The 94,940-nt window shown below is 72.3% G+C and carries 85 protein-coding genes and 1 riboswitch (1 of these 86 cut by a window edge); of the genes, 48 read left to right on the top strand and 37 right to left on the bottom strand.

The features are described 5' to 3' along the window. Positions 1 to 182: 182 nt before the first annotated feature. The 10 genes from ACIBNE_RS31985 (at position 183) to ACIBNE_RS31940 (ending at position 10,342) form a co-directional block, all read left to right on the top strand. Positions 183 to 791: a CDP-alcohol phosphatidyltransferase family protein gene (locus tag ACIBNE_RS31985; protein WP_399277764.1), complete on the top strand. Its 609-nt coding sequence runs from the start codon at positions 183 to 185 to the stop codon at positions 789 to 791. Between the two features lie 113 nt (positions 792 to 904). Continuing rightward, positions 905 to 3,400: a sugar phosphate nucleotidyltransferase gene (locus tag ACIBNE_RS31980; protein WP_399277763.1), complete on the top strand. Its 2,496-nt coding sequence runs from the start codon at positions 905 to 907 to the stop codon at positions 3,398 to 3,400. Between the two features lie 97 nt (positions 3,401 to 3,497). Continuing rightward, the gene (locus tag ACIBNE_RS31975; RefSeq protein WP_399277761.1) at positions 3,498 to 4,397 is read left to right on the top strand and encodes a DUF881 domain-containing protein; all 900 of its coding nucleotides are present in this window, start codon (positions 3,498 to 3,500) and stop codon (positions 4,395 to 4,397) included. Continuing rightward, a complete protein-coding gene (locus ACIBNE_RS31970; protein WP_006376801.1) occupies positions 4,394 to 4,726 on the top strand; it encodes a small basic family protein in 333 nt (110 codons plus the stop codon). The genes ACIBNE_RS31975 and ACIBNE_RS31970 overlap by 4 nt, the downstream gene beginning before the upstream one ends. A 5-nt stretch (positions 4,727 to 4,731) precedes the next feature. Further along, positions 4,732 to 5,634 (top strand): DUF881 domain-containing protein, encoded by a 903-nt coding sequence (locus ACIBNE_RS31965; protein ID WP_399277759.1) that lies wholly within the window; start codon positions 4,732 to 4,734, stop codon positions 5,632 to 5,634. A gap of 82 nt (positions 5,635 to 5,716) precedes the next feature. After that, positions 5,717 to 6,661, top strand: a complete 945-nt coding sequence (locus tag ACIBNE_RS31960; protein WP_399277792.1) for an FHA domain-containing protein — start codon at positions 5,717 to 5,719, stop codon at positions 6,659 to 6,661. A 42-nt stretch (positions 6,662 to 6,703) separates the two neighbouring features. Next, a complete protein-coding gene (locus ACIBNE_RS31955) occupies positions 6,704 to 7,444 on the top strand; it encodes a MerR family transcriptional regulator (protein ID WP_399277757.1) in 741 nt (246 codons plus the stop codon). Positions 7,445 to 7,497: 53 nt separating this feature from the next. Then, complete coding sequence (locus tag ACIBNE_RS31950) at positions 7,498 to 7,971, top strand: bifunctional nuclease family protein (protein ID WP_006123076.1); 474 nt, start codon at positions 7,498 to 7,500, stop codon at positions 7,969 to 7,971. A gap of 195 nt (positions 7,972 to 8,166) precedes the next feature. Beyond that, a complete protein-coding gene (locus tag ACIBNE_RS31945; RefSeq protein ID WP_399277756.1) occupies positions 8,167 to 8,784 on the top strand; it encodes a MerR family transcriptional regulator in 618 nt (205 codons plus the stop codon). Between the two features lie 121 nt (positions 8,785 to 8,905). Continuing rightward, complete coding sequence (locus ACIBNE_RS31940; protein ID WP_399277754.1) at positions 8,906 to 10,342, top strand: DNA polymerase IV; 1,437 nt, start codon at positions 8,906 to 8,908, stop codon at positions 10,340 to 10,342. Between the two features lie 32 nt (positions 10,343 to 10,374). On the opposite strand, the gene ACIBNE_RS31935 is transcribed toward ACIBNE_RS31940, so the two are convergent. Continuing rightward, on the bottom strand, positions 10,375 to 10,752 hold the full coding sequence (locus ACIBNE_RS31935; protein ID WP_399277752.1) for a PRC-barrel domain-containing protein: 378 nt from the start codon (positions 10,750 to 10,752) through the stop codon (positions 10,375 to 10,377). A gap of 124 nt (positions 10,753 to 10,876) precedes the next feature. Next, positions 10,877 to 10,973, top strand: a riboswitch (glycine riboswitch). A gap of 180 nt (positions 10,974 to 11,153) precedes the next feature. On the opposite strand from ACIBNE_RS31935, the gene gcvP reads away from it, so the two are divergent. Next, positions 11,154 to 14,039, top strand: a complete 2,886-nt coding sequence (gcvP, locus tag ACIBNE_RS31930; protein WP_399277750.1) for an aminomethyl-transferring glycine dehydrogenase — start codon at positions 11,154 to 11,156, stop codon at positions 14,037 to 14,039. 123 nt (positions 14,040 to 14,162) lie between these two features. Here gcvP and ACIBNE_RS31925 read toward each other — a convergent pair whose 3' ends face one another. Further along, positions 14,163 to 14,369, bottom strand: coding sequence for a DUF5999 family protein (locus ACIBNE_RS31925; RefSeq protein WP_399277790.1), 207 nt, complete (start codon positions 14,367 to 14,369; stop codon positions 14,163 to 14,165). Between the two features lie 341 nt (positions 14,370 to 14,710). Further along, positions 14,711 to 15,298 carry a hypothetical protein gene (locus ACIBNE_RS31920; RefSeq protein ID WP_399277748.1) on the bottom strand — a complete coding sequence of 196 codons (588 nt, stop codon included), beginning with the start codon at positions 15,296 to 15,298 and terminating at the stop codon, positions 14,711 to 14,713. A 509-nt stretch (positions 15,299 to 15,807) separates the two neighbouring features. Between ACIBNE_RS31920 and ACIBNE_RS31915 the strand changes: the two genes are divergently transcribed. After that, complete coding sequence (locus ACIBNE_RS31915; RefSeq protein ID WP_399277747.1) at positions 15,808 to 17,316, top strand: glutamate--cysteine ligase; 1,509 nt, start codon at positions 15,808 to 15,810, stop codon at positions 17,314 to 17,316. Between the two features lie 50 nt (positions 17,317 to 17,366). On the opposite strand, the gene ACIBNE_RS31910 is transcribed toward ACIBNE_RS31915, so the two are convergent. Continuing rightward, on the bottom strand, positions 17,367 to 19,154 hold the full coding sequence (locus tag ACIBNE_RS31910; RefSeq protein WP_399277745.1) for a substrate-binding domain-containing protein: 1,788 nt from the start codon (positions 19,152 to 19,154) through the stop codon (positions 17,367 to 17,369). 186 nt (positions 19,155 to 19,340) lie between these two features. Here ACIBNE_RS31910 and ACIBNE_RS31905 point away from each other — a divergent pair, with 186 nt between their 5' ends. Continuing rightward, positions 19,341 to 20,120: a CPBP family intramembrane glutamic endopeptidase gene (locus ACIBNE_RS31905; protein WP_399277743.1), complete on the top strand. Its 780-nt coding sequence runs from the start codon at positions 19,341 to 19,343 to the stop codon at positions 20,118 to 20,120. Between the two features lie 153 nt (positions 20,121 to 20,273). Here ACIBNE_RS31905 and ACIBNE_RS31900 read toward each other — a convergent pair whose 3' ends face one another. Then, positions 20,274 to 21,113 (bottom strand): PhzF family phenazine biosynthesis protein, encoded by an 840-nt coding sequence (locus ACIBNE_RS31900; protein ID WP_399277741.1) that lies wholly within the window; start codon positions 21,111 to 21,113, stop codon positions 20,274 to 20,276. 172 nt (positions 21,114 to 21,285) lie between these two features. Between ACIBNE_RS31900 and ACIBNE_RS31895 the strand changes: the two genes are divergently transcribed. Beyond that, complete coding sequence (locus tag ACIBNE_RS31895; protein WP_399277739.1) at positions 21,286 to 21,900, top strand: PadR family transcriptional regulator; 615 nt, start codon at positions 21,286 to 21,288, stop codon at positions 21,898 to 21,900. 75 nt (positions 21,901 to 21,975) lie between these two features. Here ACIBNE_RS31895 and ACIBNE_RS31890 read toward each other — a convergent pair whose 3' ends face one another. Together ACIBNE_RS31890 and ACIBNE_RS31885 are read right to left on the bottom strand one after the other, a co-directional pair. After that, positions 21,976 to 22,404: an SRPBCC family protein gene (locus ACIBNE_RS31890; RefSeq protein WP_399277738.1), complete on the bottom strand. Its 429-nt coding sequence runs from the start codon at positions 22,402 to 22,404 to the stop codon at positions 21,976 to 21,978. 86 nt (positions 22,405 to 22,490) lie between these two features. Beyond that, positions 22,491 to 22,685 carry a hypothetical protein gene (locus tag ACIBNE_RS31885; RefSeq protein ID WP_399277736.1) on the bottom strand — a complete coding sequence of 65 codons (195 nt, stop codon included), beginning with the start codon at positions 22,683 to 22,685 and terminating at the stop codon, positions 22,491 to 22,493. Between the two features lie 197 nt (positions 22,686 to 22,882). Between ACIBNE_RS31885 and ACIBNE_RS31880 the strand changes: the two genes are divergently transcribed. From ACIBNE_RS31880 to ACIBNE_RS31870, 3 genes are all read left to right on the top strand, one after another. Further along, positions 22,883 to 23,431, top strand: coding sequence for a Clp protease N-terminal domain-containing protein (locus tag ACIBNE_RS31880; protein WP_399277734.1), 549 nt, complete (start codon positions 22,883 to 22,885; stop codon positions 23,429 to 23,431). A 121-nt stretch (positions 23,432 to 23,552) separates the two neighbouring features. Further along, positions 23,553 to 24,539 (top strand): EamA family transporter, encoded by a 987-nt coding sequence (locus tag ACIBNE_RS31875; RefSeq protein ID WP_399277732.1) that lies wholly within the window; start codon positions 23,553 to 23,555, stop codon positions 24,537 to 24,539. A 160-nt stretch (positions 24,540 to 24,699) separates the two neighbouring features. Then, entirely contained in the window at positions 24,700 to 25,722 is a 1,023-nt protein-coding gene (locus tag ACIBNE_RS31870; RefSeq protein ID WP_399277730.1) for a DMT family transporter, read from the top strand. Between the two features lie 124 nt (positions 25,723 to 25,846). On the opposite strand, the gene ACIBNE_RS31865 is transcribed toward ACIBNE_RS31870, so the two are convergent. Beyond that, a complete protein-coding gene (locus tag ACIBNE_RS31865) occupies positions 25,847 to 26,539 on the bottom strand; it encodes a pyridoxamine 5'-phosphate oxidase family protein (protein WP_399277728.1) in 693 nt (230 codons plus the stop codon). Positions 26,540 to 26,574: 35 nt separating this feature from the next. Here ACIBNE_RS31865 and ACIBNE_RS31860 point away from each other — a divergent pair, with 35 nt between their 5' ends. Further along, complete coding sequence (locus tag ACIBNE_RS31860) at positions 26,575 to 27,906, top strand: aminotransferase class I/II-fold pyridoxal phosphate-dependent enzyme (protein WP_399277726.1); 1,332 nt, start codon at positions 26,575 to 26,577, stop codon at positions 27,904 to 27,906. Here ACIBNE_RS31860 and ACIBNE_RS31855 read toward each other — a convergent pair. Further along, on the bottom strand, positions 27,897 to 28,940 hold the full coding sequence (locus ACIBNE_RS31855; protein ID WP_399277724.1) for a DMT family transporter: 1,044 nt from the start codon (positions 28,938 to 28,940) through the stop codon (positions 27,897 to 27,899). The genes ACIBNE_RS31860 and ACIBNE_RS31855 overlap by 10 nt on opposite strands. A 74-nt stretch (positions 28,941 to 29,014) precedes the next feature. Here ACIBNE_RS31855 and ACIBNE_RS31850 point away from each other — a divergent pair, with 74 nt between their 5' ends. Then, on the top strand, positions 29,015 to 29,920 hold the full coding sequence (locus tag ACIBNE_RS31850) for a LysR substrate-binding domain-containing protein (protein WP_399277722.1): 906 nt from the start codon (positions 29,015 to 29,017) through the stop codon (positions 29,918 to 29,920). Positions 29,921 to 29,983: 63 nt separating this feature from the next. On the opposite strand, the gene ACIBNE_RS31845 is transcribed toward ACIBNE_RS31850, so the two are convergent. Beyond that, a complete protein-coding gene (locus ACIBNE_RS31845) occupies positions 29,984 to 30,460 on the bottom strand; it encodes a pyridoxamine 5'-phosphate oxidase family protein (RefSeq protein WP_399277720.1) in 477 nt (158 codons plus the stop codon). A 137-nt stretch (positions 30,461 to 30,597) separates the two neighbouring features. On the opposite strand from ACIBNE_RS31845, the gene ACIBNE_RS31840 reads away from it, so the two are divergent. Next, complete coding sequence (locus tag ACIBNE_RS31840; RefSeq protein WP_399277718.1) at positions 30,598 to 31,248, top strand: cysteine hydrolase; 651 nt, start codon at positions 30,598 to 30,600, stop codon at positions 31,246 to 31,248. Here the strand turns inward: ACIBNE_RS31840 and ACIBNE_RS31835 are convergent. After that, on the bottom strand, positions 31,235 to 31,777 hold the full coding sequence (locus ACIBNE_RS31835; protein WP_399277716.1) for a Rieske (2Fe-2S) protein: 543 nt from the start codon (positions 31,775 to 31,777) through the stop codon (positions 31,235 to 31,237). The two genes, ACIBNE_RS31840 and ACIBNE_RS31835, sit on opposite strands and share 14 nt — an antisense overlap. Before the next feature lie 158 nt (positions 31,778 to 31,935). Then, positions 31,936 to 34,035: a prolyl oligopeptidase family serine peptidase gene (locus tag ACIBNE_RS31830; protein ID WP_399277714.1), complete on the bottom strand. Its 2,100-nt coding sequence runs from the start codon at positions 34,033 to 34,035 to the stop codon at positions 31,936 to 31,938. 137 nt (positions 34,036 to 34,172) lie between these two features. Here ACIBNE_RS31830 and ACIBNE_RS31825 point away from each other — a divergent pair, with 137 nt between their 5' ends. The 7 genes from ACIBNE_RS31825 to ACIBNE_RS31795 all read left to right on the top strand — a co-directional run bounded on the left by ACIBNE_RS31825 (position 34,173) and on the right by ACIBNE_RS31795 (position 40,409). Continuing rightward, a complete protein-coding gene (locus tag ACIBNE_RS31825; protein WP_399277712.1) occupies positions 34,173 to 35,054 on the top strand; it encodes a HipA family kinase in 882 nt (293 codons plus the stop codon). Beyond that, a complete protein-coding gene (locus ACIBNE_RS31820) occupies positions 35,051 to 35,434 on the top strand; it encodes a DUF3037 domain-containing protein (RefSeq protein WP_399277710.1) in 384 nt (127 codons plus the stop codon). Before ACIBNE_RS31825 ends, ACIBNE_RS31820 begins: the two co-directional genes overlap by 4 nt. A gap of 268 nt (positions 35,435 to 35,702) precedes the next feature. Continuing rightward, positions 35,703 to 36,464, top strand: coding sequence for a 3-oxoacyl-ACP reductase FabG (gene fabG / locus ACIBNE_RS31815; protein ID WP_399277708.1), 762 nt, complete (start codon positions 35,703 to 35,705; stop codon positions 36,462 to 36,464). A gap of 61 nt (positions 36,465 to 36,525) precedes the next feature. Further along, complete coding sequence (locus ACIBNE_RS31810) at positions 36,526 to 37,290, top strand: SDR family oxidoreductase (RefSeq protein ID WP_399277706.1); 765 nt, start codon at positions 36,526 to 36,528, stop codon at positions 37,288 to 37,290. A gap of 107 nt (positions 37,291 to 37,397) precedes the next feature. Further along, positions 37,398 to 38,984, top strand: a complete 1,587-nt coding sequence (locus tag ACIBNE_RS31805) for an ABC transporter substrate-binding protein (RefSeq protein ID WP_399277704.1) — start codon at positions 37,398 to 37,400, stop codon at positions 38,982 to 38,984. Positions 38,985 to 39,079: 95 nt separating this feature from the next. Further along, a complete protein-coding gene (ung, locus tag ACIBNE_RS31800) occupies positions 39,080 to 39,763 on the top strand; it encodes a uracil-DNA glycosylase (RefSeq protein ID WP_399277702.1) in 684 nt (227 codons plus the stop codon). Positions 39,764 to 39,929: 166 nt separating this feature from the next. Continuing rightward, positions 39,930 to 40,409, top strand: coding sequence for a hypothetical protein (locus tag ACIBNE_RS31795; RefSeq protein WP_399277700.1), 480 nt, complete (start codon positions 39,930 to 39,932; stop codon positions 40,407 to 40,409). Between the two features lie 92 nt (positions 40,410 to 40,501). On the opposite strand, the gene ACIBNE_RS31790 is transcribed toward ACIBNE_RS31795, so the two are convergent. From ACIBNE_RS31790 to ACIBNE_RS31780, 3 genes are all read right to left on the bottom strand, one after another. Then, on the bottom strand, positions 40,502 to 41,068 hold the full coding sequence (locus ACIBNE_RS31790; RefSeq protein ID WP_399277698.1) for a hypothetical protein: 567 nt from the start codon (positions 41,066 to 41,068) through the stop codon (positions 40,502 to 40,504). Positions 41,069 to 41,192: 124 nt separating this feature from the next. After that, positions 41,193 to 41,708, bottom strand: a complete 516-nt coding sequence (locus tag ACIBNE_RS31785; RefSeq protein ID WP_399277696.1) for a DinB family protein — start codon at positions 41,706 to 41,708, stop codon at positions 41,193 to 41,195. A gap of 43 nt (positions 41,709 to 41,751) precedes the next feature. Next, positions 41,752 to 42,420, bottom strand: coding sequence for a TetR/AcrR family transcriptional regulator (locus ACIBNE_RS31780; RefSeq protein WP_399277694.1), 669 nt, complete (start codon positions 42,418 to 42,420; stop codon positions 41,752 to 41,754). A gap of 78 nt (positions 42,421 to 42,498) precedes the next feature. On the opposite strand from ACIBNE_RS31780, the gene ACIBNE_RS31775 reads away from it, so the two are divergent. Together ACIBNE_RS31775 and ACIBNE_RS31770 are read left to right on the top strand one after the other, a co-directional pair. Continuing rightward, the gene (locus ACIBNE_RS31775) at positions 42,499 to 43,812 is read left to right on the top strand and encodes an FAD-dependent oxidoreductase (protein WP_399277692.1); all 1,314 of its coding nucleotides are present in this window, start codon (positions 42,499 to 42,501) and stop codon (positions 43,810 to 43,812) included. A gap of 37 nt (positions 43,813 to 43,849) precedes the next feature. Then, a complete protein-coding gene (locus tag ACIBNE_RS31770) occupies positions 43,850 to 44,755 on the top strand; it encodes a Gfo/Idh/MocA family protein (RefSeq protein ID WP_399277689.1) in 906 nt (301 codons plus the stop codon). Here the strand turns inward: ACIBNE_RS31770 and lnt are convergent. Both lnt and ACIBNE_RS31760 read right to left on the bottom strand, forming a co-directional pair. Further along, positions 44,704 to 46,467, bottom strand: a complete 1,764-nt coding sequence (lnt, locus tag ACIBNE_RS31765) for an apolipoprotein N-acyltransferase (RefSeq protein ID WP_399277687.1) — start codon at positions 46,465 to 46,467, stop codon at positions 44,704 to 44,706. The two genes, ACIBNE_RS31770 and lnt, sit on opposite strands and share 52 nt — an antisense overlap. Before the next feature lie 131 nt (positions 46,468 to 46,598). Then, complete coding sequence (locus ACIBNE_RS31760; RefSeq protein ID WP_399277685.1) at positions 46,599 to 47,099, bottom strand: nuclear transport factor 2 family protein; 501 nt, start codon at positions 47,097 to 47,099, stop codon at positions 46,599 to 46,601. A gap of 157 nt (positions 47,100 to 47,256) precedes the next feature. Between ACIBNE_RS31760 and ACIBNE_RS31755 the strand changes: the two genes are divergently transcribed. Continuing rightward, positions 47,257 to 49,929 carry a hypothetical protein gene (locus ACIBNE_RS31755; RefSeq protein WP_399277683.1) on the top strand — a complete coding sequence of 891 codons (2,673 nt, stop codon included), beginning with the start codon at positions 47,257 to 47,259 and terminating at the stop codon, positions 49,927 to 49,929. A gap of 9 nt (positions 49,930 to 49,938) precedes the next feature. Here the strand turns inward: ACIBNE_RS31755 and ACIBNE_RS31750 are convergent, their stop codons facing one another. The 3 genes from ACIBNE_RS31750 to ACIBNE_RS31740 all read right to left on the bottom strand — a co-directional run bounded on the left by ACIBNE_RS31750 (position 49,939) and on the right by ACIBNE_RS31740 (position 51,779). Further along, positions 49,939 to 50,118 (bottom strand): hypothetical protein, encoded by a 180-nt coding sequence (locus tag ACIBNE_RS31750; RefSeq protein WP_399277681.1) that lies wholly within the window; start codon positions 50,116 to 50,118, stop codon positions 49,939 to 49,941. Positions 50,119 to 50,232: 114 nt separating this feature from the next. Beyond that, entirely contained in the window at positions 50,233 to 51,105 is an 873-nt protein-coding gene (locus tag ACIBNE_RS31745; protein ID WP_399277679.1) for an undecaprenyl-diphosphate phosphatase, read from the bottom strand. 191 nt (positions 51,106 to 51,296) lie between these two features. Further along, the gene (locus ACIBNE_RS31740; RefSeq protein ID WP_399277677.1) at positions 51,297 to 51,779 is read right to left on the bottom strand and encodes a winged helix-turn-helix transcriptional regulator; all 483 of its coding nucleotides are present in this window, start codon (positions 51,777 to 51,779) and stop codon (positions 51,297 to 51,299) included. 102 nt (positions 51,780 to 51,881) lie between these two features. Between ACIBNE_RS31740 and ACIBNE_RS31735 the strand changes: the two genes are divergently transcribed. Further along, positions 51,882 to 53,051 (top strand): thiolase family protein, encoded by a 1,170-nt coding sequence (locus ACIBNE_RS31735; protein ID WP_399277675.1) that lies wholly within the window; start codon positions 51,882 to 51,884, stop codon positions 53,049 to 53,051. A 35-nt stretch (positions 53,052 to 53,086) separates the two neighbouring features. Here the strand turns inward: ACIBNE_RS31735 and ACIBNE_RS31730 are convergent, their stop codons facing one another. Together ACIBNE_RS31730 and ACIBNE_RS31725 are read right to left on the bottom strand one after the other, a co-directional pair. Continuing rightward, on the bottom strand, positions 53,087 to 53,818 hold the full coding sequence (locus ACIBNE_RS31730) for a TVP38/TMEM64 family protein (protein ID WP_399277673.1): 732 nt from the start codon (positions 53,816 to 53,818) through the stop codon (positions 53,087 to 53,089). A gap of 102 nt (positions 53,819 to 53,920) precedes the next feature. After that, entirely contained in the window at positions 53,921 to 54,631 is a 711-nt protein-coding gene (locus tag ACIBNE_RS31725; protein ID WP_399277672.1) for a DNA alkylation repair protein, read from the bottom strand. A gap of 275 nt (positions 54,632 to 54,906) precedes the next feature. Between ACIBNE_RS31725 and tuf the strand changes: the two genes are divergently transcribed. From tuf to ACIBNE_RS31710, 3 genes are all read left to right on the top strand, one after another. Further along, on the top strand, positions 54,907 to 56,082 hold the full coding sequence (gene tuf, locus ACIBNE_RS31720) for an elongation factor Tu (RefSeq protein WP_399277669.1): 1,176 nt from the start codon (positions 54,907 to 54,909) through the stop codon (positions 56,080 to 56,082). Between the two features lie 109 nt (positions 56,083 to 56,191). Continuing rightward, entirely contained in the window at positions 56,192 to 57,034 is an 843-nt protein-coding gene (locus ACIBNE_RS31715) for a patatin-like phospholipase family protein (RefSeq protein WP_399277667.1), read from the top strand. A 106-nt stretch (positions 57,035 to 57,140) separates the two neighbouring features. Next, positions 57,141 to 57,932: a spermidine synthase gene (locus ACIBNE_RS31710; protein WP_399277789.1), complete on the top strand. Its 792-nt coding sequence runs from the start codon at positions 57,141 to 57,143 to the stop codon at positions 57,930 to 57,932. Here ACIBNE_RS31710 and ACIBNE_RS31705 read toward each other — a convergent pair. Continuing rightward, entirely contained in the window at positions 57,894 to 59,282 is a 1,389-nt protein-coding gene (locus ACIBNE_RS31705; protein ID WP_399277665.1) for an MFS transporter, read from the bottom strand. The genes ACIBNE_RS31710 and ACIBNE_RS31705 overlap by 39 nt on opposite strands. Before the next feature lie 95 nt (positions 59,283 to 59,377). Then, positions 59,378 to 60,469 (bottom strand): hypothetical protein, encoded by a 1,092-nt coding sequence (locus ACIBNE_RS31700; RefSeq protein ID WP_399277663.1) that lies wholly within the window; start codon positions 60,467 to 60,469, stop codon positions 59,378 to 59,380. A 94-nt stretch (positions 60,470 to 60,563) separates the two neighbouring features. Here ACIBNE_RS31700 and ACIBNE_RS31695 point away from each other — a divergent pair, with 94 nt between their 5' ends. Further along, the gene (locus ACIBNE_RS31695; protein WP_399277661.1) at positions 60,564 to 61,016 is read left to right on the top strand and encodes a DUF4442 domain-containing protein; all 453 of its coding nucleotides are present in this window, start codon (positions 60,564 to 60,566) and stop codon (positions 61,014 to 61,016) included. Between the two features lie 177 nt (positions 61,017 to 61,193). Then, on the top strand, positions 61,194 to 61,886 hold the full coding sequence (locus tag ACIBNE_RS31690) for a DedA family protein (RefSeq protein ID WP_399277659.1): 693 nt from the start codon (positions 61,194 to 61,196) through the stop codon (positions 61,884 to 61,886). A 255-nt stretch (positions 61,887 to 62,141) separates the two neighbouring features. On the opposite strand, the gene ACIBNE_RS31685 is transcribed toward ACIBNE_RS31690, so the two are convergent. Beyond that, positions 62,142 to 62,666: a gamma carbonic anhydrase family protein gene (locus ACIBNE_RS31685; RefSeq protein WP_399277658.1), complete on the bottom strand. Its 525-nt coding sequence runs from the start codon at positions 62,664 to 62,666 to the stop codon at positions 62,142 to 62,144. Between the two features lie 112 nt (positions 62,667 to 62,778). Here ACIBNE_RS31685 and ACIBNE_RS31680 point away from each other — a divergent pair, with 112 nt between their 5' ends. Beyond that, complete coding sequence (locus ACIBNE_RS31680) at positions 62,779 to 63,531, top strand: acyltransferase (RefSeq protein ID WP_399277656.1); 753 nt, start codon at positions 62,779 to 62,781, stop codon at positions 63,529 to 63,531. A gap of 16 nt (positions 63,532 to 63,547) precedes the next feature. Here ACIBNE_RS31680 and ACIBNE_RS31675 read toward each other — a convergent pair whose 3' ends face one another. Beyond that, the gene (locus ACIBNE_RS31675) at positions 63,548 to 64,420 is read right to left on the bottom strand and encodes an EamA family transporter (protein ID WP_399277654.1); all 873 of its coding nucleotides are present in this window, start codon (positions 64,418 to 64,420) and stop codon (positions 63,548 to 63,550) included. A gap of 93 nt (positions 64,421 to 64,513) precedes the next feature. Here ACIBNE_RS31675 and ACIBNE_RS31670 point away from each other — a divergent pair, with 93 nt between their 5' ends. The 5 genes from ACIBNE_RS31670 to fxsT all read left to right on the top strand — a co-directional run bounded on the left by ACIBNE_RS31670 (position 64,514) and on the right by fxsT (position 74,233). Further along, entirely contained in the window at positions 64,514 to 65,086 is a 573-nt protein-coding gene (locus ACIBNE_RS31670; protein ID WP_399277652.1) for a helix-turn-helix domain-containing protein, read from the top strand. A gap of 44 nt (positions 65,087 to 65,130) precedes the next feature. Beyond that, positions 65,131 to 65,685 carry a YbaK/EbsC family protein gene (locus tag ACIBNE_RS31665; protein ID WP_399277650.1) on the top strand — a complete coding sequence of 185 codons (555 nt, stop codon included), beginning with the start codon at positions 65,131 to 65,133 and terminating at the stop codon, positions 65,683 to 65,685. Positions 65,686 to 66,252: 567 nt separating this feature from the next. Then, complete coding sequence (locus ACIBNE_RS31660; protein ID WP_399277648.1) at positions 66,253 to 68,817, top strand: FxsB family cyclophane-forming radical SAM/SPASM peptide maturase; 2,565 nt, start codon at positions 66,253 to 66,255, stop codon at positions 68,815 to 68,817. 188 nt (positions 68,818 to 69,005) lie between these two features. Beyond that, on the top strand, positions 69,006 to 70,274 hold the full coding sequence (locus tag ACIBNE_RS31655; RefSeq protein WP_399277646.1) for a TIR-like protein FxsC: 1,269 nt from the start codon (positions 69,006 to 69,008) through the stop codon (positions 70,272 to 70,274). Between the two features lie 14 nt (positions 70,275 to 70,288). Continuing rightward, entirely contained in the window at positions 70,289 to 74,233 is a 3,945-nt protein-coding gene (fxsT, locus tag ACIBNE_RS31650; protein ID WP_399277644.1) for an FxSxx-COOH system tetratricopeptide repeat protein, read from the top strand. A 67-nt stretch (positions 74,234 to 74,300) separates the two neighbouring features. Here fxsT and ACIBNE_RS31645 read toward each other — a convergent pair whose 3' ends face one another. The 3 genes from ACIBNE_RS31645 to ACIBNE_RS31635 all read right to left on the bottom strand — a co-directional run bounded on the left by ACIBNE_RS31645 (position 74,301) and on the right by ACIBNE_RS31635 (position 76,997). After that, positions 74,301 to 75,200: an alpha/beta fold hydrolase gene (locus ACIBNE_RS31645; RefSeq protein ID WP_399277642.1), complete on the bottom strand. Its 900-nt coding sequence runs from the start codon at positions 75,198 to 75,200 to the stop codon at positions 74,301 to 74,303. A gap of 153 nt (positions 75,201 to 75,353) precedes the next feature. Beyond that, positions 75,354 to 76,154, bottom strand: a complete 801-nt coding sequence (locus ACIBNE_RS31640; protein ID WP_399277641.1) for an aminoglycoside N(3)-acetyltransferase — start codon at positions 76,152 to 76,154, stop codon at positions 75,354 to 75,356. Positions 76,155 to 76,589: 435 nt separating this feature from the next. Next, a complete protein-coding gene (locus ACIBNE_RS31635) occupies positions 76,590 to 76,997 on the bottom strand; it encodes a CoA-binding protein (protein WP_399277639.1) in 408 nt (135 codons plus the stop codon). A gap of 74 nt (positions 76,998 to 77,071) precedes the next feature. Between ACIBNE_RS31635 and ACIBNE_RS31630 the strand changes: the two genes are divergently transcribed. From ACIBNE_RS31630 to ACIBNE_RS31620, 3 genes are all read left to right on the top strand, one after another. After that, positions 77,072 to 77,698, top strand: coding sequence for a YigZ family protein (locus ACIBNE_RS31630; RefSeq protein WP_399277637.1), 627 nt, complete (start codon positions 77,072 to 77,074; stop codon positions 77,696 to 77,698). Positions 77,699 to 77,813: 115 nt separating this feature from the next. Then, entirely contained in the window at positions 77,814 to 78,980 is a 1,167-nt protein-coding gene (locus tag ACIBNE_RS31625; protein WP_399277635.1) for an exonuclease SbcCD subunit D, read from the top strand. Then, the gene (locus ACIBNE_RS31620; protein ID WP_399277633.1) at positions 78,977 to 82,114 is read left to right on the top strand and encodes an AAA family ATPase; all 3,138 of its coding nucleotides are present in this window, start codon (positions 78,977 to 78,979) and stop codon (positions 82,112 to 82,114) included. Before ACIBNE_RS31625 ends, ACIBNE_RS31620 begins: the two co-directional genes overlap by 4 nt. A gap of 58 nt (positions 82,115 to 82,172) precedes the next feature. Here ACIBNE_RS31620 and ACIBNE_RS31615 read toward each other — a convergent pair whose 3' ends face one another. Then, the gene (locus ACIBNE_RS31615) at positions 82,173 to 82,619 is read right to left on the bottom strand and encodes an Lrp/AsnC family transcriptional regulator (protein ID WP_399277631.1); all 447 of its coding nucleotides are present in this window, start codon (positions 82,617 to 82,619) and stop codon (positions 82,173 to 82,175) included. Positions 82,620 to 82,712: 93 nt separating this feature from the next. On the opposite strand from ACIBNE_RS31615, the gene ACIBNE_RS31610 reads away from it, so the two are divergent. Together ACIBNE_RS31610 and ACIBNE_RS31605 are read left to right on the top strand one after the other, a co-directional pair. Beyond that, positions 82,713 to 83,216 (top strand): rhodanese-like domain-containing protein, encoded by a 504-nt coding sequence (locus ACIBNE_RS31610; protein ID WP_399277629.1) that lies wholly within the window; start codon positions 82,713 to 82,715, stop codon positions 83,214 to 83,216. Positions 83,217 to 83,282: 66 nt separating this feature from the next. Continuing rightward, on the top strand, positions 83,283 to 84,125 hold the full coding sequence (locus tag ACIBNE_RS31605; protein ID WP_399277628.1) for an SDR family oxidoreductase: 843 nt from the start codon (positions 83,283 to 83,285) through the stop codon (positions 84,123 to 84,125). A gap of 27 nt (positions 84,126 to 84,152) precedes the next feature. On the opposite strand, the gene ACIBNE_RS31600 is transcribed toward ACIBNE_RS31605, so the two are convergent. From ACIBNE_RS31600 to ACIBNE_RS31590, 3 genes are all read right to left on the bottom strand, one after another. Then, on the bottom strand, positions 84,153 to 85,028 hold the full coding sequence (locus tag ACIBNE_RS31600; protein ID WP_399277626.1) for an ATP-grasp domain-containing protein: 876 nt from the start codon (positions 85,026 to 85,028) through the stop codon (positions 84,153 to 84,155). A gap of 89 nt (positions 85,029 to 85,117) precedes the next feature. Then, a complete protein-coding gene (locus ACIBNE_RS31595) occupies positions 85,118 to 86,800 on the bottom strand; it encodes a DUF885 domain-containing protein (RefSeq protein ID WP_399277624.1) in 1,683 nt (560 codons plus the stop codon). 137 nt (positions 86,801 to 86,937) lie between these two features. Then, positions 86,938 to 87,444, bottom strand: coding sequence for an Lrp/AsnC family transcriptional regulator (locus ACIBNE_RS31590; protein ID WP_399277622.1), 507 nt, complete (start codon positions 87,442 to 87,444; stop codon positions 86,938 to 86,940). Positions 87,445 to 87,503: 59 nt separating this feature from the next. Between ACIBNE_RS31590 and ACIBNE_RS31585 the strand changes: the two genes are divergently transcribed. Continuing rightward, the gene (locus ACIBNE_RS31585) at positions 87,504 to 88,721 is read left to right on the top strand and encodes a trans-sulfuration enzyme family protein (protein WP_399277620.1); all 1,218 of its coding nucleotides are present in this window, start codon (positions 87,504 to 87,506) and stop codon (positions 88,719 to 88,721) included. Here ACIBNE_RS31585 and ACIBNE_RS31580 read toward each other — a convergent pair. From ACIBNE_RS31580 to ACIBNE_RS31565, 4 genes are all read right to left on the bottom strand, one after another. Beyond that, entirely contained in the window at positions 88,657 to 90,144 is a 1,488-nt protein-coding gene (locus tag ACIBNE_RS31580; RefSeq protein WP_399277787.1) for a GNAT family N-acetyltransferase, read from the bottom strand. The two genes, ACIBNE_RS31585 and ACIBNE_RS31580, sit on opposite strands and share 65 nt — an antisense overlap. An 88-nt stretch (positions 90,145 to 90,232) precedes the next feature. Further along, a complete protein-coding gene (locus ACIBNE_RS31575; protein WP_399277618.1) occupies positions 90,233 to 92,974 on the bottom strand; it encodes a DUF6493 family protein in 2,742 nt (913 codons plus the stop codon). An 8-nt stretch (positions 92,975 to 92,982) separates the two neighbouring features. Further along, the gene (locus tag ACIBNE_RS31570) at positions 92,983 to 94,440 is read right to left on the bottom strand and encodes an SWIM zinc finger family protein (RefSeq protein ID WP_399277615.1); all 1,458 of its coding nucleotides are present in this window, start codon (positions 94,438 to 94,440) and stop codon (positions 92,983 to 92,985) included. Between the two features lie 106 nt (positions 94,441 to 94,546). Beyond that, positions 94,547 to 94,940: the end of an alkaline phosphatase D family protein gene (locus ACIBNE_RS31565; RefSeq protein ID WP_399277785.1), read on the bottom strand. 1,181 nt of this gene lie beyond the right edge of the window; only the last 394 of its 1,575 coding nucleotides appear in the window; the start codon falls outside the window, past its right edge — the gene reads right to left on this strand; its stop codon occupies positions 94,547 to 94,549.

Genomic DNA, 94,940 nt, shown 5'->3' with positions numbered 1-94,940 from the left:
GGTACTGCAGGGGGGACCCTGTGGGAGAGTAGGACGCCGCCGAACAATCATTGTGGGAGAGCCCCGCACCTTATGGTGCGGGGCTTTTCTGCGTTGCGCGCCACCCCCTGTCCCCCTGCCGACCGAGGCTGAGGGTAAGGTCAGGGGGCATCGTCAGTACGAACCTCACAGGAGGCCCCCGGGTGGAGGTCCAGGAGACTCGGGTCCAGACGGACCGGGTCCTCACCATCCCCAACATCCTCAGCATGGCTCGCCTTGTTGGGGTACCGCTCTTCCTGTGGTTGATCCTTCAGCCAGCCTTCGACGGGCCCAATTACGACAAGTGGGCGCTGCTGGTGCTGATGCTCAGCGGCATCAGCGACTACCTCGACGGAAAGCTCGCCCGCCGCTGGAACCAGATCAGCAGCCTCGGCCGGCTACTCGATCCGGCTGCCGACCGGCTGTACATCCTTTCCACTCTGGTCGGTCTGACCTGGCGGGAGATCCTGCCGATTTGGCTTACCGCCGCCTTGCTGGCCCGAGAGCTGATGCTGTTGGTGATGGTGGGAATCCTCCGCCGTCACGGCTATCCGCCGCCGCAGGTGAACTTCCTCGGGAAGGCCGCCACCTTCAACCTGATGTACGCCTTCCCCTTGTTGCTGCTCAGCGACGGGACGGGGTGGCTGGCGACAGCCGCATCGATTTTCGGATGGGCGTTCGCCGGATGGGGTACAACGCTCTACTGGTGGGCAGGGATCCTCTACGTGGTTCAGGTCCGCCGGCTCGTGAAGGCGGATAAAACGGTCGATTGAGCCCGTCGATGCGGTGACTAGCAGCGTTGCTGAGCCGCGGCCGGTGAAATGGACCTGCCTGGACGGGTGAAGTCGGCTGGACCGTCGTCTCTTCTGAGGAGGACGCTTCCGACATGAAGGCCGTCGTGATGGCCGGTGGCGAAGGAACCCGACTTCGCCCCATGACCTCAAGCATGCCCAAGCCGCTCCTGCCGGTGGCGAACCGGCCGATCATGGAACATGTGCTGCGTCTCCTCAAGCGGCATGGGCTCAGTGAGACCGTCGTGACCGTGCAGTTTCTCGCTTCGCTGGTGAAGAACTACTTCGGCGACGGAGAAGAGCTCGGTATGGAGCTCACCTATGCCAACGAGGAGAAGCCTCTCGGCACAGCCGGCAGCGTCAAGAACGCCGAGGAAGCGCTGAAGGACGATGCTTTCCTGGTCATCTCCGGCGATGCCCTCACCGACTTCGACCTGACGGACCTCATCGACTTCCACAAGGAGAAGGGCGCACTCGTCACGGTGTGCCTGACGCGCGTGCCGAATCCGCTGGAGTTCGGCATCACGATCGTGGACGAAGAGGGAAAGGTCGAGCGGTTCCTGGAGAAGCCCACGTGGGGGCAGGTCTTCTCGGACACGGTCAACACGGGCATCTACGTGATGGAGCCCGAGGTCTTCGGGTACGTCGAGCCCGATGTGCCCGTGGACTGGTCCGGTGACGTCTTCCCGCAGCTGATGAAGGAAGGCAAGCCGATCTACGGCTACGTCGCCGAGGGCTACTGGGAGGACGTCGGCACCCACGAGAGCTACGTCAAGGCCCAGGCCGACGTCCTTGAGGGCAAGGTCGAAGTGGACATCGACGGGTTCGAGATCTCCCCCGGGGTGTGGGTCGCCGAAGGCGCGGAGGTGCACCCCGACGCGGTGCTCCGCGGGCCGCTCTACATCGGCGACTACGCCAAGGTCGAAGCCGACGTGGAGATCCGCGAGCACACCGTGGTGGGCTCCAACGTCGTGGTGAAGACCGGTGCCTTCCTGCACAAGACCGTCGTGCACGACAACGTCTACATCGGGCAGCACAGCAATCTGCGCGGCTGCGTCATCGGCAAGAACACCGACGTCATGCGGGCCGCGCGGATCGAGGACGGCGCGGTCATCGGGGACGAGTGCCTCGTCGGCGAGGAATCGATCATCCAGGGGAACGTACGCGTCTACCCCTTCAAGACCATCGAGGCCGGCGCGTTCGTCAACACCTCCGTCATCTGGGAGTCACGGGGGCAGGCGCACCTCTTCGGAGCCCGGGGCGTGTCCGGAATCCTCAACGTCGAGATCACCCCGGAGCTGGCGGTGCGGCTCGCGGGGGCGTACGCGACGACCCTGAAGAAGGGCGCAACGGTCACCACCGCCCGTGACCACTCGCGCGGCGCGCGGGCGCTCAAGCGGGCGGTCATCTCGGCGCTCCAGGCGAGCGCGATCGACGTGCGCGACCTGGAGAACGTCCCGCTGCCCGTGGCCAGGCAGCAGACCGCGCGGGGCAGCGCCGGCGGCATCATGATCCGTACTTCTCCCGGTGTCCCCGACTCCGTGGACATCATGTTCTTCGACGAGCGGGGAGCCGACCTGTCCCAGGCGGGGCAGCGGAAGCTGGACCGGGTCTACGCACGCCAGGAGTACCGGCGGGCCTTCCCCGGGGAGATCGGTGACCTCCGGTTCCCGTCGAGCGTCTTCGACTCGTACACCGGTTCCCTCCTCCGCAACGTCAACACCACCGGGATCGCGGAGGCCGGGCTCAAGGTGGTGGTCGACGCGTCCAACGGAAGTGCCGGCCTCGTCCTGCCCAGCCTGCTCGGGCGGCTGCGCGTCGAGTCGCTGACCATCAACCCGGGACTCGACGAGTCGCGGCCCACCGAGTCCGCCGAGTCCCGCAGGTCGGGCATGGTCAGGCTGGGCGAGATCGTCGCCTCGGCCAGGGCGGCCTTCGGGGTGCGCTTCGACCCGGTGGGGGAGCGGCTGTCGCTGGTCGACGAGCGCGGCCGGATCATCGAGGACGACCGGGCGCTGCTGGTGATGCTGGACCTCGTCGCGGCCGAACGGCGCAGCGGGCGCGTCGCCCTCCCGGTGACCACCACGCGGATCGCCGAGCAGGTGGCCGCGTACCACGGGACCCAAGTCGACTGGACGACGACGTCGCCCGACGACCTGACGAGGGTGGGGCGCGAGGAGACCACGATCTTCGGCGGCGACGCCAAGGGCGGGTTCATCATCCCGGAGTTCAGCAGCGTCTTCGACGGCGCCGCGGCCTTCGTACGCCTGATCGGTCTCGTGGCGCGCACGCAGTTGACGCTGAGCCAGATCGACGCGCGGATTCCGCGCGCCCACGTGCTCAAGCGGGACCTGGCCACCCCCTGGGCGGTGAAGGGGCTGGTGATGCGGCGGGTCGTGGAGGAGGCGGGCGAGCGGTCGGTGGACACCACCGACGGCGTACGGGTCGTGGAGGCCGACGGGCGGTGGGTGATGGTGCTGCCCGACCCGGCCGAGGCCGTCACGCACCTGTGGGCCGAGGGGCCCGACGACGCGTCCGCGCTGGCCCTGTTGGACGAGTGGACGTCGGTGGTCGACAGCGCGGGTCGCTGACGTGTTCGTGGTGTGCCGGACGGTGTCGCGGGACGCCGTCCGGCACACCGGTGGGGCCATTCGGCGGTAGGCCCTCCGACGTGCGACGATGTGCGGCATGTCGCAGCAGCCCCCCGTTCGGAGCACCGCATCGCCACGCGCGCGTCCCGACGCGTCGATGTCGCTGTTGACCAATGTGATGGACCACAGCCTCGACGACGGGTATGCGGAGGCCGCGGCGCGCAGGGCCGCGGACGGCAGCGCCGGTCTTCCCCGTACCCTCAAGGCGAAACTGGGTCTCGCGGCCTGTCTGGTGCTCGCCGCCCTGGTGGTGACCGTGGGCGCGGCGCAGGCGCGGATAGCGGCTCCCGTGCTGGCCAAGGAGCGCGAGGAGCTCATCGACCGCATCGAGTCGGAGACCGCGGACGCGGACCGGCTGGAGAAGGACGTCGACGCGCTCCGCAAGAGCGTGAGCGAGCGGCAGCGCAAGGCCCTGGAGAAGCACGGTGGCGACCAGGGCGAGCTGGTGGGGCTGCTCGCGGGGGCCACGGAGGTGACGGGGCCAGGTCTGAAGCTCGTCGTCGACGACGCGAAGGACACCGATCAGGGTGGTGGCGGGCCGCGCGAGAGCACCGGCTTCTCCGACACCGGACGGGTCCGCGACCGCGACATGCAGCGCGTCGTCAACGGGCTGTGGCAGTCGGGAGCCGAGGCGATCGCCATCAACGGGCAGCGGCTGACCGCGCTCTCGGCGATCCGGGCGGCGGGCGACGCCATACTGGTCGACAACAAACCGCTGGTGCCTCCCTATACGGTGCTGGCGGTAGGGGACGGCAAAGAGCTGAGCACCGCGTTCCAGGACAGCGCCGACGGCCAGTACCTCCACGCGCTGCAGGAGAACTTCGGTATCCGCACCGGCATCTCGCAGCAGGAGAAGGTGCGGCTTCCGGCCGCGCCGAGCCTGATCGTACGCACAGCGGAGCCGAAGGCCGCAGAAACAGGGAAGGGCACATCGTGATCGCCGTATTGGGCCTCGTCGTGGGAGTCGTGGCCGGATTGCTGGTCCGACCCGAAGTTCCGGCGGTGGTCGAGCCCTATCTGCCGATCGCCGTGGTGGCGGCGCTCGACGCGGTCTTCGGCGGTCTGCGGGCCATGCTCGACGGCATCTTCGTCGACAAGGTCTTCGTGGTGTCGTTCCTGTCGAACGTCGTGGTGGCCGCGCTGATCGTCTTCCTCGGAGACAAGTTGGGCGTGGGCGCGCAGCTGTCCACCGGCGTGGTGGTCGTGCTCGGCATCCGGATCTTCTCCAACGCCGCCGCGATCCGGCGCCACGTCTTCCGGGCGTGAGGCCGATGAGCAGCGATCGTGAGAACCCCGAGGGCCCCGAGAATTCTGGGAACCCCGAAATCCTCAAGGACTCCGAGAACGCGGAGCACGTGCACCCCGACCGCGGGACCGTCAAGGGCTCCGGGGCCCGCGAGGGCTCCGAGGAGCCCGGGGGACGGCCGTCGGCCGGGGAGGACGCCGGGGAGTCGGTGACGGGGCGCCAGAGGCTGATCGCGGGGCTGTGGCCGCCGCGGGTCACCCGCGCCCAACTGGTGGTGGCCCTGCTGCTGTTCGGTCTCGGTCTCGGGCTCGCCATCCAGGTGAGGTCGAACAGCGACGACAACGCGCTGCGCGGCGCACGTCAGGAGGATTTGGTACGGATCCTCGATGAACTGGATGACCGTACGAAGCGTCTAGAGGATGAGAAGCAGCGTCTGGACGACCAGCGCACAGAGCTGGAGAACAGCTCCGACCAGGCGGAGGAGGCACGCAAGCAGACGCTTGAGAAGGAGCGGCAGCTGGGCATCCTCGCCGGGACGGTCGCCGCGCAGGGCCCCGGCATCACGCTGACGGTCAACGACCCCGGTCGTGCCGTCGAGGCGGACATGCTCCTGGACGCCATCCAGGAGCTGCGCGCCGCGGGGGCCGAGGCGATCCAGGTCAACGGGGTGCGGGTGGTCGCCAACACGTACTTCTCCGGCGTCGACGGGAACCTCGAAGCGGACGGGCGGAAGATCACCGCTCCGTACGTCTTCGAGGTCATCGGGAAGCCGCAGGACCTGGAGCCCGCGCTGAACATCCCCGGTGGTGTGGTGCAGACGCTGGAGAAGGAGCAGGCCACGGCCTCAGTGACACGCGAGGAGAAGATCGTCGTGGATGCCTTGCGACCTGCGAATCGGCCTGACTACGCTCGGTCGTCGTCGCAGTGAGGCGGGGGCGCATGGGGCCGGTGGGACAAGGGCATGAGGTTCCGGGGGGTCGCCGCACCGGAAGAGCGGTGCGTGGTGGAAACTGTCTGGTGGATACGGACGTTGTGAAGATGTCCGGGCCGGCAGGTGTGTTCGTTCAGGGTTCGTCCTGCCCCACGGGCGGGTCTATTTCGGTCAAGGGGAATCGCCCGTGAAGTTGTTTGCGAAGTTGTTCGGTAGGAGTTCGCGCGAGAGCGGCGGCAACAGCGCCGCGAGGCACCGCGCGCCGAGGCACGGTCAGCCCGATGAGCACGGTGAGGAGCGTCCGCTCTTCCGTGACGAGCTGGGTGCCGCGGGTGGCGACAATTCGGGCGCTCAGGGCGCGCCGTCTGTTGACCCTGCTGGTGCCGGGCGCATAGGTTTCGGGGAACCATCAACCTCTGGTGCGGGCGGAGGGTTTGCCCCCGATCCGTATGCAACGCAGGCTCGCGCGGGGCAGCCGCGGCAGGAGGACTCGTCCATGCCGGTTTGTACGAGGTGCGGCCACCGCAACGCGGAGGCCAGTCGGTTCTGTTCCAACTGCGGTGCGCCGCTGCGCGGCGGGGTGCCCGCCGAGCGCGCCTCGGAGACCACGTCCACCATCTCGATCTCGGGCCTTGAGGCCTACGACTCGGAGATGACGGGACAGACGGCCCTGCCGTCGCTCTCGCCCGAGGCCCAGGCCGCCGTCGAGGCGCTGCCGCTCGGCTCGGCGCTGCTGGTGGTGCGCCGCGGTCCGAACTCGGGCAGCCGCTTCCTGCTGGACGGCGACCTGACGACGGCCGGCCGTCACCCGCAGAGCGACATCTTCCTGGACGACGTGACGGTCTCGCGTCGCCACGTGGAGTTCCGCAGGGGTTCCGGCGGGTTCACCGTCGCGGACGTCGGCAGCCTCAACGGCACGTACGTCAACCGTGAGCGGATCGACGAGGTCGCGCTCGCGAACGGTGACGAGGTGCAGATCGGCAAGTACCGGCTGGTCTTCTACGCGAGCCAGCGGGGCGTGTGACCTTCCCCCGGACCAGGTCCGGGGGTCTCGCAGGGAAGGTTCATGCTGGAAACAACGACGGGCGGTGCCGGTCACGGCACCGCCGCCGCTGACCGGATGCTGAGCATCGGCGCCGTGCTGAGCGAGCTCCGGGAGGAATTCCCCGAGGTCACGATCTCCAAGATCCGCTTCTTGGAGGCGGAGGGCCTGGTCGAGCCGTTCCGGACGCCGTCCGGCTATCGGAAGTTCAGCCCCGAGGACGTCGGGCGCCTGGCCCAGGTGCTGCGGATGCAGCGGGACCACTATCTGCCGCTCAAGGTCATCCGTGAGCACCTGGACGCCCTGGCGCGGGGCGAACAGGTCCAGCTGCCGTCTCCCGGCGGCAGGCGCGAACTGCTCGACGGCTCCTGGGAGCTCGAAGCGGACGCGCCGACCGTCGCCCGGGTCGGACGGGCCGAGCTGCTGGCCGCCGCCGAGGTCGGCGAGGCGGAGCTCGACGAGTGGGAGTCGTACGGGCTGATCGCGCCGGTCTCCGAGGGCGTGTACGACGCCGAGGCGGTCACCGTCGCCAAACTTGTCGCGGATCTGGGGAGATTCGGTCTCGAACCGAGGCACCTGCGGGCGATGCGGGGAGCCGCCGACCGCGAGGCCAGCCTGATCGAACAGGTGGTCGCGCCGCTGCGCAGGCACCGCAATCCGCAGACCAGGGCGCATGCGGAGGCCACGGCCAAGGAGCTCGCCACCCTCTCCGTACGGCTGCACGCGGCCCTGGTGCAGACGGCGCTGAGGATAAGGCTTGACTGATCTTGGCGGAGCCCGACTACCCAAACCCACCGGGCACGTCCTAGGGTTGCTGTGTGAACGAGCTCGACGTTGTGGGTGTCCGGGTGGAAATGCCCTCCAATCAACCGATCGTGCTCCTGCGTGAAGTGGGAGGCGATCGGTACCTCCCCATTTGGATCGGCCCCGGGGAGGCGACCGCGATCGCCTTCGCGCAGCAGGGCATGGCTCCCGCGCGGCCGCTGACCCACGACCTTTTCAAGGACGTGCTCGAAGCGGTCGGCCAGGAGCTCACCGAGGTCCGCATCACGGACCTCAGGGAAGGGGTCTTCTACGCGGAGCTGGTCTTCGCCAGCGGGGTGGAGGTCAGCGCGCGGCCGTCCGACGCCATAGCGCTGGCCCTGCGGACGGGGACGCCGATCTACGGCAGCGACGGCGTGCTGGACGACGCCGGCATCGCGATCCCCGACGAGCAGGAGGACGAGGTGGAGAAGTTCCGCGAGTTCCTCGACCAGATCTCTCCGGAGGACTTCGGGACCAACAGCCAGTGAGTCGCGGTCCCGCGCGCCACGCATGGCGGAATATGCCGGGCGCTTTGGCCACATTCGAGTAGCCTTTCCCCGAAGAGGGATACGGGAAACCACTCCTAGGGTGATTATCACTCGGCGTGCCGAGTGTGGCGATCGTTGACGCACCCCGAGTGACTGCCTACCGTCGAGATGGCAGGTCAAGGACGGAGGGTCGGCGTGAGAAGCACTGGCGACGGTACGGCCGCGGGCAGGCCGTACCCACTGCGCAATGGCCCCGTCGAATCCTCCGCCAGGCAGCCGGGCGCCCCGGTCGCTCCGGCGGCGGCAGGTGCGGCGCGGAGCGACGAGATCGGTTACCGGGGGCCGACCGCGTGTGCGGCGGCCGGGATCACGTACCGGCAGCTCGACTACTGGGCGCGGACGGGGCTGGTGGAGCCCAGCGTGCGCCCGGCCTACGGTTCGGGCACCCAGCGGCTCTACAGCTTCCGGGACGTCGTCGTCCTCAAGATCGTGAAGCGTTTCCTGGACACGGGCGTGGCCCTGCAGAACATCCGTACGGCCGTGCAGCACCTGCGGGAGCGGGGCTTCACGGACCTTGAGCGGATGACGCTGATGAGCGACGGGGCGACGGTGTACGAGTGCACGTCGCCCGACGAGGTCGTGGACCTGCTCCAAGGGGGACAGGGCGTCTTCGGGATCGCCGTCGGCGTGGTGTGGCGCGACGTCGAGGCGGCGCTCTCGCAGCTGCACGGCGAGCGCGTGGACACCGGGGAGACCCTGGTCGGGCACAACCCGGCGGACGAGCTGGCACGGCGGCGCAACCGCGCGGTGTGAACCGCGGGTACGGACCTAGGCGCGGGGCACGGCGGTTCCCACCGTCGTGCCCCGCGCCGTATTGCCTGGTGGGGCGTGTGCCGGGCCCGATTGTCAGTGGCGTAGGGCAGCATCGGTCGATGTGAGGACCGCGCCGACGATTCTGCATCTGGACATGGATGCCTTCTTCGCTGCCGCAGAGCAGGCGGCGAAGCCCAGCCTGCGCGGAAAGGCCGTGGTGGTCGGCGGCCTGGGGCCGCGCGGGGTGGTGTCCACGGCGTCGTACGAGGCGCGGCGGTTCGGGGTGCACTCGGCGATGCCGATGTCCCAGGCGCGGCGGCTCGTGCCGAACGCCGCGTACCTGGTGCCGCGCTTCGCGCTCTACCGGGCGGTGAGCGATCAGGTCATGGAGCTGCTGGGGCGGCTGTCGCCGCTGGTGGAGCCGTTGAGCCTGGACGAGGCGTTCGTCGACCTGGAGGCCGGTGGCGCGGCCGACGGGGAGGCTTCGGCCCGTGCGGTCGGCAAGCGGTTGCGCGAGGACATCCGGGCGGTGACGGGGCTGACCGGATCCGTGGGGCTCGCCGGGTCGAAGATGCTCGCCAAGATCGCGTCCGAGCAGGCCAAGCCGGACGGTCTGGTGCTGATAGTGCCGGGGACGGAGCGGGAGCTGCTGGCGCCCCAGCCGGTGCGGATCCTGCCGGGGGTCGGTCCGGCGACGGGGGAGCACTTGAGGCGGGCGGGGATCGCGACGGTCGCGGAGCTGGCGGAGGCGGGCGAGGACGAGCTCGTACGGCTGCTGGGGAAGGCGCACGGGGCCGCGCTGTACCGGATGGCGCTGGGGTACGACGACCGGCCGGTGAACGCGGAGCGGGAGTCGAAGTCCGTCTCCGTCGAGGACACCTTCGACGTCGACCTGCACGACCGGGTGCGCGTGCGGATCGAGGTGGAGCGGCTGGCCGAGCGGTGCGTGGAGCGGCTGCGGGCAGCGGGGCGCTCGGGGCGGACGGTGGTGCTGAAGGTGCGGAGGTACGACTTCTCGACGCTGACGCGTTCGGAGACGCTGCGGGGGCCGACGGACGATCCCGCGGTGGTGCGGGAGGCCGCGGGGCGGCTCCTGGAGGCCGTGGACACCACGGGAGGGGTGCGCCTGCTCGGGGTGGGCGTGAGCGGGCTGGCCGACTTCACGCAGGAGGACCTGTTCGCCCAGGCGGCGACGGCCGCCGCGGCCGCGGCTGGTGAGGGGGCCGGTGAGGGGGCGGCGTCGGGCGGTGGAGGCGGCGGGGGCGGCCCTGCGGCGGACGGCGGGGAGAGCGCGGCGGAGCCGGAGGCGGTGGCCGGGGAGACCGCGGCGCCGGTCGAGCGGCGCTGGCTCGCGGGGCACGACGTGCGGCACGCGGAATTCGGGCCGGGGTGGGTGCAGGGCAGCGGTGTGGGCCGGGTGACCGTCCGCTTCGAGGAGCCGGGGTCGGCGCCCGGCCGGGTGCGTACGTTCAGGGTGGACGACCCCGCCCTGGAGCCGAGCGAGCCGCTGCCGCTGGTGCCCGGGGCTCTGATACCGGGGGCGGCGGGCAGCGGCTGACCGGCGGACGGCGGCGGCCGACCAGAGGGGATTCAGCCGTCCTGGCCCGCGATCCTGCCGAAATCCCGGTCCTCCCCGGTGGCCGACCGGGGCGGGGCGGGCAGGTCGAGCCCGTAGTGGTGGTAGAGCTGGATCTCCTGCTCGGGAGAGAGGTGGCGGCCGACGCCGAAGTCGGGTGCTTCCCTGATCAGGGAGCGGTCGAAGGGGATGCGGAGTACGTCGTCGACCAGCTCGCTCGGTTCCAGCGGTACGAAGGCGTCGCGGCCGAAGATCCCGGTGCGTACCGCGGCCCACTCCGGCACGCCCGTGGCGTCGTCGAGGTAGACCTCGTCCACCGTCCCGATCTTGGTGCCATTGCGGTCGAACGCCTTGCGGCCGATCAGGCTGCGCGGATCAACGTCGGTCTGCACGGTCCCTCCAACAGGTCGCCAGCAGGTCGCAACAGGTCTGGAAATACTACAAAAGTGCAGATCCTGGGCAACGGCCACTCGAAACTGCCTCGAAAACTGCGCTGGTAGGCTGACGAGTGGCTGCTGACCCCGTGCGGGAGAGTCCTCCAAGGCTTCATCGGAGGCGCCGAAGGAGCAAATCCTCCCCGGAATCTCTCAGGCACCCGTACCGCATGGACGAGGTCACTCTGGAAAGCAGGACGAGTGTCGGTCGGCATGCGTCCTCACCGACGGTGAAAGTCGGAGCGCGCGTTTCGGCGGTCCGGTGAAGCTCTCAGGTTGAGATGACAGAGGGGGAGGCCGTACGGGTACCCGCGCCGTGGTGCCCCTCGCAGGTCGTGTCTGACCAGGAGGCCTCCTTAATGACCGCCAACCGCATTCCGCTCGCCCAGCTGGAGCGAGGCATCCCCTTCGAGCAGCGCCACATCGGCCCTGACGCCGGGGCGCAGGCGAAGATGCTCGCCCAGGTCGGCTACGGCTCGCTGGACGAGCTGACCGCCGCCGCGGTGCCGGATGTGATCAAGAGCGCCGAGGCCCTCGGGCTGCCGGACGCCCGCACGGAGGCCGAGGTCCTGGCCGAGCTGCGGACGCTCGCCGACCGCAACCAGGTCCTCGCCCCGATGATCGGCCTCGGCTACTACGGCACGTTCACCCCGCCGGTGATCCTCCGCAACGTGATGGAGAACCCGGCCTGGTACACCGCCTACACGCCGTACCAGCCGGAGATCTCCCAGGGCCGCCTCGAAGCCCTGCTGAACTTCCAGACCGTGGTCGCCGAGCTGGCCGGCCTGCCCACCTCCGGCGCCTCGCTCCTCGACGAGGGCACCGCCGCCGCCGAGGCGATGTCCCTCGCCCGCCGCGTCGGCAAGGTCAAGGGCGGCGTCTTCCTGATCGACGCCGACACCCTGCCGCAGACGGTCGCCGTGATCGAGACCCGCGCCGAGCCGACCGGCGTCGAGGTCGTCGTCGCCGACCTGCGCGACGGCATCCCGGCCGAGATCGCCGAGCGCGGCGTCTTCGGCGTGCTCCTCCAGTACCCGGGCGCCTCCGGCGAGGTCCGCGACCTCAAGCCGGTCATCGACGCGGCCCACGAGCTCGGTGCGATCGTCACGGTCGCCGCCGACCTGCTCGCGCTGACCCTGCTCACCCCGCCCGGCGAGCTCGGCGCCGACATCGCCGTCGGCACCACCCAGCGCTTCGGCGTCCCGATGGGCTTCGGCGGCCCGCACGCCGGTTACATGGCGGTGCGCGAGAAGTTCGCGCGCAGCCTCCCCGGCCGCCTGGTCGGCGTCTCCGTGGACGCCGACGGCAACAAGGCGTACCGCCTGGCCCTGCAGACCCGCGAGCAGCACATCCGCCGCGAGAAGGCCACCAGCAACATCTGTACGGCGCAGGTGCTGCTCGCCGTCATGGCCGGGATGTACGCGGTCTACCACGGCCCCGAGGGGCTCAAGGACATCGCCCGCCGCACCCACCGCTACGCCGCGATCCTCGCCCAGGGGCTGCGCGACGGCGGCGTCGAGGTGCTGCACGGCTCGCACTTCGACACGCTGACCGTCCGCGTCCCGGGCAAGGCCGCCGACGTCCTGGCCGCCGCCCGCGAGGGCGGGGTCAACCTCCGCCTCGTCGACGCCGACACCGTGTCGATCGCCTGTGACGAGACCACCACCCGCAGCCAGCTCGCGGCGGTCTGGAGCGCCTTCGGGGTCACCGGCGACATCGAGGCGCTGGACGCCACGGCCGCCGACGCGCTGCCCGCCGGGCTGCTGCGCGACGACGAGTTCCTGGCCCACCCGGTCTTCCACCAGCACCGCTCCGAGACGGCCATGCTGCGCTACCTGCGCAAGCTCGCCGACCGCGACTACGCGCTGGACCGCGGCATGATCCCGCTCGGCTCGTGCACGATGAAGCTGAACGCGACCACCGAGATGGAGCCGGTGACCTGGCCCGAGTTCGGTCAGATCCACCCGTTCGCCCCGGTCGAGCAGGCCGCCGGCTACCTCACGCTCATCCGCGAGCTGGAGGAGCGTCTCGCCGAGGTCACCGGATACGACAAGGTCTCCATCCAGCCGAACGCCGGTTCGCAGGGCGAACTGGCCGGCCTCCTCGCCGTACGGGCGTACCACCGGGCCAACGGCGACGAGCAGCGCACCGTCTGCCTCATCCCGTCCTCCGCGCACGGCACCAACGCCGCGAGCGCGGTCATGGCGGGCATGAAGGTCGTCGTGGTGAAGACCGCGGACGACGGCGAGGTGGACGTCGAGGACCTGCGTGCCAAGATCGAGCAGCACCGCGACGAGCTGGCCGTCCTGATGATCACGTACCCCTCGACGCACGGCGTCTTCGAGGAGCACGTGGCCGACATCTGCGCCACGGTCCACGAGGCGGGCGGCCAGGTCTACGTGGACGGCGCCAACCTCAACGCGCTCGTGGGCCTCGCCAAGCCGGGCAAGTTCGGCGGCGACGTCTCGCACCTGAACCTGCACAAGACCTTCTGCATCCCGCACGGCGGCGGCGGCCCCGGCGTCGGCCCGGTCGGCGTGCGCGAGCACCTCGCGCCGTACCTGCCCAACCACCCCCTCCAGCCCACCGCGGGCCCCGAGACGGGCGTCGGGCCCATCTCGGCCGCCCCGTGGGGCTCGGCGGGCATCCTGCCGATCTCATGGGCGTACGTACGCCTGATGGGCGGCGAGGGCCTGAAGCGCGCGACGCAGGTCGCCGTACTCGCCGCCAACTACATCGCCAAGCGGCTCGAACCGCACTACCCGGTCCTGTACACCGGTCCGGCCGGTCTCGTGGCGCACGAGTGCATCGTCGACCTGCGGCCGCTGTCCAAGGCGACCGGCGTCAGCGTCGACGACATCGCCAAGCGCCTCATCGACTACGGCTTCCACGCGCCGACGATGTCCTTCCCGGTGGCCGGCACGCTGATGATCGAGCCGACCGAGAGCGAGAACCTCACCGAGCTGGACCGTTTCTGCGACACCATGATCGCGATCCGGGGCGAGATCGAGAAGGTCGCTTCGGGCGAGTGGGACGCGGACGACAACCCGCTGCGCAACGCCCCGCACACGGCCGCCGCGCTGGGCGGGGAGTGGAACCACGCCTACACCCGTGAGGAGGCGGTCTTCCCCGCAGGTGTGTCGGCGACGGAGAAGTACTGGCCGCCGGTGCGCCGGATCGACGGTGCCTTCGGTGACCGGAACCTCGTCTGCTCCTGCCCGCCGCTGGACGAGTACGACAACTGAGGCTGACGCGCGGCGGGCGCGGGGCGCTCGCCGCGCGGGGCGTCGGGGCCGGTTCGGAGTTCGCTCCGGGCCGGCCCCTTGTCGTGGTCCTGCGTCGCGCTCCTGCTGAGGTGCGGCCGCGTGTCAGGCGGCCTTCATCACCTGTCCGGCGCCGAGCGGCCGGTGCGGGGCGATGATCTGTCCGTCCGGCAGCAGCTCACCGGTGTCCTCGAACAGGAGGACGCCGTTGCACAGCAGGCTCCAGCCCTGCTCCGGGTGGTGAGCCAAGAGGCGGGCTGCTTCCCGGTCGGCTGAGTCGGCTGTCGGGCACGGTGGCTGGTGCTGGCACATGGTGGATGGATTCTTTCGCTGCGTGGAATTGACTGTCCTGCGGCTCGATGCGGTGTTCATGGCCGCCCCCCGTATCAATCGGTCGGTACCAGTGTTGCCCTACGGGCGTCAATCCGCAGGGATTTCGCAGCAGCTCTGCCTTCTCCTCTCATGACGCGTCACCCGCCCGGACGGTTCAGTTCAACTGCACTGTCCCTTCGGGTGGTTCGGGGTGGTCGGACTGGGCTAGTCCGGATGGGGTCCAAGGGTCAGGAGAGCGCTGTGCCCCGCCGCTGTCGGCTGCGGCGGGGCACAGGAGGGGCGCAAGAAGGGGCGGACGCGCGGGCGTTGCGCCCGGACGGTCAGGCCGGAGTGCCGAGCAGCGACGCGGGGGTGAGGCGCAGCGTCAGCACGGGCAGCAGGTCGGCCGCCCGGTGCGGGCGGTGCGCGGTGATGCCGGGAGGGGCGGGCGCGAGGGGCACCAGGAGGTCGGTGGGCCCGAGGGTGCCGCCGGTGACGTCGGCGTCGGTGTCGCCGTGCAGCCAGAGGGTGAGCATGTAGAGCTCGGGTACGGAGAGCAGCCGCGGCTGGTAGGAGGTGCGCATCGTTTCCGCGTGCCGGAGCGCCCGTTCGGTCGACGGGACGTACGGGCCTTCGAAGAAGTGCGAGAACGCCCATCCGTCGGGGGTGAGCACGGTCTCGGCGGCGGCCACGGCGCGTTCGCCGGTGCGGATCAGGAAGCGCCAGCCGGTGAGCCGGGTGCACGGGGCCGGGTCGTCGGGAGAGATGTGGTCCAGCACGTGTACGGGCAGCGGGAGTTCGGGGCTGAGTGGTCCCTGGGCGGACTGGAGCGCGGGCGTGCGCGCCTCGCGGACTGCGGTGGGGGAACCGAGTGCCGTGAGGACGCTGCGGTGGGCGGGCGCGGGGGCCGGGGGGACATGCAGCGGCATGATGGGTCGCCTCTCACTTCGAGACAGGGGGGTGCCTGGGGCGGAGCGCGGGCAGGTGTGGGTGGAACTTGGGTGGCGTATTCGGGGCCGGGGGACGTGGCCGGTTCGCCAACTCTCTGCCTCGTTCGCGGAGTTTATACGACACGTGTTCACGTGGTGTTTCAGCTAGTCGTCCCGCGTATTGCGGGCAAGGCGGTATCAGGTCTTTCTTTTGCGGAGATTCTGTTGATTTCCTGTGGGGATCTCTCCGCTGCCTGCGGTTTTCCGAGGATTGCGGTAGGCCGGATCCAGTCGGCGTTTTTCACCACATGCAGGTCACTCGGAACCGCACCCCGAGCCGCCTGACACCGCACTCTGTGCCGTATGGGGGGAGACCGTCCTGCCGATCGGCCCAAGACTACCGGCCACACGCTGTCCGCGGGGCGTTATCGATCACTTCGCCTGGGCATTATCGACCATGACACGAGCGGCCGGTGCTGCGGGCTGCCCACTCGGGGAAGGAAGCTTCGATGGGGGAGAAGATCGTGGCAGCCGGGTTCGACCTGGCCGATCGGCAGAGGTACCGAAGGAAGTCGCACGAGTGTCTTGAGGCACTTGAGCGGCTTTTGTCGGAGAAGAGGTTCGATCGTCCCAGGAATCTCATGGGGCTGGAGATAGAATTGAATCTTGCCGGTGCGGACGGCATGCCGAGGATGATTAATGCCGAGGTTCTCCAGCGCATCGCGAGCAAGGATTTCCAGACCGAGCTCGCCATGTTCAACCTTGAAGTGAACATAGCCCCGCACCGGTTGAGCGGCCGGGTTTTCGATCAGCTCGCCGAGGAGCTCCGTACGGGCCTGGGCTACGCCCATCGAAAAGCGCACGAGGTCGACGCCGGGATCGTGATGATCGGAATTCTTCCGACGATCACCAAGGAGGAGCTGGTCTCCGCGAACCTCTCCGACGTCGACCGCTACATGCTGCTGAACGACCAGATGGTGGCGGCCAGGGGCGAGGACTTCGTACTGGACATCGAGGGGGTGGAGCGGCTGAGCTGCACCTCGGCCTCGATAGCTCCCGAAGCGGCCTGCACCTCCGTGCAGCTGCACCTCCAGGTCACGCCCGCCCGGTTCGCGGACGTGTGGAACGCGGCGCAGGCCGTCGCGGCGGTGCAGGTCGCGATAGGCGCCAACGCGCCCTTCGTGTTCGGCCGGGAGCTGTGGCGCGAATCGCGGCCCCCGCTGTTCCAGCAGGCCACCGACGTACGGCCGCCGGAGCTCCAGGCACAGGGGGTGCGGCCGCGCACCTGGTTCGGGGAGCGGTGGGTCGACTCCGCGTACGAACTCTTCGAGGAGAACCTGCGGTTCTTCCCGCCGCTGCTGCCGGTCTGCGACGACGAGGAGCCGCTGCGCGTGCTCGACGACGGGGGCGTTCCCCGGCTCGCGGAGCTCACCCTGCACAACGGCACGGTCTACCGCTGGAACCGCCCGGTGTACGGGCTGGCCGACGGCGTACCCCATCTGCGCGTGGAGAACCGCGTACTGCCCGCGGGGCCCACGGTGACCGACGTCATCGCCAACAGCGCGTTCTACTACGGCCTCGTGCGCGCGCTCGCCGAGGACGCCAGGCCGGTCTGGCGGCGCCTGCCCTTCGCCGCGGCGGCCGAGAACTTCGACACGGCCTGCCGCCACGGCATCGACGCGGAGCTGCACTGGCCCCGCCCGGTGCGCGGCGGCGGCATCACGCGGGTGCCGGTCGTCAAGCTCGTACGGGACGAACTGCTGCCGCTCGCCGCGGCCGGGCTCGACGCGTGGAACGTCGAGCCCGCGGACCGCGACCACTACCTGGGGATCATCGAGGAGCGCTGCCGGCGCCGGGTCAACGGGGCGTCCTGGCAGGTCGACACGTACCACCGCGCACTCGAAGCGGGGCTGGGGCGGGAGGCCGCGCTGGCCGCGATGACCCGCCGCTACAGCGAGTTGATGCACCAGGGCGAGCCGGTGCACCTGTGGCCCGCCGGGTTCCCGGCCCGGCACTGAGGCACGGCCGCCGGGGCCGGGGCGCGCCGGTCAGGGCTGGTCAGGGCCGGTCAGGGCTGGTCGGCGCGGCCCGCGGCGATGATCGCCTTGAGGATCACCGGCTGGATCTCGGTGGGGTCGTCCACCTGGTGTCCCGAGCCGCCCGCGGCCTCGGCGATCTGCTCGATCTCCGCCTGGTCGGTGTTCGGGCCGATGGCGATGACGATCAGCGGCACCGGGCGCTTCAGGTCCCTGATCGCCCGCAGCCGGGAGACGAGCGAGGAGCGGGAGATGCTGTACTGGTCCTGGTTCGCGCCGTCGGTGAGGACCACCAGGGCGTTGAACTTGCCGCGCACGTAACTCGCCTGGGCCTCCTGGTACGCGGCGAGCGTCGTGTCGTACAGCCCCGTCGCCCCCTCCGGCACGGGGGCCAGCTCGGAGAACGCCTTGGTGAGCCGGGAGCGGTGGGTGCCGCCGCCCTCGACCGGTTCGCCGAGCCGCCGGGTCGGCACCAACCTGCGGTAGTCGCGGACGCCGTCCAGCGCGGTGGCGAACTCCCAGAGCCCGATCTCGTCCTCCGGCGTGAACTCGTCGATGGCCTGGATCAGCGCGCCCTTGGTGACTTCCATCCGGGACTGACCGCGGCCCGGCACGGGCTCGGCCATCGAGCCCGACGTGTCGACGACGGTCGTCAGCCGGGCGCTCTGGACGGTGATCGTCCACATGCCGAGGGTCTGCTGGACCGCCTCGGGCGCGGGCGGCTCGGTGGGGGCCGCCCCGTACGGCTGGGGAGCCGCGCCGCCGGCTGCCCGCACCAGCGCCCGCGCCACCGGCCGGTCCGGGACGCGGAACCCCGCCCTGGTCAGGACGGCCCGGGACGGGCCCTCTTCGAGCAGCGCCAGGAAGCGCTGGGCCGCGCGGCCCTGGTCGACGGAGAGTTCGGCCTCGTTGACGAAGGCGTACGGGTAGTCGAGCAGCGCCGCTCCGTCCTTGGGGTAGAAGAGGTCGATCCGGTGGTCGCGGTCTGCGGTCGCGTTGTGTCGGAAAGCGGCCTGTTCGGAGAGGAAAACGGTCTGGTTGCGCCGGGGATTGCTCTTGTCCGCGCCAGAGTCGCCGCTCGTCAGGGTCTCCAGCACCTCGGCGTCGCCGCCCGACATCCGCTGCGACAGGAGCTTGGCGGTGGCGGCGGCCGTGGTGTCGCCGTCGGCGCCCTGCTCGCGGGAGGACGCGGCGATGCCGTCGAGCGCGAGGAGCCCGGTGGCGCTGCGCGTCGGGTCCGCGGTGCCCAGGCGTAATTGTTCGGTACGGGTGACCGCTTTGGTCAGCCCGTTCCAGGTGTACGTCTTCGAGGGCCAGCCGAGGTCGGTCGCGGCCGGGCGGAGGGCGGCGAGCGTGACGGGCGAGGTGGCTATGGAGTCGCCCGTGGCGACGGGGACGCCGTCGCCGACGCCCTTGGCGCGCTCGACCCAAGCCCGGGAGTCGGGGACCCAGACCTGGAAGTCCGGGGCGTCCGACGGGCTTTCCGGTTCGTCGGCGAGGGCGTCGGCGACCTCGTACGACTCGCGGGCGGAGACCTTCACTTCGAGGCAGCGCCCGTCGGTGGTGACGCGGTCGTCGCGGGCGCGGTCGGCGATGGCCGTGAGCGCGGGGGCGACGTCCGGCGAGGCCACGACGGAGAGGCGGACGGATTCGTCGCAGGAACCGCCGAAGAAGAACAGGCCGTTGTGGGCGGCGTAGGCCGTGCCCGCCGCCACACTCAGTACGAGCGCGGTGGAGATGGCCAGGGTGCGGCGGCCGGCCTTAGGGCGGGCCCGGTGATCGTCCTGTGCGTGCGCGTCGGGCAAGCTGTGACGTCCCATGGCGGTGGGGCCCCCTGAGAGTGATCGATGAACACGGAAAGGGGGACCGCGCCATCGGAATGGCGTTCGTCCCCCGGCCTGTCGCGCGCGATCTTCGTACCTGCATTCGAGACCCTAGCGGTGCTGCGAGAGGCTTGGGACGGGATTACTCAACTGGAGGCAGGTGTGCAGTCGGAGTCGGGTCGGGTGGCCGATTCTTTTCCTCGTGAGGGAGTCTCACGAAGGATTTTCCGGTCCGAGGTGCTCCTCGTGCTGGCGCTCTCGCTGGGGGCCAGCGGGGTGTCGTCGCTGATCAGTTTTATCGGGTCGCTGACGAAGCCCGGCGGACTGAAGGACCAGGCGGCCACGCTCAACAGCTCGGCGGCGCCCGGACGGCCGTGGCTCGATCTTGCCTGGCAGCTCTTCGGGATCTCCACGGCCCTGGTGCCCGTGGCGCTGGTCGCGCATCTGCTGCTGCGGGAGGGCGCGGGGCTGCGGAGCATCGGGTTCGACCGGTCGAGACCGGGCTTCGACCTGGCGCGCGGCACGCTGCTCGCGGCGGGCATCGGCAGCGCGGGGCTGGCGTTCTACCTGGCGGCACGGACGAGCGGGTTCAACCTGACGGTGGTGCCCGAGTCGCTGCCTGACGTGTGGTGGAAGTACCCGGTGCTGATCCTGTCGGCGATCCAGAATTCCGTACTGGAGGAGGTGATCGTCGTCGGGTACCTGCTGCGCAGGCTGGGGCAGTTGGGCTGGACCCCGTTGGCGGCGCTCGTGGCGAGCTCGGTGCTGCGCGGTTCGTACCACCTCTACCAGGGCATCGGCGGGTTCGTCGGGAACATGGTGATGGGTGTGGTCTTCGGCCTCGCGTACCAGCGGTGGGGGCGGGTGGGGCCGCTGGTGGTGGCGCACGCGCTGCTCGACATCGTGGCGTTCGTGGGGTACGGGCTGCTCGCGGGGAAGGTGGGGTGGCTGCCCACCGCGTGAGGCGGGGGCCGGTCGGGCCGAAGGGGCGTACGGGATTTCCGTACGCCCCTTCGGCGTTCTGCCGCGTCCTTCGGCGCTCCGCGTGCTTCGGTGCTCCGTGCCCTTCGGTGCTCCTGTGCGTGTCTGTGCGTGCCTGTTCGTTCTTCCGTACGGTCAGGCGCGCAGGTCGCCCTCGATGACCGTCACCGCGTGGCCGTTCAGCAGGGTGCGGTCACCGCGCAGGGACGTGCGGACGATTCCGGTGCGGGCGCCGCCCTGGAGGCCGGTCAGCTCGGTGCGGCCGGTGCGGGCCGACCAGAAGGGCGCGAGCGCGGTGTGGGCGCTGCCCGTCACGGGGTCCTCGTCGATGCCCACGTTGGGGAAGAAGCCGCGCGAGACGAAGTCGTAGCCCCGGGAGGGGTCTTCGGCGGCGGCCGTGACGATGATGCCGCGCTTGCTGCGGTGCTTCAGCGCCGCCAGGTCGGGGGCGAGGCCGCGCACGGTCCGCTCGTCGGCCAGCTCGACGAGGAGGTCGCCGATGTGGTCGGCGGTGTCGTGCACGGAGACCGGGGTCGCGCCGAGGGCGTCGGCGACGCCGTCGGGGACCTCGATCGGGGTGAGCGGGGACGTCGGGAAGTCGAGGGTGACCGTGCCGTCCTGCCGGGCGGTCGCGGTGAGGACGCCGCAGCGCGCGTGGAAGCGGACGGTGCCGGTGGCGCGCCCCGTGGTGTGCAGGACGTGGGCGGTGGCGAGCGTGGCGTGCCCGCACATGTCGACCTCGGTGGTCGGGGTGAACCAGCGCAGGGCCCAGTCCTCGCCGCCGTCGGGGACGCCGTCGCCGCCGGGCGCCGCGCCCGGCGGCAGTGGGTGGGCGAAGGCGGTCTCGGAGAGGTTGACCTCGGCGGCGACCTTCTGGAGCCAGTGGTCGGCCGGGAAGGCGTCGAGGAGCAGGACCCCTGCCGGATTGCCGGAGAAGGGGCGGTCGGTGAAGGCGTCGACGATTCGGATCCGCATACGGGCGACGGTACGAGCCGGGAGAAGGCACAGGCCAAGGCCAATCAGAGGTCACTGGACCGGAAGAGGGCGGGCCGATTTCACCGCCGAGTACGGGAGAGGGTTGTCGAGCGACGTATTCCGATATATCGTTGACGCATCGCGACAGATCAACGATGGAAGGAGCGTAGCGATGCGTTCACATGGATTCGGTGCAAAACACGAGCACGAGCATGGACACGGGCACTACGGGCCCGGTCATCGCGGTCGGGGCGACTTCGAGGGGCGGCGCGCGGCTTTCGGGCCGTTCGGGCCGGGCTTCGGCGGGGGTCCCTTCGGCGGGCGCGGCCGCGGAGGCGGTCGGGGCAGGGCGCGGCGCGGTGACGTGCGCGCGTCGATCCTGGCGCTGCTGAAGGACAGGCCCATGCACGGGTACGAGATGATCCAGGAGATCGGCGAGCGCAGCGGCGGGGCCTGGCGCCCCAGCCCCGGCTCGGTGTACCCGACGCTCCAGATGATGGAGGACGAAGGGCTCATCGCCAGTGAGAGCGAGGGCGGCAAGAAGCTGTTCACGCTCACCGATGCCGGGACCGCGGCCGCGGAAGAGGGGCCCGACGCCCCTTGGGACGAGGCGGGTCGCGGGGTCGACTGGGAGAGCATGAACGAGATCCGGCAGGCCGGCTTCGGTCTGATGGAAGCCTTCGGCCAGGTCTGGAAGACGGGCACCGCCGAACAGCGCCAGAAGGCGCTGGAAGTCGTCAACGATTCGCGCAAGAAGCTCTACCTGATCCTCGCCGACGAGGGCTGAGCGCCGACGGATCGGTGTACGGGTAAGCCCCGCGACCCATGGGTCGCGGGGCTTACCCGTGTCGTGGGAGAGGTGTCAGACGGTCAGCGCCGCCAGTTTCCGCAGCGACTCGTTGAGCGCGGCCGTCGCCGAGTCCTTGAGCTTGCCCGCCATCAGGGAGACCGCCGCGCCGGTGAACTCCCCTTCGATGCGGACCGTGGTGGCGTCCCCGTCGGGCGTCAGCGAGTAGCGCATGCCGAGCACGACGCCCATGGGCCCTGTGCCCTTGGTGGCCAGCAGCCGGGCGCTCTCCAGCTCCTCCACCGTCCAGGCCACCTCGGCGGGGAAGCCCATGAGCTTCATGTTCTCGTCGTAGGTGGCGCCGACCTCCAGGCGCGCGGGGCCGCCGCGGGGAAAGCCGGTGTGGGTCGCGTTCCACTCGCCGTACGAGCCGAAGTCCGTCAACTGCCGCCACACCTTCTCGGCCGGTGCATCGATGCGTGCCTCCGCGCTGACCTCGGCCATGCGATCGCCCCTTCTCGTCGGCACAACGGGATGTGGTGTCGCGGAACGTAGCCGTAGCGATCGGAACATTCAATACTGATGAACCGTCAGATCTCTTGGGTCTGCTGCACGCGCCAGATCTGCGCGGAGTCGAACAGGTCCGACGCCCTCGGGTGCGGCCCCTCGTCGTGGCAGTGGAAGGCGGCCCAGAAGAGGTCCGCGAGCAACGCGTCGGGCGGTGCGTAGACCCGGTACACATACTGCCGCCCGTCCAGTGCGAGCAGGGCGACCATCCAGAGCATGCCTGAAGGGACGTGAGGGAGATGTGATGTGGTTGCCATTGGGGCGTGAATCAAATCGACGCGCGCCCCTCAGGGGTGACTTCATCGATCTCATCCGTAAGGAGGAGAACCTGCTCCCGTATGCCCAACTTCGGTGGGATGCGTAAATAGGTCGCCGCGCGGATGACCGCTGGTCGGGGGACTGATGGGGTAAGAGGGTGCAAAGCCGTACGCCGCGGATACCCCACCAGCCCGCACCCACCCGTCCCGAGACCGACGCCAGACTCACCGTCGAACTGGCCCCGGTCGTGACGGGCGCGCGACGCCGGGCCCTGCGCGACGGCGACCGGCAGATCGACACGGCGCACCTGCTGCACTCCCTGCTTGAGGCCGACAGCGCCGTGCGGGAGGCGTTCGACGGCGGACCGCAGCTCGCCAGGGTGCTCGGCTACCTCGTGCAGCGCAGCATCGGCTACGGGCTGCGCTGGCAGGGCGCGGTGGAGGACTCCGGCGCCGTACCCGTCGTGACCGACGTGGCCGCGCCCGGCTGGTCGCCGCAGGCCGCACTGGCGATGGACGCGGCGCTGGAGCGCGCCGCCGCGCGCGGCGAGGCACGCGCGAGCGGGCTCGACCTGCTCGCCGCGCTCGCGGCCGACCGGGAGTGCCGGGCCGTCGAGGTGCTGGTGCGGGCAGGGGTGAGCCCGGACGAACTGGCGCGACGGATCGGCCGACCGGACGCGGAGACGGCCGGGGGCGCTGCCCGGTAGCGCCCGGGACACCGCCCGGCCGGGGCGGCGCACCACCCCGGAGGACCGCGCCTGATCACCGGTCCGTCTCGACAGGTGTCACAGGGATGACGGTGCTGACCTCAGCTGTCATGATGTGCCGATGCACGCGTCTCAGGGGAGGAGCGTCGGCCTGGGACTAGCCCTGGCCTCGGCGTTCGCATTCGGTGGATCAGGTGTCGCGGCCAAGCCGCTGATCGAGGCGGGGCTCGACCCGCTCCACGTGGTGTGGCTACGGGTGACCGGCGCCGCCCTCGTCATGCTGCCCGTGGCCTGGCGCCACCGCGACCTCCTGTTCCGCAAACCCGCGCTGCTCGCGGGGTTCGGACTGCTCGCCGTCGCGGGCGTCCAGGCCTGCTACTTCGCCGCCATCTCCCGCATTCCCGTGGGCGTCGCCCTGCTCGTCGAGTACCTCGCCCCGGCGCTGGTGCTGGGCTGGGTGCGGTTCGTGCAGCGGCGGCCCGTCACGCGCGCTGCCGCGATCGGCGTGGTGCTCGCCGTCGGCGGACTGGCCTGTGTCGTCGAGATCTGGGCGGGCCTCGGCTTCGACGCCGTGGGACTGCTGCTCGCGCTCGCCGCGGCCTGCTGCCAGGTCGGCTACTTCGTCCTGTCCGACCAGGGCAGCGACCAGGAGGACGCGGCGGACCCGCTGGGCGTCATCGCCTACGGGCTGCTCATCGGCTCGGTCCTGCTGACCGTCGTCGCCCGCCCCTGGGGGATGGACTGGTCGATCCTGGCGGGCAGCGCGGACATGAACGGCGCACAGGTGCCCGCCGCGGTGCTGCTCGGCTGGATCGTGCTGATCGCCACGGTCCTCGCGTACGCCACCGGAGTCGTCTCGGTCCGCAGGCTCTCCCCGCAGGTCGCCGGTGTGGTCGCCTGTCTGGAGGCGGTCATCGCGACGGTGCTCGCCTGGGTGCTGCTCGGCGAACACCTCTCGGCGCCCCAGCTGCTCGGCGGGGCCGTGGTGCTCGTCGGCGCCTTCATCGCGCAGTCCTCGGCGCCCAAGGAACCGCCGTCGGTCCCCGTGGCCACCGGGATGCCGACCGCCGTCGACGAGCAGTTGTCGGCGGGGAAAGTCCCGTCATAGGGTGCGGATCATGCATTCGACCGTACTTCCGCCTCCCGCCGCCTAGCGCGGGCGGCCATCCGCTGACGAAGACCGGGCTCGGGGTGTCCCCGAGCGGTTCGTCGCTGCCCGCGTGCGGAGCCGAGCGACCCACCGTCCCGTCTTCACACGGAGAAGCCACGTGTCGAAATCCGCTGTATCCCCCGTACCCGCTGTCCCTTCCGCCGTCTCTTCCGCCGTCGCGGGCCTGTCCGTAGGGCGTGGTCTGGTCTTCCTGGCCTTCGCCGGAATCGCCTGGGGCACCGCGGGCGCTGCCGCGTCCCTGGTGTTCCGGGCCAGCGACCTCGGTCCCCTCTCCCTGTCCTTCTGGCGCTGCGCCGGCGGGCTCGTCCTGCTGCTCGGCGCGCTCGCGCTGAGGTCCCGGCCGGGGAACGGGCGGGCCGCCGTCGGGGCCGCGGCCGCCGTCGAGCCGCGCCGCCGTAGGCTGCTGCGCATCCTCGGTACGGGGCTCGGGCTCACCGTCTTCCAGAGTGCGTACTTCGCGGCCGTCGAGTCGACCGGGCTCGCGGTCGGCACCGTGGTCACGCTCGGCGCGGGGCCCGTACTGATCGCGCTGGGCGCCCGGTTCACCATGGGCGAGCGCGTCGGGCGCGGCGGCCTCGTCGCCGTGCTCGGCGCCCTGACCGGGCTCGTCGTGCTCGTCGCGGGCGACGACACGGGCACCGTACGGCCGCTCGGGATCGCCCTCGCCGTGCTGTCGGCCGCCGGATACGCGGCGATCACCCTGCTCACTCGGTGGCTGGGCCGGGACAGTGGCGGCGGCGACTCGCTCGTGACGACGGCCTGGGCCTTCGGGATCGGGGCGGTCGGACTGCTGCCGATGGCCGTCGCCGAAGGGCTGTTCCCGCACACGGAGCAGCTCGGCCGGGTCGTCGTGCTGCTGGCCTACGTGGCGGCGGTGCCCACGGCGCTCGCCTACGCGCTCTACTTCGCGGGCGCCGCCGTGGTGCGGTCGGCGACCGTCTCCGTGATCATGTTGCTCGAACCGGTGAGCGCGGCCGTGATCGCGGTCGCCGTCCTGGGGGAGCAGCCGACCTTCGGGATCGTGGCGGGCACGCTGCTGCTGCTCGCCGCGGTGGCGGGGCTCGCAGCGGCGGAGGCCAGGGGCGCCGCCGAGGCGCGGAAGGCGGCCGTGGCGGTCTGACCGACGGCCTTCGACGGCTCGCCGGGTGGCGGCGGCGGACGACGCGGTGCCCGCCGTTCGCCGCCCGGTGCTCTCCGCGTCCGGTGCTCTCCGCGCCCGGTGTTCCCCGCGCCCGGCGCGGGGCTCAGGACGACGTGAGGTACGCCGGTACGGGAACGGCCGGGTCGAGGCCGTCCGCGGGAGCCGGGGTGCCGTACCGGGTGGTCAGCGGGACCACGCCCGACCAGTGGGGGAGCGAGAGGTCCGCCGGGGCGTCGCCGGCGCCGCCCGTACGCACCTTGGCGGAGACCTCGTCGAGGTCCAGGCTGATGACGGCGGTCGCGGCCAGCTCCTTGGCGTCGGCCGGGCGGCAGTCGCGCGAGCGTCCGGCGACGACCTGGTCGACCAGCGCGTCGAGCGCGGTCCGCTTCTCGTCGGGGTCGAGGACCTGGTGGGCGGTGCCGTGGACCACGACGGAGCGGTAGTTCACGGAGTGGTTGAAGGCGGAGCGGGACAGAACGAGCGCGTCGACGTGGGTCACGGTCAGGCAGACGTCGAGGCCGCCGTCCGACTGGCCCGTCATGCGCAGCGGCCGCGATCCCGTCGAGCCGTGTACGTAGAGGCGTTCGCCGACCCGTCCGAAGATCGTGGGGAGGACGACGGGGGCACCGTCGCGCACGAACCCCAGGTGGCACACGTATGCCTCGTCGAGTATCGAGTGCACCAGCTCGCGGTCGTAACCGGCACGGTCCTTGTTGCGGGTGGGGACCGTGCGGTCGGTCGTGCGGTAGGCGGTAGTGCCGTTGGCGGTCGTGCGGTGGGTGGGGGCTTCCGACATTGCGCTCTCCATTGCACTAGTGCATATTTGTCTTTGTGCTAGGAGAGTATCGGATCGTAGGGCGTCGCGCATCGGAGATTGCCGAGAGCGTGGAGCGAGGTGTGGGGTCGGGCGAGCTCGCGCCGGGGCAGGCGTTGCCCCCGATGCGGGAGCTGGCGGTGGTGCTGGGCGTCAACCCCAACACCGTCGCGGCCGCCTACCGCCTGCTGCGGGACCGCGGAGTGATCGAGACCGCCGGACGGAAGGGGAGCCGGGTGCGCCACCGGCCCGCCGGTACGGCACGCGGTTCCCTCCGGGTGGACGCCCCGCCCGGCGTACGGGACCTCGGCAAGGGCAATCCGGATCCGGCGCTGCTGCCGCCGCTGGGCGACGCGCTCGCCGCCGCCGTGCGCCACGACGGGGGACGGGCGGGGCTGTACGCGGAGGCGCCCGTGGACCCGGAGTTCGCGCGGCTCGCGCGCGCCGCCCTCGACGCCGACGGCGTGCCGCAGGGCCCTGTCGCCGCGGTGTCGGGTTCCCTGGACGGCGTCGAACGGGTGCTCGCCGCGCATCTGAAGCCGGGGGACTCCGTGGCCGTCGAGGACCCGGGCTGGGGCGGCATGCTCGACCTCGTGCCGGCCATGGGGCTGCGGGTCGTGCCCGTCGCGATCGACGACGAGGGACCGCTGCCCGGAGAGGTCGGGCGGGCGCTGCGGGGCGGGGCACGTGCGCTGGTGGTCACGGACCGGGCGCAGAACCCCACGGGCGCGGCGCTGACTCCCGTACGGGCGGGTGAATTGCGGGCGGTGCTGTCCGGGCACCCCGGGGTGCTGCTCATCGAGGACGACCACAGCAGCGGGCTGCTCGACGTGCCGCTCCAACCGCTGGCCGGAGGGACGGAACGCTGGGCGTTCGTACGGTCCGTGGCCAAGGCGTACGGGCCGGACCTGCGTGTGGCCGCGCTGACTGGGGACGCGTTGACCATGGACCGGGTGACCGGCCGTCAGATGCTGGGGCCCGGCTGGGTCAGCAGGCTGCTCCAGCGGACCGTGGTGGAGCTCTGGACATCGGGAGCGCTGGACGAGCGCGCGGTGGCGCGGGCGTACTCCGGGCGGCGCGACGCCCTCGTCGCGGCCCTCGCCGAGCGCGGCGTCGGTGCGCGCGGGCGGAGCGGGATGAACGTGTGGGTGCCGGTTCCGGACGAGACGGGCGCGGTCGCGCGGCTGATGCACGCGGGATGGGCGGTGGCACCGGGGGCGCGCTTCAGGGTGGCCTCGGAGCAGGGCGTACGCATCACGGTGTCCCCGCTGTCCATGGCGGACGTCGGCCCCCTGGCCGACGCGGTGGCGGCGGCCGTGGGGCCGATGTCGGCGGTCAGCTACGGCTGACGGTTCCCTCGGGGGACCGGCCGGGCCCTGCGGGGCCTGGTCTGGGTGAGGGCCGCGCCCGCGAGCACGATCGCCGCGCCGACGGGGGTGTTCCAGCTGAGCTGTTCGCCGAGCAGCGCGACACCGGCCGCGGTCGCGATGACCGGGATGAAGTACGTGACCATCTGTGCGGTCGTCGGCCCGACCTCGGCGACCAGGCCGTACTGCACGAGGAGCGCCACTCCTGTGCCCAGTGCGCCAAGGGCCACGACGGCGAGCAGCGGGCCGAGCGGAAGGGACGTGGGGAGCGTGGTGAAGAGCGGGGTGACCACGGCCAGTTGCAGCGTCGCGACGAAGAGCTGGGCACCGGTCAGGGACAGGTTGGAGCTGCCGGTGCCCGCCAGGGTGCGGCGGATGTAGATCCAGCCGACCGGATAGCTGAGCGAGGCGAGCAGGGCCATGGCCGTGCCGGTGAAGTCCAGCCCGGAGAAGCCCTGCCAGGCCCCCAGGACGGTGAGCACGCCGAGGAAGCCGATGCCGAGGCCCGCGACGCGGCGCCGGGTCGGGCGGTCCTCGGAGAGGGCGACCAGCGACAGGAGCATGCCCCAGAGCGGCGACGTGGCGTTGCAGATCCCGGCCAGGGTCGAGGGGATGGTCAGCTCGGAGTAGGCGAAGAGCGAGAACGGCAGGGCGTTCAGGAAGAAGGCGGCCACGGTCAGGTGGGCCCAGGTGCGGGCGCCGCGCGGCAGCCGGTCGCGCTTGACCAGCATGGCGACGGCCAGGACCGCCGTACCGAAGAACAGTCGGCCGAAGGTGACCTGGAACGGGGCGAAACCGTGTGTGCCCACCTTGATCAGGAGGAAGCTGAAGCCCCAGATGAGGGAGAGCATCGCGAAGCGGAGGCGCCAGTCGACGGCGGAGCGCTGCACGGGCGGGGCGGGGGTGGCGGCCGGATTGGTGGCGGCAGGGGCGGTGGGGCCGGTGGATCCAGTGGGCTCTGCGGGCTTGTCCTGGGCTGTTGCCGAGGGGGCTCTCGGCGGGGTCGCGGTGCTCATGGGGACCACCTTGGCTCCCCTTATTGCGTAGCACAAGCGAGAAATCGTTGCCGTGATTGCGTAGCATCACTTACATGTTGAACCTGGAGCGCCTGCGGACCCTCGACGCCCTCGCCCGGCACGGCTCGGTCGGCGGAGCCGCCGACGGGCTGCACGTGACGACGTCGGCGGTCTCGCAGCAGATGGCCAAGCTGGAGCGCGAGGTCGGGCAGCAACTGCTGGCCAAGAACGGGCGCGGGGTCAGGCTCACCGACGCGGGACGGCTGCTCGCCGACCACGCGGCGCTCATCCTCTCGCAGGTCGAGCGCGCCCAGTCGGACATCGAGGCGCAGCGGGGCAGCGTGGTGGGGGAGGTGCGGATCGGCGCCTTCCCGACCGCCGCGCGCGGGCTGCTGCCCTCGGCCGTGTCCGGGCTGCGGTCCGCGCATCCGGAGCTGCGGGTGCGGACGGTGGAGATGGAGCCGGAGTACGGCGTACGGGCGGTCCTCAGGGGCGACCTCGACCTGGCCGTCGTGCTGGACTGGAGCAACAAGCGGCTGCCGGTGCCGGGCGGGCTCGCCAAGGCGCCCCTGCTCGACGACGCGGCGGACGTCTGCCTGCCGGTCTCCCATCCGCTCGCCCGGCAGGACGAGGTCGACCTGGAGGACTTCGCCGACGACGAGTGGGTGTCCTGGCCCGAGGGCGAGTTCTGTTACGAGTGGCTGATGTTCACGCTGCGCTCGAAGGGGATCGAACCCCGCATCGCCCACATGGCGGGTGAACACCACACTCAGATCGCGCTCGTCGAGGCGGGGCACGGGGTGTGCGTCACGCCCCGGCTGGGGCGCGGTCCGGTGCCGGCGGGGGTGAGGCTGGTGCCCGTGCGGCAGAAGATGCGGCGCCACATCTACGCCGTGTGGCGGGCGGACGCGGACCGCCGCCCCTCGATCAGGGCGGCGGTCGACGCGCTGCGCGTTTCGGCGGAGAACGCGGTGGGGTGAGGGCGAGGGGCGTGCCGGGCCGGTGGTTCGGGCCGGGCGCCTCGTCCGTGGACTGTCGGGCGTTCAGCTCTGCCGGAGGGCGGCCAGCTTCCGGAAGTCCCAGGACGCGATCGCGTCCGGGACCAGGCGCAGCCAGGCGTGCCGCCCGTCGTGCGGCATGGTCTCCATGCCGAAGTACTTCCGTGCGAACAGGCGCTCGGGCTCGACGAGTTCGGGATGCTCGTCGCCGGTGCGCGGGGCCTCGCCCACGAAGGCGGCGGTGCCCGACAGCTCCACGCCGCGCAGCTCCCCGTACTCCGTGCCGTCGTCGACGACCACGGCTGTCCGGGGATCGGCGCGCAGCTGTGCCCAGCGACGGCTGCGGGTGATCGAGTAGAGCCAGAGCGCCGTGCCGTCCCAGACGAACCACAGGGCGCCGACGTGTGGGCGCCCGTCGGCCGAGACCGTGGCCACGCGGCAGGTCCGCTGTTCGGCGAGGAACGCGTCCAGCTCGGCGCCGCTCATCATGATCCGGCGTCCGCGGCGCTGTGTGGTGGCCATCGGGCCTCCCCTCTCCAGGTTCTGACTGGGTGTCAGGAATCATGGAGCCTCTTCCTTCGGTGCGCAATGGCCGTTACCCTCACGCGCCCGGAGCGCGACGACCGGCGCGACGACAGGGCGAGGGACGAGGGGGAGACATGCCGTCTGCCGAACAGCTGGCGCGACAGCTCGACCCGGCCGTGACGGTGCTGCTCACCGTGGAGTGCCAGCAGGGCGTCGTCGGACCCGACAGCGCCCTGCCCGAACTCGCCGAACAGGCCCGGTCCTCCGGGGCGCTGTCCAATGTCGCGCGTCTGGTCGCGGGAGCGCACGAAGCCGGGGTCCAGGTGCTGCACGCGGTCGCCGAACGCCGCCCCGACGGGCGCGGCGCCAGCCACAACGCCCGACTGTTCCGCGCGGCGGAACGGCTCCCCGTGCAGCAGTACACGGGGAGCACCGCGGTGCGGGTGGCCGAGCCGATCGAGGTCGCCGACGAGGACATCGTCGTACGCCGACTGCACGGCCTGTCGCCCCTGGCAGGGACCGACGTCGACGCGCTGCTGCGCAACCTCGGCTGTCGCAACCTCGTCGTCACCGGCGTCTCGGCGAACGTCGCCGTCCCCAACGCGGTCTTCGACGCCGTCAACCTCGGCTACACCGCGCTCGTCCCCGCCGACGCCATCGCGGGGGTGCCCGCGGATTACACCCCCGCGGTCATCCGGAACACCCTCGCGCTGGTCGCCACCGTCACCACCACCGACTCCGTGCTCTCCCACTGGAAACACCCCCGCCGGGCTACTTCAGCCTGATCGAGCCCTCCGAGACCTCGATCGCGGCCGACGGCAGCGGCCTGGGCGCGGGGCCGCCCTTGACGCTCCCGTCGGACACGTCGAACCTGCTGCCGTGACAGGGGCAGTTGATGGTGCCTTCGGCGATCTCCTTCACCACACAGCCCTGATGCGTACAGGTGGCCGAGAACGCCTTGAACTCGCCCGCCTTCGGCTGGGTGACCACGACGCGCTCGGACGCGAACACCTTGCCGCCGCCCTCCGGAATGTCGGACGTCTTGGCCAGGACCTTTCCGTCCCCCTCCGGCTTCTCCGCGGGGGGCGTCCCGCCCGTGTCCCCGCTCCCCGGAGTGGGACCTCCCGGGCTTGAGGCCTGCCCGCCGTTCGTCCCGTCCTGGACGTCACCGCTCCCGCCGTCCCCGCCGTCCGAATCCCCGCACGCGGAGAGCGCGGCGGCCAGCCCGGCCGCGCCCACCGCCGCCATGACGGTTCTGCGGCCCGGCGGGCGCGCGGGGTGCTGTTCCGGGGCCTGCTCCTGCGATGCGGTCATTCCCGGCTGTCCCTTCCCGATCGGACCCTTGTGCGGATCCCTTGCGGACCGATACGCGGATCCCTCGCGGATCCTGTACAGGTCCCTTGCGGAACTGCTCCGGCATCCCCCGCGGAGCCCTCGTACGACCATCAGTACGGAACGGAGGGGCGTGGCGTTCAGATGCCGAGCGACTTCTTCAGGAAGTCCAGTTCTACCCGGAGCAGACCGTCGGCGACGCCTTCCCGCGCCACGAGATGACCCGTTCCGGGGAGAGTCAGCAGCGAGTGCGGGCGCCCCGCCGCGAGCAGCGCGGCGGACAGGCGCAGCGTGTTGGCCGGAGCGACGTTGTCGTCGGCGAGACCGTGCACGAGCAGCAGCGGGCGGGACAGCCGCGCGGCGTGGGGAAGCAGATCGGACCGTTCGTAGCCGTCCGGCTGGACGTCCGGGTGGCCCAGGTGGCGTTCCTCCCAGTACGTGTCGTACAGCCGCCGGTCGGTGGGCGCAGCGCCCGCCACCGCCGCGTGGAACACGTCCGGACGGTGCAGCACCGCGCCCGCCGCCAGGTAGCCGCTGAACGACCAGCCCCTGATGGCGACCCGGTCCAGGTCCAACGCGGGGTAGCGCTCAGCCGCCGCGTGCAGCGCGTCGACCTGGTCGGTGAGCACCGGGCCGAGCCGGTCGCCCAGGATGGCGCGGTCCCAGGCCATCCCGCGCCCGGGAGTGCCCCGCCCGTCCGTGGACAGTACGGCGAAGCCCTGCTCGGCGAACCACTGGCACACCGCCGTGTACCAGGCACGGGCCCGGGTCACGACCTGCATGCCGGGACCGGCGTACGGGCTGAGCAGGACGGGCAGCGGCGCCGGACCCTCGTCGCCCCGCCCGTACCAGGACGGCAGGTGGAGCCGCGAGCGCAACTCCCTGCGGCCGAGCGTCAGGTGGACGGGACGCGGCCTGATCAGCGGCTCCTCGGCCAGTACCTCGATCCGTCCGACGGGCTTTTCGCCGCGCAGTACGGTCACGTGCTGCCCGTCGGCCGTCCTGCTGTCCAGGACGACGGTGTCGCCGCCCGCCGCGGCGGTGTGCACCCCGGGCCCGTCCGACAGTCGCTCGTGGCCCCGGCCCGGTTCGTAGGACCACACGTGGGTCTGCGTCGGGTCCTCGTCGGTCGCGGTGAAGAGCACCCGGTCGCCGTGCTCTCCCGCGGCCCCCAGCACCTCGCGGACGTGCAGCCCGGCCGGGGCCGGGACGCCGCCGATCCTGATCGTGCGCACGTCGCCGTCGACCGCGGGCAGCACGGGCAGGCCGGAGGAGGTGAACAGCGGTGTGCTCTTGGGGAGTTCCACCCAGTGCTCGTCGGTCTGCCGGTCCAGTACGCCGACCTCGCCGGACGCCGGATCGATCAGGACGGTCCACACGGTGCGCTGGTCCCTGGTCTGTACGGTCGCCACAGGACCCATGGCGCCCCAGTCCGCGCTCAGCACGTACTCGAAGGCCGGGTCCCGCCAGACGGTCGGCGCGATGTCCGCTTCGGGGGCCCGCAGCGGTGCGTCGGGTTCGGGCGCCCGCGGCGGGATTCGCACATCGGTGTGGAGCCCGTCGACGGTCACCAGGTGCAGCGTCGTCACCGCGTTGGCCGTGCCCGCCGCCGGATAGCGGATTTCCCGGGGCGCCTGTTCGGGGTGTGCGGGGTCGGCTATGTACCTGCGCCGCACCATCGAGGTGTCGACCCTCGCGACGAGCAGGGCGTCGCTTCCGGGCGACCACCAGTAGGCGCGTGACCTGCCGATGGACTCGGTGGCCGTGTGGTCGGGCAGCCCGTACGTGACGTCGGCGCCCGACGGCCGCGCGAGGACGCGGTCGTGCGTCCCGTCCGTGCGCACGACCCGCAGGGCGCCCCCGGAGACGTATGCGACGAGCGACCCGTCGGGCGAAGGGCGGGGCGCGGTCACGGGGCCGGGGGCGTCGGGCGTGGGGATGCGGCGCGGGGCGCTGCCGTCGGTCCGTACGGTCCACAGTTCACCGTCCCGTACGAACGCGACCAGCCGCCCCTGACGGTCGGTCGCGAAGGCGCCGGCCCCGGGGCCCGAGAGGTCCCGCGCGGAACCCTGCGGCACGTCGTACAGCCAGATCCTGCTCGTCGCGTCGGTGCCGCTGTCCGTCCGGGTGAACAGCACGCGATCGCCGTCCGGGGAAACGACGAACTGTCCCGGCACGCCGAGGGTGAAACGCCGGGTGCGGGCGAACTGGGTGGGAAAGGCGTCGGGGTTCACGGTCATCTTCCTTCTCTCTTCCTGCGTGGATCCCCGGAACGCGCGGCACTGGAGGCAGCGGCCGAGGAAAGGGGGCGGCGGTCGTGCGGTCACGAGCGGGAACAATTGCTCGGACGGTCATGGAAAGGCCATAGCCTGGGGTGATGCTCACCGAAGTCACAGCGACCCGCTACGTCACGCCCTTGCGTGAGGGCGGCTCGCTCCCGGGCATCGTCGAGGCCGACGATCTCGGTACGTATGTCATGAAGTTCATCGGCGCCGGGCAGGGGCGCAAGACGCTCGTGGCCGAGGTCGTCTGCGGACAGCTCGCACGGCGGCTCGGACTGCGGGTCCCCGAACTGGTCACCATGCAGCTCGACCCGGTCATCGGGCTCTCGGAGCCGGACCAGGAGGTGCAGGAGCTGCTGAAGGCGAGCGGTGGGCTGAACCTCGGGATGGACTACCTGCCCGGTTCGATCGGATTCGACCCGCTGGCCTACCAGGTGGGCCCGGAAGAAGCCGGGAAGATCGTCTGGTTCGACGCGTTGATCAACAATGTCGACCGATCGTGGCGGAACCCTAACATGCTCGTCTGGCACGGCGACGCGTGGCTCATCGACCACGGCGCCACGATGATCTGGCAGCACAACTGGCCCGGCGCGCAGGCGTCGGCGGCCAAGCCGTACAACGCCTCCGACCACGTACTCGCCTCGTTCTCGCCCGACATCGAGGCGGCCGCGGCCGAGCTCGCCCCGCTGGTCACCGAGGAGCTGCTGACCGAGGTGGCCGCCGACGTGCCCGACGAATGGCTGGTCGACGAGCCGGGCTTCGACAGCACCGACGCACTGCGCCGCGCCTATGTGGAGCCGCTGCTCAGCAGGGCGGCGACCATCCACGAGCGGATCACCCTGGAGGCGCCCGCCGAGGCCAGGCCCTCGCAGGCGCCCGGCTGGCTGACCGACCACCTGACCCACTGGCCGCACCCGACCAAGAAGGACGAGCAGGAACAGCGGAACCACCAGAACGGCGAGGGCGCGGACCAGTGAGTGAGCGCGAGGTTTTCGAGTACGCACTGCTGCGCGTGGTGCCCAGGGTCGAGCGCGGCGAGTGTTTCAACGCCGGGGTGCTGGTGTACTGCAGGGCACGGTCCTTCGTGGCGGCCCGTACGCACCTCGACGAGGCCAAGCTGACGGTCCTCGACCCCCGGGCGGACGTCGTGGGCGTACGGGCGGCGCTGCGTGCCGTGGAGGGCGTCTGCGGCGGCGGTGACGCGGCGGGCCAGGCGGCGGGCGACGACGCGGGACGGCGGTTCCGCTGGCTGATCGCGCCGCGCTCCACGGTCGTCCAGCCTGGGCCCGTGCACACCGGGCTCACGGCGGACCCGGAGGCCGAGGTGGAGCGGCTGCTCGAACTGCTGGTGCGCTGAGACGCGGAGGTGCGCCTGCGGCCGAGGCGGGCGGGCGCGCCCTTGCGGGGCGGAACCGGCGCGCCCTCGCGGGGCGGAACCGGGGCACCCTTCCGGCAGGGGCCGTACGGGTGCGCCGGGCCGGGTGGTGACGGGTGATCCCTCCGGGCCGTTGACACCGCGTGCCGTGGCTTCTAGCGTCACGTCTGCCGAGGCTACTAAGCGGTTGCTCAGTGATCGGCGAGCGCAGGTCCCCCGGGGCGACTTTTCAAGGGCGAGGAGATCAGGGATGTCCACCACCGAGCAGCGCGTTGCCATCGTGACCGGGGCGGCGCGGGGCATTGGCGCCGCGACTGCCCTCCGGCTGGCCGCGGAGGGCCGCGCCGTCGCCGTACTCGACCTCGACGAGGCGGCCTGCAAGGACACCGTCGACGCGATCACCGCGGCGGGCGGCCGGGCCGTCGCGGTGGGCTGCGACGTCTCGGACGGCGGGCAGGTCGCGGCCGCCGTCGCGCGCGTGGCCGCCGAGTTGGGCGCGCCGACGATCCTGGTCAACAACGCCGGGGTGCTCCGCGACAACCTGCTCTTCAAGATGAGCGAGGAAGACTGGGACACCGTCGTGAACGTCCACCTCAAGGGCGCGTTCCTGATGGCCAAGGCGGTCCAGTCGCACATGGTCGAGGCCAAGTGGGGCCGCATCGTCTCGCTCTCCTCCAGCTCGGCGCTCGGCAACCGCGGCCAGGCCAACTACGCGGCGGTCAAGGCCGGGCTCCAGGGCTTCACCAAGACGCTCGCCAAGGAACTCGGCAAGTTCGGCGTCACCGCCAACGCCGTCGCCCCCGGATTCATCGTCACGGAGATGACCGCGCAGACCGCCGCCCGCGTGGGCATGGGCTTCGAGGAGTTCCAGGCGGCCGCCGCCACGCAGATCCCGGTGCAGCGGGTGGGCAGGCCCGAGGACGTCGCCAACGCCATCGCCTTCTTCACGGGAGACGGGGCGGGCTTCGTCTCCGGCCAGGTCATGTACGTGGCCGGCGGCCCGCTCAACTGACGCGCACGGCCCGGGTCCAGGCGCGGGCGCTCACCAACTGACGACGACAGGGACGGCGGACATGACGCGTGAGGTGAAGGTGGACAGCGGCAAGGTCGCCCTGGTCACGGGGGCCAGCAGGGGCATCGGCTACGGCATCGCGGAGGCGCTGGTCGCCAGGGGCGACCGGGTGTGCATCACGGGACGGGGCGAGGACGCCCTCAAGGAGGCCGTGGAGCGGCTCGGGGCCGACCGGGTCATCGCCGTCCCGGGCAAGGCCCACGACGAGGCGCACCAGGCGGCGGCGGTCGAGCGCACCATGGAGCAATTCGGCCGGCTCGACTTCCTGGTCAACAACGCGGGGACGAACCCGGTCTTCGGACCGATCGCCGAGCTCGACCTCAACGTGGTGCGCAAGGTCTACGAGACGAACGTGATCTCGGCCCTCGGATTCGCCCAGCAGACCTGGAAGGCGTGGCAGAAGGAGAACGGCGGCGCGATCGTGAATATCGCGTCGATCGCCGGAATCTCCGCTTCTCCTTTCATTGGCGCGTACGGGATGAGCAAGGCCGCGATGGTCAATCTGACCCTGCAGCTCGCGCATGAATTCGCGCCGGTCGTGCGGGTCAACGCCATCGCGCCCGCCGTGGTGAAGACGAAGTTCGCCCAGGCCCTTTACGAGGGACGGGAGGCCGAGGCCGCCGCGGCCTATCCGCTGGGCCGGCTCGGCGTTCCGCAGGACATCGGGGGCGCTGCCGCCTTCCTCACCTCCGACCAGTCGGACTGGATCACCGGACAGACGCTCACGGTCGACGGCGGCCTCTTCCTGAATGCCGGTGTGGGCTGAGCGGATTCGTCACCGATTGCTCTGAGTGCCCCGTTCGGCCGCCGAGTCGGCCGAACGGGGCACTGCGATATGGTCTGCCGATCCACGGCCGATCGAGGAGCGTGCACGTGTTCAACCGGACGAGCCAGCACTGCGCCACAGCCCTTGTCTCCCTTGCGTCGTTGTCCCTGCTGGCCGGTTGCGGACTGATCCCGGGCGACTCGGGGGACGGCGGCGGAAAGATATCCGTCGGAACGACGAGTTCCCCGGTCGCGCTCGACCCGGCGCTGTCCTGGGACAACTCGTGGGAGCTGTTCCGAAATGTCTTCCAGACGCTGCTGAGTTTCCCCACCGGGAGCACCGTTCCCGAACCGGATGCGGCGGAAGTGTGTGAATTCACCGACAGTACGAACACGGTTCTCTCATGCAGGCTCCGCGAAGGCCTGAAGTTCTCCAACGGGGACGAGGTGGACGCGGCGGCGGTGAAGTACTCCATCGACCGCATCAGGAAGATCAACGAGCCGGGCGGCCCCGCCGGGCTCCTCGGATCGCTCGACAAGATCGAGACCAAGGGCGCTCTCGAAGTGCTGTTCCGCCTCAAGAAGCCGGACGTGACCTTTCCGTTCGTGCTGGCCACCCCGGCGATGTCCATCGTGCCCCCTGCCGAATATCCGCAGGACAGGGCGCGTGACGACGGCAAGATCACGGGATCGGGGCCGTACACGCTGAAGTCGTACGAGAAGCACGACAGGGCGGAACTGGCGAAGTACCGCGACTACAAGGGATTCGCCGACCGCAAGAACGACGCCGTGGTGATCCGTTACTTCGACGAGTCCGAGGCGATGGTCAAGGCGCTCAAGGACGGGCGGATAGACGCCACGTACCGGGGACTGACCGCGGAAGAGGTCGTCGCGCTGCGGCGGGAGCAGCACGACGGCGAGATCAACGTCGTCGACACGGTCGGCCTGGAGATCCGCTACCTGGTCTTCAACCCCGCCTTTCCCGGCCCGGACGAACCTGCCGTACGGCGCGCGATCGCCCAGGTGGTGAACCGCGACGCACTGGTCGACAGGGTCTACCGGGGCACCGCGGAACCGCTGTACTCCATGGTCCCCAAGGGCATCGTGGGGCACACCCCCAGCTTCTTCGACACCTATGGCGAGCCCGACGCGAAGGAGGCCCGCCGCATCCTGCGCCAGGCGGGCGTGACCGCACCGGTCAAACTCACCTTCTGGTACACCACCGACCGCTACGGTTCCTCGACGGCGCGGGAGTTCGCCGAACTGAAGCGGCAGCTCGACGGCTCCGGACTGTTCGAGATCACGCTCAGGAGCAAGCCGTGGGACGATTTCCAGAAGAGCTTCAACAAGGGCGAGTTCCCGGTGTTCGGGCGTGGCTGGTTCCCCGACTTCCCCGACCCGGACAACTTCATCGCGCCCTTCGTCGGCGACAGGACTGCGACCGGCACCCCCTACCGACAGGACGAGATCACCCGGAAGCTGCTGCCCCGGTCCCGTGGAGTGAAGGACCGCGGAGCGGTCGCGGAGGGCGTCGTGCGGGCCCAGGAGATCCTCGTCAAGGACGTCCGGCTGCTGCCGCTGTGGCAGGGCAAGATGTACGTCGCGGTCGCCGAGGACATCGCGGGCGCCGAGCGCTCGCTCGACCCCCAGTCGGTCATGCAGATGTGGGAGCTGAGCCGCAAGACGAGCTGGTAGCGGGCATTGTCAGTGGCCCCCGGTAGGTTCATCGCAGAAGAAGTCGAGAGGGCCCTTCTCCGCGAGGTTCCCTCCCCGTACCGGAGGTTGTTGACGTGACCGACACCCAGATGCTGCCCGAGTCCTGGCGCGGCGTGCTCGGCGAAGAGCTGCGGAAGCCGTACTTCGAGCAGCTCACCGAGTTCGTCGATGAGGAGCGGGCCAAGGGGCCGGTCTTCCCGCCGCGCGACGAGGTGTTCGCGGCCCTGGACGCCACGCCCTTCGACCGCGTGAAGGTCCTGATCCTCGGCCAGGACCCCTACCACGGCGAGGGCCAGGGCCACGGTCTGTGCTTCTCGGTGCGGCCGGGCGTCAGGACCCCGCCCTCGCTGCGGAACATCTACAAGGAGATGAAGGAGGAGCTGGGCCACCCGATGCCGGACAACGGCTATCTGATGCCGTGGGCCGAGCAGGGCGTGCTGCTGCTCAACGCCGTGCTGACGGTGCGCTCCGGCGAGGCCAACTCCCACAAGAACAAGGGCTGGGAGAAGTTCACGGACGCCGTCATCAAGGCCGTGTCCGCGCGGCCCGACCCGGCCGTCTTCGTCCTCTGGGGCAACTACGCGCAGAAGAAGCTGCCGCTGATCGACGAGGAGCGGCACGTGGTGGTGAAGGGCGCGCACCCCTCGCCGCTCTCCGCGAAGAAGTTCTTCGGCTCCCGCCCGTTCACCCAGATCGACGAGGCGGTGGCCGCACAGGGCCACGACGCGATCGACTGGCGCATCCCCGACCTGGGCTGACGTCGTGTCCGGGTGCGGTGCCGCGGCCGGCGGGCCCCGCACCCGGCTGACAGGCACGGGCCTTCGCCCGAGCCTGAGCGGGATTGTCAGTGGCGGCGGCTAGCGTCGAGGGCGTACCGGAAGCAGGGACGGATCCGGATGACCGGAACGGGAGCGGGAGGCCGCAGTGACGGACCAGCAGCAGGCGCCGGAGGACGCCGTCATGACCAGGATCGGCCAGGTGGTCATGCTCCTCCACGCGGGAGACCGGGAGGAGGCGCGCAACCGCTTCGGCGCGCTCTGGAAGGAGCTGGGGCCCGAGGGTGACGCCCTGCACCGCTGCACCCTCGCGCACTACATGGCGGACACCCAGGACGACCCCGACGCCGAGCTGGCCTGGGACCTGCGGGCACTGTCCGCCGCCCACGGGCTGAGCGAGGAGGCGCCGGAAGCGGACGCAGCCGACGCCTCGGTCGCCGTCCGGGCCCTCTACCCCTCGCTCCACCTCAACCTCGCCGCCGACTACGTGAAGCTGCGGCGCCCCGACGCTGCGAGGAGCCACCTCGACCGGGCGCGCACCGCAGCGGACGGGCTCGCGGCGGACGGGTACGGGGAGGGGATCCGGGCCGCGATCGGCCGCCTGGAGCTGAGGCTGCGGGAGATGTAGAGGCGGGAGCTGTAGGAGCGGGGCACGGGGGCGCGGTCGAGATGCCCTGACGGCGCGTGCGTTTTCGCCGCGTGCGTTCCGGCAGGGGCGGGTCAACCGCCGTACGCGTCACGGCAGATGCGGGCCTGGGGGCTGCCGTGGGCCCAGCCGCCGTAGCTCTCGCCCAGCGCGCAGATGCCCGCGCTCCCGGCGCTTCCCGAACCCAGGGAGCGTGTCGTCGGGGCAGGCGGGTCGGCGCGGTCGCTCTTGTGGCCGCGTTCGCGCGCGTGGCTGCCGGGGCTCTTCCCGCCAGCTTTCCCGTCGGCTTTCCCGCCGCCCCGCTCGGGGCGGGCACCGACGCGTTCGTACGGTCCGTCGTCGCGCCGGGAGCCGGGGGCGGGTCCCTTGGCGGCGGGCGGCTCCGCGTCCCGTACCCGATCCGATGAGGGGCGGGAGCGCGGTGCGGGGGCCGGTGGCGTCGCCGCGGTGGTCTCCAGCCCCTCCTTCGCCCGGGGCTGCACGACCGGCCGAGCGGCGCCGTGGGCGCCGTGGGCACCGCCCGCGCCCACGGGGAGCGGGGGCGGCGGCTCGACCGCCACGCATCCGCACGCGGTGAGGGCGGCCACGCCCATCAGGAGGCTGGCCGCGGTTCGGGTCCGCTGGGTTCGCTGTTGCTGCACCCGCGCAACTCTGGAGGCAGCGCGGACCGTCGCGGAGCGGGGCGACGGAGAATGGCCCGCACGAGTGACGGTAGGGGCGCTGGGGTGCCGTGCGGGGAGGTTCCGCTCCTCGCCGTGGATCCGTCTACTCGCCCGTGGATCCGTCGATGACCTCGCGGATGAGGTCGGCGTGGCCGTTGTGGCGCGCGTACTCCTCGATCATGTGCGTGTAGATCCACCGCAGGCTGTACGGCTCGTTCGAGGTGCGGTCGCGCCCCACGGACAGCTCGTCGAGCGGGCGGCCCGCCATGAGCTCCTTCGAGCGGGTGATCGACGCCTGCCAGGCCGCGTACGCGTCCTCCCAGGTGTCGGTGTCGGTGGGGTGGAACTCACCGTCCGGGTCCTCGTCGGAGGCGTACAGGGGCGGAGCCTCCTCGCCCGCCATCACGTCGTGGAACCAGCCGCGTTCGTTCTCGGTCAGGTGCCGGACGAGCCCGAGCAGCGTGAGCTGCGACGGCGGTACGGACGCGTGGCGCAGCTGCCCGGCGTCCAGTTCGGAGCACTTCCAGGCCAGTGTCTCGCGCTGGAAGTCCAGAAAGCTCGCCAGCATGTGGTGTTCGTCGCCGCTGAGGGGGACTTCGGTGCGCTCGGGTGTCGTCATGGCGGTCATCCTCGATCAGGAGCCGCGGCGGTGGCGAGGGGATTTAGCGCGGGGGAATCCGGAGCGCGCCCTCGCCCGTCCCTTCGGGACCGGCCCGGTGGCCGAGCATCCCGGTCAGCAGCTCGTCGAAGCCCGCGCGCAGGTCTTCGAGGGCCGGGACATCGGCGTGGAAGCCCCCTGCCGCGCAGGAGTACATCAGGCCCTCGCACCAGGCGACCAGCGACAGGGCGTGCCGTTCGGGCGCGGGCGAACCGGCCGCGCGCATCAGCGCGATCAGCGGCTGCCTGAAGCGTTGCCGGCCGATCGCGTCGTACGCCTCGCGCAGCTCGGGCCTGCGGGTGGCTTCGAGGCCCAGCTCGTAGCGGGCCACGAGCAGCGCGCGATGGTCCGTCAGGTACCGGTGCAGGACGAGGGCCAGGGTCCCGCAGAGCCCGTCGAGCCCGGCGTCCGGCGACGGCAGCTCGTCCACGCCGAGTACCCGCGCCTCGCGCTCGGCCAGCCGCCGCACCGCCGCCTCCAGCAGGGCCTGGCGGGTGCGCGCGTGGTTGGACGTGGAGCCCTGGGGGAGCCCGGCGAGTTCGTCCACCGCGCGGTGGGTGAGCCCGCGCATGCCGCGCTCGTGGAGGAGGGCCAGGGCGGTGTCGGCGATCAGCTCGGCGCGGTTCGCCGCGGGGGAGGGGCGTGCGGTCGCGGAGGAGGGGCGTGCGGTCATGGGGACAACCTATCGCCTGACACTACGGATGTAGTACGTTGAAACCGTCACTACAGATGTAGTTTCCGAGGAGGAGTCATGTCGGATTCCCGAACCGTGGCCCACGGCGATGCCGGTGCCCGCGATGCCGGCCCTCACGGCGGCACCCGCGCGCACGCCGTCGTCGTCGGGAGCGGCATCGGCGGCCTGACCGCCGCCGTCGCCCTGCACCGGCGCGGCTGGCGGGTCACCGTCCTGGAGCGGGCCGCCTCCCTCGGCGCGGTCGGCGCGGGCATCGGGCTCGCGCCCAACGCCCTGCGCGCCCTCGACGTCATCGGCATCGGGCGGGAGATCAAGGAACTCGCCGCCTGGCAGGGCGACGGCGGGGTGCGCGCGCCCGGCGGCCGCTGGCTCTCGCGCTCCCACAGCGACCTGTTCGCCCAGCGCTTCGGGGAGCGCCTGGTCATGGTCCACCGGGCCCTCCTGATCGAGCGCATCGCCGCCCGGCTCCCCGAAGGCGCCCTGCGCACCGGAGCCCCCGCCGAACTCGTCGACCCCGGTACCGCGGGCGGTCGACGCGCGCTCGTCCGCACCCCGCGGGGCGACATCGAGGCCGATCTGGTCGTCGGCGCCGACGGCATCCACTCGGCGGTCCGCCGCGCCCTCTTCCCCGGACACCCCGGTCCCTCGTACAGCGGCCTGACCACCTGGCGCACGGTCGTTCCCGCCCCCGCCCGCCCCTTCGCGCCGCACGAGTCCTGGGGCAAGGGCGCCCTCTGGGGCACCCAGCCCCTCAAGGACGGCCGGATCTACGCGTACGCGGCTGCCACCGCGCCCGCCGGGACCCACGCTCCCGACAGCGAGAAGGCCGAACTCCTGCGCCGCTTCGGGGACTGGCACGACCCGATCCCCGAGATACTCGCCGCCACCGCCCCCGAGGGGATCCTGCGCCACGACGTGCACCACATGACCACCCCGCTGCCCGCGTTCCACCGGGGCCGCACCGCCCTGCTCGGCGACGCGGCGCACGCCATGGCGCCCACCATGGGGCAGGGCGGGAACCAGGCGATCGAGGACGGCATCGTCCTCGCCCACCACCTGCCGGCCCACCACCTGCCCGCCCCCGACGGCGCCGGACGGACGGGCGCCGACAGGTCTGGTGCCGACCCGCTCGGCACCGGCCTCGCCGCGTACACCGCCGACCGTCTGCCGCGCACGACGGGCATCGTCCGCAAGTCTGCCCGCGTCGTGCGCCTGGTCAGCCTGACGAGCGCCCCCGCCGTCGCGGTGCGCGACGGCCTGATGATCCTTGCCGGGTACGGACCCGGGCTCGCCCTGCGCACCTTCGACGGCATCGCCGACTGGAAGCCTCCCCAGCGCACGTATGCTGACCAGGCCCGACGTCCCGCGTAACGCCCCGCGACGGACACACAGCGACAGGGAGCCCCCAGTGAAGATCGGTTGCATCGGACTCGGCGACATCGCGCAGAAGGCGTACCTGCCGGTACTGACCACGATTCCCGGGGCCGAACTGCACCTGCAGACCCGCACGCCCGCGACGCTCGCCCGGGTCGCCGACGCCCACCACGTCCCGGACGAGCGCCGCCACACCGATCTCGAATCGCTGCTCGCGGCAGGGCTGGACGCCGCGTTCGTGCACGCCCCGACCGCCGTGCACCCCGAGATCGTCACGCGGCTCGTCGAGGCGGGCGTCCCGACCTACGTCGACAAGCCCCTCGCGTACGAGATCGAGGACTCCCGGCGCCTGGTGGCCCTCGCGGAAGAGCGCGGCGTCAGCCTGACCGTCGGCTTCAACCGCCGCCTCGCGCCCGGCTACGCGCAGTGCGCCGAGCACCCGCGCGAGCTGATCCTGATGCAGAAGAACCGCGTCGGGCTGCCCGAGGACCCGCGCACTCTGGTCCTCGACGACTTCATCCACGTCGTCGACACCCTGCGCTTCCTCGCCCCCGGGCCCATCGAGCACACCACCGTGCGCGCCAGGATCGTCGACGGGCTGATGCACCACGTCGTGCTCCAGCTGTCGGGCGGCGGCTTCACCGCCATCGGCACGATGAACCGGCTCAACGGCTCCACCGAGGAGATCCTGGAAGTCTCGGGCCAGGACACCAAGCGCCAGGTCGTCAACCTCGCCGAGGTCATCGACCACAAGGGCCAGCCGAGCGTGCGGCGGCGCGGTGACTGGGTGCCGGTCGCCAGGCAGCGCGGCATCGAACAGGCCGTGCTGGGCTTCCTCGACGCCGTACGGGCGGGAAAGACGCTCAACGCGCGGGACGCACTGGAGACTCACGAACTGTGCGAGACGGTCGTACGGGAAGCGCTGGCGCTCTCCTCCTGAGGGGCGGCGGGCCGCCGGAGGGAACGCAGGCCCTCGACGGCGCAGAAGGCGGCGAGCACGGCCAGCGCCGCGTAGACCGCCCAGTCGCCGAACCGTACGTACAGCGTGGTGCCGCGCGCCGTCGGGATTCCGTACACCTCGGCGGCCGACCGGTCGGTGCCGATCCGTTCCCCGACGGGCGCGCCGTCAGGGCCGTACACCGCGCTGACTCCGGTCAGGGTGGCGTGCACCATGGGGCGGCCGCTCTCGGCCGCCCGCAGCGCCGCGAGCGAGGCGTGCTGCGCGGGCGCCCAGCTCCCCTGGAACGACGAGGTCGACGACTGCGCGACCAGCAGCTGAGCACCGTCCCGCACGAGGCGCCTGCTCATGTCGGGGAACGCCGACTCGAAGCACACCAACGGCCCGAGGCGCAGACCGTCGGCGCGCGGGAGCGCCATCACCACAGGGTGCTCCCCGCGCATCCGGTCCTCGCCCGCCGCCTTGCCCACGGACGTGGCCCAGCCGAGCAGGGCCCTGGCGGGGACGTACTCGCCGAAGGGCACCAGGCGCATCTTGTCGTAGCGGTCCCCCGTCGTCCCCTCGGGGCCCACGAGCACCGAACTCTTGTAGATGCCGGGCCGGTCGGCCCGCCGCGCGTCGACGTTGACCAACAGGTCGGCGCCCGTCCGCCGGGACAGTGCGGACAGTCGGTCGGTCAGGTCCTGGCGTCCCGACAGGTCCTCGCCGACACTGCTCTCGCCCCACACGACCAGGTCGAGCCGCTGCCCGGACAGCTGCCCGGTCAGCTCCTCGGCGCGGGCGAAGCGGCGCTCCGGTCCGGTGACGCCGTCGAAAACACCCGGCTGTACGACACCGACGCGCACCTCCCCGGTCCGTTCCGGACGGGGGGCCCACAGCCAGACGGACGACACGGCGAGGGCACAGAGCACCAGGGCGGCGGCAGCGGTGGTCCGTGCGGAGGGCGCGACGGCGAGCGGTGCACGGGAGTTCGGCGCGGAGGGGCCCGGGGCGGCAAGGGCGTTCGGCGCGGGAGAAGCGGGGGCCGTACGGGCCCGGGACGCCGTCAGCAGGAGGACGACCGCCGTGTTCACGGCCACCACCAGCAGGCTCACCAGCCACACCCCGCCCACCGACGCGAGGCGCAGCGCCGGGATCACCTGCCACTGGCTCGCTCCCAGCAGCCCCCAGGGCCCGCCCAGGCCCTCCCAGGAACGGACCAGCTCGACCGTCAGCCAGCCGGACGGCAGGACGGCGATCGCGACGGCCGCACGGGACGCCGAGGGCACCCCGCCGAGCACCCGGCCCGCCAGCCAGCCCCACGGCGCCCACAACAGGCCGAGCAGCGCGGCCAGCACCACGATGAACACGTGGAGGCTCGGCATCAGCCAGTGGTGCACGGCGATCATGAAGCCGGTACCGCCCAGCCAGCCGTCGAGCGCGGCCCTGCGGGCCGTAGGGGCGGCGCGGACGAGCAGCAGCCAGGGCACCAGGGCGACGTACGCCAACCACCACAGTCCGGGCTCGGGGAAGGCGAGCGCGGGGAGCGCGCCCGCGAGCAGGGCGGCGGCGCCGCGCCACCAGGGAGAGGCGGCCCTGCGCCGCCACGGCCCCTGCGGGGGCGTCCGCGACGGCTCCGGTACGGATGCCTGTGCCCGCCCCCGTTCGAAAGCCGGTGGCTTCCCCGGTGCTTGACGGCCGGACGGAATCTGCATGTCGCGCCTCCTCGTCCTGCCGCTGAGCTGTGTTTTCCCAGTGTGCGGGAGAAAGGGCGGGGTGAGACAGATGGCCGTGCGACAGGCGTGTCAGCGGTTCGGACAGCGGGCCTCTGCCGCCCTTCCGTTTCTCACCCCTTTTCCGTTTCCCACCCCGCCGTACGGCGCCACTTCTCGTGCACGACGACGCCGCGCAGCCGCCAGTCGCTGTCCGTGCGGATCAGGCTGAAGGCGTACCGGCCTCCTGTGACGAAGTTGGGGGCGGGCGGGAGACGCCCGTTCTGTTCGTGCGGAGGGGCGCCGTTTTCGAGGAACATCGGGTTGAGGTAGTCGGCCTCCAGTTCGGCCCGGTCCCCTGGGTAGCCGCCCAGGTCCTGACGGTGCAGCAGGCGGTTGACGATCAGGTGCTGGCGCACGGGGAAGAGCTTCATCGTCTCGGCGAGCCAGTCGGCCACCTCGGCTGCCGACCCCTCGATGCCGCCCGCGCCCCGGTAGTCGGCGCGGCCGTCGGGGGTGAACAGGGCCCGGTATTCGTGCCAGTTGGCGTCGTCGACGGCTCTTGCGTATCCGGTGATCACTGCGTCGATGGCGAAATGGTCCATCACGGTCGCGAGGTCCACGCGCTGCGTCATCGCAACAGTCTCGGACAGCGGAGGCCCGGGGCCAAGAGAGGCGTCGGTGGTGATGGCACGGTGACGTCGGGCGGCCAGGATTTCCGTACGGGGAGCAGGGACACGAGGGCCCCGCGCGAGGGCGGCAACGGCACGCCGTGGCAAGGAGGCGGGGAGCATGGACCGGGAGCGGGAAACGGCGTCCAGGCCGCACCGCCCCGCGGCCGCGCCCCGGAGCCCCGACGACAGGGCGCGGACCGCCCCGCCGCCCACGAGCGCGCCGGGCCCCGCGCTGCTGCCCCGACACTTGGGCAACGCGGGCATGCAGGCGGCCGTACAGCCGCCAGGAACGCAAGCGCGGTCCGCCGGAGCGCAACAGGCCCCGGGCGCCCGGCAGTCCGCCGGAGGGCAGCCTCCCGGCGCGCCGCGGGGTCCGGGAGCGGTGCCGGCCGGGGCGCGGGGCGGCGCCGTGCTCAAGGCCGGGGACGACGTCGCCGTGGCCGTGTACGCGCTGGCGACGAACGCCGCTCCCGAGCCGGTCTACTCGCGCCGCTACCGCATCGGCCCGACAGGCGCGATCAGCATCGAGGACGGCCGCAACACCGTCGTCGTGGAGCTGGCCGGGCTCGCTCCGTACGACGCCGCGCGGCGCATCGCGGACCGCCTCGTCGACGCGCAGCTCTTCCGGGGGCCCAGGGTCTGTGTGACCGCGCCCGGCACCTCGGCGGCCGTGTGCGCCGACGCGCGCACCGCGATGCGTCCCGAGGTCGCCACCAGCTACGCGAACTTCCGTGCGTACCTGCGGGGCACCACGGACCCGCCCGACGCGGTGCACCGCTACTACCGGTGGATCGACGAGCACATCGACGCGCCGGAGTTCACCCGGACCACCCCGCCCGAGCTGTGGGCGCAGAGCCTGCGCCGCCCCGAACCGCCCCGGGACCCCGTCTTCGAGCGCAAGCAGCTGTGGCTGCGGTTCATGAAGGACCGGCAGGCCGAGGACGCCAAGCTGCCGCCGCAGGACAGGGCACGGGCCGTCGAGACGATGCGGCAGTTCCTGGACTGGTACGACAGGCACCAGGACGATTCCGATTTCGCGAAGGCCGACCCCGCGTCGCTCTACGCCCGCCTGTCCGTCGGCGCGCTCCGCAAGGAGATCGAGGCGTCCTCCCGGAAGAAGCTGGAGGAGGCGAAGGCGGCGGCCGCGGAGTCGCCGGAGGTTCTGCGGGCGAGGAGCGCGAAGTTCGACGAGTTCCTGGCGCTGGGCATGCGGCTGTGGGGCCACTCGGCGCGCAGGTTCCCGTACGTCATCCCGCTCGACAAGCAGGGCAAGGACATCCTCGTCACCGGGGACCCGGCGCTCCAGGGCGTCCTGGACGACCTTGCGGGGCACCTCGTGCAGTGGGCCGCCGCCCACATGGCCGATCCCAACTACACGACGGTGTCGGTCAACCGCGTCCTCGTGGACCTGCTGGAGGGCGGCTACCGGACACGGCTGGACGAGTCGAGCCGCGAGCCGCTGGCCCACGAGACGATCGACAGGAACGAGCTCCTGGCCGGAAGCGTGGCCGCCGCGTTCGGCGAGACCGTCGCGAAGGGGCTGCTCGCGGTCGCCTTCGTCGGACTGTGCGTGGGGGCGGGCGTCATCACGGGCGGGGCGGCGACGGTGATCCTGGTCGGCATGGCCGGGTACAGCGGGGTGACGTCGTACATGGCCAGGCGCGACGAGATCGAGAACTCCGGGTACGACGTGTCGGTGCCCGAGTCGCTGCTCCACGCCGCGGGCGATGCGGCGGGCGTCAGTCAACTGGTCGAGGGGATCACGGGAGAGCGGCTGGGCACGGGGGAGCGGCTGGGCAGCGAGGCCAGGTCCACCCAGCTGGGCGCGGGCCTCGGCAACGCGGTGACGCTCCTGGAGGGCAGCCGCGCCTACCGCAACGGCCAGGTGGCAGGGCGGTTCGTGAGGCCGCGCAGGCTGCCGCCAGGACCCGGCGGCCTCGCGCCGCCGCCGCCCGCGCTGCCGCGTCCCCCGGCCCCGAAGCCCAACGTGACGATGGGGCCGGTGGAGACCGCGCGGCGGGCGGCCCTGCCGGACGACCTCAGGGCGGGGCTCGACCTGTGGTCGGCGGAGATCAGGGCCAACAGGGGCGACCCGGAGAAGGTCTTCGAGAAGCTGCCGCCCGAGCGGCTGAAGGCGCAGGCGGAGGTCTTCCTGAAGCGGTACGAGAGCGCCGTCGCGGCGGCGGCGCGCAGCGCGTACGAGGCGGCGCGCGCGGGCGACGATCCGCTGCGCCCGCTGCTGCGGAACACCGAGCGGATCCCGAACACGAAGGTGACCGTCCACTACGAGCAGAACGCGAACTTCAGCAGGAGCCACGAGGTGAAGCAGGCCATCGAGGTGAGCCGGAGGACCGGCGAGGAGGTCCACGCGTTCGGCGACACCGCGGGCCGCCACGACTACCCGGGGATCGACGGCACGATCGGCGATCCGCCGCGCCCGATGCAGCTGAAGAACGCGAGCCCCAGGGCCCGGCCGAACCTGGCGCGCAAGATGGCGGGCGACGCGCTGCTGAAGGCGGAGAACGCGGGCTACAGCAAGGTCGAGGTCTTCATCGACATGCCGGGCAGTACGGTCGCGGAGATCAAGGCGGCGTGGGACGCGCCGCCGCCGCTCGCGACCGATCCGCTGCCGGGTCCCGCGTTCAAGGGCGACATCGTGAAGCGGATCCGGATCTGGGCCAAGGACGGCGAGTGGACGCTCACTCCGCCCCTGGCCCCGGCACGGACGGGGGTCTCACCGGCCCCGGCCCGTCCGGACCCGGACCGTGAGAGGGAGGGGCGGAACGAGTAGGGAGGCGGTTCAGGCGGCGGGCCAGATCTCCGGCTGGGCCGCGGCGTGCCAGGCGACGAGGAGCGCTTCGTACTCCTCGGCGGGCCACGGTTCGCCGTCGGCGCGCGCGTCGACGAGCGCGCGTATCGCGTCGTTCGCTTCGGACCTGGAAGTGGGCGCCGGGCCGTAGGGGGAGGGTGTTGCTGGCATGTGGGAAAGGCTACGGGCCGCCACTGACAATCGGCCGGGCTCCGCCGCGCGGTCTCATCTTTCGATCGAGAACTTCATCGGCGGAGCCCCTGTTCGTGGCCTGCGGGTCGCCGGTCAGTCGCCCGACTCGCCGGCGTGCGGGCTCAGCGTGTCCGTGCCGACGAGGACGAAGAGCGCGATGCCGAGGGCGACGCGGTAGTAGACGAAGGGCATGAAGGACTTCGTGGTGATGAACTTCATGAACCACGCGATCACCGCGTACCCCACGACGAAGGCGACGATCGTCGCGAAGATCGTCGGGCCCCAGGAGACGTGCCCCTCGCCCGCGTCCTTGAGCTCGTACGCGCCCGACGCCAGCACCGCGGGGATGGCCAGCAGGAAGGAGTAGCGGGCCGCCGACTCGCGGGTGTAGCCCATCAGGAGGCCGCCGCTGATCGTCGCGCCCGAGCGGGAGACGCCGGGGATCAGGGCCATCGCCTGGCAGATGCCGAAGATCAGACCGTCCTTGACGCTCAGGTCCTTGAGGTTCTTGCGCTCGCGGATCGCGCGGTGCTTGCCGCCCACCTCGTCGCGGGCCGCTAGGCGGTCGGCGAAGCCGAGGACCAGGCCCATCACGATGAGCGTGGTGGCGATCAGGCGGAGGTCGCGGAAGGGGCCCTCGATCTGGTCCTTGAGGGTGATGCCCAGGACGCCGATCGGGATCGAGCCGACGATGACCAGCCAGCCCATCTGGGCGTCGTGGTCGCTGCGCATCGACTTGTCCGTCAGGGACCGGAACCACGCCGAGAGGATGTTCGCGATGTCCTTGCGGAAGTAGATCAGGACGGCCGTCTCCGTGCCGATCTGGGTGATCGCGGTGAAGGCCGCGCCCGGGTCGTGCCAGCCCGCGAAGGCCGCCGTGAGGCGGAGGTGGGCGCTGGACGAGATCGGAAGGAACTCGGTCAGCCCCTGGACGAGCCCGAGGATCAGTGATTCGAACCAAGACATGGAGAAAGTGCCACCCGGGGGAGTTCAGGGACGTAGGGAGCGGCGGTCGTGATCACGCGCCTGCCGGAGGCAGCGTAGCGCCCCGAGGTGACGGGGTGTCCGCTGGGCCCGGCCCGTGGCGTCGCCGGGGCGTTGTCCGCAGTGTCGCCGGGGCACTGTCCGCGGTGTCGGTGGGGCACTTGTCCGCGGTGTCATGCCGCGGGTCCGGCGGCCGTCTCCTCCACGGGACCCGTGGTCGTCCAGCCGGGCGCTTCGACGTGCGGGGTGAGCGAGCCGGTCGTCGCTTCCTCGCCGCAGCACGCGCAGACGGCGCGCATGACGAACTCGTTGCCGCAGGAGTGCTCCAGGACGATCGGTGGATTTCCCCCGGAGAGGTGGCGGTCGCCCCAGGCCATCAGGGTGAGCAGGACGGGGTGCAGTTCGTGGGCGGCGGGGGTGGGGCGGTACTCGAAGCGCTGCGGACGCTCGCTGTACGGGACCTTCTCCAGGATCCCGGCGTCCACCAGGCGGTGCAGCCGCGACGTGAGGACGTCGCGCGGGGCGCCCGTGTTGCGGGCGATGCCGGCGAAGCGGCGTACGCCGAGGAGGACCTCGCGCAGGACGAGCAGCGAGTACTTCTCGCCGACCAGGGCGAGCGCGTCGGCGATGGAGCAGGGGCGGGTTGGTGCCTTCATGGGGCAATCCTAGTGGGTCGGTTTGGAAAGTGGACTCACATGGGTAAGGTGCGGGCCAGCCAGTTTGAAAAGCAAACTCACTAGTGATCAGGGGTGGTTGCTGTGCGGGACGCCGTCGTCGTCGAAGCGGTTCGGACACCTGTAGGGAAGGGGAAGGCGACGGGCACGCTGTATCCGGTGCACCCCGTCGAGCTGCTGGCCCACAGCCTCCGCGCCCTCGTGGACCGCAGCGGCGTGGATCCCTCCCTCGTCGACGACGTGATCGGCGGAACGGTCGACCAGGTCGGCGAGCAGGCCATGAACACCACGCGGTACGCCCTGCTGTCCGCAGGCTTCCCCGAGTCCGTGCCCGCCACCACCGTCGACCGGCAGTGCGGCTCCTCCCAGCAGGCCGTGCACTTCGCGGCGCAGGGGGTGATCTCGGGGGCGTACGACATCGCGGTGGCCTGCGGCGTGGAGTCGATGAGCCGGGTGCCGATGTGGTCCAACGTGCCCCCGGGCGCCGACCCCTTCGGACCCGGCATCGCCGCCCGCTACCCGGCCGGGCTCGTCCCGCAGGGCATCAGCGCCGAACTGATGGCCGCGCGCTGGGGCATCGGCCGCGAGGCCATGGACACCTACGCCGTCGAGTCGCACCGGCGTGCCGCCGAGGCGTGGGACGGCGGGCTCTTCGACGGCGAGACCGTGCCGATCGGCGGCCTCACCAGGGACGAGAGCCTGCGGCCCGGGACCTCGATGGAGGTGCTCGCCGGGCTCAAGCCCGCCTACTACGACCCGGCCTTCGCCGAGCGCTTCCCCGAGATCGACTGGTCGGTCACCGCTGGCAACGCCAGCCCCGTCAACGACGGCTCGTCCGCCGTACTGATCACCACCAGCGAGACCGCCGCACGGCTCGGCCTGCGCCCCCTCGCCCGGCTGCACAGCTTCGCCGTGACGGGATCCGACCCGCTGCTCATGCTGAGCGGTGTGCTGCCCGCCACGGAGAAAGTGCTGAGCAGGGCCGGCCTCTCGCTCGACGACATCGACCTCTTCGAGGTGAACGAGGCGTTCGCGAGCGTCGTGCTCACCTGGCTGCGGGAGACCGGGGCCGACCCCGCCAAGGTCAACGTGCACGGCGGCGCCCTCGCCATCGGCCACCCGCTGGGCGCCAGTGGCACCCGGCTGATGACCACGCTGGTGCACGCCATGCGCGCCCGTGGCGCCCGCTACGGGCTCCAGACCATGTGCGAGGCGGGCGGCCTCGCCAACGCGACCGTGCTGGAAGCCCTGTAACCGTGCTGGAAGCCCTGCAGGGGCCCCGGGGAGGCTCAGCCGGTGCCGGCGGAGCCTTCGCGCGTGCGCAGGCGGTGGCGCTTGCACCAGGCGACCACCGCCGCGCCGCACCCCGTCACCACGATGAACCCCATCGCGATCAGGAACGTCGGAGAGGTCGGCGACGACGCCTCGCTGCCCGCGATCACGTACGCCGCCGTGTTCGGGATCGAACCGAGCCCGGTCGCCAGCAGGAACGGCCCGTACCCCATCCGCGAGACCGCCGCGCAGTAGTTGGCCGCGGCGAACGGCACCCCGGGGAACAGCCGCACCGCCAGCATCGAGCGGAAGCCGTGCCTGCTGAGCTGGCCGTCCGCGGCCTTCAGCCAACGGCCCCGCAGCAGCGGCCGCAGCGCCCCCTGCCCCAGGTACCGGCCCAGCGTGAAGCTGATGCCCGCACCCAGCACCGTGCCCGCGACCGCCGCCGTCAGGCCCGCCTGGGTGCCGAAGAGCGCGCCCGCCGCGAGGTTCAGCAGCGGGCGCGGCACGAAGGCCGCCGTGCACAGCCCGTACGCGAGGGCGAACAGGATCACCGCGCCCGCACCGCTCACCTGGGGCGGCCAGCCGGACTCCAGCAGCCGCTGCGGCTCGTACAGCAGCACCGCCGTCACGGCCGACAGCAGCACCACCACGAGCAGTGAGAACCGCGACCACGGCGAGAGCAGGGCCCTGCCGCAGCGCAGGGCGAGGCCGTCGGCGGGGCGAGCGGCGGGGACGGGGTCGAGCATCCGGGGAGAGTAACCGAACCGGGCGTCTGATCGCCGTAACGCACACCTCGCGACCGGGCGGAACCGAACGGGTCCCGAGAACGTCTCCCGGGCCCGGTCCCCTCAGCTCCGGGCACCCAGGTTCTTCAGCGCCTCGCGCACCGACAGCGGCGACAGCCTCGCCCCGTTGCCGCTCATGAAGGCCCGCACCTCCGCCGGGTCGGTCTTCGCGTACTCCCGCAGGCACCAGCCGATCGCCTTGCGGATGAAGAAGTCCGGGTGGTCCGCCCGGCGCAGGCAGTAGCCGAACAGCCGCTCCGTGTCCGTGTCCGCCTTGAACCGCAGCTGGTGCAGCAGTGCGGTGCGCGCGGTCCACAGGTCGTCGTCCTCCACCCACCCGTCCATCTCCCGCGCCAGCGCCGCGTCCGCGTGCACCAGGCCGCCGACGACGTGCGCGGCGAGCAGGTCGACCGTGTCCCACCACGACACGGTGCGCACCAGCTCACGGGCGACCGGCAGGAAGCCGGAGGAACAGCGGCCGACGTGGCGGCGCAGGTAGTCCACGGCGAAGTAGTGGTACTCCCGCTCGGGCAGGGCGAAGCAGCGCAGCGCCACGGCCGCGCAGTCGGCCTCGTCGGGGCGGGCCGTGCCCTTCAGGACCGTACGGGACAACGTGCGGCGCTCGGGCGTGCGGATGCCGAGGAACGGGGCGACGCCCTTCATGTACGCCACCATCTCCTGCGCCCGGAAGGGGTCGCCCGCGGCCGGGTACAGCTCGGTGAGCCGTTCCAGCACGGAGTCGGCGAGCGCACTGTCGGGCGGAGTGAGGGTCATGGCAGCACGGTACGGCCGCTCCCCCGCGGAAAACCGTTCGACGCGAAGGCCGCCGTCGGTGAGGATCTGCCTCATGTCCCGGTACGCCTTCCTCGCAGCGCCGTCCGCAGTCGCGGACGCGCCGAAGGCTGCCGTGACGGTATGTGCGGCAGCGCCCCTCGGCGGCGCCCGAAGCTGACCCTTCCCGGATCGTCCGGCGGACCCCAGACGGGGAGGGTCGGCCGGATCACGGGGTCCCTCTCACATCTGAGCTTCGGGATCAAGGGAACACAGACATGTCCAAGACCGCATACGTACGCACCAAGCCGCACCTCAACATCGGCACCATGGGTCACGTCGACCACGGCAAGACCACGCTCACCGCTGCCATCACCAAGGTCCTCAGCGAGCGCGGCACCGGCACCTTCGTGCCCTTCGACCGCATCGACCGGGCCCCCGAGGAGGCGCGGCGGGGCATCACCATCAACATCGCGCACGTCGAGTACGAGACCGACACCCGGCACTACGCGCACGTCGACATGCCGGGCCACGCCGACTACGTCAAGAACATGGTGACCGGCGCGGCGCAACTGGACGGCGCGATCCTCGTGGTGTCGGCGCAGGACGGCGTCATGCCGCAGACCGCCGAGCACGTGCTGCTCGCCCGCCAGGTCGGCGTCGACCACATCGTCGTCGCGCTCAACAAGGCCGACGCGGGCGACGAGGAGCTGATCGACCTGGTCGAGCTCGAGGTGCGCGACCTGCTGACCCGGCACGGGTACGGCGGCGACACCGTGCCCGTCGTCCGGGTTTCGGGGCTCAGGGCGCTGGAGGGCGACCCGCGCTGGACCGGGGCGATCGAGGCGCTGCTCGACGCGGTGGACACCTATGTGCCCATGCCCGTGCGGTACGTCGACGCGCCGTTCCTGCTGTCCGTGGAGAACGTGTTCACCATCACCGGCCGCGGCACCGTCGTCAGCGGCGCCGTGGAGCGCGGCACCGTCCGCGTCGGCGACCGCGTGCAGGTGCTCGGCGCGGACGCGGACATCGAGACGATCGTGACCGGCGTCGAGACGTTCGGGAAGCCGATGGAGTCCGGACAGGCCGGGGACAACGTCGCACTGCTGCTGCGCGGGGTCATGCGGCACGCCGTGCGCCGCGGGCACGTGGTGGCGGCGCCCGGCAGCATCACGCCGAGCCGCAGGTTCACCGCGCAGGTGTACGTGCTCTCGGCGCGCGAGGGAGGCCGCAGCACGGCCGTCTCCAGCGGCTACCGACCGCAGTTCTACATCCGCACCGCGGACGTCGTCGGTGACGTCGACCTCGGCGACGCGGCGGTGGCGCGCCCCGGTGAGACGGTCACCATGACCGTCGAGCTCGGGCGCGACGTACCGCTGGAGCCGGGGCTCGGCTTCGCGATCCGCGAGGGCGGCCGCACGGTCGGCGCGGGGACGGTGACCGCGCTGGTCTGAGCGGACGCACAGGGGACCGGTACCCGTACGCGGGGCCGGTCCCCGACCCTCGGGGCCGCGCATGGGGCCGGACTCCCGACCCTCGGGGCCGTACTCCATACTCGGGCGCATGGTGGATACGGCTCTGGTTCTCGGATCGGGTGGACTCACCGGCGTGGGGTGGGAGATCGGCGTGCTGTACGGGCTCGCGGAGGCAGGGGTCGACCTGTCCGCGGCGGACCTCGTCGTGGGCAGTTCGGCGGGGGCGGTGGTCGCGGCGCAGCTCACCTCGGGACGGCTCGACATCGCCGAACTGTACGAACGCCAGCTCACCGACCCCTCGGGTGAGGCCGCGGCGCACCTCGGACCCGGACTGCTCCTCAGATACGCACGCGCCGTACTGGCGTCGAAGACGCCCGAGGCGTACGGGCGCAGGCTCGGCGCCGTCGCCCTGGGCGCCGACACCGTCGCGGAGTCCGAGCGTCGCGAGGTCATCGCCCGGCGGCTCGTCGCGCACGACTGGCCGGGCCGCCGGCTGCTCGTCACGGCCGTCGACGCGGTCACCGGCGACCTGCGCGCGTTCGACCGGGACAGCGGCGTGGACCTGGTCGACGCCGTGCACGCGAGCTGCGCCGTTCCCGGCCTCTGGCCGCCCGCCACCGTCGAGGGGCGGCGCTGGATCGACGGGGGAGTGCACTCCACGGCCAACGCCCACCTCGCCGCCGGATACGCCAGGGTCGTCGTCATCGCGCCCAACGGCTCGGGCAACAAGGTGATCGCCTCCCCGGCCGCACAGGGCGCCCGCCTCGCCGCCGAAGGCGCCCGTGTCGAAGTGATCACGCCCGACGCGGCGGCCAAGAAGGCGTTCGGCGGCCGGACGCTCGACCCGGCCCGCCGCGCGCCCGCCGCACGCGCCGGGCGCGCACAGGCCGCAGCGCACGCCGGGGCCGTCACCGCGGTGTGGGCACAATGAGACGGTGAACCCCGAGAACTCCCGAGACACCGACGCAGAGAGCGCCGAAGGCGCCGACGAACCGATACCCGTCGTCGCCGAGGTGGACTGGGGCACCGCCAGACTGATGCCCGACATCGACCGGGAGCGCGCCTGGCTGCTCACCGTCGACGGCGCTCCCCAGTCGTACGTCGACCTCGCCGACCCCACGTACCTGGAGTTCGAGTACGCGCGCAGGCTCGCCCACGTCGTCGACCGCGCCGCGCCCGATGGCGAGCCGCTCGACGTGCTCCACCTCGGCGGCGGCGCGCTCACCCTGCCCCGGTACACCGCCGCGACCAGGCCGGGCTCCCGACAGGACGTGGTGGACGCGGACCGGGCGCTGCTCGCCCTGGTCGCCGAGCACCTGCCGCTGCCGGGCGACTCCGGGATCACCGTCCACGGCGCGGACGCCGCGGCCTGGCTCGCGGCGGCCCCCGACGCCGCCGCGGACCTGGTCATCGGTGACGTGTTCGGCGGCTCCAGGGTGCCCGCGCACCTCACGACGATCGGGTACGCGCGCGAGGTGGGCAGGGTGCTGCGGGACGGCGGGACCTACGCGGCCAACCTCGCCGACAGCGCGCCCTTCGACTTCCTCCGCTCCCAGCTGGCGACGTTCGCCGAGGTCTTCGACGAACTGGCGCTGATCGCCGAGCCGTCCGTACTGCGCGGCCGCCGCTTCGGCAACGTCGTACTGGTCGCCTCGCGCCGCGAGATCGACACGGCGGCGCTGGCCAGGCGCACCGCGTCCGACGCCTTCCCGGCCCGCGTCGAGCACGGCGCCGCGCTGCGCCGCCTAATCAAAGGCGCGACGGCGGTACGGGACGAGGACGCGGTCGACTCACCCCTGCCGCCCTCCGGGGCCTTCGGCATCGGCTGAGACGGAGGCCCGGACCGGGGCGCTGTCCGACACCTCCACCAGGGCGCTGTCCGGCACCTCCACCGGGGCACCGTCCGACTCCTTGACGTCCGCTCCGACGGCGAGCACCGAGCCCTCCGAACGGCGCGTGAGGTTGCGGACGTCCGGGACGAACAGGACCGCGACGGTCAGCAGGAACACCAGCGCGGCGCACCCCCACAGCGCGGTGTCGCGCCCGAAGGCGCTCTCGGCGGGTCCGGCCAGCGCGGTGGCCAGCGGCAGCATGGCGACCGATCCCAGCCAGTCGTACGCGGACACCCGGGAGAACTTGTCCTCGGGGATCTCCTGGTGCAGCGCGGTCATCCAGGAGACGCCGAACACCTCGATGGCGATGCCGGTCACGAACATCACCGCCACCAGCACCGCGACCGGCACCGGCACCGCGAGCGCGGCCGACGGCAGCGACAGCGGCAGCACGCAGAGCGTCCCCGCGAGCAGCATCCTGCGGGGCCGCCAGCGCATCATGACCAGCGCGCCGCAGACCGTGCCCACCCCGAAGGCGCCGAGCGCGAGGCCCCAGGGCGCCGGTCCGCCCAGGTCGTCGCGGGCGACCAGCGGGCCGTACACCGCCTCCGCCGCCCCGACGACGGCGTTGACGACGGCGAACTGCAGCACGATGCTCCACAGCCAGGGGCGGCCGACGACCTCCTGCCAGCCCTCGCGCAGATCGGTGAGCATCCCGCCGCCCGGCTCGCGGGGCGGGACGTGGCCGACGTCGAGGAAGGCCCGCAGGGCGCCCGCGACCGCGAAGGCCGCAGCGTCCACGGCGAGTACCCAGCCGGGCCCGATCACGGCGATCAGCGCGCCGCCGAGCGCCGCCCCGCCGATGCCCGCGCCGTGCACGGCCATGCGGTAGAGGGCGAACGCGCGCCCGGCGTGCTCGCCGCTGACGGTGGAGAGCAGCATGCCCTCGGACGCGGGGGCGAAGAACGCCTGTCCCGTGCCGCCGAGCGCGGTGAGCAGCATCATCTGCCACAGCTGTGCGTCGCCCGTCAGGACCAGGTAGGCGAAGAGCGCCTGCGAGACGCAGTTGAGGGTGTTTGCCGCGACCATCACGCGGTGCCGCGGCAGCCGGTCCGCGACCGCCCCGCCGATCAGCAGGAAGAGCACCAGGGGAAGGGTGCGGGCCGCCGCCACGAGGCCGACGTCCCCCGCGCTCCCGCCCGCGTCCAGAACCGCGAACGCCGCCGCGATCAACGCACCCTGGGCTCCCAGGTTGGTGACGAACGCGGCGGCGGTCAGCAGGCTGTAGTTGCGGCCCGCCCACAGGGGGCGGCGCATCGGTCGGCGGCGGGGGGCGGCGGAAGTCACCCGGGGGACTATCCCTGCCGCGGGCCCGGCTTGCCAAACCGGCAGTGGCACTGGGCGGGCCCGGTGACCGCCGGGCGGTCACGGGTCGACGAGGGTCAGCCGGTGGGCATGTCCCCGGTGAGCCTGAGGGTGTTCAGGATCTCCAGGACCTTCTCCTCGGAGTACTCGTCCTTGACGTTCGTGTTGGCGTACAGCACCCAGGTGCTGAAGTCGCCCTTCTTGTTCTTGAACGTGAAGGCGTACGCCTTGCCGTCGGTGTCGCACTTCGTCTTGTGCTGGAGGTTGGACGCCGAGGCCGAGGCGAGGTGACCGGTGAGGCCGGACTTCGTGGTGTACGGCTTGGCCTTGACGGTCTTGATCGTGGCCCGCAGCTTGGCCTTGGGCACGTTCTGGGCGAACGCCGCGAACGTCCAGGTCTCCGCCTCGTTGGTGGCGCCCTCCGCGGTGTTCTTGGCGCCCTGGCCGCCCTTGGTGCCGACGCCGGCGAGGCTGTAGTCGTCCAGCTTGCCGTCGCGGTCGTCGTCGACCTGGCACCACTTGGGCTTGAGGTGGGCCGGAGCCGTCATCGAGACGACGGGGGAGCCGTCGCCCTTCTTCTCGTCCTCGAAGCCGGTGAGCCAGCCGCTGCCCTTGAACGTCCAGTCCGGCGGCACGTCGAACTGGGTGCCGTACTTCGGGTTGGTCACGACCTTCCAGCCCTCGACGGTCGGCTTGGCGTTGCCCGAGCCGTCGCGCGGGTTGTCGACCGGCGGGGCCGAGCCTTCGCCGCCACCGCCGGGCTTCGGGGTGGCGGAGGCCGAGGGCTTCTTGTCGGCGGTGGTCTTCTTGCCGTCGCCGTCGTCACCGAGGACGACGAAGCCGGTGATGCCCGCGGTCGCGAGGACCGCGAGACCGGCGACGACCGCGATGACCGTCGTCTTCTTCTTGTCGTCCGGCGGCTGCGGGGCCGGGGGGCCCGGCACCGCGGGGCCCGGCACCGCGTACTGCGGGACGGTCGGCTGCTGGTACGGGTTGGGCTGCTGGTAGCCCTGCTGCGGGTAGCCGGGCTGACCGGCGGGCTGCCCGGACGGCTGTCCCGGCTGCTGGTACGGATTCGGCTGCTGCTGGTACCCCGGCTGCTGGTACGGGTTCGGATTCTGGTTCTGCGGGTTTTGCTCGCCCCCGGGCGGCTGCTGTCCTGGCCACATGGCGAGTAACCATAGAGGGGGCGGCGCGCGAGGGTCACGTCCGCCCCTGTCAGGGGATGGTCACAATCCACTACTCGTGGGTAACATCGCGGCCATGAGCCTCGAACAGAAGTCCATCGGCGAGCTCCTCGCGGAGACCGTGCCCATGGTGAAGACCCTCAAGCTGGAATACCTGGAGACCACCCCGGAGCGCGCGGTCCTGCGCCTGCCCGACCAGCCCGAGTACCGCAACCACGTGGGCGGCCCGCACGCCGGCGCGATGTTCACCCTCGCGGAGTCCGCGAGCGGCGCGATCGTCCTCGCGGCCTTCGGCGACCAGCTCGGGCGCGCCGTGCCGCTGCCCGTCACCGCGCAGACCGCCTTCAAGAAGATCGCCAGGGGCGATGTCGTCGCGACCGCCACGCTGGGCCGTCCGATCGCCGACGTCGTCGCGGAGCTGGACGCGGGCAAGCGGCCCGAGTTCCCGGTCGAGGTCGCCGTCACCCGTGGGGACGGGGCCGTCACGACCGAGGTGACCGTCGTCTGGACGCTGCGGCCGAACGACTGACGCCGGGGTGCGGGTACGGGTGTGCCCGTGGGTGTGCGTGTGCGTGCGCTTCGCGCGGTGAGCGGTGTGCGCCGTGTCTTCGCTGCCGATCATGGCTGACGAGCGGGATAGGCTTGCCCGCCGTGCGTCCAGGGGGGCGCACAGGGGCGATTGCCCCTCGAAGCTGGAGGCACGGCGTTGCACATTGACCAGTGGCTGGAGACCATCCCGCCGGTCAGCATCTATCTCCTCGTCGGTCTGGTCATCGGCCTCGAAAGCCTGGGCATTCCGCTGCCCGGCGAGATCGTCCTGGTCAGTTCCGCGCTGCTGGCGTCCCAGCACGGCGACATCAATCCGTACGTGCTCGGCGCGTGCGCGTCCGCCGGTGCCATCATCGGCGACTCGATCGGCTACGCCATCGGGCGCAGGGGCGGCCGGCCGCTGCTGGCCTGGCTCGGCGGGAAGTTCCCCAAGCACTGCGGGCCCGTGCAGATCGCGATGGCGGAGCGGTCCTTCCAGAAGTGGGGCATGTGGGCGGTCTTCTTCGGCCGCTTCGTGGCGCTGCTGAGGATCTTCGCGGGGCCCCTCGCGGGGGTGCTGCGCATGCCGTACTGGAAGTTCCTGATCGCGAACGTGCTCGGCGGGATCCTCTGGGCGGGCGGCACGACGGCCGTCATCTACTCGGTGGGCGTGGTGGCCGAGTCGTGGCTGAAGCGGTTCTCCTGGCTGGGGCTCGTGCTGGCGGTGCTCATCGGGTTGACCTCGATGCTGGTGCTCAAGCAGCGGGCGAAGAAGGCTGCCGCGGAGATGGAGGCGGGGGCGTTGGAGGGCGCCGGGGTCTCTGGGGCTGGAGGCGGGGCTCCTGCGGTGACCGCTTCGGCCTCGGAGTAGGCGCGTTCGGGCGGGGCGCGCTCCTTGCGGGCCTCGTTGCCCGGGGTGGGTGGGGCGGTGCGGCGTGTGCCCCACTCTCGCGCAGTTCCCCGCGCCCCTGTCGGGGTGCGCCTGGTACTCGCGCCCGCGCGGCGGAGCCGTACATCGGACACAGTCCCGTGCCCCTGTCGGGGCGCAGCCGTACTCGCGCCCGCGCGGCGGAGCCGCACATCGGGTACGGCCCCGCGCCCCTGTCGGGGCGCGGGGGGATTTGGCTCAGGCGTCCTCTGCGTGGGCCTTTGCCAGGCCCAGGTACATCGCCGCGTTCACCTTGATGCCCTCGCGCTCCTCCTCCGTCAGTTCGCGGCGGACCTTCGCGGGGACTCCCGCCACCAGGGAGCCCGGCGGGACCCGCATGCCCTGGGGGACCAGGGCCTGGGCCGCCACCAGCGAACCCGCTCCGATGTGCGCGCCGTTGAGCACGGTCGCGCCCATGCCGATGAGGACGTCGTCCTCCACCGTGCAGCCGTGCAGCACCGCGTTGTGGCCCACCGAGACGCGGGCGCCGACCGTGACGGGGAAACCCGGGTCGACGTGGACCGTGCAGTTGTCCTGGATGTTGCTGTCGGGGCCCAGCACGATCGGGCCGCAGTCGGCGCGCAGCACCGCGTGGTACCAGACGCTCGCGCCCTCCGCCAGCGTCACCTCGCCGACCACCACGGAGGTCGGCGCGGTGAAGGAACCGGGGTGTATTTCGGGCCGCTTGCCGCCCACGCCCCTGATCAACGCCCGCTCTGCCATGACTCGCTCCTCGCTGTTCCGTGTCGCCGCGTCGCGCCAGGGGAACCGTAAGGGATGAACATCACAGCTCGGCGCGAGGGGTGCCTGAGCAACCGCTGAGTAACGTGAGCGCGTGCCGAAGAACAGAAACACGTTCTCATCCCTCGCCGCCCTGGACGCCTGGCGGCGCCGCGCCGTGACCAGGGCGGTGCACCGGGGCTGGCGGTGGGTGCAGCAGGCCGGGTCGGTGACGGCCGAGCGGCCCGGACGGCTGCGGTTCGGCTCCTTCGGTACGGGCAGCAGGCTCGCGTTCCCGCTCGGCACGGTCTTCGGCGAGCCGTGGATCCACCTCGGCGACCACTGCGTCATCGGCGAGCAGGTCACGCTGACCGCGGGCATGATGCCCGATCTGGACCTCGGCCCCGAGCCGATACTGCGCCTGGGGAACGGCGTGGTGCTCGGCCGCGGCAGCCACGTCATCGCCGACACGACGGTGACCATCGGGGACGACTGCTACTTCGGTCCTTACGTGTACGTCACGTCCACCAACCACAGTTACGACGACCCGCACGAGCCGGTCGGCAAGCAGTGGCCGCGCATGGAGCCGGTGGAGATCGGCCCCGGCTGCTGGATCGGCACCGGAGCGGTGATCCTGCCGGGCGCGCGGCTCGGCCGCAACGTGGTGGTGGCCGCGGGCGCCGTGGTGCGCGGCGAGGTGCCCGACCGGGCCGTCGTCGCGGGCGCGCCCGCCAAGGTCGTGCGGAGCTGGGACCCGGAGCTCGGCTGGCAGCCGCCCCTGCGCACCCCGGCTCCCGTACCGATCCCGGACGGGGTCACCCCCGAGCAGCTGCTGGCCCTCGCGGAGTGGGAGGCCGACGCCGGGTGACCGCCGCGGCCGGCACTCACCCCGTCGCGAGCAGGACCGTGCCGACCAGTGCGAGCCCCGCCCCCGCCGCCTGGACCGTGCGCAGCCGCTCTTTGAGCAGCACCAGCGCGGCGAGGACCGTGACGACGGGGTAGAGGTTGCCGAGTACGGCGGCGACCGTGACCGGACCGTTCTGCGCGGCGATCGCGTACGTGCCGTTGGCGGCGACGTCCGCGAGCCCGACGAACGCCAGGGCGGGCAGCGAGGAGCGGATCAGCCGCACCCCGCCGTGCTCCCGCGCGGGCAGCACCGCGCCGCCCCGCTTCGTCGACGCGTACAGCGCCGCCCCGCCGACCGCCACGTTGGTGACCCGCTGCACGAACAGCGCGAGGAACAGCCCGGTGACGGAGGACGAGGCCTCCGAGATCAGCGCCATCACCGCGCCGAACCCGAACGCGGCGACCAGCGTCAGCACGATCGCCTGCCGCCGCACCGGCGCCCCGCGCAGCTCGGGCCCGCCCGCCAGCACGATCCCGGCCACGGCGACCGCGACGCCCGCGACCTGGAGCACCCCGGGACGCTCGCCGAGCACCAGGCCCACGCCGACCGGCACCGCGACCCCGACCGAACCGAGCGGCGAGACCACCCCCATCGGACCGAGCGCCAGCGCCTTGTAGAAGCAGAGCATCGCCGCGGGGCCGACCGCGCCCGCCGCCACCGCGTACCAGAGCCGCGGCCCGGCCTCGCTCCAGCCGCCCGTGGCGACGACGACCGTGCCGAGCACGGCCACGGCGAGCGTCTGCGAGACGACGACCACGGTGAGCGCCGGGATCCTGCGGGTGAGGAGCCCGCCGCCGAAGTCGGCGAGGCCCCAGAGGAGACTGGTGGCCAGGGCGAACAGTGCGGTCATGCGGAGCCTCGCAGTACAGTGTGTTGAACGTTGGAGTGCAGCACACCGTAGTGCTGTGGCTTGAACTCTGTCATTCAAAATATTGGACGGAATGTGTCGGACCTGGAACTGCTCACCCAGTCGCTCGCCCGCAACGTCAAGCGCTGGCGCACTGAACGGGGATTCACCCTCGACGCCCTGGCGGCGCGCGCCGGGGTGAGCCGGGGCATGGTCATCCAGATCGAGCAGGCGCGGACGAACCCTTCCGTCGGCACGGTCGTGAAGATCGGCGACGCCCTCGGGGTCAGCATCACGACCCTGCTCGACTACGAGCGCGGCCCCAAGGTCAGGATCGTCAGGCCCGAGCAGGCGGTGCGGCTCTGGCACACCGAGGCGGGCAGCCACCACTCGCTGCTCGTCGGCGCAGAGGCGCCGGGGCCGCTGGAGCTGTGGCACTGGCACGTCGCCCCCGGCGACAGCAGCGGCTCGGACGCGCATCCGCCCGGCACCCATGAACTCATCCACGTGACCAAGGGCGTTCTCACCCTGACCGTCGACGGCGTCGAGCACCTCGTGCCCGCGGGCGCGTCCGCCTCCTTCGAGGCCGACGTCCCCCATGTGTACGGCAATCAGGGCTCCGAAGTGCTGGAGATGACGATGGCCGTCTCCGTGCCGCCCGTACGCTGAGACGTCTTGGCGCCGCAGGACGGGGCGTTGTTAGCGTGACGCGCATGCGCGCTCCCATCGGCAGCTTCGACGACGTACGCCCCGCCCTCGACTGCCTCGACGAACTCACCGCCCCGGTCGCCGCGGCCGTCCGCGACTGGAGCGGAGACGTCCCCGCCGACCGGCTGGTCTACGTCGACAGCGACCCCGCGGTCGCCGACACCGACGCGTTCGTCGAGCGCTACGGCCCCGAACTGCTCGACGTCTCCGCCAACTGCGTGGTGATCGCGGGCAAGAGGGGCGGCGAAACCACCCTCGCCGCCTGCCTCGTCCCGTCCCGCGCCCGGGTGGACGTCAACGGAGCCGTACGCAAGCAACTCGGCGCCCGCAAGGCGTCCTTCGCGCCCGTGGAGACCGCTGTCGGCGAGACGGGCATGGAGTACGGCGGCATCACGCCCATCGGGCTGCCCGCGCACTGGCCGCTGCTCGTCGACCCCGCCGTCACCGACCGTCCGTGGGTGCTGATCGGCAGCGGCAGGCGGCGCGGCAAGCTGATCGTGCCGGGCAAGGTCTTCGCGGGGCTGCCCGGCGCCGTGGTGCTCGCGGGGCTCGGCGGCTGAACCCGGTCCGAGGGCCGTTTTCCCGGCCGGGCCGGGGCGATGCGTCGATTTAGCGGAAGGTCTTCACTCATTTGGGTGAATAGGTAGTGGGTTTGCGGAGTCAGCCATACGGTGGCCTAGCGACCATGCCTTGCCTGCTGACAGGTGTCCCCGGGCCAGAACGCCCTTGCGGCTGAACGGCGGAGGGTCCCGGGAGACCGTGGGGGAATCGTGGTGGATGATTCGCGCATGGGGGTGTCCGACACCCCTGTGAAGAAGACGCACATCACCCGAGCCCTTCGGGACTCGGCAGTGCCTGGTCCTGACGGCTTGGGCTGAAATGAAGGTAAGGGACCCGCAGTGGGAAACACCTCCCTCGTCGCAACGGCCACCACGCAGGCGACGGTTCCCGGGCCGCTCGGTCCGGAGCGCGTGCCCCTGGCGGAACTGGCCGCACGGAGAGGGGGATCGTCGGCAGGGATGCCCGACCCCGTCCCGTCGCCCCCTTCCGCCGACAGGGGGCCGGGCCGGATTCCCGTAGCGTTCGTCCAGATCGCCATCTGCATCTGACGCCCCGACTGCACCGCCATGGGTCGGTCCGCTCCTCCACCGGAACCCCCGCCGGCACGGGGGCCCTCACTGAGTCAGTTCGTCCTCAAGGTCCACAGCAGGTGTGATCTCGCCTGCGGCCACCGATCCGTCCATGAGCACGCGGACCGGAGCCGGGCGGGCCGCCCCTTGGCGATGTCCCCGCGCACCGCGGCCGTCGTCGCGCGCAGGATCGCCGAACACGCCGCTGCGCACCGGCCGGAGGCGGTGCGCATCGTGCTCCACGGCTGCGAGCCGCTGCGCGCGGGCCGGGCCGGGCTGCGCGCCGTCGTCGCCGAACTGCACTCCTCCGTCGGCCCCGTGGCCCCCCTCGACATCGGCATCCGCACCAACGGCGCCCTTCTGAACGAACGCTTCTGCGACCTCTTCGCCGAACTGGGCGTCGAGGTCGGCGTGTCCCTCGACGGCGACCGGGCCGCCTACGAGCGCCACCGCGGGTGCGCGGACGGGCGCGGCGGCCACGACGAGGCGCTCCGGGCGGTGGCGCTGCTCAACAGGCCGCGCTACCGCCACCTGTTCGCCGGACTGCTCTGCACCGTGGACGTCCGCAGCGACCCGCACGCGGTCTACGACGCGCTGGTGGCGCTCGATCCGCCCCGCGTGGACTTCCTGCTGCCGCACGCCACGTGGGACGCGCCGCCGCCCAGACCCGAGGGCGCGGGCCCCACTCCGTACGCCGACTGGCTGGGCGCCGTCCACCGGCGCTGGGACGGGCAGGGGCGGCCCGTGCCCGTACGGCTCTTCGAGTCGGTCGACCTGACCCTGCGCGGCGGCGGCAGCCTCACCGAATCGCTCGGACTGGCCCCCGCCGACGTGGTGGTCATCGAAACGGACGGCAGCTACGAACAGGCCGACTCGCTCAAGACCGCCTACGACGGCGCGCCCGCCACGGGCATGGACGTGTGGACCCACTCGCTCGACGAGGTCGCCGCCCACCCCGGCACGGCCGCCCGCAGGCAGGGCCTCCGGGGGCTCTGCGCCACCTGCCGCGCCTGCCCCGTCGTGCACCTCTGCGGCGGCGGCCTCTACGCCCACCGGTACCGCGGCGACGGCAGCGGCTTCGACAACCCGTCCGTCTTCTGCCCCGACCTCCTCGCACTCGTCGAGGACATCAGGAACCGCACCGCCCCCTCCCCCCAGGCCCGGGAGCCCGACATCACCGACGCCCAACTGGCCGAACTCGCCACAGGACTGGGCGGCGGGGAGACCGTCGAACGGCTCGCCGAACGGCAGCTCCAGATCAACCGCGACCTGCTGGCCGAGGTGTGGGCCCGCAGCAGGTCGGCCGCCGCCTCCCCGGGCGCGGCCGCCTGGGAACTGCTCGTGGAGCTCGACGCGTCGGCGCCGGGCTCCGTGGACCGCGTCCTGGCCCATCCGTACGTAAGGCCCTGGATGGTCCGCTGCCTCCAAGAGGGCGACGCGACGGGGGAGTCGACGCGGCGGGGGCTCGCCGAGGTCGCTGCGGCTGCCGCCCTGCACGCGGGCCACGACGGCCTCGTCACCGTCCCCGTCCACGACGGAGTGCTGCGCCTGCCGACCCTCGGCGCCCTGTGGCTCGACGACACGGAGGGGGAGCCGGGAGCGTACGGCGAGGTGTCCGTTGCCGGGGACGGTGCCGGATTCCGGGTCCTGGGCCCGGGTGGCGAACTCCTCACCCGCGTACGGTGGAAGGACGACCGTGCCGACAGCGTCGGAGGGATCGGCGTCTGGCAGCCCCTGCGCCGGATCGGGCCGGACGGCTGGCCCCTCGTCCTGGAGGACACCGACCCCTGGCGCGACGTCCACGAGTGGCCCCCCGCCCCGCGCCTGACCCCGGACGGGTGCCGCGCCTGGGCGCGGGAGGCCGCCGCGGCCTGGGAGTGGATCCGCCACCGGCTCCCCGGCTACGCGCCGGGCGTGGCCGCGGGACTGCGCGCCATCACGCCGCTGTGCGCGTCCGACGGGTTCGACGTCAGTGCCGCGGCCCGGCACTCCTTCGGGGCCGTGGGCATCGCGCGGCCCGCGTCGCCCGAGGTGCTCGCCTCGCTGATCGTCCATGAGTTCCAGCACGTCAAACTGGGCGCCGTACTCGACCTGGTCGACCTCTTCGACCCGTCGGACGAACGCCTGTTCTACGCGCCGTGGCGGCCCGACCCGAGGCCGCTCGAAGGGCTGCTCCAGGGGACGTACGCACATCTCGCCGTGATCGACTTCTGGCTCGCCCGTCAGCGCCAGGCCGAGGGCGGCGGCGCGAGCGGGGGCGGGGGCGGTGGCGCGGAGGCGCGGGGCGGCGCGTACGCCGGGCCGGGGGCGGGCGCCCGGCAGGAAGCGGCGGCCCTGGAAGCCGCCGCGCACTTCGCCCGCTGGCGCGACCAGACCGCCGAGGCGGTCGAGACGCTGGCCGGATCGGGCTCCCTCACCGCAGAGGGCGAGCGCTTCGTGGCCGGCATGCGGTCCGCCGTCGGGGAACGGCTCGCCGTGCCGGTGGACCCGCGCGCACGGGCGGAGGGCCGGGCCGCCGCCCTGCGGCACCGCAGGGCCTGGGAGAGCGACCGTATCCATTGACGATCAATAGACGATCAATAAAAGACAGCCGGAAACGGTAGTTGACGGGCGGAGGGCGACGGCTGACCGTCCGTGTCCGAACCCGGCCCGGGGAAAACCGGGCGGGAACGATGTGTTCGTTCTGTTCCCCGGGAGAAGGAGCGCTTCCTACACTGGGAAGCCAACGACAGTGAGCCGGGGGGACGGCCTTGGCGGATTTTGTTACGTCCGGCGGCGACAGGAATCCGTATTTCTTCCTGAGCTATGCCCACACTCCCAGGAATGACCCGGGAGACGCTGATCCCAACGCCTGGGTGAAGAAGCTGTACACGGACCTGTGCGCGGACATCCTGCAGATGACCACGCTGCCTCCCGGGGTGCAGGCGGGGTTCATGGACCAGGGGATGCACGTCGGGGAGAAATGGCCGGACCGGCTCTCGGAGATGCTGGCCCGCTGCAAGGTCTTCATCCCCCTGTATTCGCCCCGCTATTTCGAGAGCGAGCAGTGCGGCCGGGAGTGGTGGGTGTTCTCCCAGCGGCAGGCCGATCAACAGGTGCGCAGTTACGGCAGGTCCCCCGGCGCGATCATTCCGGCCCTCTGGGTCCCGGTCGCCCCCGCCGAACTCCCGCAGCCGGCCAAGGACCTCCAGTTCCAGCACGAGGAGTTCGGCAGGGACTACGCGGACGAGGGCTTCTACGGACTGATCAAACTCTCCTACTTCCAGAAGGAGTACGAGAAGGCGGTCTACCAGCTCGCCAAGCGCATCGTACGGGTGGCCCGCGAGAGCGCCCTGGAGGAGAGCGAGCCCCTGCGCCAGTACGAGTCGCTGCCCAGCTCCTTCGGCGGGCACTCCCGGCAGTTCGACGTGACGGTCCTCGCCTGCTCGCGCGCCGACCTGCCGAAGGACCGGTCGGCCGACTGCTACGGACAGCTGCCGCAGGACTGGAACCCGTACCACCCGCACTCCACCAGACCCCTGAGCGAGCACGCCGCGTCCCTGGTCGGCAACCTCAACTACCAGGTCCACGTGGGCGACTTCGAGTGGGACGCCGAGCGGATGCTGGAGGCGGGCCCGCCCCGGGCTCCCGGACTGCTGCTGCTCGACCGCTGGGCGCTCGACTCCCCGCAGCGCAGGGAGATCCTGCACCGGCTCTGCTCCCGCAAGCGCCCCTGGATCAGCGTCATGGTCCCGTGGAACGCCGACGACCCGGTACCGCCCGGACGCGAGGCCGAGCTGAGGTCGCTCACCGAGAGCCTGCTCGCACCGCGCACCGCCGAGGGCTCGGGACACCGGTCCGTCAACGGCGGCATCCCCAACCTTCCCGCGTTCGGGACCGAGTTACCGGCCGCCGTGCGGCAGGCCGCCGACTACTACGCCGCACACGCCAAGACCTATCCCCCCGAGGGGGAGCCGAGCGCACGACCCCGGGTGAGGGGGCCGGAGGACCTCGGCCGCCGCGTCGACGAGCGGGACTGACGGAGGGCATCTCGATGACCGATCGCAATGGCACCGTGATCACGTTCTACTCGTACAAGGGCGGCACGGGACGGACGATGGCGCTCGCCAACGTCGCCTGGATCCTCGCGTCCAACGGCCACCGCGTCCTGACCGTCGACTGGGACCTCGAAGCACCCGGCCTGCACCGCTTCTTCCACCCCTTCCTCGACCCCGTCCTGCTCCGCGCCACCCCCGGGCTCATCAACCTCATCGACGACTACCGACAGGAGGCGTTACGAGAGGTCCCGGGACGCGCACCCGACTGGCACCGCTCCTATGCCCGGGTGCGCCCGCACGCCATGTCCGTCAACTGGCCCTTCCCGGAAGGCGGCAGCCTCGACTTCCTCTCCGCGGGGCAGCGCCAGCGCGACTACTCCATCGTCGGCAACATGGACTGGGACCTCTTCTACGCCAGCTACGGCGGCGGCCAGTTCTTCGACGCGATGCGCGCCGACATGCAGCGCTACTACGACTACACCCTCATCGACAGCCGTACGGGACTCAGCGACCTCGCCGACATCTGCACCGTACAGATGCCGCAGACCCTCGTCGTCTGCTTCACGCTCAGCGACCAGAGCATCGAGGGCGCGGCGGCCGTCGCCCACGACATCGGGGACCGCTACCGGGACCGGGGCATCCGCATCCTGCCGGTGGCGATGCGCATCGACTACGGCGAGAAGGACAAGGTCGACGCGGGCCGTGCGCTTGCCAGGGAGCGCTTCACCGGGCTGCCGCTCGGCCTGGAGGGGGAGGAACTCGCGGAGTACTGGGGCTCGGTGGAGATCCCGTACCGCCCGTTCTACGCGTACGAGGAGATCCTCGCCGCGTTCGGCGACGCGCCCAAGGTGGCCAGCTCCATGCTGACCTCCTGCGAACGCCTCACCTCCGTCGTCACGGAGGGCCGGATCACCAGCCTGCCGCCGGTGGGCGAGCCCAAGCGCATGCAGTACGTCCACGCCTACACCAGGCGCCGCCCCGCCCAGCTCTCCAAGCTGCTGCTCTACTACGTGTCCGAGGACCGCATGTGGGCCGACTGGCTCACCGACGTGCTCGCCCGCTCGGGCTTCCCCGTCGAACCGGTCGACGTCCGCACGCCGGGCGAGGCGGGCGAGGGACGGGACGACGCCGCGGACGCGCACGTGCTCGGCGTGGTCTCCCAGTCGTTCATCAACTCCCGTACCGCCAGGGGAGCCTGGGAGGCCGTCGCGGGCCTGGGCGGCGAGGGGAGGCCCCGGGTGACGCCCGTACGGGTCAGCGACATCCGCCTCGCGCACCCCTACACCGGACGGGGCCTCATCGACCTGGTGCGCCTGGACGAGGCGGGCGCGGTCCGCGCACTGCTCACCGGACTCGACAGGACCGAAGCGCTGGGCACGCCCGGCATCGGCACCGCGGCCGTCAGGTTCCCCGAGACCAGCCCGCAGGTGAACAACGTCAGGCCCCGCTACAAGTGGTTCACGGGCCGCGCCTCCGTCCTCGACAGGCTCCGCAACCAACTGGGCGGGGACGCGCCGTCGGAACAGCGGATGCCCCAGGTGCTGTACGGGCTCGGCGGCGTCGGCAAGACCCAGCTCGTACGCGAGTACGCGCACCGCTTCAAGGCCGACTACGACCTGGTCTGGTGGATCGAGGTGGAACAGCCCGACATGGTCGTGCCCTCCTTCGCCGAACTGGCCGGGCGGATGAAGCTCGGCGGCGGCGGCGACGTGGCGGAGGCGGCGAGGTCCGCGCTCCAGGCGCTGCGCGAGGGCGCGCCGTACGCCCGCTGGCTGTTGATCCTCGACAACGTCGAGGACCTGGACCGGGCGCTGGAGACGTTCCCCGACGAGACCGGGCCCCTGCCCGAGGGCGTCTACGGGCACGTCCTCGTCACCTGCCGGGCCAAACCCACCTCGCCCCTGGTGCAGCCCGTCGAGGTGGAGGTCTTCACCCGCGAGGAGAGCGTCGAACTGCTGTGCCGCAGGGTGTCGGGGCTGCACGTGCGCGACGCCGACCGGGTCGCCGACGCGGTGGGCGACCTGCCGCTGGCCATCGAGGTGGCGGCGGCCTGGCTGGAGGCGACCGCGACCCCGGTCGACGAGTACGTCGAACAGCTCAAGGAGCACGGCACCAAGGTCCTCTCCGTGAAGGAGGCCATGAACGCGGTCGAGTACCCCGAGTCGGTGGGCGCGACCTGGAACATCTCCATCGCGCGGCTGCGCCAGGAGTCCAAGGCCGCCGCCCGGCTGCTGGAGCTCTGTTCGTTCTTCGCCGCCGAGCCGATCTCCATGAGCCTCATCGGCAGCGACTCGATGATCAAGGCTCTGCTGCCGTACGACGCCGACCTGCGCGACCGCTACATGCTGGGCAAGGTCACCCAGGCGCTGAACCGCTTCGCCCTGGCCAAGGTGGACCCCGCCGACAACAGCATCCAGGTCCACCGGCTCGTCCAGGCGGCCGTCCGCTCCGGGCTCAGCGAGTCCGAGCAGGAGGAGACGATGCACGAGGTGCACCGCATCCTCGCCGAGGCACGACCGCCCGAGGGCTCCGTGGACGACCCGGCCAACTGGCCCAAGTTCGAGCTGATCTGGCCGCACCTGGGCCCCTCCAACGTCAGGACCTGCGACGAGGAGGAGCCGCGCCAACTGCTCGTCGACCGCATCCGCTACCTGTGGAAGCGCGGCGACCTGCACAGCGCCCGCTCCCTCGGCGTCCAGCTCAACGACTTCTGGACCAACGAACTGCTCGGCGGCGGTGACAAGCAGACCCTCAACCTCCGCTTCGAGCTGGCCAACGTGCTGCGCTCGCAGGGGCAGTACCAGGAAGCCTGGACGATGGACGAGGGCACCCTGGCCAAACAGACCGAGGTGCTGCACGAGGGCCACCCCAGCATCCTGATCACCTCGGGCAGCGTGGCGGCCGACCACCGGGCCCTGGGGCGCTTCCACGAGGCGCTGGCCATGGACCTCAAGAACTACCAGGGCTTCCGGGAGATCTTCGGCGAGGACCACCCCAGGACCCTGGCGTCGGCCAACAACCTCGCCATCGACTTCCGCCTGACCGGCGACAGCGAGGCCGCGCGGCGGCTCGACGACGACACCGTGCGGCGCAGGACCGCACTGCTCGGCCCGCTGCACCCGTACACCCTGATCACCAAGGGGCACCTCGCGCGCGACCTGCGGGAGCTGGGCGACTACACCAGCTCCGTGCAGATCCTGCGGGAGGTGAGCGACGCCTTCCAGCAGGTGTTCAACCCCGACGTGCCCGAGGTGCTGCGCACGGCCAAGAGCCTGGCGGTCTCGCTGCGCAAGGCGGGGCAGTACGCGGAGGCGCGGCGCCTCACCGAAGTCACCTACGCCCGCTACCGCGACCGGTACGGCACGACCATCCCCGAAGGGCTGGCCTGCGGACTCAACCTCGCGGCCGACCAGTTCGTGGCGGGCGAGCACCCGCAGGCGTACGCACTGGCCACCGAGGTGCTGGAGGGGTACCGGGCGACCTTCGGCACCGACCACCCCTTCACCATGCTGTGCATCGGCAACACCGCCATCTACCAGCGGGCGCTCGGCGAGGCCGGCGAGGCGGCGCGGCACGCGGAGTTCGCCCGTGCGGCGCTCGCACGGGCGCTGGGCGACGAGCATCCGTTCGCCCTCTGCGCGGCGATCAACCTGGCCAACGCACTGGGCGACCTGGGCGACCTGGAACGCACCGAGGAGTGGGAGCGGGCGGTGATCAAAGGGCTGCGCAAGAGGTTCGGACCCGACCATCCGGACGTGCTGGTCTGCCGCTCCAACCTCGCGGTCACGCTGCGCGCGGCGGGGCGGGGGGAGGAGGCCCAGCGGCTGTGGCAGGACGTGCTGGGCAACGCGCCGCACGTGCTGGGCGAAACGCATCCGGTGACCGACGCGATCAGGGCCCGGCGGCGGGTCAGCCGGGACCTTGAGCCCCAGCAGATCTGACGGGGCGGGTGGTTCGGTTCGGTTCGGTTCGAGGCTGGGGCGTGGGGCGTGGGGCCGCGGTGTCGTCTCAGTGCGTCCTGGACGCCGTCGAGGGCCGCGGGTGCTGGCGGATGGCCCAGCTCAGCACCCGCGTCAGCACCCGCAGCGCGCCGAAGTGCGCGGCACCGCGCTCCACCGTCAGCTCGGAGCCCGGGATGTGCTCGGCCAGCCAGCGGGTGTGCTGGACCGGCGCGAAGATGTCGTCCTCGCCGTGCCACAGGTAGACCGGCGCGCTGATGTCCGCGAGCTCGAAGCCCCAACCGGTGCTGAACGCCATCACGTCGTCCACCCAGCCGTCCGCCGAACTGCGCAGCCCCTCGGCGAAGTTCCGCTCCAGCATGGACTGGATCCCCGCGTCGGCGACGATCGTGCGGTCCGACTCGGGGAGCCGGTCGCGCAGTTCGGCGATGGACGCGGCGAGGTCGGCCGTGATGGACCTGGAGCGCCGGCCGAGGGTCGCCGTCAGCCGACGGCGCCCGACCGCCGCGTTGTGGTACTCGCGTACGTTCGACTCCGTCATTCCCTCGAACCAGTCGAGCCCGGGGGCGTCCTGCGGCGCGATGGGGACCAGTGCGGCGGCCCGCGTGACCCGCTCGGGCATCAGCGCCGCGCAGGCCAGCGCGTGCGGCGCGCCGCCCGACCGGCCGACCACCGCGAAGTCCCTGATCCCCAGCGCGTCGGCGATCGTGCGGACGTCGGCGGCTCCGTCGCCGACCCTGCGGTCGCTCAGCCGGTCCGAACCGCCGTACCCGGGCCGGTCGAAGGCGAGCAGCCGCACCCCGAGCCGGTACAGCACGGAGGGGCGCGGTGCGGGGCCCAGCCTGCTGCCCGGCGTGCCGTGCAGCAGGAAGACCGGCCTGCCGTGCGGGCTCCCGTACTGTTCCACGGCGAGGCTCCGCCCGTCCGCGGTACGAATCAGCTCCCCCAAGGCGATGCCTCCCCCGTACGTCGTGCGCTCGGCACGCGGCAAGTATGGGCGCCCGTCAGTGGGTTGGTACAGACCCCGGACGGTTCCGGACGGCGGAGGGCGACGCGGCGACGGACGGGAACGCGACGACGGACGGGAAGGCGGCGACGGGCCCTACGGGGTGCGGTGCGTGGGCATCCACCGCACCGCGAAGTCCACCGCGTCCGGGAGGCCCAGCAGCCGGCAGTGCGCCTCGCCCACCTGTCCGGCGCGCACCGCGCCCGGCACCTCGCGCTCGAAGTCGGCGCCCAGCGCCGCGAAGTCCGAGTCGTCCAGCACGACGTCCCAGTAGGTCCACCAGGTGCGCGCGCCCCCCTCGGTGATCACACAGCTGTAGTTGCGGTACGGCGCCGAGGGCACCCGGTACTCCGCGAGGTGGAACGCCGTACAGCGGTCGTAGCCGGTGCCGAGCAGCAGCACCTGTGCGTCCAGTTCGTACAGTCGGGCGAGTGGTGAGTCCTCGCCCAGGTGGCAGTCGGGGCGGTGGGCAGAGGCGATCTTCTCCGCGTACGGCCCCAGCGCCGCGAACGACGTCTGGGGGTGGTCGCTGCGCAGTGCTTCGCGGGACAGCCGGACCGTCTCCGACAGGACGCCCATCAGCGGCGCGGGGGTGGATCCCGCGTCGAAGGGCGGCATGGTCTCCCGCACCCGCTGGACGCCCGCCTCGTCGAGCCCGGCGACGCGCTTGCGGAACTCGGGAGAGGAGTCGGAGTTGTCCGTGGTGAACGAGGGGACCACCAGGGTCCCGGTGGGGCCGACGGCGGCGAGCAGGGCGCGGAGCACGGTGTCGGCGCCGCCCGTCGGACGGCCCAGCGCACGCAGCGACGCGTGCACCATGAGGACGCCCCCCTCCGTCACTCCCAGGGCGCGGAGTTGGGACGTCAACAGCTCTTCGGTGGTGCAGGGCACGGACAAGTGGGCTCGGGTCCTCCGGTCGCCGGGGCAGTTCCCGGATGCTACCCACCGGATTGTCCTCTCCGAAGGGCTTGGGTAAAAGGTGAACTCATGCCCGATCCGTGTGTCATGGGCCGTGTCCGGCCACCGCCCCCGCCCTCACCGCTTCGACGGCGCAGGACCGCAGCAGGGAGTGGAAGACCGCCCGCCGACCCGCGGAGAGGGCTTGGCAGGAGGGGACGGTCGCCCGGTGGTCGGCGGACCTGGCGGAACTCCAGGTGCTGGGGGGACTCCGCGGAGTTGGCCGCTTCCAGCTGCCGCGCGGCGGCCTCCAGGGACCGCGCGGCGTTCTCCAGGGACAGGGAGCCGAGCCGTGGCGTCACCACCGTCTGCTTCCCGGTCCTCGCCGCCACGCCGATCCAGCCGTTCGCGAAGTGCGACGGCAGGGTCTTCGGGTCAGCCCAGCCGGGGGATCTCGATCGCCGGGCAGCGGTCCATCACCATGTCCAGACCGGCCGCGCGCGTCCGTTCGTACGCGCCGTCGTCGATCACCCCGAGCTGGAACCAGACGGCCTTGGCGCCCGCCGCGACCGCCTCGTCGGCCACCGCGCCCGCCAGCGAACTGTTCACGAAGACGTCCACGACGTCCACGGGGAACGGGATGTCGGCGAGGGATGCGTACCCCTGTTCGCCGTGGACCGTCTCGGCCTTGGGATGGACCGGCACCACCCGCTTGCCGAAGCGCTTGAGCACGTCGGCGACCCCGTACGCCGCCCGCGCCTCGTTGTTCGACAGGCCCACCACGGCCCACGTGTCGCCGGTGTCCTTGAGGATCCTGCGGATCGTCTCTGCGTCTGCGTACATGCCGGGACAACGGAAGGCCCGCACCGGGCATTCCCGATTCACCGTCCCGTCGGGACGGCGCATAGGGTGGCGGAATGCAGGAGCAGTACCGGACCGTCGCCCGTGCGGGCGTGCACGAGAGCGAGATCAACCGCTCGCGCTTCCTCTGCGCGCTGGCGCCCGCCGCCACCGAGGAGGAGGCGCAGGAGTTCGTCGCGCGCGTGCGCAAGGAGCACCCGACCGCCACCCACAACTGCTACGCGTACGTGATCGGCGCCGACGCCTCCGTGCAGAAGGCGAGCGACGACGGCGAACCCGGCGGCACCGCCGGCGTGCCCATGCTCCAGATGCTGCTGCGCCGCGAGGTGCGCTACGCCGTCGCCGTCGTCACCCGCTACTACGGCGGCGTGAAGCTCGGTGCGGGCGGGCTCATCAGGGCGTACGGGGGAGTGGTCGGCGAGGCGCTGGACGAGCTGGGCACGATCACCAGGCAGCGCTTCCGGCTGGCCACCGTCACCGTCGACCACCAGCGGGCCGGAAAGCTGGAGAACGACCTGCGGTCCACCGGACGGGCCGTGCGGCACGTCTCGTACGGCGCCGCCGTCACGATCGAGATCGGTCTGCCCGACGCCGACGTCGACGCGTTCAGGGGCTGGCTCGCGGACGCCACGGCGGGCACGGCAGTGCTGGAGCTGGGCGGCGAGGCGTACGGCGACGTCTGAGCGCGTCGGAAGAACCGGCGCCCCGGAAAGACCTGAGCGCCCCGGAAAGATCTGAGCGCCCCTGAAAAAGCGGAAGCCGTCCGTGGTGTCAGTGGCCCCGGTTAACCTCGGGATCATGAGATTTCTGCACACGTCGGACTGGCACCTGGGGCGGTCCTTCCACCGCGTGTCCCTGCTGGACGCCCAGGCCGCCTTCCTCGACCACCTGGTCGACGCGGTCCGCGCCCACGAGGTGGACGCGGTCCTGGTGGCGGGCGACGTGTACGACCGCGCGGTGCCGCCGCTCGCCGCGGTCGAGCTGTTCGACCGGGCGCTGCACCGCCTCGCCGAAGCGGGCGTGCCCACGGTCATGATCTCCGGGAACCACGACTCGGCCCGCAGGCTCGGCGTCGGCGCGGGCCTCATCGAGCGCGCCGGAATCCACCTGCGCACCGACCCCGCAGGGTGCGCCACGCCCGTGCTGCTGCCCGACGGCGACCGCGAGGTCGCCTTCTACGGCCTGCCCTACCTGGAGCCCGCCCTCGTCCGCGACGAGTTCAAGGTCGACAAGGCGCACCACGAAGCGGTGCTCTCGGCGGCCATGGACCGGGTCCGCGCCGACCTCGCCGAGCGTCCGCCCGGCACCGGCTCCGTCGTCCTGGCCCATGCCTTCGTGGCGGGCGGCGAGCCCAGCGACAGCGAGCGCGACATCACCGTCGGCGGCGTCAGCGCGGTGCCCGCCGGGGTCTTCGACGGCGTGGACTACGTGGCGCTCGGGCACCTGCACGGCAGCCAGCGCGTCTCCGACCGCGTGCGGTACTCGGGCTCGCCGCTCGCCTACTCCTTCTCCGAATGGCGGCACCGCAAGACCATGTGGCTCGTCGACCTCGGCCCGGACGGCGAGGTGGCCGCCGAGCGGATCGACTGCCCCGTGCCCCGCCCCCTCGCCCGCGTCACCGGACGGCTCGAAGAACTGCTGGCCGACCCCGAGCTCGCCGAGCACGAGGTCGCCTGGGTCGAGGCGACCCTCACCGACCCCGTCCGCCCCGACGAGCCGATGGCCAGGCTCACCGCCCGCTTCCCCGGCACCCTCAGCCTGGTCTTCGCCCCCGAGAAGAGCGCGGACGACCCCCACACCTCGTACGCCCAGCGCCTGCGCGGGCGCGACGACCAGCAGATCGCGGAGGACTTCGTGAGCCATGTGCGCGGCGGCAGCGGTCTGGACGAGAGCGAGCGCGCGGTGCTGCGCGGCGCCTTCGACGACGTGCGGGTCGACGGGACGGCGCGCGAGGTGACCAGGTGAGGCTGCACAGGCTCGGCGTCACCGCCTTCGGACCCTTCGGCGCGGAACAGGAAGTGGACTTCGACGCGCTGTCGTCGGCCGGACTGTTCCTGCTGCACGGCCCGACCGGCGCGGGCAAGACCTCCGTCCTCGACGCCGTCTGCTTCGCGCTGTACGGCGCCGTGCCCGGCGCCCGGCAGAGCCCCGGCACCACACTGCGCAGCGACCACGCCCAGCCCGGCACCTCCACCGAGGTCGTCCTCGACCTGACCGTCGGCGGGCGCCGCCTGGAGATCACCCGCCGCCCCGCCCAGCTCCGCAAGAAGAAGCGGGGCGACGGCTTCACCACGGAGAAGGCCCAGAGCTGGCTGCGCGAGTACGACGCGGAGGCGGCCGAGTGGCGCGCGCTGAGCCGCTCCCACCAGGAGATCGGCGAAGAGATCAACCAGCTCATGGGGATGAGCAGGGAGCAGTTCTGCCAGGTGGTGCTGTTGCCCCAGGGCGACTTCGCGCGCTTCCTGCGCTCGGACGCCGACGCCAGGGGCAAGCTGCTCGGCAGGCTCTTCGACACCCGCAGGTTCGCCGCCGTCGAGGAGCGGCTGGCCGAGCTGCGGCGCGCCGCCGAACAGGAGGTGCGCGCGGGCGACGAACGGCTGATCGCGGTCGCCCAGCGCATCGCACAGGCGGGCGGCCCCGCGGCGGCCGAACAGCCCTTCCCCGACGTGCAGCCCGGCAGCCCCGGGCTCGCCGGGGCCGTCCTGGAATGGGCGGCCGTGGCGCGGGCGGGCGCGCGCGAGCGGCGCGACATCGCGAGGTGCGCGGTGACCGCGGCGGAGCAGCGGCAGGCGCGGGCAGCGCGCGCGCTGGAGGAGGAGCGCGAGCTGGCGGCGCTCCAGCAGCGGTACGCCGACGCGCGGCGGCGCGCCGACGAGCTGGAGGAGCGGCGCCCCGAGTGGGAGGCGCTGACCGAGAGGCTGGAGCGGGCCCGCAGGGCGGACCGGGTCGCACCCGCGCTCGCGCTGCGCGAGGCGGCGGACCGGGACCACACGGCGGCCAGGGACGCGCGCGGGCGCACCAGGGTGCTGCTCCACGAGTCCCTCGCCGATGCGGGGACCGAACAGCTGGCGGCCTTGGAGCGCAAGCTGCGCGAAGAGCTGGGCGGTCTCGCGGCGGCCAGGCGCGCGGAGCGGCGCAGCGCGGAGATCGGCGCCGAACTGGCGACCCTGGAGCGCCAGGGCCGCGCCGACGACGACCTCCTGCGGGAGGCGGAGGGCTGGTTCGCGGGCTGGGAGGCCACCAGGGCGGCGCTCCAGGAGCGGGCCGACGCGGCCCGGGACGCGGCGACCACGGCCGAGACCCTGGCGGGGCGCCTCGGCCCGGCCCGCCGGAGGCTGGACGCCGCGCACCGGCGCGACGCGCTGGCCGACAGGACCGGGAGCGCCGAACGACGGCTGACCGCCGCCCGCGAGCGCGCCAACGGCGCCCACGAGAGCTGGCTCGACCTCAAGGAACGGCGCCTGCGGGGCATCGCGGCCGAGCTGGCGACGGGCCTCGTCGCCGGGGAGCCGTGCGCGGTCTGCGGCTCGGCCGAGCACCCGCGGCCCGCACGGGCGGGCGCCGGACACGTGGACAGGGCGGCTGAAGAGGAGGCGTTCGAGGCGCACCAGCGGGCGGACGCGGCGCGGGCCGATGCGGAGCGCGCCCTCGGAGCCGTACGGGAGGACTACGCGGCGGCCAGGGAGCTGGCGCTGGCGACGGAACCGGGAGCAGAAGGGGGCCCAGGAGCCGCCTCTGCGGAAGGGGACCCGGAACCGGCCTCCTCGGGACCGGGCGCACAGGGCGGTTCGCAACAGGGCGCCCGGTCCGTAGGGGCGGGCGGTGAACCGACCGTGGCGGAGCTGTCCGAGCTGGTCGCGCGGTTGGAGCGGGAGCACGGCGAGGCGCGGCGGCTGGCCGCCGGGACCAACGCGGCCCGCGAGGCGCTGAGCCGCGCCGAGGCGGAGCACGACCAGCGCCTCGCCGCGCACCGGCAGGCCGAGCGCAGGACCGCCGCCCGTACGGAGCGGCGCGAGGTGCTTGAGCGCGAACGGGCCGGTCTGGAGGAAGGGCTGGCCGAGGTCAGGGCGGGCGGCCGGAGCGTGGCCGACCACGCCGCTCTGCTGGAGCACCGGGTCGCCCTGCTCACCGACGCGGCCGACGCGGTCCGCGGCGAACAGGAGGCGGCGCGGCGCCTGAAGGAGGCCGACGACCGGCTCGCCGACGCGGCGTTCAAGGCCGGGTTCGACACCCCGGCCCAGGCCGCCGCGACGCTGCTCGGCGACCCGGAGCAGCGGGACCTCCAGCACCGCATCGACCTCTGGCAGGCCGAGGCCGCCGCGGTCGCCGACCGGCTCGACGACCCCGACGCCCAGGAGGCCGCACGACAGCCCGCAGCCGAACCGCGGGCGGCGCACGCCGTGCTCGAAGAGGCCGAGAGCGCCCTGCGCGCCGGCGGGACGGCGCTCGCCGCCGCCCGGGAGCGGTGCGCGGAGCTGGACGGGCTCACCCGGCGGGCGCTGCGCGAGACGGACGGGCTCGGCCCGCTGCGCGCCGAGTACGACCGCGTGGCGCGCCTCGCGGGACTCACGGCGGGCACGTCGGCGGAGAACGAACGCAAGATGCGCCTGGAGTACTACGTGCTGGCCGCGCGCCTGGAACAGGTCGCCGCCGCGGCGACGGCCAGGCTCCAGCAGATGTCCTCGGGCCGCTACACCCTGGTGCACTCCGACGCCCGCAGCGGCGGCAGGCGCTCCGGGCTCGGCCTGCACGTCGTGGACGCCTGGACGGGCAGCGAGCGCGACACGGCGACGCTCTCGGGCGGCGAGACGTTCTTCGCCTCGCTCGCCCTCGCGCTGGGCCTCGCCGACGTGGTGACCGAGGAGGCCGGCGGCGTACGCCTCGACACGCTCTTCATCGACGAGGGCTTCGGCAGCCTGGACGACCAGACGCTCGACGACGTCCTGGACGTGCTTGACTCGCTGCGCGAGCGGGACCGCAGCGTGGGCATCGTCAGCCACGTCGCCGACCTGCGGCGGCGCATCCCCGTTCAGCTGGAGGTCGTGAAGGAGCGGGACGGCTCGGCGGTGCGGCACCGCACGTCCGGGACCGGCGACTGACCGCGCACCGGACCGGCCGCAGACCCCGTACCGGACCGGCCGCTGACTCCGTACCGGGTCAGTGGCTGATCGCGCGCCGGGGGAGGGGCGAGGAGTAGACGATGCTGGTGGTCACGGACCCCAGCGCGCCGATCTTCCCCGAGACCTCTTCGAGGTGGCGCATCGAACGGGCGGCGACCTTGATCACGAAGCAGTCGTCGCCGGTGACGTGGTGCGCCTCCAGGATCTCCGGCGTCGCGTCGATCAGATCGTGGAACGGCTTGTAATTGCCGTTGGGGTAGCGCAGCCGTACGAAGGCGAGGATCGGCAGCCCGAGGCGCTCCTGGTCGACCACCGCCGTGTAGCCGGAGATCACCCCGGCCTCCTCCAGGCGGCGCACCCGCTCGGTGACGGCGCTCGCGGACATCGAGACCTCGCGCGCCAGCTCCGCGAAGGTGGCGCGGCCCTGGCTCTGTAGCGCCGCCAGGATGCGCCAATCCGTGGCGTCCGGGGAATAGTCGGTCATGGCGACAGACAACAGGGGATTCCCCGGCAGATCAAGAGATGAGCCGGGGAACGTCCCTTCAAGCGGATGATCATTGACCGTAGATTTTTGGCCATGACGACGACAGCGCAGCCCACCGCAACCACCGCGGCCGCTCCCAACGCCGTGCTCCGGGTGCCGCCCGCCGCACCTGCGGCGGCCGCCGCCCACTTCGCCGCGAGCCTCGCCTTCCACGCCGACGTCTCGGACGTGGCGTCCGCGCTCGCGGCGGGCGGCGACCCGGGCTTCGTGGTGATCGACACCAGGAACACCGCCTCCTGGGACCAGGGCCACGTGCCCGGCGCGATCCACCTGCCGACCGCCTTCATCCCCGCGCAGGCCGAGCAACTGCTGGACAAGTCCGTCCCCGTGGTCACGTACTGCTGGGGCCCCGGCTGCAACGGCGCGACCCGCGCCGCCCTGGCGCTGGCCCAACTCGGCTACCAGGTCAAGGAGATGCTGGGCGGCTTCGAGTACTGGGCGCGGGAGGGATTCGCCTACGAGACCTGGGAGGGCGAGGCGCGCCGCGAGGCCGACCCGCTGACGGCGCCGCTCGACGCGGAGGACTGCGGCTGCTGAGGCCGGGGCGCGGTCGTAGCGCAATGCGGTGGCGGCCGCGCCCTGTTGGCAGCAGGATGGCGAACCATGCCCCGACTCCCGCACCCCGCCCCCGCCGACCTCCGCCGCGACCCGCTCCCGCTGCGCGGCCGCACCGCGCTGGTGACCGGAGCCAGCCGCAGGGGCGGCATCGGCTACGCGGTGGCCCGCAGGCTCGCCGCCCACGGCGCGAGCGTCTACCTCCACCACCACGTCCCGCACGACGCCGCCCTGCCCTGGGGCGCCGATTCCCCCGACGCCGTGGCCGCGGGAGTGCGCGACTGCCTCACCGACCCGGACGCGTCCGTCGCCCACGGCCCCGGTGACCTCACCGCCCCCGGCGCCCCCGCCGCACTCCTGGACACCGCGGCCGGCGCGCTCGGCGGCCGGATCGACATCCTGGTCGCCAACCACGCGCTGAGCGGCTCGGACGGCACGCTGGACGCGATCGACGCCGGGATGCTGGACGCGCACTGGGCGACGAACACCCGCTCGGTGGTCCTGCTCGTCCAGGCGTACGCGAGGCTGCGCGCCGCGCTCCCCGCGGGCACCCCGGGCGGCCGCGTCCTGATGATGACCTCGGGCCAGGACAACGCGGGCGGCATGCCGCACGAGATCGCGTACGCCCTCGCCAAGGGCGCGTTGGCGTCGGCGACCCGTACGCTCGCCACCGCGCTGGACGAACTGGCGACCGTCAACACCGTCAACCCGGGACCGGTCGACACGGACTACCTGGAAGGCGACGCCTACGACGCGGTCGCCGCCCGCTTCCCCGCCGGACGCTGGGGCATGCCGGACGATCCGGCGCGTCTGATCGCCTGGCTGGCCACCGACGAGGCGGCGTGGATCACCGGCCAGGTCATCGACTCGGAGGGCGGCTTCAGGCGCTGACCGTCGGCCGGGCGCGCCGAAGGGATCTCAGCCGCCGTTCCGCAGCAGCGCCGCGCACAGCGCGGACCAGTCCGCGCCCCTGGGCAGTCCGCTGACCTGGCCGTCCCCGACCTCGACCACCCGCCAGACCCCGTCCGCGCGCAGTGCCAGGTCGGTGGTCACCCACGGGCAGCCGAGCCCGCGCACCGCCTCGCGCAGCGGACCGTCGAGCTTCGTGCCCGGCAACTGTTCGGGCGTGTCGGGGTGGGCGGTGACCAGTACGGGCTCGCCGTCCACCCACCACGCGCGCGCCTCGCCGCCCGGCACGAACGCCTCGTACGCGCGCAGGACGATTCCGCCCGCGAGCGCCCCGTCCCCGAGCTGGAGCTCGACGAAGCGTCGCACCACGGCCGAGAGCCGTGCGCGGTCGGACAGTTCGGGGACGAAGCACGCCTCGTCCCACTCGTGCTTGCGGGACTTCACGTAGTCCTTGACGATCCCGGGCCCGGCGCCGAGCGGCGCGGCGAGCGCCGCGAGCCCGTCCGGGTCCGCGGCGCCCTCCGCGCCCGCCCGCCACACGCTGCGCGGCGTGAGCGTGTCGAACCGCCCGTACCAGCCGGGGAGTTCGTGCGCCCTGCGGTACGCGGCGGCGCCCGTCCGCAGCGAGCAGCCCCGCGCCGCGAGCGCCCGCTCCAACGCGGCGTACGCGTCGGCCGGGACCATCCAGCCCCGGTACCAGTACGCTCCCGAGTCGCGCGGCACCCGCCGCACCGCGCCCGAGGGGTCCCCGGCGAGCAGCGCGTCGTGGTCGACGAGCGCGACGGTGCCGCCCGACTCCCGTACCAGCTCCGCCTCCTGGGCGAACTGGGGGTCGGTGCGGGCGGCCCGCAGCGGGTCGTGGCAGAACAGGAACCCCGTCGTCATGCGCCCATCATGCCCCGGAGCCGCGGCCCGTCGGCTCCCTGGTCAGGGCCGGGACGGTTCAGGGCCGGGACTGTCAGAGCCGGGACGGTTCAGAGCCGGGACAGCTCGTCCACCAGGTCGTCCAGGCCCAGCGAACCCTGCGACAGCGCGGCCATGTGCCACGCCTTCGCGTCGAACGCCTCGCCGTGCGCCGCGCGCGCCCGCTCGCGGCCCAGCAGCCACGCCCGCTCGCCGAGCTTGTAGCCGATCGCCTGTGCGGGCATCGACAGATAGCGGGTCAGCTCGCTCTCCACGAAGTCCGCGGGCCGTCCGCTGTGGCTGCCGAAGAACTCCTGGGCCAGCTCGGGCGTCCAGCGCTCGCCCGGGTGGAACGGCGAGTCCGCCGGGATCTCCAGCTCCAGGTGCATGCCGATGTCGACGATGACCCGGGTCGACCGCATCATCTGGGCGTCCAGGTAGCCGATCCTGCGCTCCGCGTCGGGCAGGAAGCCCAGCTCGTCCATGAGCCGCTCCGCGTACAGCGCCCAGCCCTCCGCGTTCGCGCTGACCATGCCGACCGACGCCTGGTAGCGGGAGAGCCGGTCCGCGACGTGCGTCCACTGCGCGATCTGGAGGTGGTGGCCGGGCACGCCCTCGTGGTACCAGGTCGAGACGAGGTCGTAGACCGGGAAGCGGGTCTCGCCCATCGTCGGCAGCCAGGTGCGGCCGGGGCGCGAGAAGTCCTCGGAGGGGCCGGTGTAGTACGGGGCCGCCGCGCCGCCGGGCGGGGCGATCCGCGACTCCACCTTCCGCACCCGCTCGGCGAGTTCGAAGTGGGTGCCGTCCAGCGCCCCGATCGCCTCGTCCATCAGGCCCTGGAGCCACTCCCTGACCGCGTCGACGCCCTCGATGTGCGTGCCGTGCTCGTCGAGGTGGGCGATCGCCTCCCAGGGGCCGGCGCCCGGCAGGATGCGCTCGGCCTCCTGCCGCATCTCGCCGAGCAGCCGGTGGTACTCGCTCCAGCCGTACGCGTACGCCTCGTCGAGGTCCAGGTCCGTGCCGTTGAAGTAGCGCGACCAGCGCGCGTACCGCTCGCGGCCCACCGTGTCGGGGGCGTCCGCGACGGCGGGCGCGTACACGTCGCGCATCCAGTCGCGCAGCGCGGCCACCGCGGCCGTCGCACCCCGCGCGGCCGTGTCCAGCTCGGCCCGCAGCGCGGCGGGACCGTCGGAGGCGAACTCGTCGAACCAGCCGCGGTCCGTGCCCGCCCACTCCGTGAGCTGTCCGATGAAGGTCGCCGTGGCGCGCGGGCCGCCGTACAGCTTGCGCTCCAGCCCCAGCGCGAGCGACTCGCGGTAGCCCTCAAGCGCGGCGGGCACGGCCCGCAGCCGCTCGGCGACCGCCGCCCACTCCTCGTCCGTCCCGACCGGCGTCACCGGGAAGATGTCGCGCACCGCGTGGACGGGCGAGTGGATGTTGGAGACGGTGCGCAGCCCCTCCTCCGCCTCGTGCACGGCGAGCTCCGCCGTCAGCCGCTCCCGCAGCAGGCGCCCGCAGCGCCGCTCGGCGTCGCTGTCCGCGCCGGGCAGCCGCTCCGCCTCGTCGAGCCGGGCGAGCGTGGCGACCATCAGATCGGCCCGCGCCCGCTGCCCCGCGGGGGAGAAGTCGGGGAGCTTGGATGAGCTCTCGGCGATGCCGAGGTAGGTGCCGAGGACCGGGTCGATTTCGATGAGTGCGTCGACGTACGCGTCCGCGACCTGACGGGGCAGCGCGCTGCTGGGAGTGGAAGCCATGGTCACATCCTCGTACGCGGAAGGGGCCGCCGTCACTACCGTTCGCCACGCGCGTGATCAGCCGCTCCGTCCCGGGAACGGGCAGGTGCGGGCAGGTGTGGGCGGGCGCGCGCGGGAGCGGTGGTGCCGCGGAACGGTCAGCCGTCCGGGTCCCGGTGCGCGCGGTCGGCCGGCTGAGGAGGCAGCAGCGGGCCGCACTCCCACTGCTGGAATATCAACCGCGTCTCCACCCGGGCCACTTCGCGCCGCGAGGTGAACTCGTCGAGCACCAGCCGCTGGAGGTCGGCCATGTCCACGACGGCGACGTGGACCAGGTAGTCGTCGGGACCGGTCAGATGGAAGAGCGCCCGGGACTCCGGCAGTTTCCTGATGCGTTCCGTGAACGGGCCGATCAATTCCCGCCGGTGCGGACGCACCTGCACGGAGAGCAGCGCCTCCAGGCCCCGGCCGAGTCTGGCCGGATCCACGAGCAGGCGGTGACCGAGCACGACCCCGGCGCGGCGCAGCCTGGTGACCCGGTCCAAGCAGGTGGAAGGGGCGACGCCGACCTCGGCGGCGAGGTCCCGGTAGGTGGTCCGGGCGTCGTTCTGCAACAGGCGCAGAATCTGGAGGTCGACCGGATCGAGTGCGACGGATTCGGACACCGGCCGAACGTAGCACGGCGATTTTCGGCTACGGGCCGGTAGCTGTTCAGAGTGCGTGCATGACCTCACGCATCGATGCGGACCGCAGAGAGCAGGCGACCGAGGCCGTGCACGCGGGGCGCGAAGACCTCGCGGCCCTCGGTCTGCACGCGCCGCCCCTGGACCTCTCGACCACCTACCCGTCGTACGACAGCAGGGGCGAGGCCGCCAGGATCGACGAGTTCGCGCGGACCGGCGCCCGGCTCGAAGGCCCGCCCGTCTACGCCAGGCTCGACAACCCGACGAACGCGCGCTTCGAGGCGGCGCTCGCCCGGCTCGAAGGCGCCGACGACGCGGTGGCCTTCGCGAGCGGGATGGCGGCGCTCACCGCCGTGCTCCTGGCCAGGGCGAGCCTGGGGCTGCGCCACGTGGTGGCCGTGCGGCCGCTGTACGGGTGCAGCGACCACCTGCTGGCCGCCGGGCTGCTGGGCACCGAGGTGACCTGGACCGACGTGGCGGGCATCGCGGAGGCGATCCGCCCCGACACCGGCCTGGTGATGGTCGAGACGCCCGCCAATCCCACGCTCGCCGAGGTCTCGGTGCGGGCCGTCGCGCACGCCTGCGGCTCGGTGCCGCTGCTCGTGGACAACACCTTCGCCACGCCCGTGCTCCAGCGCCCGCTGGAGGACGGCGCCCGCATGGTGCTGCACAGCGCCACCAAGTACCTCGGCGGGCACGGTGACGTGATGGGCGGGGTGGTGGCCTGCGACGACGGGTTCGCGCGGACGCTGCGCCAGGTGCGCTTCGCGACCGGCGGGGTGCTGCACCCGATGGCCGGCTATCTGCTGCTGCGCGGCCTGTCGACGCTGCCCGTCCGGGTGCGGGCCGCGTCGGCGACCGCCGCCGAGCTGGCGCGCAGGCTCGCGGACGACCCGAGGACCGCCCGCGTGCACTACCCGAAGATCGGTGGCGCCATGGTCTCCTTCGAGGTGCACGGCGACCCGCACGAGGTCGTGTCGGGGGTGCGGCTCATCACTCCCGCGGTCAGCCTCGGCAGCGTCGACACGCTGATCCAGCACCCGGCCTCCATCAGCCACCGCATCGTGGACGAGGGCGACCGGCACGCGGCGGGCGTGCACGACCGGCTGCTGCGGATGTCCGTCGGCCTGGAGGACGTCGAGGACCTCTGGCGCGATCTCGACCGGGCGCTGGGGCCGGTGGCTCGGGCGCCGCTCAGCGCTCGGCCTGCTCGTACGGCGGACGCGACCGTACGGGAGAGGGAGCGAGCCGCGCCGTGACCACCAGCGTGCCCTCCTCGATCTGGTAGTCGAGGGGCAGGTCGAGGCCGCGCATCGCGGCGACCATGCCGGTGTTGGACGCCTGGGTGACGGCGTAGACGCTGTCGCAGCCGGCCTCGGCGGCGAGCGCCACCAGGCGGCGCAGCAACTCGGAGCCGATGCCGCGGCGCTGCCAGTCGTCCTCGACGAGGAGGGCGACCTCGGTCTCGTCGCCGTCCCAGAGCAGGTGGCCGAGGGCGACCAGGCGGCCGGACGCGGTCTGGACGGCGAGGGTGCGGCCGAAGCGCGGGCTGAGCAGGTGGTTCAGGTAACGGTCCGCGTCGCCGACGGGGCCGTGGTAGCGCAGGCCCAGGGTGCGCTCTGAGCAGCGCTCGTGCATGGCCTTGGCCGCTTCGACATCGCCCTGGTCGGCGCGGCGGACCGTGATCTCGTTGCCCTCGGGGAGGGTGAGCACGTCCCGGCTGCGGGGGATCCGGGGGCCGAGCCTGGCGTCGAGCTCGACGAGGGCGCGGGCGCGGGCGAACTCGGTCGGGGTGAACGGGAGGTAGGGCCGCTCGACGGTGATCGTCCCGCCGTTCGGGTCGCGCAGCCGCATCACGGTCTCCTCCAGCACGCCCTCGACCGGGGCGCTCTCGACGGCCGGTCGGCCGGTCGGCGAGACGGCGGGCAGTGAGTGGATGCTGCACCGGCCCAGCAGGTGGCGCAGGGCGAGGGGGAGTTCGGCGGCGTCCAGCGCGGTGCGGGTGGCGAGGCCGAGCACCCTGGTCGGGGCGTCGACGAGGTCGTGGGCGTCGGCGCGCTCGATCCAGGTGTCCTGGCCGCCCGCCTCGGACGCCTCCCTGGTGATGGCGCGCGAAGGCAGGTCGGCGGGGGCGCGCAGCAGGAACTCGTCGACGGTGCGGTCGCCGAGCGGGTGGGTCTGCAGCGTGAGGATGTCGATGCGGTGCCGGGCGAGCGCCGTGCACAGCGTGGCGAGGCTGCCGGGGGCGTCCCGCACGGTGGTGCGCATCCGCCAGAGCGCGGTGTCCTGGGACGAGGGGGCACCGGGCGTGCGGGCGTCGGGAGTGCGGGTGTCGGGTGAGGAAGTCTCGGACGTGGGGGCGTCGTGGGACGCGGCCGGACTGCCGGGCGTCGCCGTGCCGGTATCGGGCGGCGGCGGGGCGTGACCGTGGCGCCGTGCCCACCAGGTGTGGAACGCGGCGGTCGCGGCCAGTGCCACCGCCGACGCCACCAGGAGGAACGGGCCGTCGGGACCGTGCGCGACCGTATTGGCGATCGCGTCCGCGACGGCCACGGCGGTGAACAGGGCGGCCAGCTCCACGAGGTCCCGCCGCCAGTGGTGCGCGTGCCGGTGGGCACGGCGCCGCGCCAGCCGGTGCGCGCGGCGCCTGCGGAGGATGTTCGTGTACGTCACTTCAGTCATGTCGGGCATGGCACCACTGTGGCCGAGCGGTGTTGCGTGATCACGAACGGTTTGTGACTGACGGGTTAAGCGCGATTTTGCTCGGCTATCAACCGTTTTGGGCCAACTCTGGCGCGGATTGACCGGCGGGCTGTCCGTCCCCGCTCCCGCCGTCCCCGCCGTTGCCGTCCCCGCCGTTGCCGTCCCGGCTTCCGTCACCGTGCCGCAGCGCCGCCTGAAGCCGCTGCGCCTGCTGTACGTAGAGCGAGCGTCCGCTCCGCCCGGCGACCTCCGCGAGCCCGGGAACCGTACCGCCCGCCCCGCAGTGCTCCACGCATTCGGCCGCCAGGGACAGTATGTCGCTGAGCCCGCGCGGCGCCGTGCCCGGGGTCAGCAGACCGGGCAGCAGCTCCGCGAGCACCGACCAGACGGTGCCGTACGCCCCGGTCGACGCGGCCGTCCGCAGCGAGTCCGCCAGCCGGTTCGGCTTGACCACCTCCTGTCCCAGCAGCGCCGTCAGCGAACCGCCGAGCAGCGCCCCGTCCAGGTCACCGCGCGCGGCCAGCACCAGCAGCGCGTCGACCGCCGCCAGCCGGCCGGGAGCGTCCGGCGCGCCCAGGCCGCACGCCACCGCCAGATGGACCCCGGGCCCCGCGGGACCGTACGCCTCGGCTATCGCGGGCAGCAGGTCGTTGCTCTCCGCCCAGCCCTGCGCGATCGAGGGCACCATCCACGAGGCGAACGTCTCGCGCTCGCCGGGCAGCACGGCCGCCCAGCGCCGCCGCGAACCGTTCGGCCAGTGGGAGCAGTGCCACTGGTGCGGCTGGATCGGCCTGCCGACCCAGCGGAACACCGCGGGCAGCCCCTGCTGCGGCACCAGCTGCTCGCGCGGCTCCATCAGCGTGCGCAGCGCGTTCAGCGGGCCCGAGCGCCACCACTTCGACCGCAGGGCCCTCGGCTGTTCCTGCTCCGCGCGCAGCGCCGCCAGCGGCGGTTCGTCCGACGTGAGCCACGCCGCCAGCCGCTCGCCCGCCCTGGTGCCGAGTTCGGCGGCCTGTGCGGCGAGCGCGGCGCGGTCCTCGGGCCGCACCCGCATCCGCAGCAGCGCCTGGGTGAAGTCCACCGGCACCGGCTCCACGCCCTCCTGCCGGTACGCGCGCAGCCGCTCGACCAGCTCGGCGGGGTCCAGCGCGCCCGATCCCCAGGTCGGCGTCGCCAGCAGGCACGGGACCGGACGGGTCAGTACGGTGTGGGCCGCCTCCAGCACGCGCGCGGACCACACGCCGTCCAGCGAGTCGTGGACGCAGGCGTCCGTCTTCGGTGCCCGCGAACGGTCCCGGTGCAGGTCCGGCACGGAGACCCGGCCGATCAGCGCGGCGACGACGAGGTCCACGTGGCTCAGGTACTGGACGGGGGACTCGTCCCACTCGTACCACCAGACGCCGGAGAGCGCCGGGCGCAGGGCCTCGACCAGTGCCTTCCGGTCCCGGTACGCGTGGCGCACCAGCGCGTCCAGCGCGCGCTCGACGGTCGGGACGTCGGCCACGGAACGGGACTTGAGGAGCACGGCGACCTCCTCGACCAGCTCGGCCGACGACGCGGGCGCCGGGTCGAGCCGCAGCTCCTCGGGCGCCGGGGGCAGCAGCTCCTCGTAGGGCGGCGGCTCCTCCTCGTCCGGCTGCGGGGGCAGGGCCGCCCCGAGCAGCTCGGCGGCCAGGGCGCGGTGCATCGGGCTGAGCGCCCCCACCGCGTGGGCGACCTCCTCGCGAGTCTCCTCGCCGGCCCCGGCCAGGAACCGCCCGGCCAGCTTCAGCGCCCGCTCCTGGATGCCGGTGTCCTCGTGTCCGAACGCCCCGGCGACGGAGACCAGCAGTTCGTCCGCGGCGTCGGGGGAGTGCCTGAGCGCCTTGCCGAGGACGACCAACTGGGCCCGCACCAGCTTCTTCTCGGTCCTGAACAGCACGGCGTCGGACACCTCGGCCAACTGCCGCGCGGTCACCTCGCCCCGCTCCACCAGCCGGGCCAGCGCCTCCTGGCCGCGCGAGGCGACGGCCGACGGCGCGTCGGAGAGCAGCGCGCACCAGTCCGCGACCCGCGCCCGCTCCTCGTCGGCGGTCGGCTCCAGGCACTCCAGCAGCCGCAGGGCGAACTTCAGCTCGCCCTGCTTGCCGCCGCGCAGCAGCCGGGCCACCGCGCGGTCGATCAGCACGCCCCGGTCGAGCACGCCGTCCGCGGCGAGCACGGCCAGTGCCTCGGGCCAGGTGTCGCCCGCCTCGCGGTAAGACCACACCAGGGACCGGGCCAGCTCAGTGGTGTCCAGGAGCCTCGGGGCCAGCTCCCGGGTGTCCTCGCTCTTGCGCAGCATCTCCAGCAGTCCGGGCCTGCCGCGCTGTCCGTGCACCCGGTCCATGGTCTCGGCCCAGCCGATCACGTGCCCGTCCGTGGTGGGCACCGGGCACCCGGCGAGCCGCACGAGTCCGGAGACGAGCGGATAGTCCGCCGACGCGGTCGCCGTGCGGGAGGCCAGCCGGTGCGCGACGTCCGCCAGCCAGGCGGCGTCGCGCCCGCCGAGGATGTCAAGCAGCAGGGGCGCGGGCGGGGCCTGCCAGCCCCGCAGGTTCCGCCCGCCGATCCAGGCGGCCGCCGCCGCGGCCCCCGTGTGGCAGCCCGCTCCGGCCAGCAGCAGGGCCCGCTGCACCTTGCCCCGCTCGTCCCAGCGGTTCCAGTCCCACTCGCGGACCTCCTTCTGGAGGGCCTTCAGCTCGGCCAGGCACGCCTTGCGGTCGGCCGGGGACAGCGGCTTCAGCAGTCCCGGCACCTCGCCCGCGCGGCCCGCTCGGACCGCGTCCATCAGTTCCTTCATCGTCCGCCCCCGGCAGTCGTCGTGTCCGTCGTGGTCACCGCGTCCGTCGTGGTTACCGCGTCCGTCGTGGTCACCGCGCTCGCGGCCGCCGCCCCGCCCGTCTGCGCCTCGCGCCGCACGATCCGGACCGCCAGCGCGTGCTTGCAGGGGCCCCGCCTGCCCCGGTAGTCCGCCCACCACTGGCACGTGCAGCTCAACACCCCGTCGCTCTCGCGCACTTGGTAGACCCGCTCGCCCGACCTGACGGCCGCCAGGGAGCCGGAGAGCTCCACGGCCCCCGCGCCGACCAGTTCGCGGGCCGCCGTCAGCCGGGGATTGTGCCGCTCGGCCCGCTGCGCGTCGTACGGCAGCTCCCGGTGGAAGTACGCCGCGTCCGCCACGTCGTACCCCACCCGGCCCGCCGTGCCCAGCAGCGTCAGCGCCGCCTTCACCCGCGCCACGGACAGGCCCGACTCGGCGGCCAGCTCCGCGGGGTCGATCCTCGGCTCCCAGGCCAGCAGCACGGAGACCAAATCGGCGTCGCCCGCCGCCTCGTCGGTGGCCAGCGCCTCCAGCACCCCGCCCTCGCCGGAGAACCCGCGCGCCGGGTCGGGCGACAGGGTGATCGTCAGCCGCATGCCGGGAAGCTCCACCTCCCAGGCGCTCGGCGCGGCCGCACCGTCCACCACGGGGCCGTACACCCGCAGTGCCTTCGCATACCGCAGCACCCGCTGGAGCGCCACCAGCCGGTCAGGACCCGGCAGGCACACCGCGCCGGTCACCGGCCGGGTCGTCGGCCGCAGCGTCCGCCCGGACGGCACGACCCACACGGGCGCACCCCCCGACCCGCCCGCCGACCTGGGCAGCGAGCGCAGGAACCGCACCGCTTCGGCGGGCGTCAGCTCGGCCCGCAGGTCGAACCCCGCGGAGGCCACCTGCGCCTCGGCGAAACCGCGCAGCCAACGGTCGGGCAGCGGCACCTTCTTCTCCACGACAGGGCCGTCGAGCGTGGTGACCGCCATTTCGTCGGGGCCCACCCGCAGGTGCAGCGGGTCGTCGCCGCCTATCCGTGAAAGCGCCTCGCGCAGCGGGCTGTTGACGTCCACGTTGGTGGTGCCGTGCCCGGTGTCCGCGCCGTCGAGGCCGTCGCGCAGCACGTCGAGCCGTGCGTACACCCCGCAGCAGCCCGAGAACGACTCGAACCTCAGCCGGTCGCCGTTGCCCGTCACGACCGGGTCGAGCGAGGCGCGCAGCGTCCGCTGGTAGTACCGGGCCGCCGCCACGTCCGCGACCGCGAGCAGCCCCCTGGCGGCGGTCTGCGGCGAGGTCAGGAAGCCCGAGAAGAAGCGGGGATGGGCCTCGGCGCCCAGCGGCGTGAGGCCGCCCGAGGTCTCCAGGCCGAGCGACTGTCCGCCCTGGTGGGAACCCAGGGCGGACATGCGGGAATAGGCGAGTGCCTGTACGGATCGCGTCATGGGAAGAACGCTAGGTCCCCCCACTGACAATCAGTCATCACCGCAGCTCGGAGCCGGTTTCGGCCCGAATGCTGGGAGCGTGTTCGACCCTCGTCCGACGGTCCGCTCAGGCCGTCTGGCCGACCTGCCCCGGACGCAGCGTCCGCTGGAAGAGCACCGTGTCGCCCTCCGCCCGCAGCCGCACCGTCAACTCCCCGCTGGCGCCGTCGATGTCGACCTCGCCGAAGTACTGCGGGGACTCCATCGGCGAGACGTTGGCCCGCGACGGCGCCTTCACGAAGACCTGCCGCGGCCCGAAGGTCGCGTCGAGCTTGTTCGCCGGGAAGCCGCCGGCGGCCAGCGGCCCCGAGACGAACTCCCAGAACGGCGCGAAGTCCTTGAACGCCGCCCGCTCGGGGGCGTAGTGCTGCGCGGAGGTGTAGTGGACGTCGGCGGTCAGCCAGAGCGTCCCGGTGATCGCGCGGTGCTTGATGAACCGCAGCAGCTCGGCGATCTGCAGC

The organism is Streptomyces sp. NPDC050504 (assembly GCF_044458065.1).
In the GTDB taxonomy this organism is placed as follows: Bacteria; Actinomycetota; Actinomycetes; order Streptomycetales; family Streptomycetaceae; genus Streptomyces.
This window is presented reverse-complemented; position numbering and strand designations above follow the sequence as displayed.

Bases quoted from the DNA above. Each gene is read 5' to 3' on its own strand.
- ACIBNE_RS31980 (WP_399277763.1), top strand. From the start codon at position 905: ATGAAGGCCGTCGTGATGGCCGGTGGCGAAGGAACCCGACTTCGCCCC.
- ACIBNE_RS31975 (WP_399277761.1), top strand. From the start codon at position 3,498: ATGTCGCAGCAGCCCCCCGTTCGGAGCACCGCATCGCCACGCGCGCGT.
- ACIBNE_RS31965 (WP_399277759.1), top strand. From the start codon at position 4,732: ATGAGCAGCGATCGTGAGAACCCCGAGGGCCCCGAGAATTCTGGGAAC.
- ACIBNE_RS31955 (WP_399277757.1), top strand. From the start codon at position 6,704: ATGCTGGAAACAACGACGGGCGGTGCCGGTCACGGCACCGCCGCCGCT.
- gcvP (WP_399277750.1), top strand. From the start codon at position 11,154: ATGACCGCCAACCGCATTCCGCTCGCCCAGCTGGAGCGAGGCATCCCC.
- ACIBNE_RS31925 (WP_399277790.1), bottom strand. From the start codon at position 14,369: ATGTGCCAGCACCAGCCACCGTGCCCGACAGCCGACTCAGCCGACCGG.
- ACIBNE_RS31920 (WP_399277748.1), bottom strand. From the start codon at position 15,298: ATGCCGCTGCATGTCCCCCCGGCCCCCGCGCCCGCCCACCGCAGCGTC.
- ACIBNE_RS31915 (WP_399277747.1), top strand. From the start codon at position 15,808: ATGGGGGAGAAGATCGTGGCAGCCGGGTTCGACCTGGCCGATCGGCAG.
- ACIBNE_RS31910 (WP_399277745.1), bottom strand. From the start codon at position 19,154: ATGGGACGTCACAGCTTGCCCGACGCGCACGCACAGGACGATCACCGG.
- ACIBNE_RS31900 (WP_399277741.1), bottom strand. From the start codon at position 21,113: ATGCGGATCCGAATCGTCGACGCCTTCACCGACCGCCCCTTCTCCGGC.
- ACIBNE_RS31895 (WP_399277739.1), top strand. From the start codon at position 21,286: ATGCGTTCACATGGATTCGGTGCAAAACACGAGCACGAGCATGGACAC.
- ACIBNE_RS31890 (WP_399277738.1), bottom strand. From the start codon at position 22,404: ATGGCCGAGGTCAGCGCGGAGGCACGCATCGATGCACCGGCCGAGAAG.
- ACIBNE_RS31885 (WP_399277736.1), bottom strand. From the start codon at position 22,685: ATGCTCTGGATGGTCGCCCTGCTCGCACTGGACGGGCGGCAGTATGTG.
- ACIBNE_RS31875 (WP_399277732.1), top strand. From the start codon at position 23,553: ATGCACGCGTCTCAGGGGAGGAGCGTCGGCCTGGGACTAGCCCTGGCC.
- ACIBNE_RS31865 (WP_399277728.1), bottom strand. From the start codon at position 26,539: ATGTCGGAAGCCCCCACCCACCGCACGACCGCCAACGGCACTACCGCC.
- ACIBNE_RS31855 (WP_399277724.1), bottom strand. From the start codon at position 28,940: ATGAGCACCGCGACCCCGCCGAGAGCCCCCTCGGCAACAGCCCAGGAC.
- ACIBNE_RS31850 (WP_399277722.1), top strand. From the start codon at position 29,015: ATGTTGAACCTGGAGCGCCTGCGGACCCTCGACGCCCTCGCCCGGCAC.
- ACIBNE_RS31845 (WP_399277720.1), bottom strand. From the start codon at position 30,460: ATGGCCACCACACAGCGCCGCGGACGCCGGATCATGATGAGCGGCGCC.
- ACIBNE_RS31840 (WP_399277718.1), top strand. From the start codon at position 30,598: ATGCCGTCTGCCGAACAGCTGGCGCGACAGCTCGACCCGGCCGTGACG.
- ACIBNE_RS31835 (WP_399277716.1), bottom strand. From the start codon at position 31,777: ATGACCGCATCGCAGGAGCAGGCCCCGGAACAGCACCCCGCGCGCCCG.
- ACIBNE_RS31830 (WP_399277714.1), bottom strand. From the start codon at position 34,035: ATGACCGTGAACCCCGACGCCTTTCCCACCCAGTTCGCCCGCACCCGG.
- ACIBNE_RS31825 (WP_399277712.1), top strand. From the start codon at position 34,173: ATGCTCACCGAAGTCACAGCGACCCGCTACGTCACGCCCTTGCGTGAG.
- fabG (WP_399277708.1), top strand. From the start codon at position 35,703: ATGTCCACCACCGAGCAGCGCGTTGCCATCGTGACCGGGGCGGCGCGG.
- ACIBNE_RS31810 (WP_399277706.1), top strand. From the start codon at position 36,526: ATGACGCGTGAGGTGAAGGTGGACAGCGGCAAGGTCGCCCTGGTCACG.
- ACIBNE_RS31785 (WP_399277696.1), bottom strand. From the start codon at position 41,708: ATGACGACACCCGAGCGCACCGAAGTCCCCCTCAGCGGCGACGAACAC.
- ACIBNE_RS31780 (WP_399277694.1), bottom strand. From the start codon at position 42,420: ATGACCGCACGCCCCTCCTCCGCGACCGCACGCCCCTCCCCCGCGGCG.
- ACIBNE_RS31775 (WP_399277692.1), top strand. From the start codon at position 42,499: ATGTCGGATTCCCGAACCGTGGCCCACGGCGATGCCGGTGCCCGCGAT.
- lnt (WP_399277687.1), bottom strand. From the start codon at position 46,467: ATGCAGATTCCGTCCGGCCGTCAAGCACCGGGGAAGCCACCGGCTTTC.
- ACIBNE_RS31760 (WP_399277685.1), bottom strand. From the start codon at position 47,099: ATGACGCAGCGCGTGGACCTCGCGACCGTGATGGACCATTTCGCCATC.
- ACIBNE_RS31755 (WP_399277683.1), top strand. From the start codon at position 47,257: ATGGACCGGGAGCGGGAAACGGCGTCCAGGCCGCACCGCCCCGCGGCC.
- ACIBNE_RS31750 (WP_399277681.1), bottom strand. From the start codon at position 50,118: ATGCCAGCAACACCCTCCCCCTACGGCCCGGCGCCCACTTCCAGGTCC.
- ACIBNE_RS31745 (WP_399277679.1), bottom strand. From the start codon at position 51,105: ATGTCTTGGTTCGAATCACTGATCCTCGGGCTCGTCCAGGGGCTGACC.
- ACIBNE_RS31740 (WP_399277677.1), bottom strand. From the start codon at position 51,779: ATGAAGGCACCAACCCGCCCCTGCTCCATCGCCGACGCGCTCGCCCTG.
- ACIBNE_RS31730 (WP_399277673.1), bottom strand. From the start codon at position 53,818: ATGCTCGACCCCGTCCCCGCCGCTCGCCCCGCCGACGGCCTCGCCCTG.
- ACIBNE_RS31725 (WP_399277672.1), bottom strand. From the start codon at position 54,631: ATGACCCTCACTCCGCCCGACAGTGCGCTCGCCGACTCCGTGCTGGAA.
- tuf (WP_399277669.1), top strand. From the start codon at position 54,907: ATGTCCAAGACCGCATACGTACGCACCAAGCCGCACCTCAACATCGGC.
- ACIBNE_RS31715 (WP_399277667.1), top strand. From the start codon at position 56,192: ATGGTGGATACGGCTCTGGTTCTCGGATCGGGTGGACTCACCGGCGTG.
- ACIBNE_RS31710 (WP_399277789.1), top strand. From the start codon at position 57,141: ATGCCCGACATCGACCGGGAGCGCGCCTGGCTGCTCACCGTCGACGGC.
- ACIBNE_RS31700 (WP_399277663.1), bottom strand. From the start codon at position 60,469: ATGTGGCCAGGACAGCAGCCGCCCGGGGGCGAGCAAAACCCGCAGAAC.
- ACIBNE_RS31695 (WP_399277661.1), top strand. From the start codon at position 60,564: ATGAGCCTCGAACAGAAGTCCATCGGCGAGCTCCTCGCGGAGACCGTG.
- ACIBNE_RS31685 (WP_399277658.1), bottom strand. From the start codon at position 62,666: ATGGCAGAGCGGGCGTTGATCAGGGGCGTGGGCGGCAAGCGGCCCGAA.
- ACIBNE_RS31675 (WP_399277654.1), bottom strand. From the start codon at position 64,420: ATGACCGCACTGTTCGCCCTGGCCACCAGTCTCCTCTGGGGCCTCGCC.
- ACIBNE_RS31665 (WP_399277650.1), top strand. From the start codon at position 65,131: ATGCGCGCTCCCATCGGCAGCTTCGACGACGTACGCCCCGCCCTCGAC.
- ACIBNE_RS31660 (WP_399277648.1), top strand. From the start codon at position 66,253: ATGGGTCGGTCCGCTCCTCCACCGGAACCCCCGCCGGCACGGGGGCCC.
- fxsT (WP_399277644.1), top strand. From the start codon at position 70,289: ATGACCGATCGCAATGGCACCGTGATCACGTTCTACTCGTACAAGGGC.
- ACIBNE_RS31635 (WP_399277639.1), bottom strand. From the start codon at position 76,997: ATGTACGCAGACGCAGAGACGATCCGCAGGATCCTCAAGGACACCGGC.
- ACIBNE_RS31630 (WP_399277637.1), top strand. From the start codon at position 77,072: ATGCAGGAGCAGTACCGGACCGTCGCCCGTGCGGGCGTGCACGAGAGC.
- ACIBNE_RS31625 (WP_399277635.1), top strand. From the start codon at position 77,814: ATGAGATTTCTGCACACGTCGGACTGGCACCTGGGGCGGTCCTTCCAC.
- ACIBNE_RS31615 (WP_399277631.1), bottom strand. From the start codon at position 82,619: ATGACCGACTATTCCCCGGACGCCACGGATTGGCGCATCCTGGCGGCG.
- ACIBNE_RS31610 (WP_399277629.1), top strand. From the start codon at position 82,713: ATGACGACGACAGCGCAGCCCACCGCAACCACCGCGGCCGCTCCCAAC.
- ACIBNE_RS31605 (WP_399277628.1), top strand. From the start codon at position 83,283: ATGCCCCGACTCCCGCACCCCGCCCCCGCCGACCTCCGCCGCGACCCG.
- ACIBNE_RS31600 (WP_399277626.1), bottom strand. From the start codon at position 85,028: ATGACGACGGGGTTCCTGTTCTGCCACGACCCGCTGCGGGCCGCCCGC.
- ACIBNE_RS31595 (WP_399277624.1), bottom strand. From the start codon at position 86,800: ATGGCTTCCACTCCCAGCAGCGCGCTGCCCCGTCAGGTCGCGGACGCG.
- ACIBNE_RS31585 (WP_399277620.1), top strand. From the start codon at position 87,504: ATGACCTCACGCATCGATGCGGACCGCAGAGAGCAGGCGACCGAGGCC.
- ACIBNE_RS31580 (WP_399277787.1), bottom strand. From the start codon at position 90,144: ATGACTGAAGTGACGTACACGAACATCCTCCGCAGGCGCCGCGCGCAC.
- ACIBNE_RS31575 (WP_399277618.1), bottom strand. From the start codon at position 92,974: ATGGACGCGGTCCGAGCGGGCCGCGCGGGCGAGGTGCCGGGACTGCTG.
- ACIBNE_RS31570 (WP_399277615.1), bottom strand. From the start codon at position 94,440: ATGACGCGATCCGTACAGGCACTCGCCTATTCCCGCATGTCCGCCCTG.